General features: G+C 55.6%; 108 protein-coding genes and 6 pseudogenes (2 of these 114 only partly in view). 79 read left to right on the plus strand and 35 right to left on the minus strand.

The window, feature by feature from the left end; translation table 11 throughout:
* From AC6I8B_RS07635 to flgL, 4 genes are all read left to right on the plus strand, one after another.
* Window positions 1–257, plus strand: partial view of a flagellar basal body P-ring protein FlgI gene (locus AC6I8B_RS07635; protein ID WP_010669845.1) — the end only. It extends 853 nt beyond the left edge of the window; 257 of the gene's 1110 nt are visible here — the last part of the coding sequence; its start codon lies off the left edge, out of view; it ends in the stop codon at window positions 255–257.
* The gene (gene flgJ, locus AC6I8B_RS07640) at window positions 257–1219 is read left to right on the plus strand and encodes a flagellar assembly peptidoglycan hydrolase FlgJ (protein ID WP_010246357.1); all 963 of its coding nucleotides are present in this window, start codon (window positions 257–259) and stop codon (window positions 1217–1219) included. Before AC6I8B_RS07635 ends, flgJ begins: the two co-directional genes overlap by 1 nt.
* Window positions 1220–1342: 123 nt before the next feature.
* On the plus strand, window positions 1343–2992 hold the full coding sequence (gene flgK, locus AC6I8B_RS07645) for a flagellar hook-associated protein FlgK (protein ID WP_010669846.1): 1650 nt from the start codon (window positions 1343–1345) through the stop codon (window positions 2990–2992).
* A gap of 14 nt (window positions 2993–3006) precedes the next feature.
* Window positions 3007–3972, plus strand: a complete 966-nt coding sequence (gene flgL, locus AC6I8B_RS07650; RefSeq protein ID WP_022625873.1) for a flagellar hook-associated protein FlgL — start codon at window positions 3007–3009, stop codon at window positions 3970–3972.
* 309 nt (window positions 3973–4281) lie between these two features.
* On the opposite strand, the gene rne is transcribed toward flgL, so the two are convergent.
* The gene (rne, locus tag AC6I8B_RS07655; protein WP_497817689.1) at window positions 4282–7740 is read right to left on the minus strand and encodes a ribonuclease E; all 3459 of its coding nucleotides are present in this window, start codon (window positions 7738–7740) and stop codon (window positions 4282–4284) included.
* Window positions 7741–8313: 573 nt separating this feature from the next.
* On the opposite strand from rne, the gene rluC reads away from it, so the two are divergent.
* A complete protein-coding gene (gene rluC, locus AC6I8B_RS07660) occupies window positions 8314–9270 on the plus strand; it encodes a 23S rRNA pseudouridine(955/2504/2580) synthase RluC (protein WP_010669849.1) in 957 nt (318 codons plus the stop codon).
* Window positions 9271–9281: 11 nt separating this feature from the next.
* On the opposite strand, the gene AC6I8B_RS07665 is transcribed toward rluC, so the two are convergent.
* The gene (locus AC6I8B_RS07665) at window positions 9282–9869 is read right to left on the minus strand and encodes a Maf family protein (RefSeq protein WP_157351859.1); all 588 of its coding nucleotides are present in this window, start codon (window positions 9867–9869) and stop codon (window positions 9282–9284) included.
* A 140-nt stretch (window positions 9870–10009) separates the two neighbouring features.
* On the opposite strand from AC6I8B_RS07665, the gene yceD reads away from it, so the two are divergent.
* The 14 genes from yceD to ptsG all read left to right on the plus strand — a co-directional run bounded on the left by yceD (window position 10010) and on the right by ptsG (window position 22218).
* Window positions 10010–10531, plus strand: coding sequence for a 23S rRNA accumulation protein YceD (yceD, locus tag AC6I8B_RS07670; RefSeq protein ID WP_010246346.1), 522 nt, complete (start codon window positions 10010–10012; stop codon window positions 10529–10531).
* Between the two features lie 14 nt (window positions 10532–10545).
* Entirely contained in the window at window positions 10546–10716 is a 171-nt protein-coding gene (rpmF, locus tag AC6I8B_RS07675) for a 50S ribosomal protein L32 (RefSeq protein ID WP_003849870.1), read from the plus strand.
* Window positions 10717–10741: 25 nt separating this feature from the next.
* Complete coding sequence (gene plsX / locus AC6I8B_RS07680) at window positions 10742–11782, plus strand: phosphate acyltransferase PlsX (protein WP_497817690.1); 1041 nt, start codon at window positions 10742–10744, stop codon at window positions 11780–11782.
* A complete protein-coding gene (locus AC6I8B_RS07685) occupies window positions 11783–12736 on the plus strand; it encodes a beta-ketoacyl-ACP synthase III (RefSeq protein WP_010246341.1) in 954 nt (317 codons plus the stop codon).
* A 16-nt stretch (window positions 12737–12752) separates the two neighbouring features.
* Window positions 12753–13685 carry an ACP S-malonyltransferase gene (gene fabD, locus AC6I8B_RS07690; RefSeq protein WP_157351861.1) on the plus strand — a complete coding sequence of 311 codons (933 nt, stop codon included), beginning with the start codon at window positions 12753–12755 and terminating at the stop codon, window positions 13683–13685.
* Window positions 13686–13695: 10 nt separating this feature from the next.
* Complete coding sequence (fabG, locus tag AC6I8B_RS07695) at window positions 13696–14430, plus strand: 3-oxoacyl-ACP reductase FabG (protein WP_010246337.1); 735 nt, start codon at window positions 13696–13698, stop codon at window positions 14428–14430.
* A gap of 154 nt (window positions 14431–14584) precedes the next feature.
* The gene (gene acpP / locus AC6I8B_RS07700; protein WP_003849865.1) at window positions 14585–14821 is read left to right on the plus strand and encodes an acyl carrier protein; all 237 of its coding nucleotides are present in this window, start codon (window positions 14585–14587) and stop codon (window positions 14819–14821) included.
* An 85-nt stretch (window positions 14822–14906) separates the two neighbouring features.
* Window positions 14907–16148, plus strand: coding sequence for a beta-ketoacyl-ACP synthase II (gene fabF / locus AC6I8B_RS07705; protein WP_022625869.1), 1242 nt, complete (start codon window positions 14907–14909; stop codon window positions 16146–16148).
* Between the two features lie 91 nt (window positions 16149–16239).
* Window positions 16240–17055, plus strand: a complete 816-nt coding sequence (gene pabC, locus AC6I8B_RS07710) for an aminodeoxychorismate lyase (RefSeq protein WP_157351863.1) — start codon at window positions 16240–16242, stop codon at window positions 17053–17055.
* Complete coding sequence (gene yceG / locus AC6I8B_RS07715; protein WP_122458893.1) at window positions 17052–18071, plus strand: cell division protein YceG; 1020 nt, start codon at window positions 17052–17054, stop codon at window positions 18069–18071. The genes pabC and yceG overlap by 4 nt, the downstream gene beginning before the upstream one ends.
* Window positions 18061–18693, plus strand: coding sequence for a dTMP kinase (tmk, locus tag AC6I8B_RS07720; protein ID WP_157351864.1), 633 nt, complete (start codon window positions 18061–18063; stop codon window positions 18691–18693). Before yceG ends, tmk begins: the two co-directional genes overlap by 11 nt.
* The gene (holB, locus tag AC6I8B_RS07725) at window positions 18693–19682 is read left to right on the plus strand and encodes a DNA polymerase III subunit delta' (RefSeq protein WP_157351867.1); all 990 of its coding nucleotides are present in this window, start codon (window positions 18693–18695) and stop codon (window positions 19680–19682) included. Before tmk ends, holB begins: the two co-directional genes overlap by 1 nt.
* An 18-nt stretch (window positions 19683–19700) precedes the next feature.
* Window positions 19701–20492: a metal-dependent hydrolase gene (locus AC6I8B_RS07730; RefSeq protein ID WP_033757273.1), complete on the plus strand. Its 792-nt coding sequence runs from the start codon at window positions 19701–19703 to the stop codon at window positions 20490–20492.
* Between the two features lie 289 nt (window positions 20493–20781).
* A complete protein-coding gene (ptsG, locus tag AC6I8B_RS07735; protein ID WP_010669858.1) occupies window positions 20782–22218 on the plus strand; it encodes a PTS glucose transporter subunit IIBC in 1437 nt (478 codons plus the stop codon).
* A 54-nt stretch (window positions 22219–22272) separates the two neighbouring features.
* On the opposite strand, the gene bglB is transcribed toward ptsG, so the two are convergent.
* A complete protein-coding gene (gene bglB / locus AC6I8B_RS07740) occupies window positions 22273–23412 on the minus strand; it encodes a beta-galactosidase BglB (RefSeq protein ID WP_497817691.1) in 1140 nt (379 codons plus the stop codon).
* Window positions 23413–23415: 3 nt separating this feature from the next.
* Window positions 23416–25014: an MFS transporter gene (locus AC6I8B_RS07745; RefSeq protein ID WP_497817692.1), complete on the minus strand. Its 1599-nt coding sequence runs from the start codon at window positions 25012–25014 to the stop codon at window positions 23416–23418.
* 358 nt (window positions 25015–25372) lie between these two features.
* Between AC6I8B_RS07745 and hinT the strand changes: the two genes are divergently transcribed.
* The 14 genes and pseudogenes from hinT to cdiI all read left to right on the plus strand — a co-directional run bounded on the left by hinT (window position 25373) and on the right by cdiI (window position 41050).
* A complete protein-coding gene (gene hinT / locus AC6I8B_RS07750) occupies window positions 25373–25723 on the plus strand; it encodes a purine nucleoside phosphoramidase (RefSeq protein ID WP_009090851.1) in 351 nt (116 codons plus the stop codon).
* Window positions 25724–25743: 20 nt separating this feature from the next.
* Window positions 25744–26112, plus strand: a complete 369-nt coding sequence (locus AC6I8B_RS07755; protein ID WP_010246307.1) for a YcfL family putative periplasmic lipoprotein — start codon at window positions 25744–25746, stop codon at window positions 26110–26112.
* 11 nt (window positions 26113–26123) lie between these two features.
* Complete coding sequence (gene lpoB, locus AC6I8B_RS07760) at window positions 26124–26717, plus strand: penicillin-binding protein activator LpoB (protein ID WP_022625861.1); 594 nt, start codon at window positions 26124–26126, stop codon at window positions 26715–26717.
* 16 nt (window positions 26718–26733) lie between these two features.
* A complete protein-coding gene (thiK, locus tag AC6I8B_RS07765; protein WP_157352861.1) occupies window positions 26734–27516 on the plus strand; it encodes a thiamine kinase in 783 nt (260 codons plus the stop codon).
* A gap of 39 nt (window positions 27517–27555) precedes the next feature.
* Window positions 27556–28596 carry a beta-N-acetylhexosaminidase gene (nagZ, locus tag AC6I8B_RS07770; RefSeq protein WP_022625859.1) on the plus strand — a complete coding sequence of 347 codons (1041 nt, stop codon included), beginning with the start codon at window positions 27556–27558 and terminating at the stop codon, window positions 28594–28596.
* Window positions 28597–28636: 40 nt separating this feature from the next.
* Complete coding sequence (ycfP, locus tag AC6I8B_RS07775) at window positions 28637–29179, plus strand: alpha/beta hydrolase YcfP (RefSeq protein WP_010246299.1); 543 nt, start codon at window positions 28637–28639, stop codon at window positions 29177–29179.
* A 212-nt stretch (window positions 29180–29391) separates the two neighbouring features.
* Window positions 29392–30696, plus strand: a complete 1305-nt coding sequence (locus AC6I8B_RS07780; RefSeq protein WP_033771460.1) for an NAD(P)/FAD-dependent oxidoreductase — start codon at window positions 29392–29394, stop codon at window positions 30694–30696.
* A gap of 590 nt (window positions 30697–31286) precedes the next feature.
* Complete coding sequence (locus tag AC6I8B_RS07785) at window positions 31287–33005, plus strand: ShlB/FhaC/HecB family hemolysin secretion/activation protein (RefSeq protein WP_157351869.1); 1719 nt, start codon at window positions 31287–31289, stop codon at window positions 33003–33005.
* Window positions 33006–33044: 39 nt separating this feature from the next.
* Window positions 33045–35696 (plus strand): annotated as a pseudogene (locus tag AC6I8B_RS07790) (two-partner secretion domain-containing protein); the annotation flags it as partial.
* Between the two features lie 135 nt (window positions 35697–35831).
* Window positions 35832–37928 (plus strand): annotated as a pseudogene (locus AC6I8B_RS07795) (hemagglutinin repeat-containing protein); the annotation flags it as partial.
* A 510-nt stretch (window positions 37929–38438) separates the two neighbouring features.
* Window positions 38439–38588, plus strand: a pseudogene (locus tag AC6I8B_RS07800) (toxin C-terminal domain-containing protein); the annotation flags it as partial.
* 3 nt (window positions 38589–38591) lie between these two features.
* A complete protein-coding gene (locus tag AC6I8B_RS07805; RefSeq protein ID WP_033757308.1) occupies window positions 38592–39029 on the plus strand; it encodes a hypothetical protein in 438 nt (145 codons plus the stop codon).
* Window positions 39030–39376: 347 nt separating this feature from the next.
* A pseudogene (locus AC6I8B_RS07810) lies at window positions 39377–40675 on the plus strand (VENN motif pre-toxin domain-containing protein); the annotation flags it as partial.
* A gap of 9 nt (window positions 40676–40684) precedes the next feature.
* Window positions 40685–41050: a ribonuclease toxin immunity protein CdiI gene (cdiI, locus tag AC6I8B_RS07815; protein ID WP_033757309.1), complete on the plus strand. Its 366-nt coding sequence runs from the start codon at window positions 40685–40687 to the stop codon at window positions 41048–41050.
* A gap of 45 nt (window positions 41051–41095) precedes the next feature.
* Here the strand turns inward: cdiI and AC6I8B_RS07820 are convergent, their stop codons facing one another.
* Entirely contained in the window at window positions 41096–41311 is a 216-nt protein-coding gene (locus AC6I8B_RS07820) for a SymE family type I addiction module toxin (protein ID WP_033757310.1), read from the minus strand.
* 358 nt (window positions 41312–41669) lie between these two features.
* Between AC6I8B_RS07820 and AC6I8B_RS07825 the strand changes: the two are divergent.
* From AC6I8B_RS07825 to AC6I8B_RS07845, 5 genes and pseudogenes are all read left to right on the plus strand, one after another.
* Window positions 41670–41864: pseudogene (locus tag AC6I8B_RS07825) on the plus strand (hypothetical protein); the annotation flags it as partial.
* 577 nt (window positions 41865–42441) lie between these two features.
* Window positions 42442–43005: an Ail/Lom family outer membrane beta-barrel protein gene (locus AC6I8B_RS07830; RefSeq protein WP_022625856.1), complete on the plus strand. Its 564-nt coding sequence runs from the start codon at window positions 42442–42444 to the stop codon at window positions 43003–43005.
* 214 nt (window positions 43006–43219) lie between these two features.
* On the plus strand, window positions 43220–43714 hold the full coding sequence (locus tag AC6I8B_RS07835; protein ID WP_050680200.1) for a DUF2569 domain-containing protein: 495 nt from the start codon (window positions 43220–43222) through the stop codon (window positions 43712–43714).
* A 117-nt stretch (window positions 43715–43831) separates the two neighbouring features.
* On the plus strand, window positions 43832–44371 hold the full coding sequence (locus tag AC6I8B_RS07840; protein ID WP_346439245.1) for a hypothetical protein: 540 nt from the start codon (window positions 43832–43834) through the stop codon (window positions 44369–44371).
* Window positions 44372–44776: 405 nt separating this feature from the next.
* A complete protein-coding gene (locus AC6I8B_RS07845) occupies window positions 44777–45319 on the plus strand; it encodes a glycine zipper 2TM domain-containing protein (protein ID WP_003849847.1) in 543 nt (180 codons plus the stop codon).
* A gap of 144 nt (window positions 45320–45463) precedes the next feature.
* On the opposite strand, the gene mfd is transcribed toward AC6I8B_RS07845, so the two are convergent.
* Complete coding sequence (mfd, locus tag AC6I8B_RS07850; RefSeq protein ID WP_010246290.1) at window positions 45464–48907, minus strand: transcription-repair coupling factor; 3444 nt, start codon at window positions 48905–48907, stop codon at window positions 45464–45466.
* A 228-nt stretch (window positions 48908–49135) separates the two neighbouring features.
* Window positions 49136–49345 carry a hypothetical protein gene (locus tag AC6I8B_RS07855; RefSeq protein WP_003849845.1) on the minus strand — a complete coding sequence of 70 codons (210 nt, stop codon included), beginning with the start codon at window positions 49343–49345 and terminating at the stop codon, window positions 49136–49138.
* Between the two features lie 248 nt (window positions 49346–49593).
* Here AC6I8B_RS07855 and lolC point away from each other — a divergent pair, with 248 nt between their 5' ends.
* The 5 genes from lolC to pepT all read left to right on the plus strand — a co-directional run bounded on the left by lolC (window position 49594) and on the right by pepT (window position 55179).
* Window positions 49594–50793, plus strand: a complete 1200-nt coding sequence (gene lolC, locus AC6I8B_RS07860; protein ID WP_022625850.1) for a lipoprotein-releasing ABC transporter permease subunit LolC — start codon at window positions 49594–49596, stop codon at window positions 50791–50793.
* Complete coding sequence (gene lolD / locus AC6I8B_RS07865; protein ID WP_010246282.1) at window positions 50786–51490, plus strand: lipoprotein-releasing ABC transporter ATP-binding protein LolD; 705 nt, start codon at window positions 50786–50788, stop codon at window positions 51488–51490. Before lolC ends, lolD begins: the two co-directional genes overlap by 8 nt.
* A complete protein-coding gene (gene lolE, locus AC6I8B_RS07870) occupies window positions 51490–52734 on the plus strand; it encodes a lipoprotein-releasing ABC transporter permease subunit LolE (protein ID WP_022625849.1) in 1245 nt (414 codons plus the stop codon). Before lolD ends, lolE begins: the two co-directional genes overlap by 1 nt.
* A 145-nt stretch (window positions 52735–52879) precedes the next feature.
* The gene (gene cobB, locus AC6I8B_RS07875) at window positions 52880–53713 is read left to right on the plus strand and encodes a Sir2 family NAD+-dependent deacetylase (RefSeq protein WP_039392500.1); all 834 of its coding nucleotides are present in this window, start codon (window positions 52880–52882) and stop codon (window positions 53711–53713) included.
* A gap of 236 nt (window positions 53714–53949) precedes the next feature.
* On the plus strand, window positions 53950–55179 hold the full coding sequence (pepT, locus tag AC6I8B_RS07880; protein ID WP_010246276.1) for a peptidase T: 1230 nt from the start codon (window positions 53950–53952) through the stop codon (window positions 55177–55179).
* 66 nt (window positions 55180–55245) lie between these two features.
* Here the strand turns inward: pepT and AC6I8B_RS07885 are convergent, their stop codons facing one another.
* From AC6I8B_RS07885 to rluE, 8 genes are all read right to left on the minus strand, one after another.
* Entirely contained in the window at window positions 55246–56370 is a 1125-nt protein-coding gene (locus AC6I8B_RS07885) for a ribosomal protein uL16 3-hydroxylase (RefSeq protein ID WP_050680196.1), read from the minus strand.
* Window positions 56371–56427: 57 nt separating this feature from the next.
* Window positions 56428–57888, minus strand: a complete 1461-nt coding sequence (phoQ, locus tag AC6I8B_RS07890) for a two-component system sensor histidine kinase PhoQ (protein ID WP_010669868.1) — start codon at window positions 57886–57888, stop codon at window positions 56428–56430.
* Window positions 57889–57890: 2 nt separating this feature from the next.
* Window positions 57891–58559 (minus strand): two-component system response regulator PhoP, encoded by a 669-nt coding sequence (phoP, locus tag AC6I8B_RS07895; RefSeq protein WP_010246270.1) that lies wholly within the window; start codon window positions 58557–58559, stop codon window positions 57891–57893.
* 104 nt (window positions 58560–58663) lie between these two features.
* Window positions 58664–60034 (minus strand): adenylosuccinate lyase, encoded by a 1371-nt coding sequence (gene purB / locus AC6I8B_RS07900; protein ID WP_010246268.1) that lies wholly within the window; start codon window positions 60032–60034, stop codon window positions 58664–58666.
* A gap of 44 nt (window positions 60035–60078) precedes the next feature.
* Window positions 60079–60720, minus strand: a complete 642-nt coding sequence (hflD, locus tag AC6I8B_RS07905; RefSeq protein WP_010246266.1) for a high frequency lysogenization protein HflD — start codon at window positions 60718–60720, stop codon at window positions 60079–60081.
* A 42-nt stretch (window positions 60721–60762) separates the two neighbouring features.
* Window positions 60763–61875 carry a tRNA 2-thiouridine(34) synthase MnmA gene (mnmA, locus tag AC6I8B_RS07910; protein WP_010669869.1) on the minus strand — a complete coding sequence of 371 codons (1113 nt, stop codon included), beginning with the start codon at window positions 61873–61875 and terminating at the stop codon, window positions 60763–60765.
* Window positions 61876–61917: 42 nt separating this feature from the next.
* Window positions 61918–62391 (minus strand): NUDIX domain-containing protein, encoded by a 474-nt coding sequence (locus AC6I8B_RS07915; RefSeq protein ID WP_010246262.1) that lies wholly within the window; start codon window positions 62389–62391, stop codon window positions 61918–61920.
* Window positions 62392–62435: 44 nt separating this feature from the next.
* Complete coding sequence (rluE, locus tag AC6I8B_RS07920) at window positions 62436–63098, minus strand: 23S rRNA pseudouridine(2457) synthase RluE (protein WP_031293006.1); 663 nt, start codon at window positions 63096–63098, stop codon at window positions 62436–62438.
* Window positions 63099–63202: 104 nt separating this feature from the next.
* Between rluE and icd the strand changes: the two genes are divergently transcribed.
* The 3 genes from icd to AC6I8B_RS07935 all read left to right on the plus strand — a co-directional run bounded on the left by icd (window position 63203) and on the right by AC6I8B_RS07935 (window position 67046).
* A complete protein-coding gene (gene icd, locus AC6I8B_RS07925) occupies window positions 63203–64453 on the plus strand; it encodes an NADP-dependent isocitrate dehydrogenase (RefSeq protein ID WP_010246256.1) in 1251 nt (416 codons plus the stop codon).
* A gap of 512 nt (window positions 64454–64965) precedes the next feature.
* Entirely contained in the window at window positions 64966–65163 is a 198-nt protein-coding gene (locus AC6I8B_RS07930; RefSeq protein WP_010246253.1) for a hypothetical protein, read from the plus strand.
* Window positions 65164–66038: 875 nt separating this feature from the next.
* A complete protein-coding gene (locus AC6I8B_RS07935; RefSeq protein WP_497817693.1) occupies window positions 66039–67046 on the plus strand; it encodes a glycosyltransferase family 9 protein in 1008 nt (335 codons plus the stop codon).
* Here AC6I8B_RS07935 and AC6I8B_RS07940 read toward each other — a convergent pair.
* The 4 genes from AC6I8B_RS07940 to AC6I8B_RS07955 all read right to left on the minus strand — a co-directional run bounded on the left by AC6I8B_RS07940 (window position 67040) and on the right by AC6I8B_RS07955 (window position 69391).
* Window positions 67040–67378, minus strand: coding sequence for a DUF1493 family protein (locus AC6I8B_RS07940; protein ID WP_045140502.1), 339 nt, complete (start codon window positions 67376–67378; stop codon window positions 67040–67042). The two genes, AC6I8B_RS07935 and AC6I8B_RS07940, sit on opposite strands and share 7 nt — an antisense overlap.
* On the minus strand, window positions 67378–68439 hold the full coding sequence (locus AC6I8B_RS07945; protein WP_320503833.1) for a glycosyltransferase family 9 protein: 1062 nt from the start codon (window positions 68437–68439) through the stop codon (window positions 67378–67380). The genes AC6I8B_RS07940 and AC6I8B_RS07945 overlap by 1 nt, the downstream gene beginning before the upstream one ends.
* Before the next feature lie 363 nt (window positions 68440–68802).
* Entirely contained in the window at window positions 68803–68973 is a 171-nt protein-coding gene (locus tag AC6I8B_RS07950) for a hypothetical protein (RefSeq protein ID WP_010246238.1), read from the minus strand.
* Window positions 68974–69142: 169 nt separating this feature from the next.
* The gene (locus AC6I8B_RS07955) at window positions 69143–69391 is read right to left on the minus strand and encodes an ElaB/YgaM/YqjD family protein (RefSeq protein WP_010246235.1); all 249 of its coding nucleotides are present in this window, start codon (window positions 69389–69391) and stop codon (window positions 69143–69145) included.
* A 212-nt stretch (window positions 69392–69603) separates the two neighbouring features.
* Between AC6I8B_RS07955 and AC6I8B_RS07960 the strand changes: the two genes are divergently transcribed.
* Window positions 69604–69816, plus strand: a complete 213-nt coding sequence (locus tag AC6I8B_RS07960; protein ID WP_010246232.1) for a DUF2767 family protein — start codon at window positions 69604–69606, stop codon at window positions 69814–69816.
* A 20-nt stretch (window positions 69817–69836) separates the two neighbouring features.
* Here the strand turns inward: AC6I8B_RS07960 and AC6I8B_RS07965 are convergent, their stop codons facing one another.
* From AC6I8B_RS07965 to AC6I8B_RS07975, 3 genes are all read right to left on the minus strand, one after another.
* Window positions 69837–70847, minus strand: coding sequence for a Ppx/GppA phosphatase family protein (locus AC6I8B_RS07965; RefSeq protein ID WP_157351881.1), 1011 nt, complete (start codon window positions 70845–70847; stop codon window positions 69837–69839).
* 23 nt (window positions 70848–70870) lie between these two features.
* Window positions 70871–71428, minus strand: a complete 558-nt coding sequence (locus tag AC6I8B_RS07970) for a hypothetical protein (RefSeq protein WP_022625839.1) — start codon at window positions 71426–71428, stop codon at window positions 70871–70873.
* A gap of 61 nt (window positions 71429–71489) precedes the next feature.
* Entirely contained in the window at window positions 71490–71819 is a 330-nt protein-coding gene (locus AC6I8B_RS07975; RefSeq protein ID WP_010246223.1) for a hypothetical protein, read from the minus strand.
* A gap of 214 nt (window positions 71820–72033) precedes the next feature.
* Between AC6I8B_RS07975 and AC6I8B_RS07980 the strand changes: the two genes are divergently transcribed.
* From AC6I8B_RS07980 to AC6I8B_RS07990, 3 genes are all read left to right on the plus strand, one after another.
* Window positions 72034–72213, plus strand: a complete 180-nt coding sequence (locus AC6I8B_RS07980) for a hypothetical protein (RefSeq protein WP_010246220.1) — start codon at window positions 72034–72036, stop codon at window positions 72211–72213.
* Between the two features lie 184 nt (window positions 72214–72397).
* Complete coding sequence (locus AC6I8B_RS07985; RefSeq protein ID WP_010246217.1) at window positions 72398–72781, plus strand: hypothetical protein; 384 nt, start codon at window positions 72398–72400, stop codon at window positions 72779–72781.
* Window positions 72782–72795: 14 nt separating this feature from the next.
* Window positions 72796–73209, plus strand: coding sequence for a GNAT family N-acetyltransferase (locus AC6I8B_RS07990; RefSeq protein ID WP_010669877.1), 414 nt, complete (start codon window positions 72796–72798; stop codon window positions 73207–73209).
* Here AC6I8B_RS07990 and AC6I8B_RS07995 read toward each other — a convergent pair whose 3' ends face one another.
* Window positions 73210–73872: an MBL fold metallo-hydrolase gene (locus tag AC6I8B_RS07995; RefSeq protein WP_010246210.1), complete on the minus strand. Its 663-nt coding sequence runs from the start codon at window positions 73870–73872 to the stop codon at window positions 73210–73212.
* Between the two features lie 22 nt (window positions 73873–73894).
* Window positions 73895–74818: a muramoyltetrapeptide carboxypeptidase gene (gene ldcA, locus AC6I8B_RS08000; RefSeq protein WP_082787949.1), complete on the minus strand. Its 924-nt coding sequence runs from the start codon at window positions 74816–74818 to the stop codon at window positions 73895–73897.
* A gap of 164 nt (window positions 74819–74982) precedes the next feature.
* Between ldcA and emtA the strand changes: the two genes are divergently transcribed.
* The gene (emtA, locus tag AC6I8B_RS08005; RefSeq protein WP_010246204.1) at window positions 74983–75612 is read left to right on the plus strand and encodes a membrane-bound lytic murein transglycosylase EmtA; all 630 of its coding nucleotides are present in this window, start codon (window positions 74983–74985) and stop codon (window positions 75610–75612) included.
* Here emtA and AC6I8B_RS08010 read toward each other — a convergent pair.
* Window positions 75605–76579, minus strand: a complete 975-nt coding sequence (locus AC6I8B_RS08010; protein WP_157351884.1) for a sugar-binding transcriptional regulator — start codon at window positions 76577–76579, stop codon at window positions 75605–75607. The two genes, emtA and AC6I8B_RS08010, sit on opposite strands and share 8 nt — an antisense overlap.
* A 183-nt stretch (window positions 76580–76762) precedes the next feature.
* On the opposite strand from AC6I8B_RS08010, the gene AC6I8B_RS08015 reads away from it, so the two are divergent.
* The 7 genes and pseudogenes from AC6I8B_RS08015 (at window position 76763) to AC6I8B_RS08045 (ending at window position 83943) form a co-directional block, all read left to right on the plus strand.
* Window positions 76763–77704, plus strand: a complete 942-nt coding sequence (locus AC6I8B_RS08015; RefSeq protein WP_010246199.1) for a D-ribose ABC transporter substrate-binding protein — start codon at window positions 76763–76765, stop codon at window positions 77702–77704.
* A 2-nt stretch (window positions 77705–77706) separates the two neighbouring features.
* Complete coding sequence (locus AC6I8B_RS08020; RefSeq protein ID WP_033771476.1) at window positions 77707–78306, plus strand: DUF2291 family protein; 600 nt, start codon at window positions 77707–77709, stop codon at window positions 78304–78306.
* Window positions 78306–79064 (plus strand): annotated as a pseudogene (locus AC6I8B_RS08025) (ATP-binding cassette domain-containing protein); the annotation flags it as partial. The gene AC6I8B_RS08020 and the pseudogene AC6I8B_RS08025, both read left to right, overlap by 1 nt.
* Before the next feature lie 182 nt (window positions 79065–79246).
* Window positions 79247–80077: a transketolase gene (locus tag AC6I8B_RS08030; protein ID WP_010246187.1), complete on the plus strand. Its 831-nt coding sequence runs from the start codon at window positions 79247–79249 to the stop codon at window positions 80075–80077.
* Window positions 80070–81014, plus strand: coding sequence for a transketolase family protein (locus AC6I8B_RS08035; protein ID WP_010246183.1), 945 nt, complete (start codon window positions 80070–80072; stop codon window positions 81012–81014). The genes AC6I8B_RS08030 and AC6I8B_RS08035 overlap by 8 nt, the downstream gene beginning before the upstream one ends.
* 2 nt (window positions 81015–81016) lie before the next feature.
* The gene (locus tag AC6I8B_RS08040; RefSeq protein ID WP_157351886.1) at window positions 81017–82504 is read left to right on the plus strand and encodes an FGGY family carbohydrate kinase; all 1488 of its coding nucleotides are present in this window, start codon (window positions 81017–81019) and stop codon (window positions 82502–82504) included.
* A gap of 20 nt (window positions 82505–82524) precedes the next feature.
* The gene (locus AC6I8B_RS08045) at window positions 82525–83943 is read left to right on the plus strand and encodes an L-fucose/L-arabinose isomerase family protein (RefSeq protein ID WP_157351887.1); all 1419 of its coding nucleotides are present in this window, start codon (window positions 82525–82527) and stop codon (window positions 83941–83943) included.
* Window positions 83944–84055: 112 nt separating this feature from the next.
* On the opposite strand, the gene AC6I8B_RS08050 is transcribed toward AC6I8B_RS08045, so the two are convergent.
* Together AC6I8B_RS08050 and AC6I8B_RS08055 are read right to left on the minus strand one after the other, a co-directional pair.
* The gene (locus tag AC6I8B_RS08050; RefSeq protein WP_157351888.1) at window positions 84056–85186 is read right to left on the minus strand and encodes a mechanosensitive ion channel family protein; all 1131 of its coding nucleotides are present in this window, start codon (window positions 85184–85186) and stop codon (window positions 84056–84058) included.
* Between the two features lie 96 nt (window positions 85187–85282).
* Window positions 85283–86017 (minus strand): flagellar brake protein, encoded by a 735-nt coding sequence (locus tag AC6I8B_RS08055; protein WP_022625830.1) that lies wholly within the window; start codon window positions 86015–86017, stop codon window positions 85283–85285.
* A gap of 209 nt (window positions 86018–86226) precedes the next feature.
* On the opposite strand from AC6I8B_RS08055, the gene AC6I8B_RS08060 reads away from it, so the two are divergent.
* Entirely contained in the window at window positions 86227–86475 is a 249-nt protein-coding gene (locus tag AC6I8B_RS08060) for a GlsB/YeaQ/YmgE family stress response membrane protein (RefSeq protein WP_010246168.1), read from the plus strand.
* Between the two features lie 67 nt (window positions 86476–86542).
* On the opposite strand, the gene AC6I8B_RS08065 is transcribed toward AC6I8B_RS08060, so the two are convergent.
* Both AC6I8B_RS08065 and treA read right to left on the minus strand, forming a co-directional pair.
* Entirely contained in the window at window positions 86543–88642 is a 2100-nt protein-coding gene (locus AC6I8B_RS08065; RefSeq protein WP_010246166.1) for a TonB-dependent siderophore receptor, read from the minus strand.
* Window positions 88643–88833: 191 nt separating this feature from the next.
* Complete coding sequence (gene treA / locus AC6I8B_RS08070; protein ID WP_089414304.1) at window positions 88834–90519, minus strand: alpha,alpha-trehalase TreA; 1686 nt, start codon at window positions 90517–90519, stop codon at window positions 88834–88836.
* Window positions 90520–90729: 210 nt separating this feature from the next.
* On the opposite strand from treA, the gene ghrA reads away from it, so the two are divergent.
* Genes ghrA through AC6I8B_RS08085 form a run of 3 tightly spaced genes read left to right on the plus strand, consistent with a single transcriptional unit; the run spans window position 90730 to window position 93042 of the window.
* Entirely contained in the window at window positions 90730–91671 is a 942-nt protein-coding gene (gene ghrA, locus AC6I8B_RS08075) for a glyoxylate/hydroxypyruvate reductase GhrA (RefSeq protein ID WP_157351889.1), read from the plus strand.
* Window positions 91672–91710: 39 nt separating this feature from the next.
* Window positions 91711–92448 carry a phosphatase gene (locus AC6I8B_RS08080; protein ID WP_157351890.1) on the plus strand — a complete coding sequence of 246 codons (738 nt, stop codon included), beginning with the start codon at window positions 91711–91713 and terminating at the stop codon, window positions 92446–92448.
* A gap of 27 nt (window positions 92449–92475) precedes the next feature.
* Window positions 92476–93042, plus strand: a complete 567-nt coding sequence (locus tag AC6I8B_RS08085; protein ID WP_010246159.1) for a TorD/DmsD family molecular chaperone — start codon at window positions 92476–92478, stop codon at window positions 93040–93042.
* A 124-nt stretch (window positions 93043–93166) separates the two neighbouring features.
* Here AC6I8B_RS08085 and AC6I8B_RS08090 read toward each other — a convergent pair whose 3' ends face one another.
* The 4 genes from AC6I8B_RS08090 to AC6I8B_RS08105 form a co-directional block, all read right to left on the minus strand.
* A complete protein-coding gene (locus AC6I8B_RS08090) occupies window positions 93167–93532 on the minus strand; it encodes a helix-turn-helix domain-containing protein (RefSeq protein ID WP_010246157.1) in 366 nt (121 codons plus the stop codon).
* 72 nt (window positions 93533–93604) lie between these two features.
* Window positions 93605–93865, minus strand: coding sequence for a type II toxin-antitoxin system RelE family toxin (locus tag AC6I8B_RS08095; RefSeq protein ID WP_010246155.1), 261 nt, complete (start codon window positions 93863–93865; stop codon window positions 93605–93607).
* A gap of 104 nt (window positions 93866–93969) precedes the next feature.
* On the minus strand, window positions 93970–95346 hold the full coding sequence (locus tag AC6I8B_RS08100; RefSeq protein WP_157351891.1) for a CoA transferase: 1377 nt from the start codon (window positions 95344–95346) through the stop codon (window positions 93970–93972).
* A 46-nt stretch (window positions 95347–95392) separates the two neighbouring features.
* Window positions 95393–96277 (minus strand): DMT family transporter, encoded by an 885-nt coding sequence (locus AC6I8B_RS08105; RefSeq protein WP_010669895.1) that lies wholly within the window; start codon window positions 96275–96277, stop codon window positions 95393–95395.
* A 172-nt stretch (window positions 96278–96449) separates the two neighbouring features.
* Here AC6I8B_RS08105 and AC6I8B_RS08110 point away from each other — a divergent pair, with 172 nt between their 5' ends.
* The gene (locus AC6I8B_RS08110) at window positions 96450–97175 is read left to right on the plus strand and encodes a glutamine amidotransferase (protein ID WP_060679982.1); all 726 of its coding nucleotides are present in this window, start codon (window positions 96450–96452) and stop codon (window positions 97173–97175) included.
* On the opposite strand, the gene AC6I8B_RS08115 is transcribed toward AC6I8B_RS08110, so the two are convergent.
* Window positions 97163–97726 (minus strand): class I SAM-dependent methyltransferase, encoded by a 564-nt coding sequence (locus tag AC6I8B_RS08115; protein ID WP_022625824.1) that lies wholly within the window; start codon window positions 97724–97726, stop codon window positions 97163–97165. The two genes, AC6I8B_RS08110 and AC6I8B_RS08115, sit on opposite strands and share 13 nt — an antisense overlap.
* A 232-nt stretch (window positions 97727–97958) precedes the next feature.
* Here AC6I8B_RS08115 and exaC point away from each other — a divergent pair, with 232 nt between their 5' ends.
* The 10 genes from exaC (at window position 97959) to tssC (ending at window position 111768) form a co-directional block, all read left to right on the plus strand.
* Entirely contained in the window at window positions 97959–99479 is a 1521-nt protein-coding gene (exaC, locus tag AC6I8B_RS08120; RefSeq protein WP_157351892.1) for an acetaldehyde dehydrogenase ExaC, read from the plus strand.
* 1067 nt (window positions 99480–100546) lie between these two features.
* Window positions 100547–101143: an SH3 domain-containing protein gene (locus AC6I8B_RS08125; RefSeq protein WP_122458836.1), complete on the plus strand. Its 597-nt coding sequence runs from the start codon at window positions 100547–100549 to the stop codon at window positions 101141–101143.
* Between the two features lie 23 nt (window positions 101144–101166).
* Window positions 101167–101661 (plus strand): type VI secretion system lipoprotein TssJ, encoded by a 495-nt coding sequence (gene tssJ / locus AC6I8B_RS08130; RefSeq protein WP_033779377.1) that lies wholly within the window; start codon window positions 101167–101169, stop codon window positions 101659–101661.
* A 5-nt stretch (window positions 101662–101666) separates the two neighbouring features.
* The gene (gene tssK, locus AC6I8B_RS08135) at window positions 101667–103010 is read left to right on the plus strand and encodes a type VI secretion system baseplate subunit TssK (RefSeq protein ID WP_010246132.1); all 1344 of its coding nucleotides are present in this window, start codon (window positions 101667–101669) and stop codon (window positions 103008–103010) included.
* Between the two features lie 14 nt (window positions 103011–103024).
* The gene (locus tag AC6I8B_RS08140; RefSeq protein ID WP_010246128.1) at window positions 103025–104263 is read left to right on the plus strand and encodes a DotU family type VI secretion system protein; all 1239 of its coding nucleotides are present in this window, start codon (window positions 103025–103027) and stop codon (window positions 104261–104263) included.
* A gap of 3 nt (window positions 104264–104266) precedes the next feature.
* Window positions 104267–107896, plus strand: a complete 3630-nt coding sequence (gene tssM / locus AC6I8B_RS08145) for a type VI secretion system membrane subunit TssM (RefSeq protein WP_157351894.1) — start codon at window positions 104267–104269, stop codon at window positions 107894–107896.
* Window positions 107897–107910: 14 nt separating this feature from the next.
* Window positions 107911–108627: a type VI secretion system-associated protein TagF gene (tagF, locus tag AC6I8B_RS08150; protein ID WP_010246121.1), complete on the plus strand. Its 717-nt coding sequence runs from the start codon at window positions 107911–107913 to the stop codon at window positions 108625–108627.
* A 16-nt stretch (window positions 108628–108643) separates the two neighbouring features.
* Window positions 108644–109657 carry a type VI secretion system protein TssA gene (gene tssA / locus AC6I8B_RS08155; RefSeq protein ID WP_031292999.1) on the plus strand — a complete coding sequence of 338 codons (1014 nt, stop codon included), beginning with the start codon at window positions 108644–108646 and terminating at the stop codon, window positions 109655–109657.
* Between the two features lie 81 nt (window positions 109658–109738).
* Entirely contained in the window at window positions 109739–110272 is a 534-nt protein-coding gene (tssB, locus tag AC6I8B_RS08160; RefSeq protein ID WP_010246114.1) for a type VI secretion system contractile sheath small subunit, read from the plus strand.
* Window positions 110269–111768, plus strand: coding sequence for a type VI secretion system contractile sheath large subunit (tssC, locus tag AC6I8B_RS08165; protein WP_010246111.1), 1500 nt, complete (start codon window positions 110269–110271; stop codon window positions 111766–111768). Before tssB ends, tssC begins: the two co-directional genes overlap by 4 nt.
* A gap of 341 nt (window positions 111769–112109) precedes the next feature.
* Here the strand turns inward: tssC and AC6I8B_RS08170 are convergent, their stop codons facing one another.
* Window positions 112110–112328, minus strand: a complete 219-nt coding sequence (locus tag AC6I8B_RS08170; protein ID WP_033786069.1) for a hypothetical protein — start codon at window positions 112326–112328, stop codon at window positions 112110–112112.
* 322 nt (window positions 112329–112650) lie between these two features.
* Between AC6I8B_RS08170 and AC6I8B_RS08175 the strand changes: the two genes are divergently transcribed.
* From AC6I8B_RS08175 to AC6I8B_RS08200, 6 genes are all read left to right on the plus strand, one after another.
* A complete protein-coding gene (locus AC6I8B_RS08175) occupies window positions 112651–113133 on the plus strand; it encodes an Hcp family type VI secretion system effector (RefSeq protein WP_031592956.1) in 483 nt (160 codons plus the stop codon).
* A gap of 50 nt (window positions 113134–113183) precedes the next feature.
* Window positions 113184–113675 carry a type VI secretion system amidase effector protein Tae4 gene (locus tag AC6I8B_RS08180; protein WP_031592957.1) on the plus strand — a complete coding sequence of 164 codons (492 nt, stop codon included), beginning with the start codon at window positions 113184–113186 and terminating at the stop codon, window positions 113673–113675.
* On the plus strand, window positions 113672–114031 hold the full coding sequence (locus AC6I8B_RS08185) for a T6SS amidase immunity protein Tai4 family protein (protein ID WP_031292998.1): 360 nt from the start codon (window positions 113672–113674) through the stop codon (window positions 114029–114031). Before AC6I8B_RS08180 ends, AC6I8B_RS08185 begins: the two co-directional genes overlap by 4 nt.
* Before the next feature lie 149 nt (window positions 114032–114180).
* Window positions 114181–114447 carry a hypothetical protein gene (locus AC6I8B_RS08190; RefSeq protein ID WP_232526422.1) on the plus strand — a complete coding sequence of 89 codons (267 nt, stop codon included), beginning with the start codon at window positions 114181–114183 and terminating at the stop codon, window positions 114445–114447.
* 187 nt (window positions 114448–114634) lie between these two features.
* Complete coding sequence (locus AC6I8B_RS08195) at window positions 114635–115033, plus strand: lysozyme inhibitor LprI family protein (protein WP_157351895.1); 399 nt, start codon at window positions 114635–114637, stop codon at window positions 115031–115033.
* A gap of 41 nt (window positions 115034–115074) precedes the next feature.
* A protein-coding gene (locus tag AC6I8B_RS08200) for a lysozyme inhibitor LprI family protein (protein WP_232526423.1) crosses the window boundary here: on the plus strand, window positions 115075–115343 show its 5' portion. The gene runs 112 nt beyond the window's last position; the window shows 269 of its 381 coding nt (coding positions 1–269); the start codon lies at window positions 115075–115077; the stop codon falls past the right edge of the window.

Genomic DNA, 115343 nt, shown 5'->3' on the forward strand with positions numbered 1-115343 from the left:
CGGTGACGGTTAACCAGCAGCAGAACGTCAGTCAGCCTGATACTCCACTGGCCGGTGGTCAGACGGTGGCGACGACGCAGACTCAGATCGATCTGCGCCAGACCGGCGGTGCGCTGCAACGCGTCAACGCCAGCGCCAACCTGAACAACGTGGTGCGTGCGCTGAATGCGCTGGGTGCGTCACCTATCGAACTGATGTCAATTCTGCAGTCGATGCAGAGTGCCGGCTGTCTGCGTGCCAAACTGGAAATTATCTGATGGCTGATATGCAATCTCTGACGAGTTCGGCTTTCGACAGCCGTTCCCTGAATGAACTGAAACGCCAGGCCAGCAACGATCCGAAAGGACAAGCGTTGCAGGTGGCGCGTCAGGTCGAAGGGATGTTTGTACAGATGATGCTGAAGAGTATGCGCGAGGCGTTGCCGCAGGACGGCATTATGGGCAACGAGCAGACCAAACTCTTTACCTCTATGTATGATCAGCAGATTGCACAGGAGATGGGGAAGCGCGGCCTCGGCCTGGCGGAAACCATCGTCAAACAGATGCAGCCCGCCACCGCGCCGGATGAAAAAGCCGGTACGGTGCCGATGAAGCTGGATAACAGCTTTATTCTCAGCACCAGCGGGGCAACACCACTGCCGGCGCAGCAGCTGGAGCAGATTGTGCGTAAGGCAATGCCGCGTCTGCCGCCGGTCGCTTCACCGACGGGTCTGCCCAGTGACAGCCGCGAGTTTATCGCCCAGCTGACGCAACCGGCGCAGGCTGCCAGCCAGCAGAGTGGCATTCCTCATCACCTGATTCTGGCGCAGGCTGCGCTGGAGTCGGGCTGGGGCCAGCGTCAGATCCTGACCCGCGACGGCAAACCGAGCTACAACGTGTTCGGGATTAAAGCCAGCGGCGACTGGAAAGGTGACACCACCGATATCATGACCACCGAATATGAGCAGGGCGAAGCGAAGAAAGTGCGTGCCAGCTTCCGCGTCTATAACTCCTATTTCGAGGCGCTGACCGACTACGTCAAACTCCTGACCAAAAACCCACGCTATGCGGCGGTGACGAACGCCTCAAGCGCAGAGCAGGGTGCGCAGGCCTTACAGGCGGCCGGTTATGCCACCGATCCAAAATATGCGCAAAAGCTGGTGGGAATGATTCAGCAATTCAAAAGTATGGGCGACAAAGTGGTCAAAGCTTACAGTCAGGATATGGGCGACCTGTTCTGATCATTGCGCCTCAAGTTTCACTTTAGCAAGCCGATAACATCCCTATAGCCAGAAGCGTTTTCGCCTGCTGGCGCCCACTTTGATGTCTGCCAGCCCGGTTGACGGGGAACGTAAGGAACCGAGATGTCCAGCATAATTAACTCCGCGATGAGCGGATTGAGTGCCGCGCAGGCCGCTCTGAGCACCACGAGTAACAACATTTCCAATTACACCGTGGCGGGCTATTCACGTCAGACCACGGTACTGGCGCAGGCGAACAGTACCCTGCAGGGCAATAGCTATTATGGTAACGGCGTGAATATCACCGGTGTACAACGTGAATATGATGCGTTTATTGCTACGCAGCTGCGCGGTTCCAGCGCGAATTACAGCGCGGTAAGCACCCAGCACAGCCAGATTTCTAACATTGACGATCTGCTGTCGACCTCGACTACCAGCCTGTCGACCTCGCTGCAGGGCTTCTTTACCAACCTGCAGAACGTGGTCAGCAACGCCAACGATCCGTCGGCGCGTCAGTCGATGCTCAGCAATGCGCAGGGGCTGGTCAGCCAGTTCCAGACGTCAGCGCAATACCTGAATAATATGCAGAACAGCGTCAACGCCGATGTCGATTCCAGCATCAAGCAGGTCAATACCATTACCAGCCAGATTGCCGATCTGAACAAACAGATTGGCAAACTGAGCACGGCAAACGGTGCCGCACCTAACGATCTGCTCGATAAGCGCGATCAGCTGGTGAATACCCTGAATAACGTGGTTGGTGTGACGGTATCGCAGCAGGATGGCGGCTACACGGTTGCGATGGCCAATGGCCTGACGCTGGTGAACGGCGACAAATCTCACGATCTGGTGGCGATGCCTTCCAGCAGCGATCCGACCCGCACTACCATCGGCTATGTCGATAAGCAGGCGGGCAACGTCGAGATCCCGGAAAAGCTGATCACCACCGGTTCGCTGGGCGGTCTGCTGGCGTTCCGTACTCAGGATCTGGATCTGGCACAGAACCAGCTGGGTCAGTTAGCGGCGGCGTTTACCACCAGTTTCAACGATGTTCACAAGCAGGGATTTGATAGCAAAGGCAATCAGGGCGTCGATTTCTTTAATATCGGCAGCCCGATCGTGGTGGGCAACAGTAAAAACAGCACCGCCGCGTCCGTCACCGCTGAGTGGACCGATACCAGTGCACTGAAAGCGTCCAACTACACCGTAAGTTATGACGGCAATAACTGGACCGCGACCCGCGCCTCAGACAGTACGGCCGTTACCATCACGCCAGGTACCGATGCCAGTGGCAACACCACGCTGAGCTTTGACGGCCTGAAACTGACCGTCGCCGGCACGCCTGCACCTGCTGCCAAAGACAGTTTCCTGGTGAAGCCGGTCCAGAACGCCATCAACGATATGTCAGTCGCGATCACCAGTGAATCGCAGGTGGCCGCCGCGGGTGCCGTAGGCGGCGAGAGTGATAACCGTAATGCGCAAAAACTGCTGAATCTGCAGGATGTGAAACTGGTCGGCGGCAACGCCACGTTGTCTCAGGCCTACGCCACCATCGTCAGTAGTGTGGGTAACAAAACCAGTTCACTGGAAACCACCAGCACCACTCAGAAAAGCGTGGTCAGTCAGCTGACCCAGCGCCAGCAATCGGTCTCTGGGGTAAACCTCGATGAGGAGTACGCCAACCTGACCAAATATCAGCAATATTACATGGCCAATGCGCAGGTGCTGCAGACTGCCAGCACCGTGTTTAATGCATTGATCAATATTCGCTAAGGGCAGGAGATAACATGCGAATCAGTACAAATATGATTTTTGAGCAGCAGGTGCGTGGCATCACTGACTCACAGGCCTCCTGGCTGAAATCAGGCCAGGAGCTCTCCAGCGGCCGCCGTGTGAATAATCCTTCGGACGATCCGATTGCCGCCTCTCGTGCTGTCGTGTTGTCACAAACCCAGCAGCAGGGCAAGCAGTATGCGCTGGCGCGTACCTTTGCCGAGCAGGGTCTCTCACTGGAAGAGAATACGCTGAAAGGCGTCACCGATGGGATCATTGCTGCGCAAGGGCTGATCGTCAACGGTTCAACCGGTACGCTGAGCGACGATGACCGTGGTTCGATTGCTACCCAGCTGGAGGGTATCCGTGCCCAGTTGCTGAACCAGGCAAACAGCCAGGATGCCAATGGCCGCTATATTTTTGCCGGTTATAAAACTGACAGTGCGCCATTTGTGGATGCGGCAGGCACCGGCGTCGGCTACGCAGGCGGCACCGAGGCGATCACTCAGAAGGTCGATACCAGCCGTACCATGACTGTGGGCCATACCGGTGACAATATCTTTATGGCGATCTCCGGCAATGCCACCAAAGAGCCGGATGGCAGCGCCAGCGAAACGAATGTGTTTAAGATGCTGGATAGCGCCATTGCTGCGCTGAAAGTGCCGCAGGATGATGCTGACGCCGCAACCAAACAGACCTTCCAGGCGGCGATGGATAAAACCAACCGTGGCCTGGGTAACTCGCTGAATAATGTCTTAACCGTGCGTTCTGAGATTGGTACCCAGCTTGGTGAGATCGATACGCTGAATGCCCAGGGCGATGACCGTAGTGTGATTTACAGCTCGCAGATGAGTGACCTGGTTAACGTGGATTTAACCGAAGCAGCTTCTAACTACACCATGCAGCAGACGGCATTACAGGCGTCCTATAAGACCTTTACCGACATGTCTAAGATGTCGCTGTTCCAGATGAATTCGTAGTCTGACCTGAAATTTTGAGCGTACTTTAACCGGATACGCTTACTTTTTCCCACCCTCCCGCTAAAGGAGGGTGGGATTTTTTTGCCTGCGATTCAGCCGGTGGTGGGAACCATAGAAATTAAACCGGGTTGATTTACAGCGACAGGCTGCTCGCATAACAGACCTGCTTTCACGCCACGCACACACTTTCCTGATTCCTGATAAGCGAGGAGGGGAGGTTAATTATCCTCTGTCCGCTGGCGGGCAGAATCGCAGGCATAAAAAAACCCCGGCCTGCAGGCCGGGGTTCAGTTCACAACAGCTTGTGCGTTACGGCTTGGTCGCCGGGGCAGTGGCATGATGTGTGGCGCTATGACCACCCGCAGAACCGCGACCGTCGAACTCATAAGGTGCACGCACCCAGTCACTGTGCGGTGCCGGTTCTGACTGCCAGACTGGCGCAGGTGCTTTAGTCATCGGCGCAGAGGCAAAATGCTTCCAGCGCGTACCGTCATTCGGCACTGAGGCAGTTGCAGGCTCGGATGCCGTTGCAGGCACTGATGCAACAGGTTCGGCCGCAGTGACCGGTGCTGCAGGGGCGACATCGCGTGCGGCCACCGGAGCATGAGGTTCACGAACTGGCGCTGTTTCAGCTTCAGCAGCGACTGGCGCATTCAGAACTTCTTCAACTTCTGCTGCGATCGCTTCGCTGACGTCGGTAGCCGATTGCTCAGCAACCTCTGAAGGTTGTGCTTCTTCTGCAACCGCTGCAGGCTGTGCAGTCTCAACCGCAGGTGTCACAACCGGCGCTTCGGTGACAGGCTCAGCAGGCACGGCTTCAGCTGCTACCGCTTCCGCTTTTGCTTCATCTGCCGCCGGAACAACGGAAGGCTGCTCGTCAACCGGCGCGTCGATAGCACGAGTATCGTCAGTGTTCACGACCGGCACTGGCGTTTCTGCCTGCGGCTCGGCCTGTTGCACTGGCGCTTCCTGAGCAACAGATTCAACTGCGGCAGCAACGGGCAGCGCACTGGCGGCGTCTGCTGTCTCTTCGCGGTTGTACGCTGACGTCTCGTGAGTCACATTCTGAACCTGCTCTTCGCTGGCCTGGCTCACCGGGTAACGGATCCAGACTTTACCGGATGCCATCTCAGGTGATGCAGCTGCAGCGGCCAGCGGCATTGCTGACTGAGTCGGATAACGCTCATCACGGTAACGACGACGACGCTGTCCGCTGACGCGCAGATGACGAGGCGAACGACGTGAACGACGCGGCATATTGGCGTTATCACGGTTGTCGTTGTCATCCTGCTCTTCACCCTGCGGTGCCTGGAACTCAGGCTGCGGCTGAGCCACGTCTGTCTGCTGAGGCTGACGCACTTCAGCTGGCTGGGCAAAGTCGCTGGCTTCGGCTGGCATAGGTGGACGGTTATCATCAACACGCACCTTCTGGTTCAGCTGACGCGGCTTGCGACGCGGCATAACCTGTACGCGCTCATCATCCTGCGGCTCGGTCACGTCCGGAACGTCGGCTACCACTACCGGCTGCTCAGCCACTTTGGCGGCTTCTTCACCGGCGCGTTTCTCTTCCTGACGACGACGCTGACGCTCAGCACGCTGTTCACGGCGCTGTTGCTGCTGCTCATCACGCTGCTGGCGCGCTTCTTCGCTCAGTGCCGGACGCTCTTCGCGCACTTCACCAGACTGGGACTGACGCTTGTTGCGGCGATTATCGTTACCCTCGCGCGGCTCGCGATTTTCACGTGGCTCGCGACTTTCGCGCGGTTCACGACTTTCACGAGGTTCGCGGTTTTCACGAGGCTCACGGTTTTCGCGTGGTTCACGGCCTTCACGCGACTGCGCGTTATCTCCGTTGCGCGGCGTACGCTCACGACGATTATTGTTACGACGGTTGTTATTGTTGTTGCGGCGCTCGCCACGGCCGTTGCCGTTTTCCTGCTCGCTTTCAGGCGCTTTCTGCGGTTCTGCAACCTCAGTGGCCACGGGTGCGGCGGCAGGGGCTTCTTCGCCTGCGAACATTTTTTTCAGGCCACCAAGCAGACGGCCAAAGAAGCCGGTGCTGACGGTAGCAGGCGCAGCCACAGCAGGTGCTGCTTTTGCGGCTGGCTGGGCTTCAGCGCGCTGCGCTTCTGGCTCAACTTCTACCGGTGCCGGAGGCGCATCAGGCATCACAAACGCGGCCAGAGCAGGCTGCTCAGGACGACGACGTTCAGCATGTTCCTCTTCCGACGGCATCGCCATTTCGGCTTCATGCAGCTTCGGCAGATGATAGCTCAGGGTCTGCGTCTCTTCGCCTTTGCGCACGCGCAGCACGGAGTAGTGTGGGGTCTGCATCTTGTCATCAGGAACGATGATAGCCCGCACGCCACCCTGGCGTGTTTCAATAGCGTTAACAGCTTCACGTTTTTCATTCAGCAGGTAAGAGGCCACCTGAACCGGAACAATGGCGTGAACTTCTTTGGTGTTGTCTTTCAGCGCTTCTTCTTCAATCAGACGCAGGATCGACAGCGCCAGTGACTCGTTATCACGGATGGTGCCGGTGCCGCTACAGCGTGGGCAGACGTGATGACTGGATTCACCTAATGACGGGCTCAGACGCTGACGGGACATCTCCAGCAGGCCGAAACGTGAAATGTGGCTGATCTGAATGCGGGCGCGGTCCTGACGGACAGCTTCACGCAGACGATTCTCAACCGCGCGCTGATGGCGTACCGGCGTCATATCGATGTAATCGATAACGATCAGGCCGCCCAGGTCACGCAGACGCAGCTGACGTGCAATCTCATCGGCCGCTTCAAGGTTGGTGTTGAACGCCGTCTCTTCGATATCACCGCCGCGCGTTGCACGTGCTGAGTTGATATCGATAGCGGTCAGTGCTTCGGTACTGTCGATCACAATCGAGCCACCGGAAGGCAGGCGGACTTCACGCTGGAAAGCGGATTCGATTTGCGATTCGATCTGATAGTGGCTGAACAGCGGGATTTCACCGGTGTAGAGCTTAATTTTGCTGCTGAAGTCCGGACGGCCCAGCGCAGCGATATGCTGACGCGCCAGTTCCAGTACTTTCGGGTTATCGATAAGGATTTCACCGATGTCCTGACGCAGATAGTCGCGGAAGGCACGCACAATCACGTTACTTTCCTGATGGATCAGGAACGGAGCAGGGCGGTTTTCAGCGGCTTTCTTGATCGCTTCCCAGTGTTTTAGACGGAAGCTTAAATCCCACTGCAGCGATTCGGCTGATTTACCGACGCCCGCAGTACGGACAATCAGGCCCATGCCTTCCGGCAGTTCCAGCGCCGACAGGGCTTCTTTCAGCTCGGTACGATCGTCACCTTCGATACGGCGAGAGATACCGCCTGCACGTGGGTTGTTCGGCATCAGTACCAGATAGCTGCCCGCCAGAGAGATAAAGGTGGTCAGCGCAGCGCCTTTATTGCCGCGTTCTTCTTTATCGATCTGAACAATGACTTCCTGACCTTCACGCAGCACGTCTTTAATATTCGGACGACCATGCGCGTTGTAGCTGGAGGGGAAGTATTCGCGGGAGATTTCTTTTAACGGGAGGAAACCGTGACGCTCTGCGCCGTAATCGACAAACGCAGCTTCAAGGCTGGGTTCAATGCGAGTGATTTTACCTTTGTAAATGTTGGCTTTTTTCTGCTCGTGTCCAGGACTTTCAATATCCAGATCGTACAGACGCTGACCGTCAACCAGGGCAACGCGCAACTCCTCCTGCTGAGTTGCGTTTATTAACATTCTTTTCATCGTGACTTACTCGTTATTCTTTCATGAGTGATTACAGCTGCGGGCATAGTTACCCTGGACGAGTATCAACCGATGGCCCCGTGACTTAGTGCAATGTCGTCAACCTCACGGCTGTCGACCGCGCGAGGGGCGCAAATAACGTCGGTGGCCTGTTTTTCATAAGGGAAAACAGCACCAGATAGTGGAAATGCCTGAGAGAATAAAGAAAACCCGTGCATCCCATACTGTTGTCCAGGCCGCAACCCGCAGCCCGCTAAGTGCCTGATTTCGCATTACGTCTTACGCCATTGCTGCGTGTCTGCTCAATCCGGCAAAATGACAATTTCGCTCTTTTTCTGCCCTGAAATGGTTCAGGTAAGAAACTCAAGCATTATTCCATTGCTAACCTTCATATAGCAAGGCGACTTTAGCCAGCTTGTGAAGTTTCTTTACATTTAAATCGCTAATGTGTCGGACAAAACAGCGCTTTGCTGAAAAAGCCAGCAGAGAGGCGACCTGCCGTCACATCAACTCCAGAGTTAAGCACAGAAAAAGGGGTGGCGCTATCAGGGGACACTATTTAGAATCGCCGCCATGAAAACAGAGAATCCCGGCGTACATTTTGTCGCCATCACGGCTGAAAATGCCGGACAACGCATTGACAATTTTTTGCGCACCCAGCTCAAGGGTGTGCCCAAAAGCATGATTTATCGCATCGTTCGCAAAGGCGAGGTGCGGGTGAATAAAAAGCGCGTCAAGCCAGAATATAAGCTGGAGGAGGGCGATGAGGTGCGCATTCCGCCGGTTCGGGTAGCGGAACGCGATGAAGATGCCGTTTCCCCCAAACTGGCGAAAGTGGCGTCACTGGCCGATGCCATCCTGTTTGAGGATGAGTCGCTGCTGGTGATGAACAAGCCTTCCGGCACAGCCGTGCATGGCGGTAGCGGACTCAGCTTCGGGGTGATTGAAGGGTTACGTGCCCTACGACCGGAAGCACGCTTTCTGGAGCTGGTGCATCGCCTGGATCGTGACACCTCCGGCATTCTGCTGGTCGCTAAAAAGCGTTCGGCGCTGCGTTCTCTTCATGAGCAACTGCGTGAAAAGGGGATGCAGAAAGACTATCTGGCCCTGGTGCGCGGCAACTGGCCGTCACACCTGAAGGTGGTTCAGGCGCCGCTGCTGAAAAACATCCTGCAAAGCGGTGAGCGCGTGGTGCGCGTCAGCAGCGAAGGCAAAGCCTCGGAAACCCGCTTTAAAGTAGAAGAGCGGTTCGAATTTGCCACGCTGGTGAAAGCGAGCCCGGTCACCGGTCGTACGCATCAGATTCGCGTCCATACGCTGCATGCCGGGCATCCCATTGCCTTCGACGATCGCTACGGAGAACGTGAGTTTGACAGTCAGCTGGCGGCAACCGGTTTAAAACGCCTTTTCCTGCATGCTGCGGCGCTGACCTTTACGCATCCCGGCACCGGCGAAGTGATGCGGGTCGAAGCGCCACTGGATGATGGCCTGAAGCAATGCCTGCTTAAGCTGCGTCAGCGGAAAGCGTAATCTCTCCGGCATCAGTTCGTTAAAGGATTGATGCCGGCCTGCTGCAACATCTCATTGAGCGCGATCAACGGCAGCCCGACCAGCGTATTGGGATCGCGTCCCTCCAGCCGATCAAACAGACAAATCCCCAGACCTTCACTTTTAAAACTGCCCGCACACTGAAGCGGCTGCTCCTTTTCCACATAGCCGCTGATTTCAGCGTCAGTTAACGTGCGGAAATGAACCACAAAGGGCTCACAGCAGTGCAGCAGCGTGCCACTGGCCGGATGAAATAGCGCCAGACCGGTATAAAAGGTAATGGCTTTTCCGCTGGCGGCACGCAGTTGCGCCCGCGCATTCTCAGCCGTGTGAGGCTTACCGGCGATAGCGCCATCCAGCACGCAAACCTGGTCGGAGCCGATTATCCAGTGGCTGGGATACGTTTTTGCCAGTGCCTGCGCTTTAGCTACGGCAAGACGGGTTACCAGCGCTTCAGCGGTTTCATCGGGCTGGGGTGACTCATCAACCTCAGGCGCGGCGGTAATAAAAGGCAGGCCCAGTTTATGCAGTAATGCCTGCCGAAAGGGCGAGGTTGAAGCTAAAAGAATCGATGGCGTCATTTTTTTTCAATAGTGATAGCGAATTGGTGACAGTCATTTTAAACTGTGCGCCGCACTGGATGCGAATAGTGGTTGAAAGATGCTGTTTAACGGCCTTTTTCTTTGACTCTATGACATTACAAAGTTAATATGCGCGCCCTATGCAAAAGGTAAAATTACCCCTAACGCTGGACCCTGTCCGCACTGCTCAGAAGCGCCTTGATTATCAGGGTGTCTACACATCTGTACAGGTGGAGCGTGTGGCCGAGTCGGTCGTTAGTGTGGACAGTGATGTGGATTGTGCCATGTCGTTTGCGGTTGATAACCAACGTCTGGCAGTACTGACGGGTACTGCTGAAGTACAAGTGACGTTGCGTTGCCAGCGCTGCAACCAGACCTTTCCTCATCACGTAAAAGTGAGTTACTGCTTCAGCCCTGTCTCTTCTGAAGAGCAGGCCGAGGCATTGCCGGAAGCGTACGAGCCGGTCGATGTCAACGAGTTTGGTGAGATCGATCTGCTGGCGGTTGTCGAGGATGAAATTATTCTCGCGCTGCCGGTCGTTCCGGTGCACGATTCTGAACACTGTGAAGTGTCCGAGGCGGACATGGTCTTTGGTAAACTGCCTGCAGAGGTGGAGAAACCAAATCCATTTGCCGTATTAGCCAGTTTAAAGCGTAAGTAATAGGAGTAAGGTCCATGGCCGTACAACAGAATAAACCCACCCGTTCTAAGCGTGGTATGCGTCGTTCACACGATGCGCTGACCACTGCTGCTCTGTCAGTAGATAAAGTTTCTGGCGAAACTCATCTGCGTCACCACATCACTGCGGACGGTTACTACCGCGGTCGCAAGGTTATCGTTAAGTAAGTTTCTTGCTTAGCAAGGCGATACCTTGACACGTTTGACCCTGGCGATTGATGCCATGGGCGGGGACTTCGGTCCCTGCGTGACAGTGCCTGCAGCATTGCAGGCACTGGCCTCTCATTCGGAACTATTCCTTCTTCTGGTCGGACATCCCGACACCCTCATGCCATTGCTTGCCAAAGCGGATTCCTCCCTGATGGGGCGTTTGCAGGTCATCCCTGCCGAATCGGTTATTGCAAGTGATGCGCGGCCCGCTCAGGCCATCCGCAACAGTCGCGGCAGCTCAATGCGTGTTGCACTGGAGATGGTTAAAGAGGGACGTGCGCAGGCCTGCATCAGCGCCGGGAATACCGGTGCGCTGATGGGGCTGTCGACACTCTTATTAAAACCGCTGGATGGCATTAAACGTCCGGCGCTGATGTCCGTTTTACCGCACCAGCAACAGGGTAAAACCGTGGTGCTGGATCTGGGCGCAAATGTGGGCTCAGACAGTGCGATGCTGGTGCAGTTTGCTGTAATGGGGTCGGTAATGGCTGAGCATGTGCTTGGTATTGCACGGCCCCGTGTCGCGTTGCTCAATATTGGTCATGAAGAGACCAAAGGGCTGGAAACGATCCGCGACGCCGCGGCAGTGCTGCGAGAATCACCGCAAATCAACTATATTGGTTACCTTGAAGGTAACGAACTGCTCACCGGTAAAACGGATGTGATGGTCTGTGACGGTTTTGTCGGAAACGTCACGCTGAAGACTATGGAAGGCGTGGTAAGAATGTTTCTTTCTCTGCTGAAGTCATCAGGGGAAGGTAAAAAACGGTCATGGTGGCTTCTGTTGCTGGGACGCTGGATTCAGAAACGTCTGACGAAGCGCTTCGGGCATCTCCACCCTGACCAGTACAATGGCGCTTGTCTGTTAGGATTGCGCGGAACAGTGATCAAGAGTCACGGTGCGGCAAATCAACACGCCTTCGCTGTGGCGATAGAACAGGCAGAGCAGGCGGTGAGGCAGCAAATTCCCGAGCGAATTGCTGCGCGCCTTGATGCTGTATTAGCCAGGAGTGACAAAGCCTAGATGTATACCAAAATTATCGGTACGGGCAGTTATCTGCCAAGCCAGATCCGCACCAATGCCGATCTGGAAAAAATGGTGGAGACGTCGGACGAGTGGATTGTTACCCGTACCGGCATCCGCGAGCGTCGTATTGCTGCGCCTGACGAAACCGTCGCCACCATGGGATTCAGCGCGGCGCAACGCGCCCTTGAAATGGCAGGCATTGAAGCGAACGATGTTGGGCTGATTATTGTCGCCACAACCTCTTCCAGTCATGCCTTCCCCAGTTCTGCCTGCATGATCCAGCAAATGCTGGAAATCAAAGACTGCGCGGCGTTTGACCTCGCTGCCGCCTGTGCAGGTTTCACCTATGCACTGAGCGTGGCCGATCAATACATCAAAAATGGCGCGGTGAAACATGCGCTGGTGATTGGTGCTGATGTCCTGGCACGCGCGCTTGATCCGGAAGATCGCGGCACGATCATCCTGTTTGGCGATGGTGCAGGCGCGGTCGTGCTGGGTCAGAGCGAAGAGCAGGGGATCATCTCTACCCATCTTCATGCTGATGGTCGCTATTCACAGCTGCTGACGCTGCCTTATCAGGATCGTGCGCATCAGGATCAGCCCGCTTATGTCACCATGTCAGGCAACGAAGTCTTCAAGGTTGCCGTCACCGAGCTGGCTCACATCGTTGATGAAACGCTGCAGGCCAATAATCTCGATCGTGAAATGCTGGACTGGCTGGTGCCGCATCAGGCGAACCTGCGCATTATCAGCGCCACCGCGAAAAAACTCGGCATGACCATGGATAAAGTGGTCGTCACACTGGATCGTCATGGCAATACCTCTGCCGCATCGGTGCCAAGCGCACTGGATGAAGCGGTCCGTGATGGCCGCATCAAACCCGGACACCTTATTCTGCTGGAAGCCTTTGGTGGTGGATTCACCTGGGGTTCTGCGCTGGTTCGCTTTTGATTGACAGGAACGAAAAATGACGCAATTTGCATTTGTTTTCCCCGGTCAGGGTTCACAGACCGTGGGCATGCTGACTGAATTAGCGGCAACGTATCCGCTGGTAGAAGAGACCTTCCGTGAAGCCTCTGACGCGCTGGGATATGATCTGTGGCAATTAGTAAGTCAGGGTCCGGCTGAAGAGCTGAACAAAACCTGGCAGACTCAGCCTGCACTGTTAGCCGCCTCCGTGGCAATCTACCGTGTCTGGCAGCAGCAGGGCGGTGAACAGCCAGCCCTGATGGCTGGTCACAGCCTGGGTGAATATTCAGCGCTGGTTTGCGCGGGTGTGCTTAACTTTGCGGATGCAGTGAAGCTGGTTGAACTGCGCGGCAAACTGATGCAGGAAGCGGTGCCTGAAGGCACTGGCGCGATGCAGGCGATTATTGGCCTGGATGACGCGACTATCCGCAAAGCCTGTGAAGAGAGCGCGCAGGGTCAGGTTGTCTCACCGGTTAACTTTAACTCGCCGGGCCAGGTGGTTATTGCGGGTAACAAAGAAGCCGTTGAACGTGCGGGTGCCGCCTGTAAAGCAGCGGGCGCTAAGCGTGCCTTGCCACTGCCGGTCAGCGTTCCTTCTCACTGCGCACTGATGAAGCCTGCGGCCGATAAACTGGCGGTGGCGCTGGAGAGCATCACCTTTAACGCGCCTGCGGTACCGGTGATCAACAACGTCGATGTGAAAGCTGAAACCGACGCTGCGGCCATCCGCCATGCGCTGGTCCGTCAGCTCTACAGCCCGGTTCGCTGGACCGAGAGCGTGGAAGCGATGGCAGCACAGGGCGTGACGCAGCTCCTGGAGATGGGGCCAGGTAAAGTCCTGACCGGACTGACGAAACGTATTGTCGATAGCCTGACAGCGGCTGCCGTTAACGATACTGCATCCCTGACGGCTGCACTCGGTAAGGAATAAGAGGAAAATCATGAGCTTTGAAGGTAAAGTTGCGCTGGTTACCGGCGCGAGTCGCGGCATTGGTCGTGCGATTGCAGAAACACTGGCGGCACGCGGTGCTAAAGTGGTAGGAACTGCAACCAGCCAGAGTGGCGCCGACGCCATCAGTGCTTACCTTGGCGACAAGGGCAAAGGCCTGTTACTGAATGTGACTGACGCTGACTCAATCAGCACTGTTTTAGAGAATATTCGTGCTGAATTTGGCGAAGTGGATATTTTAGTCAATAATGCAGGCATTACGCGTGATAATCTTCTCATGCGCATGAAGGACGATGAGTGGGAGGATATCCTGGATACCAACCTCACATCGGTATTCCGCCTTTCCAAGGCGGTCCTGCGTGCCATGATGAAAAAGCGCGTGGGCCGTATCATCACCATTGGTTCCGTTGTTGGAACCATGGGTAATGCGGGCCAGGCAAACTATGCGGCAGCAAAAGCGGGTTTGATTGGCTTTAGCAAATCACTGGCGCGCGAAATCGCGTCACGTGGCATTACCGTCAACGTCGTGGCTCCAGGCTTTATTGAGACTGACATGACGCGGGCACTGAACGAAGATCAACGTTCCGGTATTTTGGCGGAAGTTCCTGCGGGTCGCTTAGGCGATGCTCAGGAAATCGCCAATGCTGTGGCATTTTTAGCCTCTGACGAAGCAGCCTACATCACAGGTGAAACGCTGCACGTCAACGGCGGAATGTACATGGTCTGATAAATCACGAAATGATTTGCTTTATTTGCGGTTAGAACCGCAAAATAACGCAAAATCGTGGTTCGACCAGCCGGGATTTTGTTGCATCTTTTTCACCATTTTATACACTACGAAAACCATCGCGAAAGCGAGTTTTGATAGGAAATTAAATAGTATGAGCGATATCGAACAACGCGTTAAGAAAATCATCAGTGAGCAGCTGGGTGTGAAAGAGGAAGAAGTCACCAACTCTGCATCTTTCGTAGAAGACCTGGGTGCCGATTCTCTTGATACCGTTGAGCTGGTGATGGCTCTGGAAGAAGAGTTTGATACTGAGATTCCAGACGAAGAAGCTGAGAAAATCACTACCGTTCAGGCAGCGATCGACTATATCAATAGCCATAAAGGCTAATGAATATCTTCAGGCGGTCGCTCGACCGCCTGATTTTTTTGTTTGTCCCACATAGTTCCCTATTTCCCCTCCCTGGAGGACGAACGTGTCTAAGCGTCGTGTAGTTGTGACTGGTCTTGGCATGTTGTCTCCTGTCGGCAATACCGTAGAGTCTACCTGGAGTGCTCTCCTTGCCGGTCAGAGCGGCATTACCCTGATCGACCATTTTGATACCAGTGCTTATGCAACACGTTTTGCAGGTCTGGTAAGAGATTTTAATTGTGATGACTACATCTCGCGCAAAGATCAGCGCAAGATGGATGCCTTCATCCAGTACGGCATTGTGGCCGGTATGCAGGCCATGCAGGACAGTGGTCTGGTAGTTACCGACGAAAATGCAAGCCGTATGGGCGCAGCAATTGGCTCCGGCATCGGTGGTTTAGGTCTGATTGAAGAGAATCATACTTCACTGGTTAACGGCGGCCCGCGCAAAATCAGCCCATTTTTTGTGCCTTCAACCATCGTTAACATGGTGGCGGGTCATCTCAGCATCATGTATGGCCTGAAAGGTCCAAGCATCTCTATCGCGACAGCCTGTACCTCTGGTGTGCATAACATCGGTCATGCCGCACGTATCATCGCCTATAACGATGCTGATGTGATGCTGGCGGGTGGCACAGAGAAAGCCAGTACGCCATTAGGCGTCGGTGGCTTTGGTGCAGCACGTGCTCTCTCAACCCGTAATGAAAACCCGCAAGCGGCCAGCCGCCCGTGGGATAAAGATCGTGACGGTTTTGTGCTGGGTGACGGCGCTGGCATTGTGGTACTCGAAGAGTATGAACATGCGAAGAAACGTGGTGCGAAAATCTACGCGGAAATCGTAGGTTTTGGTATGAGCAGCGATGCCTACCACATGACTTCACCACCAGAAGATGGATCAGGCGCCGCGGCGGCAATGATCAACGCATTGCGCGATGCTCAGCTTACGCCAGAGCAGATCGGCTATGTCAACGCGCACGGCACCTCCACGCCAGCGGGTGATAAAGCGGAAGCGCGGGCGGTGAAATCGGTCTTTGGGGCAGCAGCCAGCAGCGTGATGGTGAGCTCGACCAAATCAATGACCGGGCACTTACTGGGTGCGGCAGGCGCGGTTGAATCGATCTATTCGATTCTGGCGCTGCGCGACCAGGCCGTTCCACCGACCATTAACCTCGACAATCCGGATGAGGGCTGCGATCTCGACTTCGTGCCCCACACCGCGCGTCAGGTTCCCGGTCTGGAGTACACCCTGTGTAACTCCTTCGGTTTCGGCGGAACCAACGGTTCGTTGATCTTCCGTAAAGTGTAATCGTTGTTGATTGCTAAAAAGGCCCGCGATGCGGGCCTTTTTTTATCCTGCAGAATGCGCTGAAATCACGAGTCACGCTCAGGAGAGAACCATGTGGATTAACGGGTTAAAACAATCGATGCTGGCCGCCAGTGACCGCGGCCTGCAGTTTGGGGATGGCTGTTTTACTACCGCCGCGGTGCGTCAGGGTAAAATCGTGCTGCTGGAAAGCCACATTCAGCGCCTCAAAGAGGGCTGTGAGCGATTATGGATTGATGGCGTCGACTGGCTTCAGCTTGAGACTGAAATGCGACAGGCCGCGCAGCAACAAACCCAGGCGGTGCTGAAAGTGATTATCAGCGCCGGCAGCGGCGGACGGGGCTACAGCCGGCGCGGCTGTGGTGAACCCACGCGAATCGTCTCGCTGGCGCCCTGGCCGCAACATTACGCCGATATACAGCAGCGTGGCGCGTCACTCAGGCTCAGCCCGATCCGTCTGGCACGAAACCCACAGTTTGCCGGTATCAAGCACCTTAATCGTCTGGAGCAGGTGATGATCAGAGCTCATCTTGACCAGACAGACGCCGACGAGGCGCTGGTGCTTGACACTGAAGGTTGGGTGGTGGAATGCTGTGCGGCCAATTTATTCTGGCGTCAGGGCTCGCAAATTTTCACGCCTGATCTGTCAGCGTCGGGTGTGGATGGCATTATGCGGCGAAGTCTGATGGCGCAACTTGCGGCCGAAGGCCAGGCTTGCCAGGTAATAAAAAGCGAACCGGCGCAGCTGCTGGCCGCCGATGAAGTGGTGATATGTAATGCGCTGATGCCGGTCCTGCCGGTCCGACAGATAGAAGCGGTAGAGTTTACTGAGCGTTCGCTGTTTAATCAGTTGCGCGCAAGCTGTGAAAAGATAATGGATGCATCATGATTCGAAGCAAAAAAATCGTCGTCAGCCTGCTGGCGATCGTGGGTCTCGCGGCTGTGCTGAGTTACTGGCAGGTTAAGCGGTTTGCGGCCACCCCGTTAACCCTGCAGCAGGAAACGATCTACACGCTGCCTGCCGGCACGGGCCGGGTCGCACTTGAAGCGCAGCTGGAAGAGCAGAAGATTATTCCGCACAGTATCTGGTTTGGCGCGCTGCTGCGTCTGGAACCGGAACTGGCGACCTTCAAGGCGGGTACCTATCGCCTTGAGCCAACCATGACGGTGCGCTCGCTGTTACAGCTGCTGGCCAGCGGTAAAGAGGCGCAGTTCCCGGTGCGGTTCGTGGAAGGCCAGCGGCTGAAAGAGTGGCTGAGTGAGCTGCGCAAAGCGCCTTATATCCGGCATACTCTAAAAGATGATCAGTTCGCCACCCTTGCCAGCGCACTAAAAGTGGAGCCTGAGCAGCTGGAGGGCAACTTCTTCCCGGATACCTGGCTTTACACGGCTAACACCACCGATATGGCGCTGCTACAGCGCGCTCATGATCGGATGAAAAAAACCATTGCTGAGGTGTGGCAGGGACGGGCGGATAATCTGCCTTATAAAACCCCGCAGGATCTGGTGACCATGGCCTCAATCATTGAGAAAGAGACCGGCGTCAGCGAAGAGCGCGCGCGCGTAGCCTCGGTGTTTATCAATCGCCTGCGCACCGGTATGCGGTTACAGACCGATCCCACCGTCATCTATGGCATGGGCGACAGCTATAACGGGACGCTGACCCGCAAAGATCTTGAGACGGTCAGCGCTTACAATACCTATATCATTAACGGTCTGCCGCCGGGTCCGATCGCCATGCCGGGTAAAGCTTCATTGCAGGCAGCGGCCCATCCCGAGAAAACCAACTATCTCTACTTTGTTGCAGACGGCAAGGGCGGCCATACCTTTACGACTAATCTTGCCAGCCATAACAAGGCGGTGCAGGTTTACCGGCAGACGCTAAAGGAAAAAAATGAACAGTAAGTTTATCGTCATTGAAGGCCTGGAAGGCGCTGGTAAAACCACCGCGCGTGATGCCATCGTCGCCACGCTGCGTGCCTGTGGCATTCACGATCTGGTCTTTACCCGTGAGCCAGGCGGTACGCCGCTGGCAGAACAGCTGCGGGTGCTGGTTAAGCAGGGTATTGAGGGCGAGCAGGTTACAGATAAAGCGGAACTGCTGATGCTCTATGCGGCGCGGGTTCAGCTGGTGGAAACGGTCATTAAACCGGCGATGGCGCGCGGTGCCTGGGTGATCGGCGACCGTCATGATCTCTCTTCTCAGGCTTATCAGGGGGGCGGACGTGGACTTGACGCCGATCTGATGCAGACGCTGCGCGATACCGTCTTAGGCGATTTCCGCCCCGATCTCACGCTCTATCTTGATGTGACACCCGACATCGGTCTGCAGCGCGCCCGTGCGCGCGGTGAGCTGGATCGCATTGAGCAGGAGTCATTGCGCTTCTTTGAACGCACCCGCGCGCGCTATCTGGCGCTGGCAGCGGAGGACCCTACCATCATCACCATCGATGCGACACAATCACTTGGTGATGTGACAGCGTCACTTCAGTCGGTGCTGGATGGCTGGCTGGCGGAGCAGGCGTGATGAACTGGTACCCGTGGCTGAATCAGCCTTATCGCCAGGTGATTGGCCAGCATCAGGAGAATCGCGCTCACCATGCGTTGTTGATCCAGGCGATGGCAGGTATGGGCGATGAGGCGCTGGTCTGGGGGATGAGCCGCTGGCTGATGTGCCAGCAGCGGGATGGCCTGAAAAGTTGCGGGCAGTGTCACGGTTGCCAGCTGATGCAGGCCAATACCCATCCTGACTGGTATCGGCTTGAAGCGGAGAAGGGCAAAAGTACCCTGGGCATCGATGCGGTGCGGCAGGTTACGGAAAAAATGTACCACTTTGGTCAGCAGGGCGGCGCGAAAGTGGTCTGGCTGCCGGATGCCGCGCAGCTTTCGGAAGCGGCGGCTAACGCCTTGCTGAAAACGCTGGAAGAGCCGCCAGCCAACAGCTGGTTCTTCCTCAGCAGCCGCGATCCCTCGCGCCTGCTGGCCACGCTGCGCAGCCGCTGCATGGCGCTGCATCTGACGCCGCCGGACGAAGGACAAAGCCTGCTCTGGCTGAAGAAGCACGCTTCGCACGACGAACAGATGCTGCTGGCGGCTCTGCGTCTGAGCGCAGGTGCACCCGGTGCGGCGCTGAGCCTGCTGGAGAACGGACCGTGGCAGGCCCGGCAGAAGCTCTGCGATGCGCTGTCCGCTGCGTTGCAGCAGGACATCCTGCAACTGCTGCCTGCGCTGAACGCCGACGACGCGGCAGCGCGTATCGGCTGGCTGCTCTCTTTGCTGCTGGATGCAATGAAGTGGCAGCAACATGCAGGTCAGTGGCTGAGTAATATCGATCGTCAGGATGTGGTGCAGTTGCTGGCCGGATACTTTTCAGCCAGCGCGCTCAACAGCAGCATCCAGGAGTGGATGCGCTGTCGCGAGCAGCTACTGCATGTGGCATCGGTAAATCGCGAATTATTGCTGACCGATCAGCTTCTGAGCTGGGCGGACAAACAGAAGCCCGCGCAGGTGTGCTAAACCTATCTGAGAGTAATTATGTTTATTGTGGATTCCCATTGCCATCTTGATGGTCTGGACTATGAAAAAAACCATCGTGACCTGGATGATGTGATCGCCAAAGCGGCGGCGCGTGATGTGAAATTTATGCTGGCAATCGCCACTACGCTGCCGGGTTTTCATACCCTTAAAAGTCTGGTCGGCGAACGGAAAAATATAGCGCTCTCCTGCGGTGTGCATCCGCTGAATCAGGAAGAGGCCTATGATGTTGAGGAGTTTCGTCGGCTCTCTGCCGATCCTCAGGTGGTGGCTCTGGGGGAAACCGGGCTGGATTATCACTATCAGCCAGAAACGAAAGATCAGCAGCAGCGCTCGTTCCGGGAACATATCCGTACCGGTATTGCGCTGAACAAACCGATCATTGTTCACACCCGTGATGCCCGCGAAGATACGCTGGCGATTCTGCGTGAAGAGCAGGTTGAACGTTGCGGCGGCGTGCTGCACTGCTTCACTGAGGATCAGCCCACCGCAGCAAAACTGCTGGATATGGGCTTCTACATCTCTTTTTCCGGCATCGTCACATTCCGCAATGCCGAGCAGTTACGTGAAGCCGCACGCTATGTGCCGCTGGATCGGATGCTGGTGGAAACGGATTCGCCTTATCTGGCCCCGGTGCCTTTCCGTGGTAAAGAGAATCAGCCCGCTTATACGCGCGATGTTGCCGAATATCTGGCTGTACTAAAAGGGGTGGATTTAGAAACGCTGGCAGCCACAACAACCCAAAACTTCTCAACGCTGTTTCATATCCCGATGAGCCAGCTGGGCGCCTGATCAGCTATTATTTCAGCCTCTGTAATTAATCTGTAACCAGCGTATATGACCCTGTTTTTTCAGACAGGGTCAGCTTTTTATCGCCGATTACTGGTGCGGATCAGTAAGAAATTTCGTAAAGTGCGCCCTTGTGATTGTCGAAACGTGATACCCGTCAAAGTAACAAATCGGGAATTATTTTACCCTTCGTAATAAATCAAAAGGCGGTCACCGCCAGCCCGGCAAAGAATCCTCCCTCTTTGCCACGCGCACTGCGCAAATATGCACTCTTACTCAGGAGCTTCACGCTATGTTCAAAAATGCTTTTGCCAACCTTCAAAAGGTCGGTAAATCGCTGATGTTGCCGGTATCGGTTCTGCCGATTGCCGGTATTTTGTTAGGGGTCGGTTCAGCCAATTTCAGCTGGTTACCTGCAGTGGTTTCGCATGTGATGGCAGAAGCGGGTGGATCGGTGTTCGCCAACATGCCGCTGATTTTCGCTATTGGTGTGGCGCTGGGCTTTACCAATAATGACGGCGTTTCGGCGCTGGCAGCGGTTGTTGCCTATGGCATCATGGTGAAAACCATGGCGGTGGTTGCCCCGCTGGTGCTGCATCTGCCTGCGGCGGAGATCGAAGCTAAACACCTCGCCGACACCGGGGTACTGGGCGGTATTATCGCCGGTTCCATCGCCGCTTACATGTTTAATCGCTTCTACCGCATCAAGCTGCCAGAATATCTGGGCTTCTTTGCCGGTAAGCGTTTTGTGCCGATTATTTCCGGTCTGGCAGCTATCATTCTCGGCGTGCTGCTCTCCTTTATCTGGCCACCGATAGGTTCCGCGATTCAGGAATTCTCGCAGTGGGCTGCCTATCAAAACCCGGTTGTCGCCTTTGGTATTTATGGCGTAATTGAACGTGCGTTGGTGCCATTTGGTCTGCATCACATCTGGAACGTTCCTTTCCAGATGCAGATCGGTGAATACACCAATGCGGCAGGTCAGGTGTTCCACGGTGATATCCCGCGCTATATGGCGGGTGACCCGACCGCAGGTAAACTCTCTGGCGGCTTCCTGTTCAAAATGTACGGTCTGCCAGCGGCAGCGATTGCTATCTGGCATTCAGCGAAGCCTGAAAATCGCGCCAAAGTGGGCGGTATCATGATCTCCGCCGCGCTGACCGCATTCCTGACCGGTATCACTGAACCGATTGAATTCTCATTCATGTTCGTGGCACCAATCCTGTATGTGATCCATGCGCTGCTGGCGGGTCTGGCATTCCCAATCTGTATCCTGCTTGGGATGCGTGATGGCACCAGCTTCTCACACGGTCTGATCGACTTTATCGTACTGAGCGGCAACAGCAGTAAAATCTGGCTGTTCCCGATTGTTGGTATCATCTATGGTCTGGTTTACTACACCATATTCCGTGTACTGATCGCGAAGCTGGATCTGAAAACACCTGGCCGCGAAGAGAGCAGCAGCAGCGAGCAATCTACCGCGACCGGTACAGAGATGGCGGGCAAACTGGTGGCGGCGTTTGGTGGTAAAGAGAACATCACCAACCTGGATGCCTGTATCACCCGTTTACGTGTCAGCGTCGCCGATGTGGCGAAAGTGGATCAGACTGAACTGAAAAACCTCGGCGCCCGTGGCGTGGTGGTAGCCGGTTCCGGTGTGCAGGCGATTTTCGGGACTAAATCCGATAACCTGAAAACCGATATGGATGATTACATCCGCAGCATGTAATGATTTACAGCGATGAAAAAGCCCCGCTAAGCGGGGCTTTTTTTTGGCCGGGATTCAGAGGTAAACGCGCAGATACTCTGTCAGGCATAGCAGGGCCATCGCCTGGCCGTAGGGCATAGAGGTCAGAGGAACCGTGCGGTAGTAATCCAGATCCTTGCCCATTGCGGTACCAAAGGAGACCTGTTTTAACTCGCCATCGTCATCAATATTGGCAATCACGCCGCGCAACGCTTTTTCTGCCACCTCGCGATACTCCGCGGGCAGATAACGCTTACGAACCCCTTTCAGAATGCCATAGGCAAACCCGGCGGTGGCGGAGGCTTCCGGGTAGCTGTGCGGATCATCAAGCAGGGTGTGCCACAATCCGCTGCTGTGCTGACACTCCCTGAGTGCTTTAACCTGGGTCTCAAGCACCTGCTGCAGAAAACGGCGGGTAGCGTGATGCTCAGGCCAGTTCATCATCTCCAGGAAGTTGGGAATAACAATCGTCACCCAGCTGTTACCGCGCGCCCAGCGTGCATCAGCAAAGTTATGGCGGCCGTCAAAGTTCCAGCCGTGGAACCATAAGCCGGTTTTGCGATCCATCAGATACTGGGTGTGCAGCAGAAACTGATAACTCGCTTCTTCAATCCACTCATCGCGCTTCAGCAACTGGCCAATTTTCGCCAGCGCCATCACGCTCATCATCAGCGTATCGTCCCAGAGCTGCTGCGGGTTTTCGTTGTTATAGACAATGTGCTGCAGGCCGCCCTGTTCGGTACGCGGCATCTCATACATAACCCATTCTGCCCAGCGCTCCAGCACCGGCACCCAGGCCGGGTTACCGGTCTCTTCGTAACGGTAGGCCAGCGTCAGAAAAGGACAAACGGTATTCACATTTTTCGTCGGCGTGCCTTCCGCCAGACGCTGCGTAAACCACTCATCAATGATCGCCAGCGTCTGCTGGTCACCGGTCTGCTGATAGTAGTGCAGCATGCCATACAGACCGATGCCGTGTGTCCATTCCCAACCCGCCCAGCCTTTGGTATCAATCACCCGGCCATCGTCCAGCCGTAATAAAAATTCGCCTGTCTCATCGGTGATGTTAACCAGATTCTGTGTAAGCTTTTGAATCAGCTGTACAAGTTCGCTGCGTGGCAACAGATGTTCGGGCTGGCACAATAATTTGCTGTGTTTAACGGGAAATACAGTCATGGTTTATTCCTGTCGTTTTAAGGTCGGGTTTAAAGAAGGGTTTAAAGTGGGATGTGCGGACAATTTTTCCGGCGCTGGCTTATTACGATTAAGGAAGCCAATGTTGTTGTTGCCCCAAAGATTTTCGTAAGGCATGCCAGCCAGCATTTCTACAATTCCGCGTGCTTCCGGCGTGATGCTTTCCGGCACGATGCGGCCCGCGTCGCGCATCTTCAGCGTCTCCTGGCGCAGCACAGTGTGGGTCTGCAGATTAAGCTTAAAGCGCAGTGACACGATAAAGCCGCAGGCCAGCACGGCCACAGTGCCTATGCTGAGAATCGCCAGGATAGTGTGGCTGACGCCGGGTACCTGGGTCGCCTGTCCAGAGACAAAGCCGGAGAGCTGAAGCACGATACCGACCAGCATGACTGCCCCAGCCTGCGACGCTTTTCGCGTCAGGGTCATGATGCCGGCAAAAATTCCTTCACGGCGCTGTCCGGTGATCACCTCGTCCACATCGGCGATATAGGTATAGGTGTTCCATGGCACATAGTTGATGCCGCCACGTCCCAGACCTGCCAGGGCGGAGATCACCAACAGCAGTGACATGTTGTCGTTCATTCCGGCATACCACAATCCAGCGTAGGAGAGCGCCGCAAGGCCAAACAGCACAGCCACCAGACGGTAGGCGGGCGCGGGTCCCATGCGGATGCAGAGCGGAATCATCGCCATCACGGCAATAAACTGCAGCACCGCCATGGTGCCCATCAGGCTGGAGGCGACCTGAGCGCTCTGCATCAGCACAAATACCACATACCAGGTAAAGACGGCGTTAAACACATCCTGGGCGATATAGCCGCCGAGGTACATGCCAAGGTGCTGGCGGAAGATGCGGATGCGTAAGGTTGAAGCCAGCTCGACATAGAGCCGCTTGAGATTCTGCATCAGCGTCAGCTGCTGCTTTTCCTGTTCTGTACGTCGTGACTCGGCGGAAAAGTCGTCGGGGTGACGCTCCCAGGTAAAGCACCACACCAGCGTCAGCACCAGCGCGCAGATTACCGAGAACACCAGGCTGGCGTAGAAGAAGGAGAGAGGATTATCTTTGCCCAGCATACCCAGCAAAATACCGGGTAAAAAGGCAGCCAGAATGGCCGACAGCTGAGCCAGGCCGATGCGGGCACCGGAGAAGCGGGTTTTCTGTTTGAAATCGTCGGTCATTTCCGGCACCAGCGTTTCATACGGCACCAGGATCATGGTGTAGACGATATCAAACAGCAGATACGTGCAGAGATACCACCAGAAACTCATGTCGCTGAGCCACATCAGGCTATAACTGAATACAGAGGGTATGCCGAGCAGGATAAAAAATTTGCGGCGGCCAAAGCGTTTGCCCAGCCAGGTCGAACCGAAGTTATCGGTCAGAAAGCCCATTAGCGGACTGACTATCGCATCCAGCACGCGGGCAGCGGCAAAGATCAGCGTGGCCTGAATCGGGGTTAACCCACAAAAGGTGGTGTAAAAATAGAGCAACCAGGCGGCGGTCAGCGCCGTGGTGCCTGCTCCAAGAAAATCTCCGGAACCGTAGGCCAGATAGTGGCCAAGACCAATTTTACGTGAGCGCATGTCTGATGCTCCTTGATGTTTATGGCGGTTTATCCCTGGTGACGCCGGTCATCTCACCCGGACTGGTTAGCAAAGTAGAACTGACGGGTCGGCTAAACCTTCGCAATTTGGCAAGTGCTGGCGCTGAAGTGGCAGTCATACAAAGAAAAGGGTGGCGAAATTCTAATTTATAAAACAGCGTTTCATTTTATGGTGTGGCAGGGGCGTTGCCAGCATTCTGAACAGCGTGCGGGTCACGGAGAGAGGGGGCTGCTGCAAAGGCAGGCGAACAATGCAAGAAAAGTGGTCCTGAGGTTGAAAGAAAACAAATTTCTCCCGCATACTGATTGATTAAGACTCAGGCTAAAGGAATTGCACCATGGCAGAAGAAACCATTTTTAGTAAAATTATCCGCCGCGAAATCCCCGCTGATGTGGTTTATCAGGATGAGCTGGTCACTGCCTTCCGCGACATTTCGCCCAAAGCGCCAACCCATATTTTAATCGTGCCGAATGTGCTGATCCCAACGGTCAACGAGGCGGAAGCGGCGCATGAGCATGCGCTGGGACGTATGTTTACTACCGCGGCGAAAATCGCCCGTCAGGAAGGTATCGATCAAAATGGTTATCGTCTGATTGTGAACTGCAATCAACATGGTGGTCAGGAGGTTTATCACATTCATATGCATCTGCTGGGCGGTGAACCGCTGGGACCGATGCTCTCTAACTGACCTGATAACGGAAGCGTGCTATGCGATCCTGGCTGACTGGCCTGCCGATCCTGCTCTGCCTGACGGCCTGCAGCAGTGAAAAACCGATGATCAATACGTCACAGTCGCTGGTGATGGAGTCCTCTGTGCTGTCGGCAGGGATCATTACCGATGAACCGACGCTGGATGAGAACGATGGACTAAAGCGTGCCACCAGCGTGCTCTATAATCAGCGCGAAACACCGGTTGTTGTGCACTATCGTTACTACTGGTATGACGACAAAGGGCTGGAAATCACCCCGCAGGAACCGGCGCAGACCGTTACCGTTCCGGCGCAGGGCAGCATTATCGCCACTTCGCAACTGGGTAACCTGACGGCCAGCAAGGTTCGTCTTTATCTCTATCTTTAAGGATTTTCTACGTGATACGCAGTGTTAATCGTACCGGAGCGCTCCTGATGGCGCTCATTCTGACCGGCTGTGTGGTGAAACAGCAGCAGCCTGCACCAGTTGAACCGACTCAGCCTGTGGAGCCGGTGCAGCCCGTTCCACAACCTGAACCGGTGCCGCAACCGCAGCCTGTGCCGCAGCCACCGAAACTGGTCACTATCAACTGGGATGCCAGCGTTCAGCCGCTGGTGGCGCAGATGTTACAGGCTGCCAGCGCCGAGCCGGGCAGCGTGTTGCTGGTGGATCGCGTTAAAAACAGCACCAACGGTGCGCTGCAAAGCGAGAAAGCGACGGCAGCTATCCAGAATGCGCTGAATAACAACGGCAAATTCACCCTGGTTTCTGCTGACCAACTGGCGCAGGCCAAGCAGACGCTGGGATTATCGCCGGATGACAGCCTGAACTCGCGCAGTAAAGCGATTGGCCTGGCGCGTAACGTTAACGCTCAGTATGTGCTTTACAGCAACGCGCGTGGCGATGTCAAAGCGCCGACGCTGCAAATGCAACTGATGCTGGTTCAGACCGGCGAGATCATCTGGTCCGGCAACGGCATTGCACAGAATTAATCCCGCTTTCCAGCGGATGATTCAGCAGGTCACCGGCGAACCAGAAAAGACATCCTTTATCCCGCTTGCCGGTCTGACCGGGCACAGCCAGAAGATTGTCAGCCCGCGCGGAACTTTTATCGCGCGGGCGGCACCGCAACCGGTTATTCCGTTTGTGGATCGGCAGCGCGAATTCCGTCTGTTACGCAAACTGCAAGCCAGCGGAGTGGCACCGCAGCCCGTGGCGGGCCATCATCAGGGGATTATCCTGACCTGGTGCGCAGGCGAAGCGCTGGATGAACACCGTTTCAGCCAGCAGCGTCCACAGATCGTGGCACTGCTACAGCAGCTGCATCAGCAGCCGCTGACCGGCTATCGTCTGCAGTTGTTGCCGCTGTTATGGCGCTACTGGCAGCTCACTCCACAGCGGCATCACCGCTGGTTGCGGGCGCTCAGACGTCTGACGCAGCAGGGTGAACCTCACCCGCTGCGGCTGGCTCCGCTGCACATGGATCTGCATGCCGGAAATGTCATACAAGGTCCCGAAGGTCTGCGTCTGATCGACTGGGAGTATGCCGCCGATGGCGACGTGGCGCTGGAGCTGGCGGCTGTCTGTGCCAGCGATCCGCAGCACCAGGCCGACTGGCTGGCTGAGTATGCCGCGGCGATGCAGTTGCCGCTTACCGCGCTGGTGCAGCAGGTCAGACGCTGGCAGCCCTGGCTGCAGTTGCTGATGGCCAGCTGGTATCAGCTCCGTGCCAGTCAGCGTGATGACGACACATTACAACAGCTGGCTCGACAGAGCTGGGAACAGATTTAATCGCGTTACGCAGGTGCGTTTCGCTACAGGATTCATGATATGAGATCAGATTTACCCGGCCCCCTGATGCTTGACGTCGAGGGTTATGAACTGGATGGCGAAGAGCGCGACATCCTGCAGCATCCGCTGGTGGGCGGTTTAATTTTATTTGCCCGAAATTATCATGATCCCGCACAGCTGGCTGAGCTGGTGCGGCAGATCCGCGCCGCCTCTCACACCCGGCTGGTAGTGGCGGTGGATCAGGAGGGCGGTCGCGTGCAGCGTTTCCGTGACGGCTTCACCCAACTGCCTGCCATGCAATCTTTTGCTGCGTTGCACGACCTGGATACCGCCGGTGAACTGGCGCAACAGGCGGGATGGCAAATGGCGGCCGAGATGATCGCCATGGATATCGATATCAGCTTTGCGCCGGTACTCGATATTGGTCATATCAGCGCCGCGATTGGTGACCGTTCTTTCCATGCCGATCCGGCCATCGCCCTTGACGTCGCCCGCCGCTTTATTGCCGGGATGCACGAGGCGGGCATGAAGACTACGGGTAAACATTTTCCGGGTCACGGTGCGGTGAGTGCGGATTCGCATAAAGAGACCCCACGCGATCCGCGGGACGAAAAGACGCTGCGTGAGCATGACATGGCAATCTTCAGCAAGCTGATTACCGAACAGGCACTGGACGCCATCATGCCCGCACACGTCATCTACTCCGAAGTTGATCCGCTGCCCGCCAGTGGTTCGCCATACTGGCTTAAAACCGTGCTGCGTGAGCAACTGGGCTTTGACGGTATTATTTTCTCCGACGATCTGTCGATGGAGGGCGCAGCGGTGATGGGCAGCTATCCTGAGCGGGCGCAGCAGTCCCTTTCCGCGGGCTGTGACATGATTCTGGTCTGCAATCAGCGTCAGGGCGCCATCAGTGTACTGGATAACCTGATCCCGGTCGGGTCAGAGCGGGTCACACAGCTGTATCATCAGGGCAGGTTTACCCGCGATGAACTGCGGGGAACGCATCGCTGGAAAAACAATGCTCAGCAACTGAGTGCGCTTCAGGAACGCTGGCTGGCTCATAAGGCGTCGTGGTAAGCAGTGACTGCCCGGCGCTATCACTACCTTGAGGATTATCATGATCATCTATCTGCACGGTTTTGATTCCAACAGTCCGGGCAATCACGAAAAAGTGCTGCAACTGCAATTTATCGATCCTGACGTCAGGTTGATCAGTTACAGCACCCGCCATCCCAAACATGACATGCAGTTTCTGCTAAAAGAGACCGATAAGATGCTGACGCTTTCTGACGACGACCGGCCGCTGATTTGCGGCGTCGGACTGGGCGGCTTCTGGTCAGAGCGCATTGGATTTCTGTGCGGCATCCGCCAGGTGATTTTTAATCCCAACCTCTCGCCTCAGGCGAACATGGAAGGGAAGATCGACCGGCCGGAGGAGTATCAGGATATCGCAACGAAGTGCGTCAGCGATTTTCGCGAGCGTAATCGTGACCGCTGCCTGGCCATTCTCTCCCGTCACGATGAGGCGCTCGACAGCCAGCACATTGCTGACCAGCTGCATCCGTTTTATGAAATTGTCTGGGATGAGACGGAAGGGCACAAATTCAAAAATATATCCCCACATCTTAAGCGGATAAAAGCTTTTAAAACATTAGGTTAAGCAGCAAAGGCACCGCAAGGTGCCTGTTTTTATTACGTAATTATCTGAGTTTTATTTTCCCGCTTTGATGTATATCAATATTCTTATGTTCTCCTCTTCCCGCCATGCTATTCTCCCAGCAGATTGCGATTTAAACTTCGCCAACCCTATGTTTCTTAAGGTTTAATTTAACCTTTGGTTAACTTTTGGTTCACAATTTGAGGGGGTCTTTGTTGACTACGTCTGTTAAGAAAATTGTTATTGTCGGAGGGGGAGCGGGCGGCCTGGAAATGGCCACGCAGCTGGGCCATAAACTGGGTCGTAAAAAGAAGGCCGAGATTATCCTGGTTGATCGTAACCACAGTCACTTGTGGAAGCCGCTGCTGCACGAAGTGGCGACCGGCTCAATGGACGAAGGCATTGATGCATTGAGCTATCTGGCTCATGCCCGCAATCACGGTTTTGAGTTCCAGCTGGGTTCGCTCACCGATATCGATCGCACCCGAAAAGTGATCCGCCTGGCCGAAGTGCTGAATGCGCAGGGCGAAGTGCTGGTGCCACAGCGTGAAGTGGCCTACGACCAGTTGGTAATGGCGCTGGGCAGCACCTCGAATGATTTCGGTACGCCGGGCGTCAAAGATCACTGCATCTTCCTGGATAATCCGCATCAGGCGCGTCGTTTCCATAACGAAATGCTCAACCTGTTCCTGAAATTCTCCGCCAGCGAAGGCCGGGTCGAGAAAGTTAACATCGCTATCGTGGGCGGCGGGGCAACAGGCGTAGAGCTGTCAGCTGAATTGCACAACGCGGTGAAACAGCTGCACAGCTACGGCTTCAAAGGCCTGGGACGCGAAGCGCTGAATGTGACACTGGTTGAAGCGGGTGAGCGTATCCTGCCTGCACTGCCACCACGCATCTCTGCTGCGGCACATCAGGAGCTGACCAAGCTGGGCGTTCGCGTGCTGACGCAGACCATGGTCACCAGCGCCGAGCGTAATGGCCTGAATACCAAAGGCGGTGAGTTTATCGAAGCCGATCTGATGGTCTGGGCGGCTGGAATCAAAGCGCCCGACTTCCTGAAAGAGATTGGCGGACTGGAAACCAACCGCATCAATCAGCTGGTGGTCAAAGAGACGCTGCAAACTACGCTGGACGATGACATCTACGCGATTGGCGACTGCGCCTCCTGCGCCTTGCCGGGCGGCGGTTTTGTACCACCGCGCGCCCAGTCAGCGCATCAGATGGCTTCACGCGCCATGGAAAACATCCTGGCGCAGCGTCACGGTAAGCCGCTGAAAGCCTATGTCTATAAAGATCATGGCTCGCTGGTATCGCTCTCCCGCTTCAGTACGGTCGGCAGCCTGATGGGCAACCTGATGCGCGGCTCAATGATGGTGGAAGGGCGCATCGCGCGCTTTGTCTACATCTCGCTTTACCGTATGCACCAGATCGCCCTGCACGGCTACTTCAAAACCGGTCTGATGATGCTGGTCGGCAGTATTAACCGGGTTATTCGTCCCCGGCTGAAGCTGCACTAAGCAACAGCAATAACGCTGGCTAATTAATGTTAAGCCTCCTCGGTTCTGAGGGGGCTTTTTTTATGCCCCGGAGAAGCCCCTGAAACAGACGCTGGCGCAGGACAGTGTGGTATCGGTTAAAGCAAAATGCATTCATAATTTTGACTAAAGTAAAATTTTATGAGAATGGCAGAGTAGTATCAGGGTGATGCCTGAAATGCGTACCATTCATAAAAAGAGAATAACCGAAAAAATATTTGCTATAGCCAGAAAACTTTTAAGGTAACGAGTTCGGCTACTTCAGCTCCGTCATTAGCCCGGCTACAAAGCTGGTCTCTGACGCGCTGAACGAATGGCTAATTCCTTGTTATTCATTGGCTAAAAATATCCGCCTCTGTGCCTTTAGCTAATCCCGGCGATTCGCCAGACTCAGCAATCCCTGAACTACGATTAATTACTGGTACTTTTTTAAATGGCGTGTCTCACTAACTTTTGTAAGTTTAGTGTAAGTTTTTCTATAATTTTTCTTGTGGTTTTTGATTCCAGCGGCATAATGTGCGCAGGAAAGCAGTAATATACATTTTGTTACAACTTAACCACACGGATCGGTTATGCAGCCCCAAAAAAATGGAGTTTTAACAACGCTGGCACCTCTGCTTTGCGCTCTGCTGATTACCACCCTGCCAGTTTGCACTGTGCAGGCGGCACCGGGTGATGAGCAATTACAGCATCAGCAGGAGCAACAAAAAGCGCGTCAGCAGCGGCTGATGCCACAGGTGCCTGATGTGCGTCTCTCAGAAACGGTTCCGGCACCTTCCCACCTGACGTTCCCGCAGGAAACACCCTGTTTTGTTATTCAGCAGGTCACTCTGTCCGGGCAGGAGGCGCTGCCGCACTGGGTGCCTTTGCAGCGTCTGGCCAGTCAGGCCAATGGTCATTGTCTCGGCGTGAAAGGCATCAGCCAGTTAATGAGCACGCTGCAAAACCGGCTGATCAATCATGGCTGGGTCACTACGCGCGTGCTGGCTCCGCAGCAGGATCTGCGTCAGGGCGTGCTGCAACTTCTGATAGTGCCTGGCAAAATCCGCAGTGTGGAATTGTCACCCTCATCATCTCGCTATGTCAGCCTGTGGCCGACATTACCCGCCCATGCAGGCAATCTGCTGGATTTACGGGATATTGAACAGGGGCTGGAAAACCTGCAGCGTCTGCCGACGGTGGAAGCGCATATGGCGCTCCGTCCAGGCCTCAATCCGGGTGAAAGTGACATCGTGATTGAACGCACGCAGCGCCGTTTCTGGCGACTCGGCGCATGGCTGGATGATTCCGGCACCGAAAGTACCGGGCGCTATCAGAGCGGGATTATGCTGGCGCTGGATAACCCGACCTCTCTCAGCGATCTCTTCTACCTGACCGCCAGTCGCGACCTGGGATTTGCTGGCAGAAAAAGCAGCAAAAGCCTGTCGGGACATTACTCGGTGCCTGTGGGCTACTGGCTGTTTGGCCTTACCGCCAGCGACTACGACTACCATCAGACAGTCGCCGGTTACAGCCGCGATTTTCTCTACGCCGGAAAGAGCCGCTCGCTGGATGTGCAGGCCAGCCGGGTGATCTACCGCAATGCCGCCGCCAAAACCACCGTCAGCGCCGATGTGCTGGTTAAAGAGTCGCGCAACTTCATCAACGACACCGAAATCAGCAGCCAGCAGCGCCGTACCAGCGCATGGCGACTCGGCCTGTCGCACCGGCACTTCATCGGTCCGGCGACGCTGGACGCCGGTGTCAGTTATCAGCGTGGTACGCGCTGGTTCGGTGCGCTGCCCGCCTGGGAGGAGTCATATCAGGACTCTACCTATGCCACCGCGCTTTCTAAAATCCTGACCTGGCAGGCGGGACTCACCACGCCGTTCGCGCTGGGTAATCAGCGTTTAAGTTACAACATCCAATATCGTCGCCAGATGAGCAACACCCCGCTGACACCGCAGGATGAGTTCGCGATTGGCAACCGCTGGACGGTGCGCGGTTTTGATGGTGAGCGCACCCTCAGCGCCAGTCGCGGCTGGACCGTTCAGAACACGCTGGCCTGGCAGACGCCGCTGCCCGCTCAGGAGCTTTACCTGGGTGCCGACTATGGCGAGGTGGGCGGCAACAGCGCCTCCCAGGGTGGACCTCTGGGACGACATCTGGCGGGCGGCGTCATCGGATTGCGCGGCGCGATCACGCCCGCCAGCCTGAGCTACGACTTTTTTGCCGGGATTCCTCTGTCGAAACCGGACGGCTTCAAAACCGATCCTGTCACCTATGGTTTCAGCGTGAACTGGAACTACTAAACCTTTTATCGATATTGCTGACAATGGACTGTGCGCATTATGAATAAACTTTGCTATCGCCTTATCTTCAACCGGGTTCGCGGCATGCTAATGGTGGTGTCTGACATCACCCGTAGCGGCTATTCATGTGTTGCCCGAAGCCCGAAGCGCACCTCATATGCAGAGGCGAGGGTGCGGATCTCACCGCTCAGCTTTGCTCTCTGGCTGGCAGCGGGTGTGGTCAGTCTGCCGGTGCAGGCCAACATTATGGCAGACAGCAGCGCGCCGGGCAGCCAGCAGCCTACCGTCATGGCCACCGCAAATGGTCTGCCGCAAATCAACATTCAGACGCCCAATAGCCAGGGTGTTTCCCGCAACCAGTACAGCCAGCTCGACGTTGACGCGCGCGGCGCAATCCTGAACAACAGCCATCAGAACACGGCTACTCAACTGGGTGGCATGGTGGCAGCTAACCCCTGGCTGTCAAAGCAGGAAGCGACGGTCATTCTCAACGAAGTCAACAGCCGTAATCCCAGCCAGCTTAACGGGTTTATCGAAGTAGCCGGTAAGCGGGCTGCGGTAGTCATTGCAAACCCGTCAGGCATTACCTGTAACGGCTGCGGATTTATCAACGCCAGCCGCAATACGCTGACCACCGGACAGGCGCTGATTGAAAACGGCCAGCTCAAAGGCTTCGATGTTAATGGCGGCCGAATCAATATCGAAGGTCAGGGCCTGAATGACAGCGATGCTGACTACACCCAGATCATTGCGCAGTCGGTAGCGGTTAACGCAAAAGTTCATGCCCGCGAACTCAATGTGGTCACAGGCAGGAACCAGGTTGCGACCGAAGGTACCGTCACTACGGTGAAAGCGGATAATGGGACGACACGGCCTGAGTTTGCGCTCGACGTCGCAGCTATTGGCGGCATGTATGCCCATAAAATCACCCTGACCGGTACTGAAAAGGGCGTTGGAGTGCGTAATGCCGGTGAGCTGGGTGCAAGCGCCGGTGAGCTGCACCTGACAGTGGATGGCAGACTGGAGAACAGCGGCACGCTGCAAAGTCAGGCCGCGCTGCAGATCGCCAGCGCTGGCGACCAGGAGAACCGTGGCAACATCGTGTCACAGCAGGATGTCACGCTGGCCTCCAGCGGCACGCTGCGCAACAGCGGGCTGGTGAGCGCAGGCCGTAACGCGACACTCTCCGCCAGCACCATTGAGAGCACCGCTGAGAGTTCGCTGGCGGCAGGCGTTGGCGGCAATGAGACGCTGAGCCAGCCCGGTAATTTGCTGCTGACCAGCCAGGGCGAGCTTAAGGCGCGGGGTAAAAACCTGGCACACGACCAGATTCAGGCGCGGGGCAGCCGGGTCGATCTCGCCGGGAGCCAGACCTCAGCCGATGCCATCGCGCTGACCTCTACGCAGGCGGATATCAGCACCCAGGGCGCCACGGTGGCGGGCCGTACACTCGGGATTCAGGCTGCGACGGCGCTTAACAATGATGACGGCAAACTGGCGGCGGGCAGCCTCGCTGTCGCGGCACAAAACATCAGTAACAATCGCGGCCTGCTGCGCCAGCAAAACCGCGAAGCCCTGACGATCTCCACGGGGGCGTTGCTCAACAATCAGGGCACGCTGAGCAATGAAGGCGATACCCGGCTGCAGGCGCAGCATATTGAAAACCGCAGCGGGCTCATCGCAGGTAACGGTGACTCACTGCAGCTGGATACGCCATGGCTGGATAATCAGGGCGGCACCGTGCAGCTGGCGGGCAATAATGGCGCGCTGAACCTTAATGCGACACGGCTGGAGGGCAATCAGGGCAATCTGCTGTCAGCGGGTGCGTTAACGCTCAGCGGCGACAGGCTCGATCTCTCACAGGCACACACCCAGGCAGAGGCGCTGACGCTGACGGCGGGCACGCTGGATCACCGTCAGGGTCTGCTGTCGCAGCGTGGCGCTGGTGAGATGGCGATCGCGGTTTCGGGTGACACAGACAACCGCGATGGGCGGATTGAGAGCGGCGGTAATCTGAATCTTGCCTCAGGTAGCCTGGATAACAGCGGTGGCACGCTGCTGGCTGCGGGCAGCGGCGATCTGCAACTGGATGTTCAGGAGACCCTGACGAACGCGCAGGGTGCGCTGCAGGCCAGTCGCAATCTGCAACTCACCAGCGCAAGCCTGAATAATCAGCAGGGCCTGATTGCTTCAACTGGCGGTGACGCTACGCTGAAGACCCGCGAGGCTATTGATAACACCCAGGGTCGCATCGAAGCGGGCCAGCAGGTCACTTTGCGCAGTCAGGCGCTGGATAATCAGCGTGGAACCCTGCTCGGCCGCGGCGTGACCATCGACACGCAGCAGGGTGAACTGAACAATACTGGCGGCAACCTGGTCGCCCGTACCGATCTCAGCATTTCAAGCGGGACAACGGACAATCACAGCGGTCTGATCCAGTCAGTCGGCGATCTGACACTTGATACCCACGGACAGGCGCTGATTAACCGTGACAGCGGTAAAGCAGGGATAATCAGCGGTGGCGCACTTGCCCTTAACAGTGGCGACCTGGATAACCAGAACGGCGTCATCGCCGCTGCCTCGGCGGCCAACATCAGCAGCGGCCTGCTGACCAACATTGACGGCACACTGATGTCTGATGGGGCGCTGACGCTGAAGACCGGCGCGCTCGACAATCAGCGAGGCTTATTACAAGCGGGTCAGGCGCTCTCACTGGATACTCACGGCGCGCAGCTGAACAACAGCGCCAGCGGCGATCGCGGCGGCATTGTGGCGCGTGGCGATCTGCAACTCTCAACCGGAAAGTTAGTCGGTGATCACGGCGTCATCCAGGGACAAAACCTGGTGAGCGGCAGCGACGTGACCCTCAGTGCGGCCGAAAACAGCCACACCGCACTGACGAAAACTGAGCAGAAGCAGAGCGGGCTGACGCTGGCGCTGTCCGGAACGGTGGGCGCGGCGCTGAACACGGCAGTGCAGACCGCCCGTACCGCCGATGAGAGCGGCGATGACCGGCTGAAGGCGCTGCAGGGCACCAAAGCGGCGCTGACGGCGGCCCAGGCCGCGCAGGCGTACCAGATGGACGGCGCGCAGACCGACGCGGCGAACGCCAGAAACACCGCCGCAGGCCTGAAGCCGGGCGACAAAGGTTATGAAGAAGGCTCCACCAACTCGATCGGCATCAGTCTTTCTTACGGCAGCCAGTCGTCGAAAAGCGAGACCCGCACCGAAAGCCGTGAAGCGCAGGGCAGTACGCTGGGCGCGGGCGGTAACCTGGCCATCACCGCCACCGGTGCACAGCCGGGCAGCGCGGGCGACATCCTCGTGCAGGGCAGCCAGCTTCAGGCGGGCGGCGACCTCGGGCTGACGGCGAAAAACGACATCAGCCTGCTTTCAGCGCAGAACAGCGAGCGCACCGACAGCACTAACAGCAGCAAGGGCGGCAGCCTGGGTATCGGCCTGACCGCCGGGTCGGGCGGCTACGGCATCAGCGTTTCAGCCAGCGTCAACGCGGGCAAAGGCCGCGAGAACGGCAACGGGCTGACCCATACCGAGACTACGCTCACGGCGGGCAACGGGCTAAGCCTGAACGCCGGGCGCGACACCACGCTGACCGGCGCACAGGTGCGCGGGGACAGCGTGAAGGTGGATACCGGCCGCAACCTGACGCTGACCTCAGAGCAGGACAGCGACCGCTACGACAGTAAGCAGCAGAACGCCAGCGCGGGCGGCAGCTTCACCTTCGGCTCGATGACCGGATCCGCGAGCGTCAACCTCAGCCAGGATAAGATGCACAGCAACTGGCAGAGCGTGGCCGAGCAGACCGGCATCTTTGCCGGGAAGGGCGGCTTTGACGTGACGGCAGGTGAGCACACCCAACTGAACGGCGCGGTCATCAGTTCCACCGCCACCGCCGATAAGAACCGTCTCGACACCGGCACGCTGGGCTTCAGCAACATAGAGAACCACGCGGACTATAAAACCGAGCACCAGAGCGTGGGCATGAGCACCGGCGGCAGCATCGGCAGCCAGTTCGAAGGCAACATGGCGAACGGTCTGCTGGCGGGGCTGAACGGCAGCGGCAGCGCCTCGTCGGTGACGAAGGCGGCGGTGAGCGACGGCACCCTCATTATCCGGGATAAGGCGAAGCAGACGCAGGACGTGGCGGACCTGAGCCGCGACGCGGCGGGTGCGAATCCGGGGCTGGATAAAATCTTCGATAAGGAGAAAGAGCAGCGGCGGATGGAGACGGCGCAGCTGCTGGCGGAAATCGGCAGCCAGGCGGGCGACATTGCGCGGACGCAGGGCGAGATTGCGGCGACCAGAGCGGCCACGGAGAAGATGAAGAACATCTCGCCGGACCAGAAAAAGGACGCCGAAGCGCAGTGGCGCAAAGCGAACCCGGGTCAGGAGCCGACCGCGGCCGACATCACCGGACAGGTCTATCAGACGCTGTACAACCGGGAGATGCTGGCCGGCGGAATGGGAACCGGCGGGTCGGTGCAGCAGGGTATCAGCGCGGCGACGGCGGCGATACAGGGGCTGGCGGGGGGCGATTTGAAAGCCGCACTGGCTGGCGGTTCGGCCCCTTACCTTGCAGAGCTGATTAAGCAGAAAGCGCCGGATGAGGCCAGTCGTATAATGGCACATGCTGCGGTGGCCGGAGTTATAGCTGCCGCACAGGGTAATTCAGCGGCAGCAGGTGCGGCGGGCGCGGCTACCACCGCCGCGATGAGTGAAGCCATCAAAAATGTTCTGTACGGTGACGTGCCGGTCAGTCAGCTTAGCGAACAGCAGAAGCAGACGCTGGTCGCGCTGGGAACGGTTGCGGCAGGTCTGGCAGCCGGGCTGGCTGGAGAGACTACGGCGGACGCAGTAGCCGGAGCGCAGGCGGGCCAGAACGAAATCAGCAATAACATGGTCAGCATGGGCATGTTGCAGATGATGCAGGCTAAATCGTTGCTGGATGCGGCGACAGTGGCCGAAGCGGGCCAGGGCGGCGCAAATGAACAGGCGGCACTGGCGCTGACCAAAAAGGTAAAAGCAGGGCTGGACGCGACCTGCCTGGCGAATACCAGCTGTGTGATAATGGCTGTGGTTACGGCACAGCAGCACACGAACGGAGCAGGCAGCAAAACTGAAACCGTACCGGTTAATGATGATTTGACGGGGGGTAAGCTGGTCAATCCGGCGCAGGATGAGAATAAGGGAACGTCGCTGATCACGCCGGTTCAGTCTGGTGAGCAGGGATCCAGCAATACCGGAAATACGGATGGTATGCCGGATACGGGAGGCAATACCACGGTTACACCGATTTCTGAGCAGAATAAGGATGATTTGGCTTATCTGGCCCTTAAAGGAAAAGAGGCTCAAGAAGCTGCTGGGAATTTAGGTTTTGACCGAAGAATTCCGGCACCTAAGGCTCCATTCAATTCTCATGGTCAACCTGTATTTTTTGATGGTAAAACATATATTACACCTGATGTCGACAGCCATAATGTTACCAATGGCTGGAAAATGTTTGACCGTAGAGGGAAACGTATGGGCACTTATGATAGCGATCTAAACAGGATTAAGGATTGACATATGTTTGGTATCTTCCCTGAAGATAAATCAGTGGATATTGAGGGCGAATGCGTCTTACCAGCATTAATAATTATTGATGAATTTTCAGAAATGATGAATATACCTCTATCTTACTGGAATATAAATGATTACAAAGATAACTGGCGATGCTCTCTTGAGGAAGGCTTGGCAAATAAAAAGCATGCTGCTTTAGCTGTTTCTATGTATGAGCCTGCCAATGCAAATTTTATATTTACTTGGGTATTGTATTTTTCTGGAGATGTTGTTTTCGTTCAAAATAGCATTTTATTTTTAGATGAATGTCCAGGGTTCACTCCTGAAAATATAAATAGTTTTACTGAACCGCGAACAACGTATAATGAAGATGGCATGAAAATATCGGAATGGAGTACCGATTTAAAAAGTGTTATTAGTTTTTATCATAGCCTTAAAGACTAAAAAAGATCTCGGCCACCAAGCCTAATGCTGGTCAGTTAAGGAAATGAGGCCCGATAATTCGGGCCTTCAATGAAGTTAAGTAGGGTTGAAACCCTAACTCCTTCGTTTTCCTTCTAAGCAAGACTGTTGAGAATAATGCGCTGGGTGATGGGTGGAACAATATACTGCCATCAGGAGCGATAGATTACGGTCAGTCGGTCACCTCTTATGCGTAATATGCCCAAGATAAGAAACTGCCACCGTAACTGGTCCAAGCCGGTCTGGCCCGGATGGTGAAAGGTGACTTACCGGTAAGTGCCAATATCATTAAAGCGATCCTGGAAAATAACCCCGGTTCAGATACGGTAATCCTGGCGGAGCAGATACACAAGCTGACGACCACAAAAGGCCCGGACGGCAAAGAGGAGGTGAACGTTCAGGCGAACCTGATTGCACACGCGGTAGTGGGCGCGGTGACGTCATACGCGTCGGGTAATCCTGCACTTGCGGGTGCTTCTGGCGCGGCGATGGGCGAGTACATCGCGCAGCAGATGTATCCGGGAGTTAAGCGCGAAGACCTGAGTGAGGAGCAGCGGCAGACCATCAGCGCGCTGGGGACGCTGGCGGCGGGCCTTGCGGGCGGCGTGGCCGGAGACAGCACGGGCGGTGCGGTGGCGGGCGCGCAGGCGGGTAAAAATGCGGTTGAGAATAACTGGCTGCACGTTAATGAAAAGACAGAGTTTGAGATAGCGAGGCAAAAACTCAGGAGCAACGACCCGGCAGAGCGTGAGCAGGCACAGCAGAAGATAAACGACCTGCGTGAGAAAAACATCAGCCGTGACAAGAAAGTGACGGATGCCTGTGGTAATGGCCGGGCTGCCACCCCCGCATGTGCTTCGGCAAGGTTAGAAGCTTATTCGGTCAAAGGTGAGTATGAGACCGGAAACTACAATAATAAAGTCAGCGACATGTACCCGGATGCCTACGGGCAGATAGTGAACCTGCTGAATATTACCAGCGTTGATGCGCAGAATCAGCAGCAGGTAAAGGATGCAATGGTCAACTATGCCATGGAGCAGCTTAGGGTTGATAAGACGACGGCGGAGCAGTATGTATCGACCTATGACGGAATGAAGATCGTTGCAGCTTCGATGTCACCAGTCCTGGGAACGGCAGCGGCTAACAAACTCAGCGCGATAGTTAAAGAAGCTAATATTTACCCTTCAGGAATCAGTTTTAAAATAGATCAACCGGAACACTTAGCGCAACTTGCTGGTTATACTCAGAAAAAAGTAATTACTGGGGCGCATAATGCAAATGCATTTTATGATGCTGTGAAAAAAAATAATGTGAAGATAGTTAGTGAAACTCCGACGGGAACTAAGGGTATTACTCAAATAGAATATCAAATACCTGCTAAAGATCGTGAGGGTAATATAATTGGTTTGAAAAATAATGGTGCCGAACCATTTAAAAAGACTATTTATGACCCCAATATTTTTACTGATGAAAAAATGTTGCAATTAGGTCAGGAAGCTGCTGCTAAAGGCTACAAAGTAGCCATAGCTAAAGGGCAGCAATCTTATGATGCCACAGCTGGCGGTGTTGCATTCCGTGTATATATAAATAAAGATACCGGTTTGGTGAACAACTTCCATCCAAAGTAGAGGTTATGGATGAATAAAGAGTTATTTGGTCAACCATATCATGATGATGACCCTGTATGGGTCGTCAAGGCATACTTCGATCGAATGTATAACGATGGGGATTTTTTAAGGGCTATCGAATTATTAATGATTAAAGGTGCATTAAATAAAGATGGTGCATATTGCCATTTTCCAGATATGAATAGCTATGATGAAGAGGATCATTTCGAAGGTGTTGAATTTGCCTACGGTTATCCACCGGAAGAAGATGATACTGTAATTGTAAGTGAAGAAACGTGTTATCAGTATGTCCGCTTAGCCTGCGAAAAATATCTTCACCTACATCCCGAATATACGGATAAAGTTAACGAATTGCTGGCAAAAATCCCGTCTTGAAACAGAATATCCCGGCCTCCGAGCCGGGATATTTTTACCCGCCGATCACCCTTCAGCCAGCCGGATGATCAACTGCCCCGGCCCGGTGATCACCTCGATCTTCTGCCCGGTAGTAAAACCCAGTGCTTCCAGCCAGCGGCCTTTGATGGTGAGCTGCGGCAGTGGGTTCGGCTGGCCCCTATTAGGGCGGTATCCCACTCTGTAATAATGCGCAGCGGTTGTGGCCGTGCGGGTTCCTGGCTTATGATGCGTGTCAGCCATAATCAACTCCTTATCAGTTGGTGGTGGTCAGCGGGCTGTTGGTGTTCCACCACCTTCAGCCCGCGCTAAAAAATCTCTCGTTACGCTCTTCCTGCTCTGTTTTACCTGTTTAAATATACACCACCTGCCGGGTAAACTCGCTAAAAGCTAAGTAATAAATTGCGAGCTGTCTCTGAAAACCAGATTGTTTTTCTCCGGTCTGGCTTTCATTCATTTCTTCTTCCCGTAGCCTTCTGTATTAACTGTTACGGGTTGGCTTTCATGCTGTGAATCCGCGTTAACCAGCTTTTATTCTGTCTTCCGCGTTACGCCCATATATCCACCAAAAACGGTAATAAGGGTTGCGACATGACACCGTTTTGACGTGACAGCGCGTGAGCACACCTGGCAGAAGGGTGCGGTGATAGACTCCACCGCCACCGCCGATAAAAACCGTTTCGACACCGACACGCTGGGCTTCAGCAAAATTGAGAACCACGCGTACTATAAAACCGAGCACCAGAGCATGGGCATGAGCACCGGCAGCAGTATTGCAAGTCAGCTTGAAAGTAACGCTTTTTGGGAAAATACAGGTGTTATCTTTCCGAATGCTTTCATTTATTCAGAGGGGTTTAAATAGAACTGTAACTTAGTCTTTTAAAGGGTTGGGAACATACAGGTCAGTTAATAATCTGCGTTAATGGATTGTATAAGGCAGGATAATTTTCTGGATGTATGTGCCGTAATGGTTTTCAGGTGTTTTGCTTTTTTATGGCAACTCGGTCTTGATACCTCTAATTCTTTTTGGTCTAATAGTGCCATTAAGAATTGATTGATAACTAATCGCCAGGATGAATCCTGTGGTTAAATTCTTTACTTAACCTAAATTAAATGGCCGAAGTGCCATTTAATAAGGCTGGCGTTTAAGTTTCACATTGACTCAGGCCAGCCAGTTTTAAAAAAATCCGGGTATGAATAGATGCTATCCGACCGATCTGAACATCAGGCGCGGAGCGCTACATGAAATTCCTGTCCAATACAGGCGGATAGATAAAAAATCATCCTGTCCGTCGGGTATTGGTGATTCAGGGAACGAAGTCCTGCGTTAAGCGCAGGGAAATAATGTTAAATTATGAAAAGGAATTAATTACATGACCTCTAAAATGACAATGCTGGCATTACTGTGTGGCGGTCTGCTCGTGGGCAGCAATGCGCTGGCTGATAATCACACCGTCTCGGTTGGATATGCACAAAGCAAGGTTGAAGACTTTAAAAATATCCGTGGCGTCAACGTTCAGTATCGCTATGAATGGGAGTCTCCTCTCAGTGTGATTGGCTCATTCAGCTACATGAAAGGCGATGAAAGTTTTTCTGAGCGAGAAGATATTTATAGCGATGTTAGCGGATATGATGGAAAAACCAAAGTGAAATATTACTCACTGATGGCAGGTCCTGCATATCGCATCAATGACTACATCAGCTTCTATGGATTAATTGGTGTTGCCCATACCAAAGTGGATGAGAACGTGACTTTTCCCGGAGTCTACTCCGAAGAATATAGCGAAAATAAAACCTCTTTTGCCTATGGCGCTGGCGTTGTAGTGAATCCTATCAGCAATCTCTCTGTGAGTGTTGGCTATGAAGGTACTCGCGTAAAATATAACGAAGATGTTGCCATCAATGGTTTTAACATCGGCATCGGATACCGTTTCTGATTCAACGCTAAAAACCGCAACCCTGGTCATCTGGTCAGGGTTGTTTTTTTGCACTCTGGAAAGGACCGTTTTTTATAAAGGTCGAATCAGGCAGTTCTTCGATACATTTAAAATAGTACCTGATCCTGTCTGACCAAAGACGTCGATGTTCTGAATTAACCGGTTTGAATTTTGTTAAAACAAAGAAAAACAATTACAGCTTCAGGGGGCGAGAATGTTATGCATTAAATGTCAGGAAGCAGAAGAGAATAAAGAATCAGGATTTTGTGATAATTGTGAAAAAAAAGAAGAGGGCAGGATTAATGGCTTATTATATCTGCCAGCTTTAGGCTTGATTATTGGTTTTTTTACGATGCTGTATAATGATTTTTGTATTGTTTCGTTGATTGCCAACACTTATCAGAAACAAGGTGTGGTTAATAGTTTTAGTATTTTATTATTAGCGCTGTCCATTATTAATGCTCCCGTAACAGTGCTGGCTTGCTGGTTCTTCTTTAGGAAGAAAGTAAAAACCAGATACGTGATGATAACGTACTATTTATACGGTCTTATCTTTGCGAGTTTTTGCACGCTTTATCCTGCTTTGGTTTTTCACGTAAACATTACGCAGCCTGCTATCAATATGCTGGCTCGGGCCTTAATCAGTTGTCTGATATGGGTACCATATTTTATTTTTTCCAGCAGGATTAATAAAGTCTTTGTGCATTAATACGGTCAATATTTTTTGTCACAAAATAAACGATGGGTAACGCAACACCCGCCTCGTTATAGTACCAATAAAATAACCAGTTCCAGTCTGTGTCAGTTAAATTAAGGATAATAAAGAATGGCTGCAAAAATTTTAATCACCGGATTGATAGCACTATTATTGAGCGGTTGCACGGCAGGTTTCAGACCTTCACTGGATGATTATAAAGGGCAGGATGCGGCCCGAATCCGGGTGGGTTCAGAGGGCAATACGGCACTTCAGTTCTATGAAAAACAGAGTTCAGGTTGCTATAAAAAAATGCTGGAACGCCGTATCACTTCTGGTTTCGCCATTCTGGGCATCCCCGTTACAGGTAATAAACGGATAGGTATGCCAGCGTCGTCTGAAAACAAGGGTGCTTTCATCAATGAATTTACCCTGAAGCCAGGACAAATGATCCGTGTCATTCACTACTGGACAGAGGCTGGGTACCATCAGAACACTCAAAAATCGGCCACTGTTGAATTTATTCCTCAGGCTAACCATGACTACGATATTGTAGTCAGAGGGTCCGAATATTCAGGCGATAGCGTTTCCATCAAAGACCTTACCCCCAATGGCACCATTGTGGGCTGGGGCGAGATAAAGGTATGCCCATCCGAGAGCATTTTTGATTAGTTTCCTTTTTCTTCATTCCTGAAGCCTGAGTGCTTCAGGAATGAATGTTCCCGATAACGGTACATAAAGACGATACTTTTGGGTGACGATGGAAAGGCCGTTGCCATAACGGGCAGTCAGGCTTTTCTTAAAGCATATAAAATTATATGCCTTTGATTTAATTAGTTTAATTTCCTTAGCGAAAAAGCATCATTAATAACGTTCCCCACCTCAGAACTCTCCTAAAAACTGGTCCTGATAGCAAAGTGACCAATTTCCTCCATTTATCTGATGTTGCATTTTCGGTCCATCTGTAAAACTTCATCTCAACAAACACGGCGCGTCGCGCACGCCGGTTATACCTCAGTTAACGAGGATGCTTTAGCAGCAGGATTGCGCGGTAACACTTTTCAGGAGGAACTTCCTGTGAATAAATCAATGTTAGCGGGTATCGGTATTGGTGTGGCAGCAGCACTGGGTGTTGCAGCCGTAGCAGGCATGAACGTGTTTGATCGCGGTCCTCAATATGCTCAGGTACTGTCTGCAACGCCAATCAAAGAGAGCATTAAACAGCCTCGTCAGGAGTGCCGTAATGTCACTCTGACTCACCGTCGGGCAGTGCAGGATGAAAACCGTCTTGCCGGGTCTGTATTAGGTGCAGTGGCAGGTGGAGTGCTGGGTCACCAGTTTGGTGGCGGTCGCGGCAGAGATGTGGCGACAGTAGCAGGTGCGGTAGCGGGGGGTTATGCCGGTAATCAGGTCCAGGGCGGACTGCAGGATCGGGATACCTACACCACAACCGAACAGCGCTGCAAAACCGTTTACGACAAACAAGAGAAAAAACTGGGATATGACGTGACCTATAAAATAGGCGATCAGCAGGGTAAAATCCGTATGGAAAATGACCCCGGCACGCGTATTCCACTGGATCGCAATGGTCAGCTGGTTCTCAACGGCGATCAGGCGTAATTGGGCAAAGCTTTGCCGCTCACGCGGCCACACAGCACAACGTAATACAGCAGTAATGAAAAAGGCGCATCTCAGGATGCGCTTTTTTTTGCTGCAAACTAACCGGCGCTTAACCGGTTAGCTCATCAACGCACGGGCAGGGTGTTACGCCTGCCGTTGAGCCAGTTGCGAAACGAATCCCTGCACCCACTCAAGTCGTACCTTTCTTTCCGATAGCTCACGGGTAAACCGCAGTCGCGTCGGCCCATCCAGCTTCCATTGCTGAGGCTCTTTCTGCAGCAGGCCTATCAGCCATGCCGGATCCACGTTGTTCTTCGGCGCAAAATCGAAATAACCGCCTTTGTCGCTGGCTTCGATCTTACGCAGACCGACAGCGCGGGCTTTCAGCCGGATAATCGCCACATCCAGCAGATTACGCGCCGGATCGGGTAGCAGGCCAAAGCGGTCGATCATCTCCACCTTCAGCTCCTGCAACTCCTCTTCAGCCTCCGCGCTGGCGATGCGTTTATAGAGTGAAAGACGGGTACTGACATCCGGGATAAAGGTCTCGGGCAGCAGGGCGGGCATCCGCAGCTCCACCTCGGTCTGGTTGCTGGTGAGATCTTCCAGTGACGGCTCGCGACCCGCTTTCAGCGCCTCGACCGCATTCTCCAGCAGCTCCATATAAAGCGTGAAGCCCAGCGTCTCCATCTGACCGCTCTGCTCATCACCCAGCAGCTCGCCGGCACCGCGAATCTCCAGGTCGTGTGTTGCCAGGGCAAAACCGGCTCCCAGATCTTCCAGTGAAGCGATCGCCTCCAGCCGCTTATGTGCATCGGCGGTCATTGACTTCGGATGCGGTGTTAACAGCCAGGCATAAGCCTGATGATGCGAACGCCCGACGCGACCACGCAGCTGATGCAACTGCGCCAGGCCAAAGTGATCGGCCCGCTCAATGATGATGGTATTGGCGGTCGGTATGTCGATACCGGTTTCGATAATGGTGGTACAAACCAGCACGTTAAAACGCTGATGGTGGAAATCGTTCATCACCCGTTCCAGATCACGCTCACGCATCTGACCATGGCCAATAGCGACACGCGCTTCCGGCACCAGTTCGCTGAGACGCTGCGCCGCTTTCTCGATATTTTCAACGTCATTGTAGAGGTAGTAGACCTGTCCGCCACGCAGAACCTCACGCAGGATCGCTTCGCGGATCACCAGATCGTCAAATTCACGGACAAAAGTTTTCACCGCTAAACGGCGGGCAGGCGGCGTGGCGATGATCGAGAGATCGCGCATGCCGCTCATGGCCATATTCAGGGTGCGAGGGATTGGCGTTGCGGTCAGCGTCAGAATGTCCACATCGGCGCGCATCGCCTTGATGCGCTCTTTGTGACGCACCCCGAAACGGTGCTCTTCATCGACAATCAGCAGACCGAGATCGTGCCATTTGAGATCGCTCATCAGCAGCTTATGGGTGCCGATTAAGATGTCGATCTTGCCATCGCTGGCCTGTTCCAGCACCTGCGCCTGCTCTTTGGCAGTACGGAAACGGGAAAGCATCTCAATGCGAACCGGCCAGTTGGCGAAGCGATCGCGGAAGTTGTCGTAATGCTGCTGTGCCAGCAGGGTGGTCGGCACCAGCACGGCCACCTGTTTATGGTTCTCAATCGCCAGAAACGCCGCGCGCATGGCCACTTCAGTTTTACCGAAACCAACGTCGCCGCACACCAGACGGTCCATCGCCAGCGGCTCGCACATATCACTCAGCACCGCGTTGATCGCCTGCGCCTGGTCCGGGGTGGTTTCAAACGGGAAGCTTTCGCAGAACAGCTGATACTGCTCGCGATTATGCTTAAAGGCAAAGCCGGTTTTGGCGGCGCGCTGAGCATAGATATCCAGCAGTTCAGCCGCCACATCACGCACTTTCTCAGCCGCTTTCTGCCGTGCGCGTGACCAGGCATCGCTGCCCAGTTTGTGCAGTGGTGCATTATCGTCGGCACCGCCCGCGTAGCGGCTGATCAGGTGCAGCGATGAAACCGGCACATAAAGTTTGGCGTCGTTGGCGTAAGAGAGCATCAGGTATTCCGCCTCAATGCCGCCGGCTTCCAGCGTGGTGAGGCCGATATAACGACCCACACCGTGTTCCAGATGCACCACCGGCTGGCCGGGATGCAGCTCCGCCAGGTTACGGATCAGAATGTCCGGATTGATAGTGCGACGGGTATCCTGACGGCGACGGCTGACGCGTTCGCCCAGCAAATCGCTTTCGCAAATCAGCGCCCGGTTGCCCTGGGTATCAATAAAACCGCGCTCGCTGGCGCCGATCATCAGTCGGAAACGCTCTTCGCCAGTTTCATCGAAGCGGTGCACCGGCTGAGGACGCAGTTTAATCCGGGCCAGCAGATCCTGCAGGCTTTCACGGCGGCCTTCACTTTCGACCGAGAAGACCACGGTGCCGCTGAAGGTCTCAATAAACTGACGCAGATGATCCAGCGGCGTTTTTGCCTGCGCCTGAACGGTCAGGTCAGGCAGCGGGGTATAACCGAGGTTGGTATTCGCGGCTTTGGCGGGCAGCACCTCATTGGTCATCTGGATGCGCGGCCAGGCTTTCAGCTCCCCCATTAATGCATCCGGACGCAGCCACAGGGTGACCGGCTCCAGCAGTGGACGCATCGGATCAACGCGGCGATTTTCATAGCGCGCCTCGGCATCCTGCCAGAAGCGGCTGGCGCTGCCTTCAAGATCGCCGCAGTTCACAATCAGGGTATTGTCGGGCAGATAGCTGAACAGGCTGGGTAACGGCTGCTCAAAAAACAGCGGCTGCCAGTATTCGATGCCCGCTGGCAACGTGCCTTTGCTGACCTGCTGATAGACATGCTCCGACTCACGGCGCACATCAAACGTTTCACGCCAGCGGCTGCGGAACAGCTCAATGGCGGCTTTGTCGCTGGGAAACTCATGCGCAGGCAGCAGGTTAATTTCGGGGACCGCTTCCAGCGTGCGCTGACTGTCGACGTCGAACAGGCGCAGGCTGTCGATCTCATCATCGAAAAAGTCGATGCGGTAGGGCTGATCGCTGCCCATCGGGAACAGATCGAGCAGGGCGCCGCGCGTGGCGTATTCACCGTGCTCCATCACCTGATCGACATGGCGATAACCGGCCTGCTCAAGCTGGTCGCGCAGCCGGTCGCGTGACAATTTTTGTCCCTGCTTCATCACCAGCGCATGGCCGTGCAGGAAACTGTGCGGGCAGACGCGCTGCATCAGGGTGTTGACCGGCATGATCAGCATACCGCGCTGCATCACCGGCAGCTGGTAGAGGGTCGACAGGCGGGCGGAGATAATATCCTGATGCGGCGAAAAGCTGTCGTAGGGCAGCGTTTCCCAGTCGGCAAGGTGCGCCACCGGCAGATCGGTAAACTGGCGGATTTCATCCAGCAGACGCAGAGCGGTTTGGGTATCGGGTGTAATCATTAACACCGGACCAGCATGTCGTTCGGTAATGCTGGCACACTCCACCGCGTGCGCAGCGCCTATGAGCTGGCCGAGCTGACGGTGATCGCCGGATTTAACGGGCAGGGTATAACGAGTCTGTTCGGGCATGGGATCTCGGGGTTGCTCCATTTTTCCAGGACGTAATCATTCCATATTATGTCAGGGGGATCACCTCTGCGGCACAATTTTCCTGCCGCGCCGCGCTGAACCAGGGGATCGGTCAGCCATTACCGGGCGTCAGCGGTAATCGTGCGGATAAAGAGAGGATAGACGGAGTCTGGCAAGGGATCAGAAAAAACCGCCGTCGCCATGCAGCGACGGGGTTAAACGGGCATTTTATTTTATGGATTGCTGTGTGTAATGCATGCGTGGGCGGTCGATATTCGCCCAGGATAACTCCTGCTCAGGATGATAGCTGAGGTTACCGTCGTCCCACTTAACGTAGTAGCCGGCTGGTGCGTTTCCCTGCTCAAAGACGTTGATGATTTCGCCTCTGATCTCCCCGGATTTATGTTTAACGATGCTGCCTTTGGGAAATTTCAACATGGTCGCTACCTCATACTGCCCGGCAATAAATCACCCGTGATCATGGTACTGATTGTAGTCTACCCCCCTGGACGCTGAATAATCAGCCAATAAGCGGTGGCTTTATCGGCTATTCCGCTGCTTTGGCGCGCAAAGTGACGCATCCGGATGCAACTTTGCTGCCGACTCAGAGGGTTAGAGGTTTCATAAAGCCAGCCGCTCCTTTATCATCCCACTACCTATTTTCAGGCAACGGCTTACTGGATTCCATGTATCAACCTGTCGCGCTATTTATCGGTCTGCGTTATATGCGCGGACGAGCATCGGATCGCTTCGGTCGCTTTGTCTCCTGGCTCTCAACGATTGGCATTACGCTCGGCGTGCTGGCGATGGTCACCGTGTTATCGGTGATGAACGGTTTTGAGCGTGAACTCGAAGGCAATATTCTTGGCCTGATGCCTCAGGCGCTGATCACCAGCGACAAAGGCAGTCTCAATCCACAACAGCAACCCGCCAGCTCCCTGAATCTGCAGGGTGTCAGCCGTATCGCGCCGCTGACCACCGCCAATGTGGTGCTGCAAAGCCCGCACAGCGTCTCCGTTGGCGTGATGCTGGGCATTGAGCCGGCTGAAAAAGATCCGCTTACCCCTTTCCTGGTCAATACCCGGCAGAGCGTGCTGCAGGCCGGGCAGTATAATGTCATCCTTGGCGAACAGCTGGCATCCCAGCTTGGCGTAAAACGTGGCGATCAACTGCGACTGATGGTGCCGTCGGTCAGCCAGTTCACCCCGATGGGACGCGTGCCAAGTCAGCGTCTGTTTACCGTAGCGGGCACCTATGCCGCTAACAGCGAAGTCGATGGCTATCAGATTCTGGTCAATCTTCAGGATGCGTCGCGCGTGATGCGCTACCCGGCCGGTAACATTACCGGCTGGCGACTGTGGCTGGATAAACCGCTGTCGGTCGACAGTCTGAGTCAGCAGACACTGCCTGCGGGCCTGGTCTGGAAAGACTGGCGTGAGCGTAAAGGCGATCTCTTCCAGGCAGTGCGTATGGAGAAGAACATGATGGGCCTGCTGCTAAGCCTGATCATCGCCGTGGCTGCCTTTAACATCATCACCTCGTTAGGCTTGCTGATCATGGAGAAGCAGGGCGAAGTGGCGATCCTGCAAACCCAGGGCCTGACGCGCCGGCAAATAGTGGCGGTGTTTATGGTGCAGGGTGCCAGCGCCGGGATTATCGGCACGCTGCTCGGCACGCTGCTCGGTGTCTTGCTGGCCAGCCAGCTCAACAACTTAATGCCGGTGATTGGCCTGTTCCTTGATGGTGCCGCATTGCCGGTTGATATTAATGTGTGGCAGGTGGTCACCATCGCCCTCAGCGCCATGATTGTGGCGCTGTTGTCTACGCTCTATCCTTCGTGGCGCGCTGCCGCCGTTCAACCTGCTGAGGCTTTACGTTATGAGTAACACTCCTTTGTTGCAGTGCCGCGACCTGTGCAAACGCTATCAGGAAGGCAGCGTGCAGACCGATGTGCTGCGCAATGTGGCTTTCAGCCTCCAGCCCGGTGAACTGACAGCGATTGTCGGCAGCTCTGGTTCCGGTAAAAGTACGCTGCTGCATCTGCTCGGCGGTCTGGATGCACCGACATCGGGCGACGTGGTGTTTGATGGCCAGTCACTGAATGCGATGTCCTCGTCGGCCAAAGCGGAGCTGCGTAACCGCGAGCTGGGCTTTATCTATCAGTTCCACCATCTGCTGCCGGACTTCAGCGCGCTGGAGAACGTGGCGATGCCGCTGCTGATTGGCAAAACGGCTAAAACGGAAGCGCAGGATCGCGCCCGTGAGATGCTGGCCGCGGTCGGGCTGGACCATCGCGCCGCGCACCGGCCTTCAGAACTGTCAGGCGGCGAACGCCAGCGCGTGGCGATTGCCCGGGCGCTGGTTAACCGCCCACGGCTGGTGATGGCGGATGAGCCAACCGGTAACCTCGATGCACGCAACGCCGACGCCATTTTTGAATTACTGGGCGAACTGAATGTGCGTCAGGGCACCGCGTTTCTGGTGGTGACCCACGATCTGATGCTGGCAAAACGCATGACGCGTCAGATGGAGATGCGTGATGGTCAGTTAAGCGATCAGCTCACCATGGCAGGAGCGGTGTAATGGGTTCGTCGTTATCCCTGTTGCTGGGCCTGCGCTTTAGTCGTGGCCGCCGTCGTGGCGGCATGGTGTCGCTGATTTCAGTGATCTCCACCATCGGTATTGCGCTGGGCGTGGCGGTGCTGATTATCGGTCTGAGCGCCATGAATGGTTTTGAGCGTGAGCTGAACAACCGCATTCTGGCGGTGGTGCCGCACGGCGAGATCGAGGCGGTCAATCAGCCGTTCCAGCACTGGCAGTCGATGATTGCCCCGATTGAAAAAGTGCCCGGCATTGCGGCGGCAGCGCCTTATGTGAACTTCACCGGCCTGATTGAGAGCGGCGCCCGGCTGGAAGCGCTGCAGGTAAAGGGCGTTGATCCGGCACAGGAGCCGCGCCTCAGCGCCCTGCCACAGTTTGTGGCAGATAACGGCTGGTCCTCTTTTGCCGCCGGTAAGCAGCAGATCATTCTGGGCGGCGGCATTGCTAAATCGCTGAACGTGAAGCAGGGCGACTGGATCACCATCATGATCCCCAACAACGATGGTGATAACAAACTGCTTCAGCCTAAACGTATCCGGCTTCAGGTCAGCGGTATTCTGCAACTGAGCGGCATGCTCGATCACAGCCTGGCGCTGGTGCCACTCGCCGATGCGCAGCACTATCTGGAGATGGGTGACAGCGTGTCCGGCATCGCCCTGAAGATGACCGACCCGTTCCAGGCGGTCAAACTGGTGCGGGATGCCGGTGAAGCGACCCGTTCCTACGTCTACATCAAGAGCTGGATTGGCACCTACGGCTATATGTACCGCGATATTCAGATGATCCGCGCCATCATGTATCTGGCGATGGTGCTGGTGATTGGCGTCGCCTGCTTTAACATCGTCTCAACGCTGGTGATGGCGGTGAAGGATAAGAGCAGTGACATTGCGGTGCTTCGTACCCTCGGTGCCAAAGACCGGCTGATCCGTGCCATCTTCATCTGGTACGGTTTGCTGGCAGGCCTGCTGGGCAGCGTCAGCGGCGTGATCGCGGGCGTGCTGGTGGCGCTGAATCTGACCTCACTGGTGCGCGGGCTGGAGTCGGTTACCGGTCATCATCTGCTGGCGGGTGATATCTACTTCATTGATTTCCTGCCGTCGGAACTGCACTGGATTGATGTGTTCTCAGTATTGATTACCGCGATTCTGCTGAGCCTGCTGGCGAGCTGGTATCCCGCCAGACGCGCCAGCCGCATTGACCCGGCTCGGGTATTAAGCGGTCAGTGAAAAAATGCGGCGCGAATCCTTTCGCGCCGCATCTGTTTAAGACCTTTGCTGTTGGGCGCGGCCCTCAGCAACCGTTACTATCGGGTGATGTTAACCCGGAATCTGTTTAGAGCGGCTCGCCGCAGCTGCTACGCCAGGAGATTTTATGCGTACACCACGTCGCCGCATACGACTTGCCCGCCTGAAGAAAACCCGGAGAAAAGTGCATCAGCGCTTTCGCCAGCGCATATTTGAGCGCGATCGTCAGGCCGAACTGGCCGCCCATCCTCAGCCGCATATTGTCGTGCTGACCGGCGCAGGCATCTCAGCGGAGTCCGGCATCCGGACCTTCCGCGCCGCTGACGGCCTGTGGGAAGAGCACCACGTTGAAGATGTTGCGACGCCCGAAGGATTTCAGCGCGATCCCGCGCTGGTGCAGCGCTTTTACAATGCGCGCCGCCAGCAATTGCAGGAGGCAGAGATTCAGCCTAACGCGGCCCATCTGGCGCTGGCGGAGCTGGAACAGGTATTAGGCGATAACTTTTTGCTGGTCACGCAAAACATCGACAATCTGCATGAGCGTGCCGGAAACAGCCGGGTGCTGCATATGCACGGTGAGCTGCTAAAAGTGCGCTGTGTCACCAGCGGTCAGGTCATTGAGTGGACCGGTGATATCACGCCGGACGATCGCTGCACCTGCTGCCAGTTCCCCTCGGCGCTGCGGCCGCACGTAGTGTGGTTTGGTGAGATGCCGCTGGGCATGGAGCAGATTTATCAGGCGCTGGAACAGGCCGATTACTTTATCGCTATCGGCACCTCAGGCCATGTCTATCCGGCCGCGGGTTTTGTCCATGAAGCCAAACTGCAGGGCGCGCATACTGTTGAGCTGAACCTGGAGCCAAGCCAGGTGGGCAACGAATTTGCCGAGCGACATTACGGCCTGGCGAGCGAAGTGGTGCCGGAGTTTGTGCATAAGCTGCTGCGCGCGCTTTATAAGTAAGCAGGGGCGGCTATGGCCGCCTCGCCGTTTCTTGCCCATCATGCTGATTCCAGCCGCCCGGTGTTTATCAGCATTGCGAGGTTTGCCGCAACAATCTCGTAATCAGCCGTTTTTTTCGGGCTTATTGCTTTCCCAAAGGTTATCGACAGCGCTAACCTGTCTGCGAATGATTTTACGCAACGTTGTAACCGGCTGGTCTGTTAATAATACCGGATGGCACTTTTAAAGGATGGGATATGGAACAGTTACTTGAGCGCTTTTTAAGTTATGTGGCCGTTGAGACACAGGCTAAGCCGCAGGCGCGCCAGGTGCCCAGCAGTGAAGGGCAGTGGACGCTGGCGCGTCAGCTGCAGGAGGAGTTGCTGGCACTGGGTTTTGTCGATGTCTCCTTGAGCGATCACTGTTGCGTCATGGGCACACTGCCTGCCAATGTTGACTGGCCGACGCCAGTCATCGGTTTCATCTCTCACATGGATACCTCGCCAGACTTTACGGCGAAACATGTTAATCCGCAGATCATTGAAAATTATCGCGGTGGAGACATTGCGCTGGGTAACGGCAACGAAATTCTCTCGCCGGTGATGTTCCCGGTGTTGCACAAGCTGATTGGGCATACGCTGATTACTACCGATGGCAAAACCCTGCTGGGCGCGGATGATAAAGCGGGTATCGCTGAGATCATGACGGCGATGGCGCAACTGGCTGCGAGCGATACGCCGCACGGTGCGATCCGTGTTGCCTTTACGCCCGATGAAGAGATTGGTCGCGGCACTTCTCACTTTGATGTGGAAGGCTTTGCCGCTGACTGGGCCTACACCATTGATGGCAGTGATTTAGGGGAGTTCGAATATGAGAACTTCAACGCTGCTTCGGCCACCGTCAAAATCGTCGGTAATAACGTGCACCCTGGCTCCGCCAAAGGGGTGATGGTCAATGCGCTGGATCTGGCAAACCAGTTTCATGCCGCGGTCCCGGCCAGCGAAAAACCGCAATATACTGACGGCTATCAGGGCTTCTATCATCTGCATCAGATCAAAGGCAGCGTTGAACACGCCGAGATGCTCTATATCATTCGTGACTTCGAAACGGAGAGTTTTGAACAGCGTAAACAGACGCTGCTGCAGATTGCCGCAGAGATCAACAAAACCCTGCACCCGGACTGTTCGGTCACTGTCGAGATCACCAACAGCTATCGCAACATGCGTGAAAAGGTTGAGCCGTTTCCACACATTATCGAACTGGCTTTACAGGCGATGCGTGACTGCGGCATTGAGCCGGTAGTGAAACCGATTCGCGGCGGTACGGATGGATCGGCGCTGTCGTGGAAAGGATTGCCTTGCCCGAACATCTTTACCGGTGGCTATAACTATCACGGCAAGCATGAGTTTGCTTCGCTGAATATCATGGCGAAATCGGTGGAAGTGATTGTGCGGCTGTCAGAACTGGCGGCGCAGAAGAAGAATTAAACCCGCAGGCACAAAAAAGGCTCTCTGCCACGGCGGCAAGAGAGCCTGATTCAGCATCAGCTCAGATTATTCGTCGCCGAAGTACCAGTATCCGGCATTGACCAGGTCGGCGATCTGCGCCAGTACCGACGGGTCATCCAGCGCATCGCCCAGATCGGCCAGTGTGATGCGATAGTGGCGCGCCAGGACCGCCATCACATCGGGATGTGAACACTCAACCCGCTCACCGTTGACATAGACCGCATCACCAATCGTCAGGACACGCAGGCCACCTAACCGGCTCAGGGTATCGCCCTGTTGCAGCGCATCATAAATTTCATCGGGCTGATAAGGCGGTTCCGGCGGCGCGACATCGAGTTCGTGACGTGACTGGGAAATGAATTCGCCGAACCACTGAGCGAACTGCTCCGGCTGATTGACCACATCCAGCATCAACTGACGTACGCCTTCAATCTCCTGCGGCAGAATCTGCGACGGGCAATCACGTGCAGGCACATCCGGATCGCTGAAGCGCAGGCTGCCCAGCTCGTTGGCCAGCGCGTAATCCGCAAAGCCGCTGATTAGCTCGCGTCCGCTGGGGGCACGGAAACCCACGGAGTAGTTCAGGGCGTTTTCCAGCGAGTAGCCTTCATGCGGGAACCCCGGCGGAATATAGAGAATATCACCCGGCTCCATCTCTTCATCGATGATGGCGTCGAATGGCTCAACCTGCAGCAGATCCGGATGCGGGCAGTGCTGCTTCAGCGGCACTTTTTCACCGACGCGCCAGCGACGGCGACCGGTACCCTGAATAATAAAGACATCATACTGATCAAAATGGGGACCGACGCCGCCGCCAGGCACGGCAAACGACACCATCAGGTCATCAACACGCCAGTCAGGCAGGACACGGAAAGGGCGCATCAGTGCGGCAGAGGCTTCATGCCAGTGATTGACCGCCTGTACCAGCAGCGACCAGTTGTTTTCACCCAGATGATCATAGCTCTCGAACGGGCCGTGGCTGACCTGCCATTTGCCATCCTGATGGCTGACCAGGCGGCTATCCACCTCGTTTTCCATCGCCAGACCGGCCAGTTCATCCGGTGAAAGAGGATCGACAAAGTTTTTAAAACCACGCTTCAGCACTACCGGGCGTTTCTGCCAGTAACGCTGAATAAAATCGGGCCAGTTAATATCGAGCTGATAGTCCATAAAAGGGTTCCGCTTAGGGCTGTAAATGCCAGCAAGTATAACAGCCCTGAGGGTTTTCTACTCGCGGCGATGTTCGACTTCCTGGCGCTGAAAGACCACTTCCATGCGTGTTCCGCCGAGTGCGCTACTGGAGGCGATGACGTTGCCCTCATATTGCTCAAGAATATCGCGCACCACCGCCAGACCCAGTCCCTGACCGGGACGCAGAGTATCGGCGCGCTGACCCCGGACAAACACTAAATCGCGCTTACTCTCGGGAATGCCCGGACCATCATCGTCAATATAGAGATGGAGTGCATTTTCGCTCTGAAAAGCGCTGATTTCGATAAATTCCAGGCAATACTTGCAGGCGTTATCGAGCACGTTGCCCAGCACTTCCATAAAGTCATTCTGGTCGCCAACAAAGGTCAGCTCCGGTGAGATATCCAGCGAAATCGCCACGCCTTTACGCTGATAGACTTTATTCAGGGCTGAGCAGAGCTTATCGAGCAGACCGGAAACGGAATGCAGATCGCGCTGCAGCGGATTGTGATCGGCCTGCATACTGGCGCGATGCAGATAATAACCGACCTGCTGCGAGATACGACTAATCTGCTCCAGCATCACCGGCTCAGCCTGTTCCACCGTCAGTTCCTTGCCGTTGCGCAGCGAGCGCAGGGTGCTCTGCAACACGGCCAGCGGCGTTTTCAGGCTGTGGGTCAGGTCTGAAAGCGTGGTGCGATAGCGGGTATAGCGTTGTCGCTCATTGGTCAGCAACAGATTGAGGTTACGCACCAGACTGCGCAGTTCCTGCGGCGGATTATCCGCCAGATTTTCGCGCTGACTGGTCTCCAGTTCGCGCACCTGCTGTGTCAGCGCGCCAATCGGCCGCAGACTCCAGTGCGCCGCCAGCCACAGCAACGGAATGATCAGTATCAGGTTGGCCGCCAGCACATAGCTGAACCACGACCAGACCACATCAGAATGCTGCAACTCCTGCGGGATAGAGTCGACCACCACAATGGTGAGTGCGGGCAGATTCGTGGTGGCATCGTAACGGTTAACGGCGACCGAATGGGTAAAGGTATCGTTGCTGTCATTGTCCCAGTCGTTGAGTCGTTGCTGAGCATTCAGGTTATTGCCCATTGCCACCATGCTGGTACGGTTACTGGTATCAATCTCGTAGAAGTCAGGCTTCAGCAGCCATTCACGGCGGATCTTCTTGCGGATCTCCGGCACGTCGCGTTGCTGCCACAACAGTTTGCCGTGCTCATCGTAAATAAACACCAGCGTCGGGAAGTTGAGCGTCATCCGTTCCGGCTGGGCGATGGTGAGTTTGTTGTCATGCCATTGCGCCAGCGTAAAGAACAGATTGCTCTCGCCGCGCATCACGCGATAGGTGTTTTTATCGAAACTGACCACATAGCCAATCACCGCCACCATGCCATAGGAGAGTGAGAGGAAGAGGACTATCGCTGCGGAGGCCAGCAGAAAGCGGGCGCGCAGCGAAATAGGGCGATAACGATTAAACCAGGACATGGTCAGAGATCAAAGCGGTAGCCCTGGCCACGCACGGTGGCGATTACGTCAGTAGGATGCAACGCCAGAATTTTTTTGCGCAGACGGCCCATAAGAACGTCGATGGTGTGGCTTTCACGCAGTTCAGCGTCAGGATAGAGCTGCAGCATCAGCGAGTCTTTGCTCACCACTTTGCCCGCGTTACGGATCAGCGTTTCGACAATGGTGTACTCAAAGGCCGTGAGCTTCACCGGCTGTTCATTGACCGTCAGTTCACGGCGGGAGAGATCAACCTGAAACGGGGCCATATCGATGATTTGCGAGGCATGTCCGCTGTTACGACGCATCAGCGCCTGCAGGCGTGCCGCGACTTCTTCAATATGAAACGGTTTGGTGACGTAGTCATCCGCACCGGCTTCCAGCGCCTCAACTTTGGCCTGCCAGCCTTCACGGGCGGTCAGCACCAGAATCGGCTGGCGCACAGCATCGCTGCGCCAGCGGCGAATCAGAGACATACCATCTTCATCCGGCAGGCCGAGATCCACCAGCGCGATATCTGGCAGATGTTCCCGAAGAAAATAGTCAGCTTCTTTGGCGTCTTCGGCGGCATCGACCTGATGGCCCATGTCACGTAACTGGACGGCGAGATGATGGCGCAGCAGGGCATTGTCTTCAACAACCAGAACACGCATAGAAATTCCTTACACTCTGTTTGAGTCAACCTGCAGAAAGTATACGCGAAATGTATTAAACAAGATGTTAACGCAGACCGGACTGGGCCGGTCTGCGGCGGGCATTATTTCAGATCGTCAACCATCTGGATAGCGCGGCCAATATAGTTTGCAGGCGTCATCTGCTTCAGACGGACTTTTTCCTCTTCCGGCAGCGCCAGGCTGTCGATAAAGGCCTGCATGCCGGCGGCATCGACGCGTTTACCGCGCGTCAGCTCCTTCAGCTTCTCATAAGGCTTCTCAATGCCGTAACGACGCATTACCGTCTGGATCGGTTCTGCCAGCACTTCCCAGTTGTGATCCAGTTCATCCAGCAGACGATCGCGGTTCACTTCCAGTTTCGAGATGCCTTTCAGCGTCGCCTGATAGGCGATCAGCGCATAACCGACGCCCACACCGAGGTTACGCAGCACGGTGGAGTCGGTCAGATCGCGCTGCCAGCGTGAGACCGGCAGTTTGCTGGCCAGATGCTGCATTACCGCGTTCGCCAGGCCCAGATTGCCTTCGGAGTTTTCGAAGTCAATTGGGTTCACTTTGTGCGGCATGGTCGACGAGCCAATCTCGCCCGCAATGGTCTTCTGTTTGAAATGGTTCAGCGCCACATAACCCCAGATATCGCGATCGAAATCGATCAGGATGGTGTTAAAGCGGGCGATGCAGTCAAACATTTCGGCAATATAGTCGTGCGGCTCAATCTGCGTGGTGTAAGGGTTCCAGGTGATCCCCAGCGAGGTGACGAAGTTCTCGCTCAGCGCATGCCAGTCCACTTCGGGATAGGCGGCAATGTGGGCGTTGTAATTCCCTACAGCGCCGTTGATTTTGCCCAGCACCTCAATCTGTTTCAGCTGACGTAACTGACGCTCCAGACGGTAAGCGACGTTTGCCATCTCTTTACCCATCGTCGACGGTGTAGCCGGCTGGCCGTGGGTGCGGGAGAGCAGCGGAATGTCACGATATTCGCTGGCAAGATCTTTCACAGCGGTAATCAGCTGCTGCCAGTAAGGCAGGATCACGTCACGACGGGCTGTTTCCAGCATCAGGGCGTGCGACAGATTGTTGATATCTTCAGAAGTACAGGCGAAGTGGATAAATTCAGAAACAGCATGCAGGGCAGGGACGTCGGCAACTTTCTCTTTCAGGAAATACTCAACCGCTTTGACGTCGTGGTTGGTGGTGCGCTCAATGGTTTTGATGCGCGCGGCATCTTCTTCGGAAAAACCAGCGACAATCGCATCAAGGAAAGCGTTTGCGTCGGCATCAAATGCAGGAACTTCCTTGATCTCTGCGGTCGCGGCCAGTTTTTGTAACCAGCGAACTTCAACCTCAACGCGGAATTTCAGCAAACCGAATTCGCTGAAAATCGCACGCAGCGGGCTGACTTTATCGCCGTAACGACCATCGACAGGTGAGACGGCGGTCAGAGAGGATAATTCCATCAGTGCAACTCCTGAATCATTTAGCAGTGTTTTGCCGCACCGACTTAGTAAGTCAGTGGCAGCCGGGATAAGAGGGTTTTCGCTTCACGCAGCAAACGCTGACGCGAGAACATCAGTTGCAGTCGGCCACCACCGACCTGCTGCCACAATACGGCAGCACGGATACCGGCTAACAGGGTGGCGCGCACTTTACTCTGTACCTGCGTATTTTGCAGTACCGCAGGCGAACCGGTGACCTGAATACGCGGGCCAAGCGGGCTGATCACATCCACATAGATGGCAGCCATCGCGCTGAGAATGGTGTCTGACTCCAGTTCATAATGCGCCAGCTGGCGATCCAGCTGAGTGATGCGCTGGGCCAGCGTCGCCATGGCTGTTTTACTGGCGCTGAGCTTGCGCTCCAGCACCATCATGCTCAGGGTGTAACGCGTCAGCTCTGCACCTGCACCCTGACGACTGCTGCTGTTCAGCACCGCCATCAGGGTTTCAAGTCCGAGGCGCAGGTTGGCTTCATTGTTGCCAAACACCGCCAGCGTTGAGCCAGGATTGAGGTCCAGTACGCTGCGCAGCGATACGGTCAGCGCCTCCGGCTGGCAGTGACCCTGCTGAGCCAGCTGCTGCACCAGATGGGCCGACTGACAGATGCCCGCCAGCGCCAGCGTAATTTCCTGATAATTTTTCGCCACGGTTACTCCTGTTTACGCGTCATCAATGCGGGCTGAGCCCGCTTACTCCGCCACTAACGGCAGACGCTGTTCGATAATACCGCCACCGAGGCAGACCTCGCCAAGGTAAAACACCGCAGACTGACCCGGCGTCACCGCTGCAACCGGCTCGTCGAAACGCACCTCAATCCGATCGTCGCCGTGTGGGATAATCTCACAGGGAATATCGGTCTGACGATAGCGGGTTTTCACAGTGCAGCGAAGCGGGGCGGTAATCGGCTGGCGATCAACCCAGTGCAGCTGCTGCGCAATCAGGCCGACGGACATCAGACGCGGATGATCGCCGCCCTGGGCAACAATCAGGCGGTTACGCGCCACATCTTTGTCGACCACATACCAGGGATCATCTTTGCTCTCTTTCAGGCCGCCAATACCCAGGCCTTTACGCTGTCCCAGAGTATGGTACATCAGCCCCTGATGTTCACCGACGATCTGGCCTTCGGTAGTTTCTATTTCGCCAGGCTGAGCCGGGAGATAGCGCGCCAGGAAGTCGCGGAATTTGCGCTCACCGATAAAGCAGATGCCGGTCGAATCTTTCTTTTTCGCGGTGATAAGGTCGAGCTGTTCGGCAATGCGGCGCACTTCCGGTTTTTCCAGCTCGCCAACCGGGAACAGACTTTGGGCGATCTGCTGGTGGCTAAGGGTATAGAGGAAGTAGCTCTGATCTTTGTTGCCATCCAGACCGCGCAACAGCTGGCTCTGGCCAGCCACGTCCTGACGACGCACGTAGTGACCGGTGGCGATAAAATCTGCGCCGAGATCTTCAGCCGCGAACTCCAGGAACGCTTTGAATTTGATCTCTTTGTTGCAGAGGATATCGGGGTTGGGCGTGCGGCCCGCTTTGTACTCTTCGAGGAAATGCTCAAAGACGTTATCCCAGTATTCAGCGGCAAAGTTAACTTTGTGCAGCTTCATACCCAGCTTGTCGCACACCGCTTGCGCATCCGCCAGATCGTCCGCGGCGGTACAATACTCCTCGCCATCGTCCTCCTCCCAGTTCTTCATGAACAGGCCTTCAACCTGGTAACCCTGCTGTTGCAGTAACCAGGCGGAAACGGAAGAATCGACGCCGCCGGACATACCGACGATCACTTTTTTCTGGCTGTTGTCAGACATGACACGCTCGCATTACGATAAAAAAACAGGCGGCGCATTCTATCATGCAGAAGGCAGGCGCGCACCCTCGTGAAACGGCCACCGGAACGGGCTGACCAGATGTAGCGGGTAGCGCGTGCCCTGTTGCCACAGGCGTACGCTTTCCGCGACCAGCGGCGAACGCAGGTTAGAGGCAGTGAGAATCTGCGCTGGCGGCAACCACCAGCAGCAATCGATGTCGCTGTCCTGCGGCTGGGTTGGCGCTTTTTCCGCCAGATCCACGCCAAACAGAAAACGCACAAAAGGCGTACTGTCGGGTGCGATCCACTGGTTTATCGCGATGAAATAGTGCATCGGCGTGGCGATGCCAGTCTCTTCATAGAGTTCGCGCTCTGCGGCTTCCAGCAGAGTTTCATCCGCTTCAAGATGTCCGGCGGGCTGGTTCCAGGTGGGGCGACCGTTAATCGTCTCTTCCACTACCAGTAATTCACCTTCGGCCTGAACCAGACAGGCGACAGTAACATGAGGTTTAAACATCACTTCTCCGCAATTGTTAACCTGAGGTTATAAAAAACCGGTTTTCAGAGCGCACTTTCACTAAGTTCACGCCACGCGCCCGGAGCCAGATCGTCGAGCGAATAACTCCCCATCGCGTACCGGATCAATCGCAATGTGGGAAAGCCAATGTGGGCGGTCATCCGGCGAACCTGACGATTACGGCCTTCATACAGCGTGATTTTCAGCCACTGCGTCGGGATGTTTTTACGCTCGCGGATGGGTGGCTGACGTGGCCAGAGCCACTCAGGCTCAGCCACTTTTTCTACCCCAGCGGGCAGCGTCAACCCATCTTTCAGATTAACCCCATCCCGTAAAGGCTGCAGATCCGTCTCCTGTGGCTCGCCTTCCACCTGCACATAATAGATCTTACCTGTGCGTTTGCCGGGCTGAGTCAGCGCAGCCTGCAGCGCGCCGTCGTTGGTCAGCACCATCAATCCTTCGCTGTCGCGATCGAGGCGACCTGCGGCATAAACCTCTGCGACGCTGACAAAATCCTTCAGGGTTCGGCGGCCCGCTTCATCGGTGAACTGCGGTAACACGTCGAACGGTTTGTTAAACAGAATCACGCGGCGCGGAGCCGCAGGGCGGGCAGGGGAACGCCGCGCATCACGCGTCGGGCGGCTGAATCGTTTATCCTGGTGAATTCGTTGAGAAGTTTTTCGCATGGGCTTTGCAGTCAGAAACATTCGGCGCATTATAACGTGAAATTGCGGTGATTGGCGTGGCGGAAATATTCAAGTAGTATTGACGCGCATCTTACAAATCATTAACAAACGCCCAGGAGAGGTTAATGGAAAGCAAAGTAGTTGTTCCGGCGGAAGGTCAGAAAATCACCCTGAATCAGGGCAAGCTCACAGTGCCAAACAATCCGGTCATTCCTTACATTGAGGGTGACGGTATCGGTGTTGATGTTTCCCCGGTAATGCTGAAAGTCGTCGATGCGGCGGTGAAGAAAGCCTACAACGGCGAGCGTAAGATCTCCTGGATGGAGATTTACACCGGTGAGAAGTCAGTTGAACTCTACGGCCAGGATGTCTGGCTGCCACAGGAAACTCTCGACTTAATCAAAGAATATCGCGTGGCTATTAAAGGCCCACTGACCACCCCGGTCGGCGGCGGTATTCGTTCACTGAACGTGGCCCTGCGTCAGGAGCTTGACCTCTACGTCTGCCTGCGTCCGGTACGTTACTACAAAGGCACGCCAAGCCCGGTTAAACGTCCTGAAGAGACCGACATGGTGATCTTCCGTGAAAACTCCGAAGATATCTATGCCGGTATCGAGTGGAAAGCGGGCTCTGCCGAAGCGGACAAAGTGATCAAGTTCCTGCGCGAAGAGATGGGCGTGAAGAAAATTCGCTTCCCTGAGCAGTGCGGTATCGGCGTTAAGCCGTGTTCAGAAGCGGGCACCAAACGTCTGGTGCGCGCGGCAGTGGAATACACCATCACTAACGATCGTGATTCACTGACCCTGGTTCACAAAGGCAACATCATGAAGTTCACCGAAGGCTCTTTCAAAGACTGGGGATACCAGTTAGTGAAAGAAGAGTTCGGCGGTGAGCTGATCGACGGCGGCCCGTGGATGAAGTTCAAAAACCCGAACACCGGCAAAGAGATCATCGTTAAAGATGTGATTGCTGATGCGTTCCTGCAACAGATCCTGCTGCGTCCGGCTGAGTATGACGTTATCGCCTGTATGAACCTGAACGGTGACTACATCTCTGACGCTCTGGCAGCGCAGGTTGGCGGTATTGGTATCGCACCAGGCGCCAACATCGGTGACGAGTGTGCGCTGTTCGAAGCGACCCACGGTACAGCACCTAAGTATGCAGGTCAGGATAAAGTGAACCCAGGTTCAATTATTCTGTCCGCAGAAATGATGCTGCGTCACATGGAGTGGTTCGAAGCGGCTGACCTGATTGTTAAAGGTGTTGAAGGCGCTATCGCTAACAAGACCGTGACTTACGATTTCGAACGCCTGATGGATGGCGCTAAACTGCTGAAATGTTCAGAGTTTGGTGACGCGATCATCGAAAATATGTAATCCGCATTACATAACATATAGCCAACACGGATGTAAAAATCGTGTTGGCTTTTTACTTCCCACTTTCTTTCCCCAAAACTCTTCATAAAATCACCTTCACGCAGCAACCACAATCCAGGCTTTGCCGCGATCATCGTTATAGCGATTACTCATCTAAGCGCTTATTGCTCTCGCACCGTACTGTTTAAGACATTTTCTCAGTGAGAGTGCTGCTAAATCATTTCCCGCTGCATGGCATTTTACTCTCTCTGCAAATTGAATTGTCTGATGCCACGGTAAAAGAGTGAGTGAACGCATATCTGTCATCCACCCTGTCACACCTGATTTGTTAAACGACCCTCTGTTAATCTCTTTCAGTATCAGTTAAGCGCCCGGCATTAAATGTGTCGAGCCACGTTATTTGATCCTTACAGCTGATTCATTTTTGTAACCTGTACCACAAAAAAATAGAGTTACGCATGATCCGGTTGCCGCAGACGTGTACGCTTCTGCCGATACAGAGGGAGAGCATTATGGATGATGAAGCGGTAAGTGATGCTATTGCGGCATGTCGCCTGCTATTTGGACAGGCGGTGATGGAAATCGTGGCTGAAAATAAGCCTGTGACTGGTGAAGCCATTTCTGAAAAAATTCATCAAATGTTTACCGGAATCAACCCGGAACCCGTGATGACGCTGGCTATCAGCCTGCTGACAACCCGCGCCGACTGACCGATCCCGGTCATCAAGCCAGAGACCTCAGGCCGCCATGGGCGTAATGCCAGTCAGTTAAGCGACAGGTGATAACGCAGTCTGGTGCCGGGCAGGGGCTGGCGGTCCTCGCGCCGCTGCGCGGTTCCTTCACTTCATTCGCCTGCCTGACGGAATGCCGGGGATGGCACATCCTGTGCCGCCCCGCCTTTCGCCCGCGTCCTGCGGGCTCTCCTGGCAGACTCATTCTGTTCAGCGCTGCGGATTGCCTGCCCCTGCCCGCCACCGGCCTGCTCTGAAACTTAAGTGAATGTTGTCAGAAAGGGCACGAAAGTGGTGGCCTGAGCGCCTCTGCTGCTGAAAGGGCTATCCGCAGCGCTGAGGCGTGACGCCGGGCCAGAAGTCCACGCCGGGAAGCGTGGACAGTTCGGGGCCGGCCAGGGAGGGCCGATCCCCGAACGGTTCGTCGGCACGACGTCAAAGCCGAAGGTACCGCGTGAGCGGCGCGAGGACGGCCCGGCAGCAGCAGAGGTGCGCTGGCCCGCACTGCGGCTCGCTCGCCCGGAAAAAAAGCTGGCACGTTTGACCGTGACAGCTTTTACAAATCTAATCTTAACTGACCAGTATTACGCCATGGGCGGCCTTTTCCTTTTCTGCATGCTGGCCCGGCAGGGCCGACGCCGTAAAATAATAATCCGGTTAATAATTCAGGCCTGTCTCTGGCCTGTCGTGCTGGCCTCATATTTTAACAATATCGCAACTATGGAACCAATCTGACACTGCGCTGACTAATTTGCTGACTATACCGTTACGTTACCGTTTTCAGAACGTTAACCGGGCGAGTCTTACTTTTATTCAGCCAGAACGGCGTAGCCTTTGCGCAGAGGATGTCAGACATGCGGTTTTTAATTATTTGTCGGGATAATATTGGCGACACCTTACTGACCACGCCGCTGATCAGTGCGCTGGCGCAGTCGGGGCAGCATCAGGTCGACGTGCTGACTAACAATTACGCTGCGCCAGTGTTGCAGCATAATTCCGATATCCGGCAGCTCTTCTATTACACTAAACTGCATCACCGTGAGGCAGGGCAGGGACGACTGACCTGTCTCTTACAGCGACTGAAGCTGATGCTGACCCTGAAAAAACAGCGTTACGATGTGGTGATTCTGGCAAAAAGCCGCTGGGATCAGCATGGCCTGAAGTGGGTTAAAACAGTGCGTCCCGCCAGAGTGATTGCCCTGGGCCATCCCCATCCGCTGATTACCGATCTGCTGCCGCCACCCAGCCAGTTGCCGTGTCATATCAGTGAAACCCTGTTTAGCCTGGGGCGGCCTTTCAATCTCAGCGCCACAGCGCCAGGCAAACTGACGCTGCTACCGGATGCGGCAATCGCGGCCAGCCTGCGTGACACCTGTGCGATTGATCCCGCTGTTCCGGTCTATGCATTGCAAATCAGCGCCCGCAAGCCGAGCCAGCAGTGGGAAGCCGCGCGGTTTGCCGGGCTGGCTGAAAAAATCGCGGCGCGTCATCCCTGCCAGATAATGCTGCTCTGGTCACCCGGCAGCCGTGATAATCCGCGTCATCCGGGAGATGATGAAAAAGCGCGTGAAATTATGGCGCTCTGCCCGCATCTGCCGATCAAAGCGGTGGCAACCACCAGCCTGCCGCAGTTGATTGCAGCAATGTCGTTGTGTCAGGGGCTGGTGAGCAGTGATGGCGGGGCAATGCACATTGGTGCGGCGCTGGGATTGCCGGTCGTCGCGCTGTTTGGCGACAGCGATCCGGCGTGCTGGCATCCGTGGCAGGTTAACTATCAGGTGCTGCAACCGGCGTCACGTGAGGTCAATGCGCTGAGCAGCAGCGAGGTCTATGACGCCTTCGCCCATACCATTACTCAGTAAGCCTCTTCAGGCCAGCGTCCCAGTCTGGCCGCTTCACACAGCATGGCGACCGTCAGTGGACGATAAGGCTGTGCTGTGCCCGCAGTAAACCAGCTTGCCACTGCAAAGCGCCGTCGGCGCGGCTCCGGAAAATAGCGGGCGTCATCATACTGTTCTGAACAGACGCCGAAAGTGATAAAAAAATCACTCATCAGAATGGCAAAATCCACCTCACTCAGCGGTAACTGCTGCAGATGAAATCCCGTCCGATCCACTTTCCGGAACCAGCCCAGTGCGGTTGGCTGATTGTGGTGCTCAATCAGCGCAATGATGGATTGAGAAAGATCGTTCATTACCCCACCAGTTTCGCCACGGCCTGCCCGACCTCATCGGCCTTGATCGTTGCCATCGGATGCTGTGAGGCGGTTTTATCCGGGCGGTGAATAATGATGTGCCGAGCGCTGTCCTGGCAGGGACCGGTATAGCGCGGATTGGCGGTGGAGAACAGGCTGACCGTCGGCGTCTGTGCGGCCACGGCGATGTGCAATGGACCGGTGTCCCCGGTAACCAGCACATCCAGCGTGCGAATCAGGCTAATCAGGCCGCTGAGATTCGTTTTCCCCGCCATCGGCGTCACACGCTGACGGCAGTGCAGGGGCAGGCTTTCAATAAATTCCTGCTCAAGAGGCTGCTCAGCGGCGGTGCCGGTAACGATAATTTCCGTGTCAGGCCAGCGTTCAAGCAAGGCTGTCGCCAGCTGGCTGAAGGAGGCCAGCGGCCAGCGGCGAATATCTTTTGATGCCCCTAACTGAAAACCGATACGGCGATGGTCAGCCTTTGTAGTCGGACTGTTGTTCAGTGCCGGAAGGTGCATCCGGGTCTGCTCTGTCTCTGCGCCAAGGACTTCAATCAGTTTCAGCTTACGCTTGATGGTATGGTCATCAAAATAGCCTGAATAGTGATCGAGATATTTATTTAGCAGAGGCGACTCGCGGCCGTAATGATCGCGCACAATTACCTTACTGCCGGTCAGTACCGAGCTCATAATATCGTAGGGGAAATGGGCGTGTAATATTACTGACAGGTCAGGTTTCTGACGGCGCAGTTTGAAAAAAAGCGGCAGGAAATTCGCCAGTTTGTTATCCCAGATATAGATCTTATCAAACCAGTTATAACGGCTGACGAGATCCTTATTTTTCTTGCTGGAAACCAGAATAAACTTGCTGGCGGGAAAGCGATTTTTCAGGCTCCAGATAGCCGGCGTATTCATCAGAAAGTCGCCCAGTGCCGTGGTGGAGTAAATCACCACTGTTTGTGGGGCCAGGTCGTGCAAGGCCTGTGGTTTTGTTCTGCTGGAAAATCGAGAATAGAGCGTTAAAAGTCGGTCTATCAGATAAATCTTTTTTTTCTTCACGTCTGAATTCTCTTAAACGTATCAATAATATTTAACAAAAGGTGTTGTGAGTTATTAGAGAATATTTCTGCGACTAAAGTTCATTATTAAGGTTTATTTTTTCGCTGCCGTAGAAATTTCGTTTAAATTGTTTCCACAATTTTAATGTTGTTTATTCTGGGTATATATACAGAATTGTGTAAAAGAAGTAAGAGATTATTAAAAAGAGATGGGATGATTCTTATAAAAAGGAAAGTATGGAAAATATTCTGATTCCGGCCATAACTAATAGCAGGTTAATTATTAGCGGAATTATTCTATGACTTCTATCTATTAAAAAACATGCGATAAAACAAACCCCGGCACGTGTGCCGGGGCAGGGTATTACGACTGTGGCTGACCCACCGGGCCTGAACCCAGCGTACCGCCCGGTGACGACTGACCGCTTGGTGCATGAGGGCGGCCATCATCTTTAATTGCGTCGCTCTTCTGCGAGCAGCCCGCAAGAGAGGTTAAGGTCGCTGCAACCAGCAGCAGGGCAGGAATTGTTTTCATAAGGTCACCTTGATGTTGTCAGAAAGAGACGAAACCAGACTAAGCATAGATACTTACCGCACTCTGGCCTGAAAAGGCTTATCTTTCAGATGTTTCTCAGCCGGCGGAGAGAGTCCAGGCAAAAAAAAACGGAAGCCAGTGGCTCCCGTTCTGTTGACGTTCAGCGCGATTACTTGCGGCCCAGCAGGAAGCCGATAAATACGCCAACGCCTGCAGCAACGGCCAGACCTGCAACAGGATTGGATTGAACCTGATCCTTGATACAGTCAGCAGCATCGCGGGCAGCATAGCTTGCCTGGTTGGTGTAACGGCGTGCTGCGCCTTTAGCCTGATGCTCAGATGAACCGGTTGCTGCACCCCATTGTTCCTGAACTGCGCCAGCGGCTTCTTTTACTTTATCTTCGATTTTTCCTGACATTTATTGCTCCTTGGTTTTGAGTGAGACCCTCAAAGCGTAGCAAAGATAGTGAATTCTGCTCCTCCAGCGGAGGAAAATGGGCTAAAAAATCATTTCTGGCTGTTAATGGCGCTGCGTTTGCGGGTAAGGGATTTACTGTCTAGCCTTTGGAAAGAGAGGCGCACTCAGGCGCTGCCACAGCCATAGCCAAAGCTACAGCCGGAGGATAAGCAATGAAACGTGATGCACTGAATGATGACGACTATGACGAAGTCTGCCGGGTCATTGGCGATGCGGTCATTGTGCTGTCGGAGCGCGGCCATGACACCCGCCGTGGCGAAATCTACGACCTGCTTAAACGTATACGTCAGCAGCGGGCCCACAGTGAACGGGATGAGCAGCGGATGCTGGATCATGCTATCCGGCTGATTAAGCCTGAGGTTTAGCATAGTGCGGAAAGGCTGCGCTACTGCAGCAGCACGCCCTGAATCAGACTGGCCTCAACAATCGTAACCTCATTAATTTTCAGCGCCTGCATATAACCTTCAACCAGTAAGAGATTGCTGACATCAGTGGCCCGGTAGTCGCCCGGGAGTTCACTGTCGCCTTTCCAGACCTGCTGCTGCGACAGCTGACTTAATGTCGTCAGGCTGTAGCGATGGGGTTTGCCCGGTAACTGATTACGGATTGAAAAACCATGGACGCCGCCGATGCCAATGACCCGACGGCTCGCCAGATCCTGTTTAATCTGCGGACTGACCTCATTAGCGGCATAAAATTGCACAAAGCGCAGCACCGACTGCCGCCAGGAGCCAATCGGATTAGGGGATTTGGCCTCCGGGCTGTTCTTCAGCACCGTCAGAATAAAGTTTTTCAACGTCACCGAGGCCAGTTTGCCCTGATAGATATCTGCAACCGCCTGACCCGCCTGCTGTCGCCAGGCAGTCATCTGCATCGATCCCCCACCAATATCCCAGACCAGCAGTTGCTCATCACGGATCGCCGGATCGTTAAGCGCGGCTTTAGCAGAGAGGAAACCGAGTTTCGCTTCCTGCTGCTGCGAGATGATGCTGATTTGCGCACCGGTCTGGCGCTGCAACTGATCGATGACCGCCTGTCCGTTGCTGGCGTTGCGGAACACCGCAGTGGCAACGCCGCTGATGCGCTGTGGATGAAAGCGCCGTGCCTGCGTTAAAAGCTGCTGCAGGGCAGCGGCACCTTCATGAGTCATCGCCGGGCCGAGCTGATTATCTGTTGAATGCGCTAAGGCCTCGTTCCAGGCCACGGCGCGCTGATCCTGATACAGCATCTTTTCGATGCGCAGCTGGCAGACATTGACACGGGCTACCGCAATTTTGGTGGTGCCGGAACCGATATCCAGACCGGCGCGAATTTGCTGGCAGCGATCGGCCTGGACAGCAGCGGCAAAAAACAGTGAGCAGAACAGCGTGACAGCAGACAGCGCAGCAGAACGCATAGCGACTCCGGGTGCAATGAGGATCAGAGTGAACGGGCGGCGACGCAGGCCGGATAGACGCTCACCAGGAAGTGACGCAGATGATCAAAACACCATTCGGCGTCATCCGCCTGCGGGCAATAGAACTGAATAGTGATCTTTTCATAATCGCGCTGACGCTGGCGCAGCGGCGACCAGCTCCAGTCGAGTACCGAGCGGGCATAATTGACCAGCGTCTCGGCGGGCATCTGATGTTGCTGCTCCTGCCCGGTCAGGTAGCGATAAAAGTTCGCTTCCAGCTGCAGCGCCTCCTCAAAGCCGTGTTGCGGCAGGTCGGGACGAAAAGCCACATCGATAAAGCCACAGACCGCATCTGCCTGCTGCTGCCAGTCGCAGGCCAGGGTCATAAACAGCCCCTCCTGCAGATTGATCTCCTCGACCAGCCGCCGCAGATTCACTGAATGGTTCAGCACCGCGATCTCCTCAAGGCGACCGGTTTCCAGCGTCAGATCAAAGCCACAGGGATTCACGGAGCCATCCGCATTGCGGGTGGCGGGGAAGGGGAAGTCGATATAACCGTTGTTATCCAGACGCTTTTCCATCGGGGAGACCTGCTGCTTGACGTTTCCTGACAATAAACCATCTGGCAGCAGGATTCATCCCTTATGGACAGGTCCAGGTGATTTGGGTGTCCTGGTAAGGGTTGATCAGGCGGAACTGCTTATCTGACAGGCGCTGCGCGTAATAGCCCTCAGGCGTGACGGCGGAGGGAACATATTTAAAGCGATCCAGCGACTGCAGCGGGCCACTCTTAACGCTGACCTTATCCCGGGTCACGGTGAAGCTATTAACCAGATCAAAAATCACGCCTTGGGTATGCCCCATCGACTGACCATAAATTGTCGAGACCTCACCCGGACATTCCACCCCTTTCGGGCCAGATGAACATCCAGTCACCATCGCGATGAGGATAAAAATGCTGAGACGCATCATGATTTTCTACCTGCTTCAATCCCTGGGAGTTTCGTGGCGCAGAGTCTATCCTGCTGCGTCACTGATTACTTAATCATAGCAGTTTACGCTGCGCTTCCTGTTTGTGATTTGTTTAATCGTTAAGCAACAGGAATGTAAAAGGGTGACTTTGCTTATCAATAAACGTTATTCTTGGCTCCTTTGCGCACCACTTAGGCAAATTCAGGGATAAATGATGAACGAAGAAGAAGCAAGTCTAATGATTATTCGCCATGCGATTGACCAGTTAGAAGCCGATAAGAAGCAACAGGTGATCGCTTGTTCAGCGGATATACGTGCAGCAATGCAGGCTTACGATAGCGAGAATGCCGGGCTGGCACTGATGTTAGTGGCCGCCGAGGTAGCAGCCGAATAATCATATCCGGTCAGTGTGGCAGCCTGTTACGCTGGCCGGATTACTTCATTTTTTCTCAACTTTCAGATTACTTCGCACGCCGATTCTATCTTTCAATGGTCTTGCTGCGGGTTGCCCCGCGTCCCTTCTCCGTCCTGTGATGTGTTAAGCTAAAAAATCTCAATAAAATCAGCGGAGAAACAGCATGAAGGCAGCATTAATTGCCCTGGGCCTGCTGGCCTGTCACATCGCACCCGCCTGGAGTGAGACGGAATTTCAGCTTAACTGTCCCGGCCGGACAACCATGACCGTTTCGCGTGCCGAATATGGTTTAACCACGTTAATGTGGCCGCCGGGGCATTTCCAGATTGCCGCCGGTCAGCAGCGTACCCGTTTAGAGGCGGGTGATAAGGTGGCGATTACCCGCTTTCGCAATGGCGATCAGCTGATTGTGAACCAGCGCAGCCAGGCGACCTTTTTTGTCTACCGCGACAGCGATAAACTGCTGCCCTGCAGCCGCAGCGAAAAACGCGATGTTGATGCGTTGAGCCTGGAGCGCTACGACGATCGTCAGCACTCCGACACTTAACCCAGGGAGCCACTATGCAACCCGAGATTACCGATAAGGTCACAACGCAGGATCTGGATGAAGTCAGGCTGGGTCTGACTGCGTTCAACAGCAAATATATTAATATTGATGAGATCAGATCGATCGGCGTGTTTATTCGTGATGACCAGGGCCGAAAGCTGGCCGGACTGACCGGATCAACCGCCGGAAACTGGCTGCGGATTGATATGCTGTGGGTGAGTGAGGCGCTACGCGGGCAGGGGGCGGGCAGCAAGCTGATGCAGGCGGCAGAGCAGGAGGCGCGGGATCGCGGCTGCCGCTTTGCCCAGGTGGATACCGCCAGTTTTCAGGCACGACCGTTCTATGAAAAGCTCGGCTATACGCTGCGCTTCAGCCTGGATAACTATCCACGGCATCATCAGCGCCACTATCTGACGAAAGCCCTGTAATCAGAACAACGGTTGCTGACGCAAATCCAGCGGATGCTGTTCTGCTTCATCAATCGCGGCCAGCCAGCTCTGCAGCGTAACTTTTTTCCAGGAGAGATGCCCGCGCGTGGTACTCATCAGCACCACGTCGGGACGCAGGGAGCGGTAAAACTCCAGCGTCTGGCTCAGCTCAGCCGGATTACTGTCCGGCACCAGCACCGTGATCCAGCGATCATGCGAACGTGTCACGGTATCGCCAACAAACAGATAGGTCAGCCCCAGCGGCGAGGTGTAGAGATAGCTGCAACTGCCCGGTGTGTGTCCTGGCGTTGGCAGCAGATGGAAATCCCCGAAGTGCGTCTCCTGCTGCGAAAAGGTGTCATCAGGCTCAGCAAAACGGCTGATGGGGCCCAGCGATCGGCTATGGCAGTAAAGTGCGCTGCTGAAGCGCTGCTGGATCAGCGCCGCACCGGGCGCGGATTCATGCCAGTGGGTGAGGTAGTGGCGGATAACGCCGCCGGTATCGGCCATGACTTCATGATCGAGCGGATTTTCTACGCGGCCAATCAACAGATTGCCGCGCGGGTGACGCAGCATAAAGCCATGCATCATCAGGTCATTAACGGCATCTTCCACCGGAAATTCCGGGGTTGAGATCCACAAATCGTCATACAACGGCTTCAATGTCGATCTCCTGAAACAAACGCTATTCCCGCAGGACGGGATGCCCGGTCGCCTGCAAACGGGCGTGGCCCTGGCTGACCGCTAATCGTGCGCTGGCACCCAAAGGCAGTGTTACGGTGTCAGCGGCATGACCAAAATCTAATCCACAAATCAGCGGCAGACCGGTGGTGTCACGCAGTCGCTGCCAGACGGTTCTGAAGTCAAACCCGTTGTCATATTCTGTCAGGGCTGTACTGGTGAAGCTGCCGGTAACGATCGCCCGCTGTCGCGCCAGAATGCCGCTCTGCTGCAGCTGAATCAGCATGCGTTCAATGCGGAACGGATGCTCATTCACATCCTCAATCACCAGAATGCCGTTCTCAAACTGCGGCATCCACGGCGTGCCAACCAGTGAGCAGATCATCGCCAGATTCCCGCCCCACAGCGTACCCTGCCATTCGCCCTCATCAGGCGTTTCGCTTTGCCATCTCACCTCTACTGTAGGTGAAGTCAGTGCCTGCCAGAAGTGGTGAAGGGTAAATTCAGATAAGGTCGCGGCGCCGAAGTTACCGGCCAGCATCGGTGCGCTGAAGGTAATCAGGCCGACCTGCGCCAGCAGCGCCAGCTGAATCGCGGTGAAGTCGCTGTGGCCGCACAGCGCCAGCGGCTGATTCAGCAGACGGCGTTGCAGGCCGATGTAGTCGATGGACTCCAGTAACCGGCTGGCACCATAACCGCCACGCACCGCCAGCACCACATCGGGCAGCGTGCTGAGACTGGCAAGCTGGTTGATATCCGCCAGGCGCTCCGCGTCCGTACCGGCGAAGCGCTGAAAACGGCGGGTAATCACCTGCTCGTTCTCTACCTGATGGCCGGCCGCACGCAGTCGTGCAATGCCCTGCAGCGCCGCAGGCTGATTGTGACAGTAACCGGAGGGGGAGATAAGACGAACTGAACGTGAAATCATCATACTTTCCTGCTGTTAGCGCCTGACTGACGGCGATGATGGCGAAAAGCGCCGCTGAAGTCACGGTACGCGCCGCATTTTCATGCATTTAGGATAAACGGTAATTTTGCTCTCAGGCTGCCTGGGTATGATAGCATTCGCCACAACAGCTACGAGATGAAAAATTGCTGAAAATCCGACACCTTATACTCTCAGCGTTACTCCTGACTGGCTGTGCCAGCGAGCCACCGCACCATGCCGTTAAGCAGCGCAACACGCCATTAACTCAGGCACCGCCGTCCAGCGTCAATGGCACCTGGGCGATGTTTACCGAAGATGCCGCCAGTCATTATGGCGTTGATGAGAAGTTGATCAGCGCCATTATCAGTGTCGAGTCGGGTGGAAATCCGGGCGTGGTGAGCCGTTCAAATGCGGTGGGGCTGATGCAGATTAAAGCTTCGACCGCCGGGCGCGAAGTCTATCGCACGCTGGGCCGTCGTGGTCAGCCGTCGAATGCCGAGTTGCGCGATCCGGCCAAAAATATTGATATCGGCACCGCCTATATCCGCATTCTGCAGAACTCCGCGCTGTCGGGCATCCGCGATCCGCTGACCCTGCGCTATGCCACCATCGTCTCTTATGCCAACGGCGCAGGGGCGTTACTGCGGACTTTCTCCAGCGATCGCGATCGGGCCATTGCGATGATCAATGCGATGTCACCGGATGAGTTCTATCAGCATGTGCAGAACAAGCATCCGGCGGCGCAGGCCCCGCGCTATCTGTGGAAAGTCACCACGGCTTACCGCACTATCTGACCGGTTGTGATGAATCCTGCGGCGTGAGCAGTAGCCGCGCCGTGGGATAGTCGATGATCAGCACCTTGATGTAGCCGCCCAGCAGCGCACCGCGAATCGCCTGCGCTTTCTCTCTTCCGCCTGCCAGCCCGACCACCTGTGGACACTGTTTTACCTGTGCCAGCTCCATACCAATCACCGGATCTTCTTCTGCTTTCAGCACCGGCTGTCCGCAGGCGTCGAAATAGTGCAGACAGATATCGCCTACCGCACCGCGCGCCGCCAGCGTTTGCAGCATCCTGCCATCGTAGTAGTTGCCCGAATTACGTAACAGCGCCGACGGCTCCAGATCGCCAATGCCGACAATCGCCAGGTCGACCTGCTCAAATTTACTCAGCACCTCGGCGACCTCTGCGTTGGCAGAGAGCCGCTGGCGATCGCTGACCGAATGCTCAATCGACTGGGACGGCAGCAGCCAGGCGGGGCAGTTCAGCAGCGCTGCCAGATTTTGCGTCAGAATCGTGGCCTGCACATTGCCGTTAGCCCCGACGCCACCCAGCAGCTGGATCACCCCTTTGCAGGCGCTGTTGAGCGGATGCAGCGCATCAACCATCGCCCGGATCGTGCCGCTCCATGACGAAATACCAATCAGCTCATCGTTTCGCAGTCGGGTCTCCAGATAGTGAGCGGCCGCCGATCCAATCGCCTGCTTAATCTGCAGCGACGACGCATGGTCCGGCACATCCACCACAATCGCCTGCGGCAGGTTATAGGTCTGCTCAATGGCCTTTTCCAGCTCAGGGTAGACGTTGGCTGGTGGCACCACGCTGATCTTGACCACACCTTCTTTCACGCTGCGATTAAGAATGCGTGAGACAAACGACTGCGATAAGGTCAGCGACTGCGCAATCTCTGACTGCTTCAACCCTTCGACATAGTAAAGGGTGGCAATTTTCACCATCAATCGCTGTTCATCCTGTTTTGCCATCGGTTTTTCCCTCTCTGATTCTGCCCGGTATTGTTAACCAGGATGATCAAAATCACAACGCAGGCTAATTTGTGATCATTTTCGCTTTTTGACGATCGCGCATTGGACGGCACGTCAGCGCGGGCGCATAGTCATTATGCATATAAAATCGCGTGTGAATATATATTCAAGCGGAGAAAAATAATGACTCGTCCTCTGATCAAACTGACCCTGCTCGCATCGATGCTCGCCTTTTCAGCGACCGCGCTGGCGGCAGAGCAAGGCCTGCTGGCGATTATCACCCCATCCCATGACAACCCGTTCTTTAAAGCCGAGGCGGAAGGGGCCTTAGCGAAAGCCAAAGAGCTGGGTTACGCCACGCTGGTGGCGTCGCACGATGATGACGTAAACAAGCAAAACCAGCTGATTGAGACCGCGATTGCGCGCAAAGCCAAAGCGATCATTCTTGATAACGCTGGTGCCGACGCCACCGTCGGGCCGGTGCAGAAAGCCAAAGATGCCGGGATCCCGACCTTCCTGATTGACCGGGAGATCAACAAAACCGGCATCGCGGTGGCGCAGATCGTCTCTAACAACTATCAGGGGGCGCAGCTGGGCGCGGAGAAATTTGCGAAATTGCTGGGCGGCAAAGGGGACTATGTAGAGCTGCTGGGCAAAGAGTCTGATACCAACGCGGGCGTGCGGTCGCAGGGCTATCACGATGTGCTGGATGACTACAGCGACATGAAAATGGTGGCTCAGCAGAGCGCCAACTGGAGCCAGACCGAAGCCTTCAGCCGCATGGAAACCCTGCTGCAGAAACACCCCAACATCGTTGGCGTCATCTCCGGTAACGACACCATGGCGCTGGGTGCCGAAGCCGCGCTGAAAGCCGCCGGGAAAACATCGGTGATCGTGGTGGGCTTTGATGGCAGCGACTACACCCGCGATTCGATCCTTAACAAAGGCAATATTAAAGCGACGGTGCTGCAGCCGGGCTGGGATCAGGCGCAGATGGCGGTCACGCAGGCGGATTACTACCTGAAGAACGGCAAAGCGCAGAAACAGGAGAAGCAGCTCATGGACTGCGTGCTGATTGACGACAGCAACGCCGCTAAGCTGAAAAACTTCAACCTGGCGAAATAACCATGAAACGGATGCTGGCGGTATTGACCGGTATGGCGCTGCTCAGCGCCTGCACCGTGGTGGATCTGGACGCGGACGGTAAGCCGATTCTGCCGAAGGATCCGCACGCGAAACCCAGCTATACCACCCAGACACCGCAGCAGATTGCGGAAGAGACCTGGCAGCCGCGCGTGATGACCACCGCGAACAGCCATGCGCTGAGCTGGGCCGACATGGAGGCGAAAAGTCAGACGGTCAAACCCGGCGGGCGCGAAAGCGTCTTCGTGCGAGCCGGGGGGACAGCCAGCGCCTTTGATGAGAGTAACCCGCGTGAACGCACGCTGACGCTGATGATTAACGGCAAGCCGGTGGCGGTCAGTGTCGGGCCGGTGCTGCGCAGTAACGCTATCCGGGATGCCGCCGGATTCCGTTTCGAAGAGTTTACCAATCAGGTGCAGTACGCCCAACTGACCCGGGCGCTGAACCGTCACGCGGTGAAGCAACTGCCACCGCTGGATGCCAGCTGGGTCAACCAGCCGGTGCAGGCGCTGCTGGCCGTAACCATCGGGCAGAACAGCGTTGAAGATGTGGTGGCGGTTGAGCTGAAGCGGGGGACGCCCTGATGGACGATGAGATCATTCTGCGGGCCGAACAGATATCGATGCTGTTTCCCGGCACGCTGGCGCTGGATCGCGTCGACTATCGGGTCTGGCGCGGCAAAGTTAACGTCATCATCGGTGAGAATGGGGCGGGAAAATCGACCCTGATGAAAATTCTGGCCGGGGTACAGCAGCCCACGGCCGGTTCGCTGTTCCTGAATGGCGAGCCGCTGACGCTGAGCAGCACCCGCGACGCCGCCCGGCACGGCATCGGCATGGTGCACCAGGAGCTGAATCTGTTTGAGAACCTGACGGTGGCTGAAAACCTGTTTCTGGGCCGGGAGATCCAGCGCGGCCTGGCCCCGATCAACGAGGCGGAGCAGGCTCGCCGCACCGCCGCGCTGATGGCGCGCCTGGATCAGCCGATTTCACCCCATGAGCGGGTCGGTAATCTCAAGGTGGGTCAGCAGCAGCTGGTCGAGATTGCCAAAGCGCTGGCGGAAGATGCAGACATCCTGATCCTCGACGAGCCGACCTCGGCGCTGAGCAAAACCGAAGTGGAGATCCTGTTCCGGGTGATCCGCGACCTGACGCAGCAGGGCGTTACCGTGATTTACATCTCCCACCGGCTGGAAGAGCTGATGGCAATTGGCGACGTGATCACCATTCTGCGCGACGGGCGCTTTCAGGCCGAAGCGCCGGTCAGCAGCATCGATGTGCCGTGGATCGTGCGTGAGATGCTGGGCAGTGAACCGGTCACCGGCAAAACCCTGACGGGAAAGTGCGTGAAACCTGACAGGAGGTGCCGCTGAGTGATTCATGGCAGCGGACGGCCTGCCCGGTTTAACGGGCAGAATAGCGAACAAAGGGCGGTTCACTTTATTAGCCCCTTTTTTTCAGGCACAAAATTTTTTAACCGACGTGAATATATATTCATAACCGATTTAAAATTCAGAGGTAGTGTATGAATCCTTTCAATCTTCCGGTCGATGACCTTGAGCGCCGGGCGCGGGCAATCCGCCGCCGCATCATCCAGCTTAACGCGGGCAGCCCGGCAGGCGGTCATACCGGCGCTGACCTGTCACAGGTAGAGATCCTCACCGCGCTCTACTTCCGCATTCTGAACTGCGCACCGGATCGTACAGACGACGATCAGCGTGACATCTATATCCAGTCCAAAGGGCATGCGGTGGGGGGCTATTACTGCGTGCTGGCGGAAGCGGGCTACTTCCCGACCGACTGGCTGGCAACCTACCAGCATGCCGACTCGCATCTGCCCGGCCATCCGGTACGGCAGAAAACGCCGGGCGTTGAGCTGAACACCGGCGCGCTGGGTCACGGCCTGCCGGTGGCGGTGGGCATCGCTATCGCGGCGAAAAAAGATAACAGCCCGCGCCGCATCTTTGTGGTGACCGGCGATGGTGAACTGGCTGAAGGCAGCAACTGGGAGGCGGCGCTGGTGGCGGCGCATTACGGCCTCGACAACCTGATCATCATCAATGACAAAAACAAGCTGCAACTGGCGGGCGCGACCCGCGACATCATGAACACCGATCCGCTGCCGGAAAAATGGCGCGCCTTCGGGCTGGAGGTCACCGAATGCAACGGCAATGATATGGCGGCGGTGGTCGACACCATTGAAAACCTGCCGAAGAACGGCAAACCGCAGGTGATTGTGGCGCATACCGAGAAGGGATTTGGCGTCTCCTTTATCCAGAGCAAGGCGGAATGGCATCACCGGGTGCCGAAAGGCGAAGAGATCGCACTGGCACTGGAGGAACTGAAAGATGAGTAATGCACAACATCTAGCAAGCGTCATGGTCACGGCCTTTATCGACGCAGTGAATCGCGGTGTGGATCTGGTGCCGGTAGTAGCCGACTCCACGTCGACGGCCAAAATCGCCCCCTTTATCAAGGCGTTTCCCGACCGGCTGATTAACGTCGGCATCGCTGAGCAGACGCTGGTGGGCACGGCGGCCGGTCTGGCGCTGGGCGGCAAGGTCGCAGTGACCTGTAATGCTGCGCCGTTTCTGGTGTCACGCGCCAATGAGCAGGTAAAAGTTGACGTCTGCTACAACAACACCAACGTCAAACTGTTCGGGCTGAATGCCGGGACCAGCTATGGCCCGTTAGCCAGTACCCATCACAGCATTGATGACATTGCGGTGATGCGCGGTTTCGGCAACATCGAGATCTATGCGCCTTCCTGTCCGCTGGAGTGCCGTCAGATCATCGATTACGCCCTTGAGCATGTCGGGCCGGTCTATATCCGTCTGGATGGCAAAGATCTGCCGCAGCTGCACGCGGAAAGCTACCAGTTCAGGCCGGGCGCGATCGACCTGCTGCGTGAAGGCAGCGACATCGCACTGGTGGCGATGGGCTCAACGGTTCACGAGGTGGTTCACGCTGCTGAGCAACTGGCTGAGCAGGGCATTTCAGCCGGTGTGATCGCGGTTCCATCGATTCGACCTTGTGATACCCAACAGCTGCGCAACCTGTTAAATCACTACCCAGCGGTGATTACCGTAGAAGAGCATAACGTTAATGGCGGTGTCGGCAGCCTGGTGGCCGAAGTGCTGGCGGAAGGCGGCTGCGGCATCCCGCTGTTGCGGCTCGGCATTGCTGATGGGGAATATGCAATTGCCGGCGATCGCGCCTCTACCCGCGCCCATCATGGCATTGATGCCAGTAGCGTGGTGAACAGTGCAGCGCGCATCTGCGCAGGAGCATAAACATGGTGGGACCCCTGATTCTGGCGATCGACGAAGGCACTACCAATGCTAAAGCGATTGCGGTTGATCGCGATGGCCGCGTGGTGGCACGCGGCAGCCAGAGCTTAACCCTGCAACACCCGCAACCGGGACTGGCTGAGCAGGACCCTGTGGCGATCTGGCAGGCGGTAAAAGAGGCCATTACCCACTGCCTGGCAGCCTGTGGTGGCGCGCCTGTCGCGGCTGTGGCGATCAGTAATCAGCGCGAGTCGGTGCTGATCTGGCAGCGGCGTGACGGCAAGCCGCTGACGCCGCTGGTGAGCTGGCAGGATCGACGATCCGAGTCACTCTGTCGCGACCTGCGTCAGGCGGGCAAAGCACCTCGCATCACCGGTTTGACCGGCCTGGCCGTTGACCCGATGTTTCCGGCCGCCAAGCTGACCGGGATGCTGGCCGCCATTCCCGACGGCGCGGCGCGGGCGGCGGCGGGTGAACTCTGTATCGGCACGGTCGACAGCTGGCTCAGCTGGCAGCTCAGCGCGGGCGAGGTATTTATTACCGATCATGCTAACGCCTCCCGTACTCAACTCTACAGCCTGCATCTTAATGACTGGGACGACGAGCTGCTGACGCTGTTTCAACTGCCGCGCGCCGCGCTGCCGCGCATCACCGCTTCAGCCAGTGAACAGGGCGTGGTCGCGGTGAATGATATTCCCGGCTTAGCGCCAGGCACGCCGATTCTGGCGCGCATCGGCGACTCTCATGCCGCCTTACAGGCGCAGCGGCGCGGCGAGTCTGAAGTGGTGAAAGCCACCTACGGCACCGGGTCTTCACTGATGATGTCCATGGCAACACCGCTGCTGACGGAAAATGGCCTCAGCACCACCGTGGCCTGGCATGACGGCACGTTGCGTTATGCCTTTGAAGGCAACATCACCCACACCGGTTCCGGTGCCGCCTGGCTGGGCAGAATGCTCGGCGTGCAGGAGCCGCGCGAGCTCACCGCGATGGCGCAGCGCTGCGACGACAATCAGGGCATCTATTTTGTCCCGGCGCTCTCTGGCCTGGGCGCGCCCTGGTGGGATCTGCAGGCGCGCGGCATGGTGTGCGGACTGACGGATGCCGCCACACCCGCCGTGCTGGCGCGGGTGGCGCTGGAGTCGATCGTCTGGCAAATCGCCGACGTCTTTTTTGCCATGGAGCAGGCCAGCGGCCAGCAGCTTCCGGCGCTCTGTGTGGATGGCAGCGCCACCGAAAATAGCTGGCTGATGCAGTTACAGGCGGATGTGTTACAGCGGCCGTTGCAGCGGGTGCCTACCGCCGAGGTCTCCGCGCTGGGCGCGGCACTGCTGGCAGGCAAAGTGCTGGGATGGTGGCAGCAGGGCAGTGATATGCAGGCGCTGCAGGGCGGCAGCGTCATCATGCCGCGTGAAGAGCACGCGCAGTGTATGCAGGAAAACTATAAAGGCTGGATTGACGCCGTTGCACGCTGTCGTTATCAGCCACATTAATCCTTATCCGGAGCAGAGCCATGTCAACACTTCCTCAGCAGTTAACCTTCGGCGTCATTATTGGCAACCGGGGTTTTTTTCCCAGCTATCTGGTGGGCGAGGCGCGCCAGCAGGCGGTCGCGCTGTTTGAAAAGATGAACATTAATACGGTGATGCTGGATGAGACCCAGACCAATCTGGGCGGCGTCGAGACGCGTCAGGAGGCGAAAACCTGTGCCGCGCTGTTTCGTCAGCACCGCGAAGCGATTCACGGCATTGTGGTGCTGCTGCCAAACTTTGGTGATGAAAAAGCCATCGCGGAAGCGCTGCGTCTCGCCGGGCTGAACGTGCCGGTGCTGGTGCAGGCCGAAGAGGACAATCTGGATAAAATGGGGCTGGCGACCCGCCGCGACAGCTTCTGCGGCAAAATTTCACTCTGCAACAACCTGCGGCAATATGGCATCCCGTTTACGCTGACCCGCCAGCACGTCTGCGCACTGAGCGGCGACGTGTTTATGCAGGATCTGCAGCGGTTCAGCCAGCTCTGTCGGGTGGTGAATGCCATGCGCCGGGTACGCGTCGGGGCAATTGGTGCCCGGCCCGCCGGATTCAACACCGTGCGCTACAGCGAAAAGCTGCTGGAGAAGATGGGCATCGCGGTGGAGACCCTGGATTTATCGGAGATCTTTACCCGCACCAACCGGCTGCGCGATGACGATATCCGCGTGGCAGAGAAGAGTGAAATCCTGGAGGCCAACGCCGATGCGCGGGGGATTCCGGGTGACAAACTGGTGACCATGGCCAAACTGTTTGTGGTGATCAGCGAGTGGATCAGCGACAACGATATCGATACCACCGCCATTCAGTGCTGGACGTCGTTGCAGGAGAACCTGGGCATTAACGTTTGCTCAATCATGAGCGTGATGTCGGGCCAGCTGATGCCCAGCGCCTGCGAAGTGGATGTGATGGGGGCGCTGTCGATGTATGCGCTCGCCAGTTGCTCGCTGAACCCCGCCTCGCTGGCAGACTGGAACAACAACTTTGGTGACGAGCGGGACAAATGTGTGCTGTTTCACTGTGGTAATTTCGCCAGCGCCAGCCTGGAGTCAGCGACCATGGGCACGGCGGATATCATCGGCACCACCGTGGGCAAAGAGAACACCTGTGGCGCAGTGCATGGCCGCATGAAGCAGGGCGATCTGACCTATTTCCGCCTCTCTACCGACGACTTCAGCGGCGAAATCAAAGCCTATGTGGGAGAGGGAATGTCGGTCACCGATCCGCTGGACACGGTAGGTTGCCGTGCGGTGATCCAGGTGCCGCAGCTGGAGACACTGCTGGCGTGGATCTGCCGTAACGGCTTTGAGCATCATGTGGCGATGAATCACTCTGCCACGGCCGGTGTGCTGCAGGAAGCGTTCAGTGAGTATCTCGGCGTAAGCTGCTACCGGCATCAGTAAGCGGTAAGGCGGAACGGCTGAATGCAAGGGATGAAGCAGCCGGTGCGGTCACGATTCCGCCCGCACCGGCTTGTTATGCCCGCCACGCCTGAAAAGGAAGGCGGGCACTGATTTAGCGCGTCATTCTGCGCACCTCGTCATCATCATTCTGTACCGCAACCAGATCCACCGGTGGCAGATTGCCGCCACTGAATTCCACCTGACGAATCGGGAAGGCGAAGCGGATATTTCGCTCTTCCAGTGCCGCCATCAGCTGCAGGTTAATCTCCTGCTGTATATCCATGTACTTGTTGTAATCCGCATTCAGCACAAAATAGACCACTTCGAAGGTCAGTTTTGAATCCTCAAAGGCCAGGAAGTGGGCGCGGTCAAAACGGGTGGTCTCAACGCCCTGGATAATCTCTTTCACCAGCGGGCTGATCTCCCGAACCTGCTCTGACGGCGTGGCGTAGCTGATACCAAACTTAAAGACGATGCGGCGCTGCTGCATGCGCTTATAGTTGTGAATCGTCTGCTGCAACAGAATGGTATTTGAGCAGACAATCTGCTCGCCACTCAGGCTGCGCAGTCGGGTGGTTTTCAGGCCGATATGCTCAATGGAACCGGCAATGTCACCAAAGACAATAAAATCGCCATGCTCAAACGGCTTATCAAAGCCTATCGCCAGTGAAGCAAACACATCGCTCAGTACGGTCTGAATCGCCAGCGCAATCGCGATACCACCAACCCCAAGGCTGGCGACCAGTGCGGTAATGTTGATGCCCATGTTCGACAGAATGGCCAGGAACATCATGATCCAGACCACTACCCGCAGCAGAATCCCGAGGATCACCGTAGTGACCGGGTTGCGCACGTGCAGCGGGTCACGCAGCAGACTTTTCAGCCATAGCCGGATGCCACAGTCGAGCCACAGAGCGAGCTGCACAATCAGCGCCAGGAACCAGCCGTGCGCGATGGTTACACTCCACGACGCGGGCAGATCGACAAACTTCAGGGCAATCAGCAGCGAAAAGATCAGCAGCAGGGTCTGGCTGGTACTGCGCAATATCTCCACCAGAATCGCAGTGGCGCGAACATGACGATGTTCGCTGTAAAGGGCAATCCGGTTGGAGATAAAGCGAATCAGAGTACGTAATATCCAGTAAATCACCAGCGTGGACACCACCACGATGGCGCTGTTTAGCCAGAGTTCCTGATTAAAAAAGAGGGAGTGAAAACGACGTGAAGAGAGCCAGTTTTCCATTGGGGAGGGTCTCCTTGCTGGGTTCCGGTTTAAAAGAAAACAAGCAAGAAGCATAGCCTGGATGCGGCCCACCTGTGTGGCGCATCCGTAAAGCGGTTACTGGAATCGGGTCGATTTATCGCGCGCCAGGCGCTCAAGGGCAAAAATAATCTGCTGAAGCTGCCGCTCCTGCGCCGGGTTCAGCGTGGCAAAACGAAAGCTCAGTCGCGGTGTGATGCGGGTTTCATTTTTGCCGGTCACCACGCTGCGCTCGCCAATGCTCAGCAGCTTTACCGGCACGTCAAAATGGCCATACTCGCCCAGCTCGACCCGGAACGAATTGAAACTGTCACCGTCCTGCAACCCGTCCGGCAGCGCTTCATCGACCAGCACGCCGATACCGCCCAGCGACAGATCCTGCAGACGCAGGCGCGTTTTCCTGCCATCGGGCCACACGGTATGACACCAGAACTGCGGCTCCAGCGGGGCGCAGACACGGAAAAACTCACGTCGCTGGATCTGCCACAGCAGGCCTGGCAGCGGCGCGCTGAAAGCGGGTAACCCTTCAAACTCCACGATTTCCAGCGCGGCGAGGCTGAATTCCACCTTAGCGCCGTAGGTTTCCGCAGTGATACTGAGATCGTCGCTGGTCAGGGCATAATCGTTATCCAGATTATTACTGCCGAGGTCAAACAGCAGGTGATCTTCATCGGCAGCCAGCATCCGGCTGATAAACTGCCCACGCGGAAAGCGCACCAGTAATGGCGTCTGCAATCGCAGCAGATCTTTCATAACGCCAAGAACCGCCAGCGTGCCACGTTTTAGATATTGTTCCTGGTCGGCTTCTTTCACGTCCTGCTCCACAAGGGGGTTACTTTATTGATGCGGTTTTTTTGCCTCGTCTCGGTTATCGGCGCGGCTAAAAAAAGCTTTAGCATGCTATTCATCAATAATAACTGTGAGCAGGCAGGCATTTTTTGAAAAGCTGGTTATACTTATCGCGGTAAACCGCTTGATTAATCAGGCGTTCACGATTTAATCAAAAAAGGAAGGAGCAACAGATGGGTATTATTTCCTGGGTCGTCTTTGGCTTAATCGCAGGTATTCTGGCGAAGTGGATTATGCCGGGTAAAGACGGTGGCGGTTTCATTCTGACTATCGTTCTGGGTATTATCGGTGCAGTAGTGGGTGGCTGGATCAGTACGCTGTTTGGCTTCGGCCGCGTCGATGGGTTTAACTTCGGAAGTTTTGTGGTCGCTGTTATCGGTGCCATCGTGGTGCTGTTTATCTACCGCAAAGTACGCAGTTGACCGTAAAGGTTTAAAAGAAAAAGGGGACGAAGCGATTCGTCCCCTTTTTTTATCTCTTATTTTGCTATCAGAAGTCGTAACCGACTGTCGCCATCACGCTGCGTTCTGCGCCCCAGTAGCAGAAGCCCGTACCGTAACAGCCCGCTACATAGGTGCGGTCGGTCAGATTATTGGCGTTGACCTGCACCCAGGCACCTTTCAGGCTGCTGTTCCAGACGCCGAGATCGGCCCGCACTGACGCATCAAACAGCGTCACCGACGGCACACGGGTGGTGTTTTCATTGTCCGCCCACTGTTTGCCGATGTAACGCACGCCCGCACCCGCACTCAGACCGTAATCAAACTGATAGTGACCCCAGAGTGCAGCCATGCTGTTGGGTGTGACATATGGCGTATGTCCGTCGTTGCCATCCACCGACTCTTTAAAGCGCAGATGATTCAGCGTATAGCTCGCCACGGTGCTCAGACGCGGGGTTAACTGATTACGCGCTTCCAGCTCAATGCCCTGTGAATGCACTTTGCCCGAAGGGGTAAAGAACGGCGTCGGTGCTTCCCGGTTCGCCACATCTTTCTGCGTCAGGTCATAGACCGCAACGCTATAGAGATCGCGGGTGCCGACCGGCTGATATTTCACCCCGGCTTCATACTGCTCCGCGGTGGTGGGCTTCAGCAGGTTATTGTTGGAATCGGTGAGCGCGGTCGGGGTAATTGCCTGGCTCCAGCTCACATAAGGCGAGATGCCGTTGTCGAAGGCATAGAGCAGCGCAGCGCGGCCGCTGATGTGATCATCCTGACGACGCTCATTGCCGCTGTTATTGGCGACGATGCGGTCATAACGACCGGAGAGATCCAGATGCCAGCGATCCAGCTTCATCTCATCCTGCAGATAGAGGCCGGTCTGATAGTAGCGACGGGTTTTATCTGCCCAGGTGTAATCCGGCATGTCGCCTACCTGCTCGCCGGTCAGGGCATTGAGCTGACTGGCTGAACCGCCCGCCGCGTTGATCTCATTTTTGTAACGATGATACTCGGCACCCAGGGTGACGCGGTGCTCCAGTTCACCGGTGTCGAACTCCGCCTGTAAGCGGTTATCGGTGGACCAGGCAGAGAGCGACGAGCGCTCACCGGAGTAAGAACGGTTCAGCAGGTCGGGATTATTTTCATCCCAGCCAACCTGATAGACCTGATCGAGATCGACATTCGAGTGGCTGTAGCTGCCGGTCGAGTAAAATGACCAGACGTCGTTGAAGCGATGGGCGAAATCGAAGCTGTAGATCTGCTCGCGACGCTTGAACTGATCGAGATCGCTGTTGCCCTCATAAAAGCCGTTGCTCAGCTTGTAGCCGTTGTGTTCGGTGAGGCTGCCGTCACCCGGTACCGAACCGTGATAACCGCCCGACGGATCCTTCTGCAGATAGGCTTTCAGGATCAGATGCGTATCTTCATCCGGCTGCCACATCAGCTGCGGCATCAGCGCATATTTCTCTTCGCGGGTGTGATCGTACTGGGTATCGCTGTTGCGGGTCACGCCGGTCAGGCGAAACGCCCACTGATCGTTGATGGCATTGGTATAGTCAAACATCGTGCCGGTGGTGGCGTTGCTGCCCGCCTGCAACTGGATGTGACCCTCTTCGCTGAACTGAGGACGCTTGGTGACCATGTTCACCAGTCCGCCCGGCACCGTCTGACCATAGAGCGCAGAAGAGGGGCCTTTGATCACGTCGATGCGCTCAAGGAAGGCGTTATCGACCTGCAATACATTGTAACTGCCACCGTCGCTCATCAGTCGCATGCCGTCGAGGAAGGTATTATCGGTATCGCCGCCATGGAAGCCGCGTAGCGAAATAGTGTCGTAACGCGTCGCGGCACCCCCAAAGTTGGTGAAGACGCCGGAACTATAGCCCAGCGCCTGATTCAGGGTCAGTGCGCCCTGATCCTGCATCTGCTGGCGGGTAACCACGGAAATCGATTGCGGCGTGGTGATCAGCGGACGATCGCTTTTGGTTGCGCCCTGGCTGGTCGTCGCCAGATAGCCCTGGGTCGGCGAGGTCGAATCTTCCTGCGGTTGCGCAGTCACCACCATATCGGCAGCAAAACTCAGAGCAGGCGCGGTCAGCGCCAGGGTGCAGAGGCGAACATAACCTTTCAGCGACAATGACAGTTTCATCAAAATTCCTTTCTTGGCAAAGGTTCAGGCAGGTGAATAAAAGCTTTGATAGGCAATCTCATTATCATAATGAGAATTATTACCTTTTGTAAATTGGCTGCAATTTTGCCTGTTGATGAAAGAAGGTCAAGTAAAATTCGCGGAAATGAAGTGGGGATACCCCCGGCAAGGCCAGAGGTATCCAGAGTGGATTAAGGTTGTGAGGCAGACGCCTGCGGAATATCGTGGGCGCTGTTACAGGTTTTATCTTTCGGGCAGTACTTATCCAGCAGTTTCAGCGTGACGCCGTTGGTCCAGCCGAAGCCATCCTGCAGAGGATACTCACCGCCACCGCCGCCGCCGAGATTTTTGCCATCAACGACATATTTCTCCACCAGCTTATGCTCACGGTCATAGGTGTTCTGGACGTTTTGCAGGAAGCGTAATCCCACCTCTTTCGCCAGTTTCGGCTGGTTGTAGTGCTCCAGACCTTCCACGGCAACCCATTGCAGCGGTGCCCAGCCATTGGGTGCATCCCATTGCTGACCGTTGTTCACGGTGGTGGTCACCAGACCGCCAGGTTTCAGCAGCTGTTTTTCCACTGCGCTGGCGGTGCTTTCAGCCTGCTTATCGCTGGCGACCTGCAGATAGAGCGGGAACAGCGCGGCAGCAGTCAGCTGAGGATGGACCTGCTTTTTCTGCCAGTCATAATCGGCGTACCAGTTCTGCTTGCTGTCCCACAGATAGCGGTTGATCGCCGCCTGGCGTTTCTCCGCGCGATCGGCAAACTGCTTCGCCAGATCGCTCTGCTTGTTCATCTGATAGCCTTTTGACAGGGTCTGCTCCAGATGGAACAGCAGGCTGTTGAGGTCAACCGGGGCCAGCTGCGTGGTACGAATTGTCGACAGGTTATGCGCATCGGTAAACCAGCGCGAACTGAAATCCCAGCCCGACGCCGCACCGGAACGCAGCTCCCGGTAGAGTTCGGCTTTATTCCTCTGCGGCGCTTTCTGGGCGGTGGCAATGTCATCCATCCAGGATTCTGTACGTGGCACGTCGCGCGCATCCCAGTAGCGGTTGAGCAGGCTGCCGTCCGCCAGCTTAATCACACGCTTGCTGGCTGCGCCCGCCACGACTTTATCGCTGTCTGCCATCCAGTAGTCATACTCTTTCTGCAGCTGCGGCAGATAACGGGTATAGGCTTTGCCGTTATCGTGCGTCGCCAGCAGATCGACCATCAGGCTGAAGAACGGCGGCTGTGACCGGCTCAGATAGTAGCTGCGGTTGCCGTTGGGAATGTGGCCATAGCGGTCGAGCAGCGAGGCGAAGTTATCCACCATATCCTGCACTTTATCCCAGTGTCCGCTCTCGGCCAGCCCCAGCATGGTGAAGTAGCTGTCCCAGTAATAGACTTCACGGAAGCGCCCGCCTGGCACCACATAGGGTTTGGGCAACGGCAGCAGCGAGTCATACTGACCGGCGCTGCTGGTGGTGCGCGTCAGCACCGGCCACAGGCCATCAATGTGGTCACGCAGGTTTTGTCCGGCTGGTGGCACATATTTGTCACCGGCCGCGGGCAGGGTAAAGTTGGCATCCACAAAACGCTTAAGATCGAAATTGCGCTGTTTCTTCTGCATCTGCCAGTCGGCAAGAATTGAGGCGGGATCGAATTTCGGCACCGCATCCGCAAAGGTCTTTTGATCGGGATAGAACTTCGCCTGTTGCACGGCATTAAACAGCGGTCCTAAACGAACGTCAGGCGGCTGCGGCTGATTATTCAGCATGCGACTGTTGTCGTCGGCCTGGGCAGTGAAGGCGGGTACGCTCAGCAGCAACGTGAGCAGAAAGGGCGCATAACGCTGACGCCGTGGAGCGGCGTTTACCTCAATTTTTGTCATCGGTTTTTCTCCTTGTCCGAAACGCGGCCGCGCGTAACGCATTGACCACAGGACCAACTTTAGACCTTATCTGACCACTTCACCCTGAAGCGAGCCGGAAATGTGAAGCCACGGGAATTATTTTTATGGAAAAAACCGCTTTATTACGCTGGTTTTTTCTTGCTCTCACCTCGCTTTTCCCTGACGCTGAAAGAAAAAAAGGAGAGCAGGATGGAGATCATCTGGTATCACCCGTCGCAGTCTGCAGCGGCCTGGATTAACGGTTTACAACAGCGTCTGCCCCAGGCGCGGGTGCGTGCCTGGCAGCAAGGCGATAAGGGTCCGGCTGATTACGCGCTGGTCCGTTCGCCCCCCACAGAAATGCTGCAGGGACGCGCCACCCTGCGCGGCGTCTTTGCGCTGGGGGCAGGCGTGGACGAGATTCTGAAACAGCTGCAGCAGAACCCTGAGATGCTGCCCGACAGCGTGCCACTGTACCGGCTGGAAGATACCGGCATGGCGCGGCAGATGCAGGAGTATGCGGTTCATAACGTACTGAGCTGGTTCCGTCGTTTTGACGACTACCGTCTCCAGCAGCAGCAACAGTGCTGGCAGCCACTGCCCGCTTACACGCGTGAAAACTTTACTATCGGCATCCTGGGGGCGGGCGTGCTGGGGCAGAGTGTGGCGGAAAGCCTTAAACCCTGGGGATTCCCGTTACGCGTCTGGAGCCGCTCGCCCAAAGAAATTGATGGCGTGACCAGCTTTGCCGGTCGCGATGCATTGCCTGCCTTTCTGCAGGAGACGCGGGTGGTGATCAACCTGCTGCCGAGCACGCACGAGACTATTAATCTTATCGACCACCACTTTTTACAGCAGCTGCCGCACGGCGCTTTCTTCCTCAACATCGCGCGTGGCGCGCAGGTGGTGGAAGAGGATCTGCTGGCCGCGCTCAATAGCGGGCAGCTGAAAGCGGCGGCGCTGGATGTCTTTCAGGTTGAACCGCTGCCGGAAGCGCATCCGCTCTGGTCACATCCGCGCGTCACGATCACGCCCCATAATGCGGCGGTAACCTTGATCGACGAAGCTATCGACTACATCGCCCGCGCCATCACCCAGGACCAGGCAGGCGAGCCGCCGCAGGGCAGGGTGGATCGTCAGCGCGGCTATTAATGAACCGGCCCCGTCAGGGGCACTCAGCAGGAGAAGAGGATGTATCCGGTAGATCTGCATATGCACACCATCGCCAGCACCCATGCTTACAGCACGCTGCACGACTACGTGACTCAGGCGAAGCAAACCGGCATGAAACTGTTTGCCATTACCGATCACGGCCCCGACATGGCCGACGCGCCGCACTACTGGCACTTCATTAATATGCGCGTCTGGCCGCGCGTGATCGATGGCGTGGGTATTCTGCGCGGTATCGAAGCCAATATTAAAAATCAGCAGGGTGAAATCGACTGTTCCGGCCCGATGCTCGATGCGCTGGATTTGATCGTCGCCGGTTTTCACGAACCGGTTTATGCGCCGCGCGACCGGAAACATCACACGGATGCGATGATCGCTGCGATGGCGGGCGGGCTGGTCCATATCATCAGTCATCCAGGCAACCCGAAGTTCCCGGTCGATATCCCGGCTATCGCCGAGGCAGCCGCGCACTACGATGTGGCGCTGGAGCTGAACAACTCCTCCTTTACCCATTCGCGTCCGGGCAGTGAACCGAACTGCCGGGCTATCGCCGCCGCCGTGCGCGATGCCGGTGGACGGCTGGCATTTGGCTCCGATTCCCACACGGCGTTTACGCTGGGTCACTTCGGTCATTGCCTGCGCATCGCCCGCGAGGTGGATTTTCCTGAGGATCGGGTGTTAAATGTCACGCCGCGTCGCCTGCTCGACTTTCTGGAGCTGCGCAGCGGCAAACATATTGCTGAACTGGCTGACTTTTAATTTACTTGCCTCAAGGAAATCTGACTCATGAATGAGTTTTCCATTCTGTGCCGCGTGATCGGCTCACTGTTTAATCGTCAGCCGCAGGACCCGCTGCTGGTGCCGCTGTTTACGCTGCTGCGTGAAGGCAAACTGCAGTCGCAGTGGCCGCTGGAGCAGGATGAGCTGCTGACCCGTCTGCAACAGAACAGCGATCCCCAGGCGCTGGCCGCCGATTACAACGCGCTGTTTGTTGGCAGCGATTGCAACGTGCCGCCGTACGCCTCACAGTGGCCGGAAGGCAAAACGGAGCCAGAAGTGCGTGCGTTTTTAACGTCACGCGGAATGCCGCTGAGCGATGCGCCTGCTGATCATTTTGGTGTGCTGATGCTGGCTGCGTCATGGCTGGAAGATCAGTCAGCGGAAGATGAGAGCGCGGCGCAGATGGCGCTGTTTGAAGAGTATCTGCTGCCGTGGTGCGGTGCTTTCCTGGGTAAAGTGGAAGCGCACGCGACCACCGCTTTTTATCGTACTCTTGCCATGCTGAGCCGCGAAGCGATCCAGGCGATGTACAACGAACTGCTGGATAGCAGCGAAGAGACGCCTGACGCCTGATTCACCACGTCGCCGGGTGCGTACCCGGCGCACAGTGCTGAATCATCTTTCTCAATGGGTTCTGGGGGGGGATTCTCTGGATACGGCGTGCTTTTTTTCGGGCACCTGAACCCTCTTAATCGGCTCACAGGATTAATTGCCCGGGTCGGCAGCCATACAGTTTTGCGAGACGTTCACGCGTCTTTTTCTGCGGCTTACTTTCAATACGCTCCAGTTGAGAGATCGCACTTTGCGTGGTTCCCAACTGCTGAGCCACATCATGCTGGCTGAGCCCCCGCCAGATGCGCCAGGCCGCCTGAAGACTCACTTCCTGCTCAATCATGATCCCTGCAACGTCGTGCGGGATCGTCTCATCGTCGTGCTCGTCAGCCTCCACAGGAATAGTTTCCCATTCGCCATCGCTGGCCGAGAGCAGCCTTTCATATTCCGCCACCGGCAAGACCACAAACTGGGGTTTGCCTGCTTCATCATAGATGTACTGTTTTGACATAGTTTATCCGGGTAATTGTGTGTCGCAGCAGAGGTCGTGAGTGCGTAAGGCTATGCCGGTATCCAAAAAACTTTAGTAAGTGACGGATGTTCTTCTTGCTACCTCTGTAATTTCCAGAATCACCGGTTCGCCCCCGGTTAACGTAAAAAGGACCCGGTAGTTGCCAACCCGCAGCCGGTAGTGATTATCGCTGCCCTGCAATTTTTTAATGTCCAGTGTGACGACCGGGAAACAGACTAACTCACCCACCTTCTGGTAAATGATTTTCTGGTAACGTTTGTCGATCTTCATAAGGTGCTTCAATGCCCGCCTGGACCAGTCTACCCTGACCATTCTGCACCCCGTTTCAATGAACTTCGTCCCTGAGCCATGTGTAAATAATAAGATAGCAATCTAATGCCATCAACATTATTTTTCTAATTATCTAATGTTTCGCTTCACCACGTCGCCGGGTGCGTACCCGGCGCACAGCCAGGCGTCGCACAGAGCTGTGGGGTGCCGGGCAGCCAGGCGGCCGCTCGCAGCCTCACTCCAAACCCCCACGGCGTTAATTCGTAACAAGGCAGGTTATCCTTAACCTGCGGCGCAATGCCGGAGCCTGTGCGCTGATCGGTGGGATGTTGCTGCAACAGCCACGCGGTGCGCGCCAGCGACAGCCGGACCTGGCTGCCGTGGCCCTCAGTAATGCGTCGCCGTAATCCCTCCAGCACCGCCGCCGCCAGCAGATAGCCGCTGGCATGATCCAGCGCCTGCACCGGCAGCGGAACCGGTTTGTCGCTCTGCTGCCACTGCATGCCTCTTTCAGCAATGCCGCACCCCATCTGCACCAGACTGTCAAAACCCCGGCGATTGCGCCACGGACCCTGCCAGCCCCAGGCATTCAGGCCGGCATCAACCAGACCGGGTGAGAGTGACTGAAGGGTCTCCGCGTCAAACCCGAGCCGTTCCAGCGCATCCGCCCGATAGCCATGCACCAGCACGTCCGCTTCACGCAGCAGGTGGATAAACTGCTCGCGATCGGCGGTCTGAGTCAGATCCAGCACCGCTCGTCGCTTGCCGCAGCTCATCTCTTCATCCAGCGTCGGCTCCTGCCAGCCGGGCGGATCGATGCGCAGCACGCTGGCTCCCAGGCTGGCAAGAAAACGGGTAGCGACCGGCCCGGCAATAATCCGCGTCAGATCCAGTACTTTAATGTCCAGTAAAGGACGGGCTTCGGCCAGCGGCCACGCCGGCGCCGCTGCCTGTTGTGTGGTCTGCCAGCTAAACAGCGGTTCGCGCTGCACGGCCTGGCCCTGCGGATGCTGCTGCCAGGCGGCGGCACTGCGCATCTCTGCGGCACAGCCACCCGCATCAATAACGGCCTGCTCCAGTTCGCTGGCCTGCCACTGTTGCACCTGCTGCGCCAGTGCTGCGCGATCGGCGTGCGCGCCCAGCACCCGCTCCATCGCCAGCCGGTGATGCACGGCGTTGGTGTGCAGACGGATCCAGCCATCCCGGCTGCGATAGTCACCGGCAAACGCATCCCACATCGCGGGTGCCGCGCGATTCAGCGGATGAAAGCTCTGCTGAAACCAGCGTGACGCCAGCCGGACGTTAACGGTGACGGGCGGAGAGAGTTCAGGGCGGGATGTGGCGATAAGCGCAGCAGCAGCCTGCGTTGCCAGACCGATGCTGGTGGCCGCCAGTTCACTGACGGCAAAGGCAGAAGAGAAGGTGGCGCGATCAACGAAGGCGGGGAGAAGCCAGGCGGCGTCGCGACCTCGCAATCCCTGCTGCATCTGCTGCCAGAGAGAGGCGGCAAGCGGTGAGTCCATGTTGTGCTTCCTGAGAGAAGTGATTTCTCAAGCATAGCACGCGGGATTAACGCCGCCGCAGGCGCGGGAAGCGGGCATGCATCCGCAGGCTACGCAGGTTGATTACGGCAATAGCGGTACCAAGGATCACCAGCGACGCACCGATAATCTTGAAGCTGTTGAGGCTGTCGCCCAGCACCACAATTCCCATCAGCACGGATAATACCGGCGTCAGCAGTGAGTAGGGCATGATCAGGTTAACGTTATATTTCTTCAGCAGCATATACCACAGTGTATAGGCGACAATCGACGAGGCGATAGCGCTGTAAAGAATGGCAAACCAGCCGTGCCAGCCCGCATTTTGCAGGGCGTAGAGCTGATGTGATTCCATCAACAGACTGGATGCGCCGACGACAGGAATGGCCAGAAACGCAATCCAGCCGGTCATGGTCAGCGGTTTAATCGGCGGTGACTTTTTCACAATCAGGTTGCTGACAGCCCAGCCGGTGGCGCTGCACAACAACAGACAAAGCACCCACCACGACGGAATCGTCGGGCTGCCGGAGAGCACGACAACGCCGCTCAGCGAGATCATAATGCCCATCAGCTGCACCAGCTTCAGCTTCTCTTTCAGCACCACCATCGCCAGCAGCATGGCAATGGGTGTACCCAACTGAACCACAATTGCGCCGGTGCCGGCATCGGTATAGCGCAGGCCGACAAACAGCAGCGAAAAGTGCATAAAACCGAACGTGAAAGCCAGCAGCAACAGCCAGGGTAGCTGCTGACGGTTAATCCGGCAAAACGGTACCAGTACGATGGCGACGACCACAAAGCGCATAAACGTCAGGAAAAGTGGCGGAAGCTCCAGCAGGCCCCATTTCACCGCAACGTTGTTGAAGGCCCAGATTGAAACCACCATCAGAATCAGAAAAAAATGCCGCACAGCCACGATAATATCCTTTCGATGTTTTTTGCTTAGCCCGCTAATGATGGCACGAACTGCGGCATTGCAGCCAATCGCAGGGAGAAATTTTCTGCGATTGCGGCGCAGCCTGATGAGACTTTCGGGCGCGTTGCTGGCAGACTGATTTGAAACGACTTCTTAAAGGAACTGATTCGGTATGACCTACACGTCCGCCTTACCCCTTGCGTTAATTCAGCTTGAAGTCCCACCCGCAAACGTTGTCTCAGAGATTGGTGAACAGCCGCGCTGGTTCATCGACGCGTTAAACCTGCAACCCGATGAATACCTGATTGTACGGCCCCATCTGGGCGAGGCGCTACCCGCTTTCGACCAGATTTCCGGGGCGATCCTCAGCGGTTCCTGGGCGATGGTCACCGATCACGCTGACTGGAGCGAACGCAGCGCCGTATGGATTCGCGCAGCCATGGATAACGGCTTGCCGTTGCTGGGGGTCTGCTACGGTCACCAGCTGATGGCCTATGCGCTGGGTGGCGAGGTGGCGGACAATCCCAATGGATGGGAACGCGGGCTGTTACCAATCAACTGTATGCCGGAGGCGCAGCGCGATCCGCTACTGAAGAAATTGCCACAGGACTTCAGCGTCTGGCTGTCACATCGCCAGTCGGTAATCAGTGCGCCACAACAGGCTCAGGTGCTGGCCGCCTCTGCGCGTGATGGCTGTCAGATTGTCCGTTATTCGCCGCAGGCGCTATCGGTGCAGTTTCATCCTGAATTTTCACGGCACATCATGAACGTTTGTATGCCCAGGGGCTGTACAGAAGATGGGGCAAACGAGATGGAGGGAAAAGACTGGGCACGTGAGTTGCTGGTGGCGTTCTGGCAACAAACGCGCCCTGCAATGGCGCAAGCTCAGGGTGCGTAGTGACGCGTGCAGCGATAGACCCAGGCGGGTGGCACGTTTTTCATCACCCGCTGTCGCTCCCAGGTGAAGTAGCGCGACAGGTCTGGCTGAGTCAGCGAGGTATACTGGAACTGTACAAAGACGCCGTTGGGCCCGAGCGCGTTATACACCGCACGCAGAATCGCCTCACGCAATTCAGTGGGTAATGAGAGCAGCGGCAGGCCGGAGAAGATCACGTCATATTCTCCGCTCAGGTATTCCGCTGAACAGGTGCGCACCGTCATGCGCGGATCGTTCAGCGCATTAAGCTTATCGGCCAGCGTGCTGCTGATCTCAAAGGCATCCAGCGTGGCATCGGGTGACATCTGCGCCAGTATCTGCCGCGTCAGTACACCGTCGCCCGCGCCGAGTTCGGCAATACGTAACTTTTCAGGCCATTCCACCGACGCAATCATGGTGCGGCACAGCGCCTCTGACGAGGGCGTAATGCTGCCCATCTTGCGCGGGTTGCGGATAAACTGATGCACGAAATTGGCTTTAGCGCGCATCAGGGTAAAAGCTGAAGCCAGCATGCTCATCTCCAGAATGAATTCATCCTCACGTTGACCCCTTTGTGCCGCACAAGTTTCTCTCTGACCAGCCTTTTGGGTAAAAGTCGGAATTATCTAAAGACGAAGCGTAAACACCCATTCCTTCGGGGCGGTCACAGTTTCCGGTTAACAGAACTGACAGGCTCTTGATGATGCTTCATGTTAATAATAAGTTTCATCATTGTTATATCAGTCACCTGTCAGGAGAATGATCATGCGTTATGCCGCCCCCGGAGAACAGGGTTCTCTGATTACCCTACAAAAGAATTATGGCAACTTCATTAATGGTGAATTCGTCGCGCCGGTGAACGGCAACTACTTCACCAATACCTCCCCGGTGAACGGCTCTGCGGCCGGTGAGTTTCCGCGCTCAGACGTTGCCGATGTTGATAACGCTGTGGCTGCTGCGGCAGCGGCGGCGGAAGCCTGGGGCAAGACCTCGCCGCAACAACGCTCGCTGCTGTTACTGAAAATCGCCGATCGGCTGGAACAGCATCTGGAGACGATGGCGGTCTATGAAACCTGGGATAACGGTAAACCGGTTCGCGAAACCCTGGCGGCCGATATGCCGCTGGCCGTCGATCACTTCCGTTACTTTGCCGGTTGTGTCCGGGCGCAGGAGGGCAGTGCCGCCGAGATTGATGAGTTCACCGCCGCCTATCATTTCCATGAGCCGCTGGGCGTGGTGGCGCAGATCATTCCATGGAACTTTCCGCTATTAATGGCGGCGTGGAAACTGGCTCCGGCACTGGGCGCGGGTAACTGTGTGGTGCTGAAACCGGCTGAGCAGACCCCGCTGTCGATCACCGTTTTTGTCGATCTGATTAAAGATCTGCTGCCGCCGGGCGTGCTGAACGTGGTGCATGGGTTCGGCAAAGAGGCGGGTGAAGCGCTCGCCTCCCATTCCGGCATCGCCAAGGTAGCCTTCACCGGCTCTACCGCAACCGGCGGTCATATTCTGGAGCTGGCAGCAAAAAGCCTGATCCCCTCGACCGTCGAGCTGGGCGGTAAATCACCTAACATCTTCTTTGAAGACATCATGCAGGCGGAGGAGAGCTTTATAGAGAAAGCCGCCGAAGGCGTGGTGCTGGGCTTCCTGAATCAGGGCGAAGTCTGTACCTGTCCGTCGCGGGCGCTGGTACAGGAGTCGATCTACGAACCTTTTATGGCAGCCGTGATGAAGCGGGTAAAAACCATCAAACGTGGCGATCCGCTGGATACCGAAACCATGGTGGGCGCGCAGGCGTCGCAGCAGCAGTTTGATAAAATTCTCTCTTATCTTGAGGTTGCCCGACAGGAGGGCGCGGAAGTGCTGGTGGGCGGTGGCGTAGAGACGCTGGATGACTCACTTAACAGCGGCTACTACATTCAGCCGACACTGCTGAAAGGCAACAACAGCATGCGCGTTTTTCAGGAGGAGATCTTTGGCCCGGTCATTGGTATCACCACCTTTAAAGATGAGGCGGAAGCAATCAGTATCGCCAACGACTCCATCTATGGGTTAGGTGCTGGCGTCTGGACCCGCGATATCAACCGTGCTTACCGTGTGGGCAGGGCGATTAAAGCCGGGCGCGTCTGGACCAACTGTTATCACCTCTATCCGGCGCACGCCGCCTTTGGCGGTTATAAGAAGTCGGGTATCGGGCGTGAGACCCACAAAATGATGCTGGATCACTATCAGCAGACTAAAAATCTGCTGGTCAGCTACAGTATCGAGCCGCTGGGCTTCTTCTAGTTCTGGCCCGCAACCTGCCAGGATAACCCTGCACTCTTCCCTCAGAACCACGCTACGGCGTGGTTTTTTTGCTCCACATAGCCAGGCATGCTGAGAAGCATCAGAAGCATGGCGATGGCTGCAATGCCGATAAAGAACAATTAATCAGTCCTTTCTTAAAGCGACGCCGGGCCGTTTTGCGCTTCGCTTACCTCGCTTCACGACCACCTCATCCTCAGCCCTTTCTGAACCGTCCCATAATGAAACAACTTACTGATTTGTAATCATTATCTCACTGTTTTTACGCTAAAAACTGCCACGTATTACGGTCACCTCGCCGTTAACCTTCATTACGGTCTGGTGAAACAGCGCCATTTTTTACATGAGTTTTTTTAATGCTGACTACAGAGGGATCTGGTTTCTGTGTAAGAATACTTCATAGTTACTCATATTGTTAGGAATAATCCTAAGCAGGTGATTAAAAGTAACACATATTTGCACTAAGTAAATTACTTAAACTTTACTTAAGTAAAATCTTATGAAAGTGGCCCGTTGAAATTTTGTCAATCTTCTGTAAACTCGCAGCTTATGTTTACAAAGGAATTGTGATTTCATACCTACGGGCAGGATATACCTGGCTCGTGCGGTAGCTATGAGCTTATACACATCTTGTAACTTACTGAATGTGATCGTAAAAACAGGAAAATCAGTCTATGCGCTGCGCTTTTTTCTTTTGTCAGCGAATAGCGTCACAAGTGTAAATCTGAGTCAATATGTCCGTTTTTCGGCCAGGGATGGCATAAGTAAAGCTTGGGTTTTGCCTGCCTCATCCAATCTGACGGAAAAAAATAGATCATGTTTCTGATCATTTATCGCCAGCTCAGATTTCTCCCTGCGCCCGTCCCGGTCGCCAGAGTTGCTTTTTAATAGTTAACGTTAGTTGATCTGTTAACGTGCCACGCCATGGCACTTTAACGCTATTTGCTTAAGGTTTTTCTTTTAGGCTGGCACTAAGTGGCGCTCTCTCAGCACCACATCCCCGATTTTCATTACTGACAACCGGCCTCTGGCCACTCTCCAGGATATGAATGGAACACAACATGAAAAAAATGGTGAAGCTCCGTATTGCGTTAGGCCTGATGTTTGTTTTTTCTGTCGCGGGTTGTAAAACGCCGCCAAAAATGACGGATGACACGCTGGTCACCAGCACCGTGGATGGCGTGGTGATCAGTCACCGTTATGCGGTTAAACCGCCTGCGCAGTTCAGCCCGGTCAATGAAACCTACCGTGCGCTCTATCCCGCTTCAGTGATGAGCCATCCGAGTTTTGGCGGCAAGGTGGTGGAGACGCTGAAAACCGGCGAAAGCTACACCGTGATTGGTCAGGTAGAGAACAACTGGCTGGCGCTGGGTGAACCCGCTCAGGCGTCAGCAGAACCTGAACCGGGTAAAGCCAGCAGTGCCGTTAAAGAGTCAGCGTCCTCCGCAGCACCGCAGGCAACCGTTCAGCTGACCGGCTATGTGCCGTTTCGCGCCGTGGTGAAAAGCGAGCTTTACGATCAGACGATTAAGGCTGACCAGCCGAAGCGCCGGGTGCGCAGCAGCAAGAAGAAAACCTGTGTTGCGGTAAACGGTGACAGCACCGCCTGCCAGAACAGCACTAACGGAACCTGGATTATTAACTAATCGCACTAAGCAGGGAGGGCGGGATAATGACAACAACGCAATGGCGTGGGGCGCTGATAGTGCTGCTGACGTGGCTGATGACCGCGTGCAGCAGCACTCCACAGCCCGTTGCCTGGTACAACCTGGACGTTCAGGCGCAAAACCAGGTTAACGGCGGTGCGCCGCTGAAAGTCCGGGTGGTATTACTGACCTCCGATGCGGAGTTTATGTCGGCTGACTTCTACTCCCTGCAAAACCAGTCCGCTACCGCGCTGGGTAATGCGCAACTCAATACGCAACAGTTCTTCCTGACCTCCACTCAGCCCCATAAAACGCTGCGGATTAAGAGTCTGCCCGAGGCGCGCTTCATCGGCATCATGGCGGAATATCAGGCGCTGGATGGCAAGGTCTGGCGACTGTCGCTGCCGGTTCCCGAAGGCGAATCACCCTCATTCTGGGCGTTCTGGAAGCGTGACGATGGTGAGCTGAATGCGCGCATCGTGGCGGGGATTAACGGCCTTCGCGTGGAAAAACAGTGATGTCTATGAACAGAGCCGAAAAGGTGGTCTGGACCGAGGGGATGTTTCTGCGTCCTCACCATTTCCAGCAGTCAGAAAATTATCTTCTCAGCACCCTGCGTGAGTGGGGCCAGTCGCAGCGCGCCTATACCTGGGGTTTTTACGATCTGGAGTTCGATGAAGCGCTGCTGCGCCAGGGGAAACTGGCGCTGAGCGCCGCCAGCGGTTGTCTGCCTGACGGCACGTTTTTTGCCTTCAGCCAGCCACAGCACGGTCCGGCCCCGCTTGATCTGCCTGCTTCCGTTGACCGCAGCAAAGTGGTGCTGGCCATTCCGGCACGCCGCAATGGCCGCGAAGCGGTGGCCTTTCAGGAGTCGCAGGATTCTCTGGCTCGCTACCTCGCCTGGGAAGCGGAAGTGGAAGATGACAATGCCCAGGCCGTGGGCAGCGCCACGGTGCAGTTCGGCAAACTGCGTCTGCGGCTGATGCTGGAACAGGATCTGACCGCCGAGTGGACCGCCATGGGCGTGGCTCAGGTGATTGAAAAACGCAGCGACAACCACATCCGGCTCGACAGCGACTACATCCCGCCGATGCTGACGCTTAACAGCAGCCGTCCGCTGCAAAACATGTTCAACGATCTGCACGGGCTGATCCAGCAACGCAGCCAGCAGCTGAGTCAGCGCGCGCCGGGCACCGGTCGTTTTAACAGCGCGGATATGGTCGATTTTATGCTGCTGGCGCTGCTCAATCGTCAGCTTGGCCTGCACACTCACCTGCAACATCTGCCGCTGCTGCATCCTGAAACGCTCTACAGCCACTGGCTGCAACTGGCGGCGGAGCTCAGTACCTGGACGCCAGCCCGCGCGCCCGATGGCCTGCCGCTCTACGATCATGACGATCTGCACAGCTGTTTTAGCCGCCTGTCACTGCTGCTGCGTCAGGGGCTGTCCCAGGTGATGGAAGAGAGCGCGATTCAGCTGCCGCTGATTCAGCGCTCGCACGGTCTTAACGTCGCGACCGTGCCGGAGAGCAGTATGGTGCATGAGTTTGGCTTTGTGCTGGCGGTGAAAGCCAGCGTGCCAGCCGACACCCTCAAAACCCACTTCCCGGCGCAGATGAAAGTCGCCCCGGTCAGCAAAATTCGCGATCTGGTGCAGTTGCAGTTGCCCGGTCTGGCACTTCGGGCGATGCCCGGCGCGCCGCCGCAGATCCCGTGGCATGCCGGATACAGCTATTTCGAACTGGATAAGAACAGCGAGCTATGGAAAGAGATGGAGCGCTCGGGCGCTTTTGCGCTGCATCTTGCCGGTGAGTTTCCAGGTCTGAACATGGAGTTCTGGGCCATTCGTAGTCAGTCAGAATCATAAACTGAGCACGCAGCATGATGCAGGAACAACAAAAATCACACAGCGATCTTGCGCCGGAGGCCAGTCATCAGAATGTGCTGGTCGCGGCGGCCAACCCCCTGATTAACGCCATTCCTCAAATCCGTCACTCGGTATCACATGAAGACCCGGCGCAGCTGCGTCAGCAGCTGATCGATCAGATTCGGCGCTTCGAGCTGAGCTGCCAGCAGTCAGGCCTGGGCTATGAAGTGATCATCGGCGCACGATACTGTCTCTGTACCGCGCTGGATGAGGCGGCGGCGCTGACGCCGTGGGGCAGCCGCGGCGTCTGGACCAGCAATGGTCTGCTGGTCACCTTTCACAATGAAACCTGGGGCGGCGAAAAGTTTTTCCAGCTGCTGGCTAAGCTGTCGCAGAACCCCAGGCGCCACATTCTGATGCTGGAGTTGATCTACTTCTGCCTGCTGCTGGGGTTCGAAGGACGCTACCGGGTGCTGGACAACGGTCGCTCGCAGCTGGAGACCATCAAACAGCGCCTGCTGCAGATGATCAAAAGCGTGCGTGGCAATTATGCAGCGGCGCTGTCTCCACATCCCACCGATCAGCCGGTCCTGCGCAAATTGTGGCGGCCAATGATCCCGCTGTGGGCCTGTGCGGCGGTGGCGGGGCTGGCGGCCTGTCTGTTCTACATCGTGCTCAACTGGCGTCTCGGCGATTACACCTCGCCGGTACTGGCCCGTATCTATCAGACGGCGCTGCCGGAAGTGAAGATCGGCAACCCTGCGCCACCACCGCCCGCCACGCTGAACCTGCGCGCTTTCCTGAAACCGGAAATTGATGCCGGGCTGGTAGCGGTGCGTGACGAAGCGGACCGCAGCGTGGTGACGCTGAAAGGGGACGGACTATTTGCCTCGGCGGCCACCGAGGTGCGCGGACGTTACACCGACGTAATCCAGCGCATCGCTGCCGCCATGAACAATGTCAGCGGCCAGATTCAGGTGATTGGCTACAGCGATAACGTGCCGATCCGCAGTGCCCGCTTCGCCTCCAACTTTGAGCTTTCGCTGGCGCGTGCCCGGTCAGTACAGACCCTGTTGCAACAGCAGCTGGCGCAGCCGTCACGGGTGAAAGCGGAAGGGCGCGGTGAAAGCAATCCGCTGGTGCCTAATAACAGCGCAGAAAATCGCGCACGTAACCGTCGTGTTGAAATTACCCTGCTGGTGGCGCCGGATGCGACGCATGCCGAACTCAACGGCCTGGCGAGAGGGAACTGATCCATGCTGAATATTCTGTTTGCGGTGCTGACCAGCCGCCTCGCGTGGGGCTTTGTCGGCATTACCGCGCTCTCTTTTATCATCTGGGTGATTGGCCCGGTGTTCTCAATCGTCGATTCGCGCCCGCTTGAGCCGGAGCAGAACCGCATTATCAGTATCGCGCTGCTCTATCTGGTGTGGGGATTAGGCCAGGCGATTCCGCGGCTCTATAACATCTGGCTCAATCGCAAGCTGATGTCGAGCCTCGAAACCGGCAAAAGCGATGCGCCGGAAGCCGATCGTCAGCGCCTGACCAGTGAAGAGCAGGTGCTGGCAGGGCGTTTCTCCGAAGCCACTGACATGCTGAAAAAGGCGCACTTCCAGCGCCACAGCAGCAAGGGCACGCCGTTCTGGGCACAGCGCTTTGGCCGTCAGTATCTCTATCAGCTGCCGTGGTACATGATCATCGGCGCGCCCGGAGCCGGTAAAACTACCGCGCTGGTCAACTCGGGCCTGCAGTTTCCGCTGGCAGATAAGTTCGGCAAGTCGGCGCTACGCGGCATTGGCGGCACCCGCAACTGCGACTGGTGGTTCACCAATGACGCGGTGCTGCTCGATACCGCCGGGCGCTACAGTACCCAGGAGAGTCAGCAGGAGCGTGATGCCAGCGAATGGCATCATTTTCTCGACCTGCTGCGTAAATATCGCGGACGTCAGCCGATCAACGGCGTCATCGTCACGCTGAGCGTTTCCGATCTGCTGTCGCAGTCGCCCGAGGCGCTGCGTAATCAGGCGCTGGCACTGCGTCAGCGGCTGATGGAGTTGCACGATCGCCTCGGCATCCGTTTCCCGGTCTATGTGCTGGTCACCAAAGCGGATCTGCTCAAAGGCTTCCGCAGCTACTTTGCCTCGCTGGATAAAGCGCAGCGTGAACAAATCTGGGGATTCACCTTTCCATGGGCGAAGGCGTCCGCCGCCGATTTCGAACTTAACAACCAGTTCCAGCAGGAATATTCCCTGCTGCAACAGCGTCTGGATGCCGGACTGGCCGATCGGCTGCTGACGGAAAGCGACGCGCAGGCGCGGGCAGAGAGCTATCTCTTCCCGCAGGAGTTTGCGGCGCTGCGACCGTTGCTGGCAGACGCGCTGGATACGCTGTTTGCCCGCTCCGATTTTGAAACCCAGTTCGCGCCGCGCGGTATCTACTTTGCCAGCGGCACCCAGGAGGGACTACCGTTTGACCGGGTGATGGGCGAGCTGAACCGCGCACTGAATCTGCCGGGGCAGCAGGCTGGCGAGTCAGGAAGCTGGGATAAGGTCGATAAAGAGTCGCCTATCCCGCAGAACAAAGGGCAGAGCTTCTTCCTGAAAGGGGTACTGGAAAATGTGATTTTCCAGGAGTCCGGTCTGGCGGGCAGCAACCGGTGGTGGGAGCTGCGCAACCGCGCCGGGCTCTGGTCGGGTTATCTGGCGCTGCTGCTGATATTGCTGGTGGCCGGGGCGCTGTGGCTCACCAGCTACAGTAAAAACAAAGCCTATCTGCTGGAGATGGCCGCTAAAGCGCCGCAGGTTGAACAACTGGGCGATCAGCTTCAGCAGCAGGTCAATGGCGATCTCTTTGCGCTGGTGCCTTATCTCAACACCCTGTTGCACCTGCCGGAGAGCGAAGACTTCTTGCTGGAAGCACCGCCGCTGACGCGCCGCATGGGGCTTTATCGCGGCACCGAGGTCAGCGATGCCACCCGCGCACTCTACGACAAGGCACTGAAACAGCTGCTGTTGCCGCAGGTGGCGCAGAACATCACCCGCTGGCTGCGTAATGACAACGGCAGTGATGCTGACTACAGCTATGAAGCGCTGAAGGCGTATCAGATGCTCTATCAGCCAAAGCACTACGATGGCAAATTCCTGCAGGCGTGGCTGATGCTCAACCTGTCACGCGAACTGCCGCAGAACGTCACCCAGCAGCAGGTGAAACAGCTGGCGTGGCACCTGCAACAGTTGCTGGAGACGCAGATTCACTCGTCGCCGTATGCGAAGGATGAAGCGCTGGTAAAGCGCGAGCAGGCGCTGATTAATCAGATGCCGCTGTCACAGCGCGTCTATGGACGGCTGAAGCGCCTGCTGCAACGCGATGACAGCCTGCAGCCGGTGACGCTGGCGGCGCTGGGTGGTCCCCAGAGCGAGCTGGTGTTTTCCCGCAAAAGCGGTAAATCGGTCAATGAAGGTGTGGCGGGTCTCTATACGCCGGATGGCTACTGGCAGCACGTGGATAAGCAGATTGCCCCGGTGACCCAGGCGTTGTATCAGGACGATCTCTGGGTGCTGGGCGGCGCGGCGCCGCAGCAGAAAAGTGAGCAGACGGATCTTGCGGTGCGCCAGCTCTACGTGCAGGACTATATCCGGCAGTGGGAGCAGTTTCTCAGTGACATTCAGCTCAACAGCAGTGCCGATCTCTCTCAACGCATCAACACCGCCCGTTTGCTGTCGGGCAACCATTCGCCGCTGCGCCAGCTGGTGATCAACCTCGGTGGTCTGCTGACGCTGAACCGGGCGCAGCCGGATGAGAAAACCGCGCAGGCAGCAAAGCCGTCGGATAACAGCGCCACCCGCACCCTTGAAGCGCTGTTTACCTCGCCCGAGGCCAGTGCCGCGCGCGGACAGGCCGCCACCCAGGCATCACCGGAGCAGGCCGTCGCGCTTCACTTTGCGCCGGTTCTGGAGCTGGCCCAGCCGCTGCAGCAGGGCAGTAAGGTGCTGGCGGTGGATGATTTCCTGCATCAGATTGACGATCTCTATCGCTACCTCACCGCCGTGCAGGATGCGGCGAACAGCGGGATGCCGCCCCCGGCCAGCGATGCCATCAGTCGTCTGCAGGCCAGTGCCGGCCGTCTGCCGGGTTCATTGCAGAACATGGTTTCCAGCATGGCGGTGGGTGCCAGCAGCGACGCACAGCGCCGCGATATGGATAACGTCCGCAAACGCATCACCATGGAAGTGGGCAGTTTCTGCCGCCAGGCGATCGCCGGTCGCTATCCGCTGGTTCGCTCTGCGCGCAGTGAGGTCACACCAGACGATCTGGCGCGGATGTTTGCACCCGGCAGCGGCATGATGGACAGCTTCTTCCGCGACAACCTGGCCAGCAAAGTCGACACCACCAACGCGGCGTGGCGCTTTACGCCGGGCATTGACGGTAAAACCCTGCCGGGAGGCGAAGCCCTGCTGCGGCCTTTCCAGCAGGCGCAGTCAATCCGCGATGCCTTCTTTGCCAACGGTGCGACCACGCCCGGCTTCCGCGTCACGCTGCGCACGGTAAAAATGGATAACGACATCCTTAACCTGACGCTGGATGTGGATGGGCAGATTTTACGCTACAGCCACGGACCGCAGGCGGTGCAGATGGTCAGCTGGCCCGGCCCCGGCGGCACCAGCCAGGTGCGGATGCAGCTGGGTCTGACCAACGGCACTACCTCCACGCTGGTCACCAGCGGTCCCTGGGCGCTCAATCGCTTCTTTGACCGCGCCCGGCTGACAGCGGCAGGCGGCCTGACCCGCGAAGCGAGTTTCAGCGTGGACGGTCATCAGGTCACGCTGTCGTTCACCCCTGGCAGCATTCGTAACCCGTTCCAGCTTCCCGGCTTTAGCTGCCCCTGAAACAGGACCCGACAATGACTCATTACGCTGCACCCTGCTGGTACGGCAAAGTGCCCAGCGCGGGTGACTTTGTGAAGCGCCGCTTCCCGGACGTGCTCTATCGCCAATGGTCCAGCTGGTTTCAGGTGGGCCTGCATCACTGGCAGAGCAGTCAGGAGAGTGATAACGCCCCGTCGCGCCCGTTCCTCAACGCGCCGGTCTGGAATTTTGTGGTGCCGCCGATGCTGGGCAGTCAGCTGATTCAGATGGGCTGCCTGATTGCCGCGCGTGACAGCGTGGGCCGTAACTACCCACTCTGCGCATTGCGCCACTTCACGCCCGCCGAGTGGTCGCCAGCCCTGCTGGCGCGCTCCGGCGAGTGGTATCAGCAGGTCGGCAATACGCTGTTGCGGGTGGTGCAGGGCGGCGGGTCACCGGAGCAGCTGGATCAGGCGCTGATCAGCATTCCTCAGCCGCAGCCGCCGCAGGAGTCGGACGAGACGTCAGACATTCTCAACGTCATCGGGCATGGCGATACCCCTTCGACACTGAACTGGACATTGCCGGGCGAGAACTTCGACCCGCAGTTCTACACCAGTTTCTGGTGGACCAATCAAAGCGACGGTTTCCCGCTTTATACCCAGGTCCACAGCGGTAATTTTACCGCCCAGCTCTTTTCATTGCTGTTTGATCCGGCCGGTGGGGCAAAGCCGGGACGAAACGGACTTTATCCCCCGATGTTTGAATCCTGAGGCGACACGCATGACGATGAATACAGAGGCTCTGCTGGCTCCGGTCAGCGAGGACAATCCCGGCGGCGATAACCTGGAGTACCACGCTGATTTTCAGGCGATGGAGCAGGCCAGCGCCGGTAAAGCGGAGCAGCAGTTCGGCAATACCATCATTCCGGCAGAACCGGCCGACTGGAACAGAGTCGAGAAGCTGGCGATAGCGCTGCTGGCGCGCAGCAAAGATTTGCGGGTAATGCTGGCGCTGACCCACGCCTGGACCGAACTGAAAGGGCTGCCGGGCTATGCCCAGGGCCTGAAGCTGATTGAACAGGCGTTGTTGCTCTACTGGGAGCCGCTGTGGCCCCGGCTGGAGGAGTTCGGCGAGCAGGATCCCTTCTACCGCATTAATGCGCTGGCGCTACTGGGTGACAAAACTGATCTGAGCGGTGCGGTACGTCAGTGCTGGCTGCTGCGCTATCCCTCTGACGGCATCACGCTGCGCGATGCGGCCGCCCTGTGCGACGGCAGTAAAACCGAAGTCGCGGACTATCCTGGCGGCCTGCCGCGTCTGATCGACGAACTGGCGCGCGGCGACCAGCCCGGTATTGAGGCGGTGCTGCAGATTCATGAGCGGCTGCAGACCATCTGCGAAACCGTGACCGAACGGCTGGGCGAAGCCGCGGTGCCGGAACTCACCCAGTTGCGCAGACAGATTGCGCTGATCGCTGAACGTTGCCAGGCCACCGATCTGAATGCGCTGATCCCCACAGCCGCAGTGGAACAGCCCGCAGAAACCGCGGCATCGCCTGCACCGGCCAGCCCGCGCGCTGCCGCTGATTGGCGCACGGTGCAGATCAGTTCCCGCGCCGACGCGCAGCTGATGCTGGAGAAAGTGAAGCTCTATTTCACCCAGCATGAGCCGAGTCATCCGGCCCCGCTGATGATCGACCGTGTACAGCGCTTAATCGAGCGCGACTTTCTGGAGATCATCCGCGAACTGGCACCCGACGGCGTACATCAGCTGGAAACCATTTTCGGACGTCGCGATTAAGCAGGCGTGACGCACACACACTCAGCGGGACCTGCGCGCCTGCTGTGACACTTTATCCGCGCATCATGTATGGAGAAAACCATGGCAACAAGCAAATCCAGTGGGCAGAAGTTCATTGCCCGCAATCGCGCGCCTCGCGTTCAGATTGAATATGACGTGGAAATTTATGGCGCGGAACGCAAAATCCAGCTCCCGTTTGTAATGGGCGTGCTGGCGGATCTGGTGGGTAAACCGCTGGAGCCACAGCCAGGCATTGATGACCGTAAATTCATGGAAATCGACATCGACAACTTCGATGAGCGCATGAAAGCACTGAAGCCGCGCGCCGCGTTCCAGGTAGACAATACCCTGAATGGCGAAGGCAAGCTGAACATCGATCTGACCTTTGACAGCATGGATGACTTTTCGCCGGACGCGGTGGCCCGCAACGTGGAGCCGCTGAGCAAGCTGCTGGAAGCGCGTACCCAGCTGGCGAACCTGCTGACCTATATGGATGGCAAAAACGGCGCGGAAGAGCTGATTGGTAAGGTGCTGCAGGATCCTACGCTGTTGCAGGCGCTGACCCATCTGCCAAAGCAGGATGAGGCCACTGAAGGTAAGGAGCCGCAGGCATGACGCAGACTTCACAACAACCGCAGTCGCAGGGCGCAGCCAGTTTCAGTCAGGATGAGTTCAGCGCGCTGCTGAATAAAGAGTTCCGGCCAAAAAGCGATCAGGCACGTGCTGCGGTCGAAAGCGCGGTGAAAACCCTGGCACAGCAGGCGCTGGAGAACACCGTTACCGTCTCCAGCGATGCCTATCGCACCATTCAGGCGCTGATCGCGGAGATCGACGAAAAGCTGTCGCAGCAGGTGAACCAGATTATTCACCATCCGGAGTTTCAGTCGCTGGAGAGCGCCTGGCGCGGCCTGAGCTATCTGGTGAACAACACCGAAACTGACGAGATGCTCAAAATCCGCTTTATGAGCATCTCCAAGCAGGAGTTGGGCCGCACCCTGAAGCGCTACAAGGGCGCTGGCTGGGATCAAAGCCCGCTGTTCAAGAAGATTTATGAGCAGGAGTATGGTCAGTTCGGCGGCGAGCCGTTTGGCTGCCTGGTGGGCGACTACTACTTCGACCACAGCCCGCAGGATGTTGAGCTGCTGGGCGAAATGGCGCGTATTGGTTCGGCGGCGCACTGTCCGTTTATCACCGGCACCGCGCCCGAAGTGATGCAGATGGAGTCCTGGCAGGAGCTGGCGAATCCGCGCGATCTCACCAAAATCTTCCAGAACACCGAATATGCTGCATGGCGCAGCCTGCGTGAGTCGGAAGATGCACGCTATCTGGGCCTGGTGATGCCGCGCTTCCTGGCGCGTCTGCCCTACGGCATCCGTACCAACCCGGTCGACAGCTTTGACTTTGAAGAGCAGACCGATGGTTCCGATCATGGCAACTATACGTGGAGCAATGCGGCTTACGCGATGGCCGCCAACATCAACCGCTCCTTCAAAGAGTATGGCTGGTGCACCGCAATCCGCGGCGTGGAGTCGGGTGGGGCAGTGGAAAATCTGCCGTGCCACACCTTCCCGAGCGATGACGGCGGCGTGGATATGAAGTGCCCGACCGAAATCGCCATCAGCGATCGTCGTGAAGCCGAACTGGCGAAAAATGGCTTTATGCCGCTGGTGCATCGTAAAAACTCTGACTTCGCTGCCTTTATTGGTGCGCAGTCACTGCAGAAGCCGATGGAGTATCACGACGCCGATGCCACCGCCAATGCCCGTCTGGCCGCGCGTCTTCCGTACCTGTTCGCCTGCTGCCGTTTCGCGCACTACCTGAAATGCATCGTGCGCGACAAGATCGGCTCCTTCCGTGAGCGTGATGAAATGGAACGCTGGCTGAACGACTGGGTAATGAACTATGTCGATGGCGATCCGGCTAACTCCTCGCAGGAGACCAAGTCACGCAAGCCGCTGGCGGCTGCCGAGGTGAATGTGGAAGAGCAGGAGGATAATCCTGGCTATTACTCCGCGAAATTCTTCCTGCGTCCGCACTATCAGCTGGAAGGGCTGACGGTTTCTCTGCGTCTGGTCTCCAAGCTGCCGTCGCTGAAAAATGATAATGCGTAAGGGCTGAAAGGGAGGCGTGATGCCGGGGATGACCTGGCATCATTCATCCTCTGAATTACAGGTTTATGAGGCGCGAAAGGTTTTTGCGCCTGATGGCTGACAGAAAGGTTGCTGAGATAAATGTCAGAGAGGATGACAGGATGCTTAAAAAGTCAGTTCTGCACCTGCTGCATTATCTTCTGGTATTTATTTCTTCTCTTATTTTAATAACCTGTGCAGGTTCTTAGCTTTTCTCACTGGAGTATTGTAGTGCGAGGAAAGATTGTTAACGCAGTTCTGGTTAATGTTTCTATGGATGGCGTCAATATCGCTTTATGCCGTAGCAGAAAAGTTGAAGCAAATTAATTAACCGGCTTTCTGCGCGCTATTTTAATTAAAATAAAAACAAAGGCCAGGCAGACAGCGGTAAAGAGAATTTTACCGGCAATGAGACCGGAAGAAGAGAGAGTAAATTCTTCATAGCGAGCAACCAGATATATCGAACCAATAATATCAGCGATGACGTAAAGAGAAAGCAGCGACAACACGACTATCAGGAAAAGTGAGATGATCTTTTTCATGTTCATTCCTTCTGTGAACTTTTTAAGCGCCTGCCTACTATAAACTATCGGCCAGGATTATGTCTATGAAATGACCACCTGAAAGCGCGGGATGCAGCAGGGTATCAGGTTATCGATGTTGGCCTCGCCATGAAAAACGCATACTGATTTTTGCCTGGTTAAATAACTGGCAATACGACGTCTGAAATATGGTTTATGACGATATTTCAGAAGCAAGGCAAAGGTAAAATATGGACTGTTTTATTCAGCCCCATGCTTTTCTTTTTGCCATATCCTTGCTTTTTTGAAAGCAATAATCTCAACCAATAAAGAGTGAAAGATAATGGCTATTGATATGTTTATGAAGGTTGACGGAGTCACCGGCGAGTCTAAAGACTCTAACCACTCTGGCTGGACTGATATCACCTCTTTCTCATGGGGTGCTTCTCAGCCAGGTAATATGTCTGTTGGCGGCGGCGGCGGCGCCGGTAAGGTTAACTTCAACGACCTGCACGTCAATGCACTGATCGACAAATCCACCACGGCGTTGCTGAAGAACTGCGCAAGCGGTAAACACCTCGCTAAAGTTGAACTCTCAATCTGTAAAGCAGGTGGCTCTCAGGTTGAGTATGCACGCATTACCCTGGAAGACGTTCTGGTGACCGCTGTGAATTACAATGGCTCCGACAACGGCGACACCCTGGGAATGACCTACTCCTTCCAGGCCTCTAAAGTGAAGCAGCAGTACTGGGAGCAGAGTTCTTCCGGCGGCAAAGGCGCAGAGAGCAGCGCCGGCTGGGACATCAAAGGCAACAAAGAAGCGTAATGTTTTATAGCCGCCTCCCCTTCGGGGGAGGCTTTAAAAGGAGTTCTGCTATGGCACATTTGAGACCTCAGTTTTCGGCCGCCTGGAATCGCTTCTCTGAAGTCAATGTTGGAGTAGAGAAGGTGGGGGAAATACTGGGTGGAAAAGTAGAGGCGAATATCACCGCCGGAATTTTCGAGAATGCCTGCCCAATAAGAATGAGCTATGTTCTTAATTACACTGGTGTTCCTGTTCCCGCAAACAGCCGTTATGCGACCGTAACGGGTAAAGACAAAAAGCGTTATATGTTTCGCGTCAACGATATGATGGACTTTTTAGTCGGTGCGTTTGGTCAGCCAGACCTGACTGTGACCTCACCAAAACCCGGCTCATTTAACGGTAAACAGGGGATTATTGTGTTTCAGGGGAGTGGCTGGAGCAATGCCCGTGGGCACGTGACACTCTGGAACGGCAATATCTGCTCTGATACCTGTCACTTCCTGGGTGGCGCAGAAAATGGTAGTTTTGTTCCTGATGTTGCCTCCTTGTGGATACTGAAATGAAAAAATTCCTGATGTTATTTGCTCTGACTTTATCTCCTGCGGCGCTGGCGATAACGCCACCGGCGCCAGACTCCTTTAAGCAACCGGAGATTTTCAGCAACTGGCTTCTGAACCGTTGTGCAGGAAAAGCTGCGACTGACAAGGCTTTCACCGATGATGCATTTAAAAGCGCGTCAGCCTGGTTAGAGGTAAGTCATCTCCCTGTTGAAGCATTCAGTGATGGTGATAAGTTAATCAATGCGTATCTGAAGATGAACCTGACTGGCTCGGTCACAGGAAACTTCAATATGATGAAATGCACGTTGCTTTCCCAAAGTCAGGATGCCGAGGCGCTCTACAATAAGTATAAGAAATAGCGTTTATTTTTAGGGGAATTAAAAGTTGATGCAGCGCTAAACATCAGCAGCGAATTTTCAAAAGAGAATATGTTTAGTTAAATGAAGCCGATAATTAAACCTGAAGTTGAGCAGTATAATGTAAATTACTCTTATACGGAACTTGCCACATGATGAAGAAAGTAAGTCATTTGATTATGATAGTGCTTTTAGTTTCACCTTCATTTGTTTTGGCGAAGTCAGTTTCACACTTTGAAGGAAAAATATTCAAAGCGGATATTGAATATGATTGTGATGAAGGTAACGTCACCTGTGATGATGTTTCGCTTAAGTCAACCAGAGTAAAAGACAATTCATCGATATTTCTTAAAGGTGAAACGATAAATTCAAATTGTCCTGACGTCTGCGACTTCCGGGGTTATCGCTTTACCAACTGAAAGTATGATTATTCTTTTTATCCAAGCCAGAAGGGCAACGGCCTCTGGGATTATATCGTAACCTTTAAAAGTAAAGTTATTGCTCGGGATCTTGGGGTGATTAAATAACATCGTTTATAAAAATTACTGCATATTGAGTCTGCACTTGTTCTCAGACATAGGTGTGTTATTACATGTGAGATTTTTAATGAGAACTTTTTTTTCTTTGTTGCTGTGCGTCACAGTTTTTTATGTTTCCCCCGTCTTCGCAACCAGTGATTGTTCAAGCGGAAATAATGACCAGGAAGTTCATACCTGCACTCAGAAAAACAGGAACGAAACTGAGCTTGATTTAAACAAAGAATATAAGCTGGCTAAGACCAGAGTTGAAACGCTTTTTAAAGGTGACAACAAAGAGTTAAGCCAGTATATGGATGCGTTGACTGAAGCTCAACGAGCCTGGCTGAAGTATAGAGAGAATGATTGTAAACTGGCTTCTTATGCTGCAGATAAGGGAAGTGATTTAAGTAACGCTAATATTAATATGTGTACTTCTGAACTTAACGAGCAAAGAATTAAAAAACTTAAGTTAATTCCTTATCATTGATGGTACAGACTGCTGAGAAATATATGAAGAGACTGCATAAATTGGCTTTAATCACTGTGTCTCTTTGCATCAGCGCTTCAGCGCTCGCTGAAGATACCTGTGCAAAACAGCCTTCAGACAGTGCGCTATTTCAGTGTACTGTTCAGCAGAAGAAGCTGGCGGAAGATGACCTCAACAAAGAATACCAGACGGCTAAAAAACGCATTGTACAGATGTACGGAACGCAGAAAAAACTGGCTGATGACTATGTCACCACGCTGGTGGATACCCAGCGTAACTGGCTGAAGTATCGTGATGGTCAGTGCAAGCT

The organism is Pantoea sp. X-Soil-ISGK-285 (assembly GCF_059730815.1).

Coding starts and splice junctions, on each gene's coding strand:
- flgJ (WP_010246357.1), top strand. CDS start 257: ATGGCTGATATGCAATCTCTGACGAGTTCGGCTTTCGACAGCCGTTCC.
- flgK (WP_010669846.1), top strand. CDS start 1,343: ATGTCCAGCATAATTAACTCCGCGATGAGCGGATTGAGTGCCGCGCAG.
- flgL (WP_022625873.1), top strand. CDS start 3,007: ATGCGAATCAGTACAAATATGATTTTTGAGCAGCAGGTGCGTGGCATC.
- rne (WP_497817689.1), bottom strand. CDS start 7,740: ATGAAAAGAATGTTAATAAACGCAACTCAGCAGGAGGAGTTGCGCGTT.
- rluC (WP_010669849.1), top strand. CDS start 8,314: ATGAAAACAGAGAATCCCGGCGTACATTTTGTCGCCATCACGGCTGAA.
- AC6I8B_RS07665 (WP_157351859.1), bottom strand. CDS start 9,869: ATGACGCCATCGATTCTTTTAGCTTCAACCTCGCCCTTTCGGCAGGCA.
- yceD (WP_010246346.1), top strand. CDS start 10,010: ATGCAAAAGGTAAAATTACCCCTAACGCTGGACCCTGTCCGCACTGCT.
- rpmF (WP_003849870.1), top strand. CDS start 10,546: ATGGCCGTACAACAGAATAAACCCACCCGTTCTAAGCGTGGTATGCGT.
- AC6I8B_RS07685 (WP_010246341.1), top strand. CDS start 11,783: ATGTATACCAAAATTATCGGTACGGGCAGTTATCTGCCAAGCCAGATC.
- fabD (WP_157351861.1), top strand. CDS start 12,753: ATGACGCAATTTGCATTTGTTTTCCCCGGTCAGGGTTCACAGACCGTG.
- fabG (WP_010246337.1), top strand. CDS start 13,696: ATGAGCTTTGAAGGTAAAGTTGCGCTGGTTACCGGCGCGAGTCGCGGC.
- acpP (WP_003849865.1), top strand. CDS start 14,585: ATGAGCGATATCGAACAACGCGTTAAGAAAATCATCAGTGAGCAGCTG.
- pabC (WP_157351863.1), top strand. CDS start 16,240: ATGTGGATTAACGGGTTAAAACAATCGATGCTGGCCGCCAGTGACCGC.
- yceG (WP_122458893.1), top strand. CDS start 17,052: ATGATTCGAAGCAAAAAAATCGTCGTCAGCCTGCTGGCGATCGTGGGT.
- tmk (WP_157351864.1), top strand. CDS start 18,061: ATGAACAGTAAGTTTATCGTCATTGAAGGCCTGGAAGGCGCTGGTAAA.
- holB (WP_157351867.1), top strand. CDS start 18,693: ATGAACTGGTACCCGTGGCTGAATCAGCCTTATCGCCAGGTGATTGGC.
- AC6I8B_RS07730 (WP_033757273.1), top strand. CDS start 19,701: ATGTTTATTGTGGATTCCCATTGCCATCTTGATGGTCTGGACTATGAA.
- ptsG (WP_010669858.1), top strand. CDS start 20,782: ATGTTCAAAAATGCTTTTGCCAACCTTCAAAAGGTCGGTAAATCGCTG.
- bglB (WP_497817691.1), bottom strand. CDS start 23,412: ATGACTGTATTTCCCGTTAAACACAGCAAATTATTGTGCCAGCCCGAA.
- AC6I8B_RS07745 (WP_497817692.1), bottom strand. CDS start 25,014: ATGCGCTCACGTAAAATTGGTCTTGGCCACTATCTGGCCTACGGTTCC.
- hinT (WP_009090851.1), top strand. CDS start 25,373: ATGGCAGAAGAAACCATTTTTAGTAAAATTATCCGCCGCGAAATCCCC.
- AC6I8B_RS07755 (WP_010246307.1), top strand. CDS start 25,744: ATGCGATCCTGGCTGACTGGCCTGCCGATCCTGCTCTGCCTGACGGCC.
- thiK (WP_157352861.1), top strand. CDS start 26,734: ATGATTCAGCAGGTCACCGGCGAACCAGAAAAGACATCCTTTATCCCG.
- nagZ (WP_022625859.1), top strand. CDS start 27,556: ATGAGATCAGATTTACCCGGCCCCCTGATGCTTGACGTCGAGGGTTAT.
- ycfP (WP_010246299.1), top strand. CDS start 28,637: ATGATCATCTATCTGCACGGTTTTGATTCCAACAGTCCGGGCAATCAC.
- AC6I8B_RS07785 (WP_157351869.1), top strand. CDS start 31,287: ATGCAGCCCCAAAAAAATGGAGTTTTAACAACGCTGGCACCTCTGCTT.
- AC6I8B_RS07805 (WP_033757308.1), top strand. CDS start 38,592: ATGTTTGGTATCTTCCCTGAAGATAAATCAGTGGATATTGAGGGCGAA.
- cdiI (WP_033757309.1), top strand. CDS start 40,685: ATGAATAAAGAGTTATTTGGTCAACCATATCATGATGATGACCCTGTA.
- AC6I8B_RS07820 (WP_033757310.1), bottom strand. CDS start 41,311: ATGGCTGACACGCATCATAAGCCAGGAACCCGCACGGCCACAACCGCT.
- AC6I8B_RS07830 (WP_022625856.1), top strand. CDS start 42,442: ATGACCTCTAAAATGACAATGCTGGCATTACTGTGTGGCGGTCTGCTC.
- AC6I8B_RS07835 (WP_050680200.1), top strand. CDS start 43,220: ATGTTATGCATTAAATGTCAGGAAGCAGAAGAGAATAAAGAATCAGGA.
- AC6I8B_RS07840 (WP_346439245.1), top strand. CDS start 43,832: ATGGCTGCAAAAATTTTAATCACCGGATTGATAGCACTATTATTGAGC.
- mfd (WP_010246290.1), bottom strand. CDS start 48,907: ATGCCCGAACAGACTCGTTATACCCTGCCCGTTAAATCCGGCGATCAC.
- AC6I8B_RS07855 (WP_003849845.1), bottom strand. CDS start 49,345: ATGTTGAAATTTCCCAAAGGCAGCATCGTTAAACATAAATCCGGGGAG.
- lolC (WP_022625850.1), top strand. CDS start 49,594: ATGTATCAACCTGTCGCGCTATTTATCGGTCTGCGTTATATGCGCGGA.
- lolD (WP_010246282.1), top strand. CDS start 50,786: ATGAGTAACACTCCTTTGTTGCAGTGCCGCGACCTGTGCAAACGCTAT.
- lolE (WP_022625849.1), top strand. CDS start 51,490: ATGGGTTCGTCGTTATCCCTGTTGCTGGGCCTGCGCTTTAGTCGTGGC.
- cobB (WP_039392500.1), top strand. CDS start 52,880: ATGCGTACACCACGTCGCCGCATACGACTTGCCCGCCTGAAGAAAACC.
- pepT (WP_010246276.1), top strand. CDS start 53,950: ATGGAACAGTTACTTGAGCGCTTTTTAAGTTATGTGGCCGTTGAGACA.
- AC6I8B_RS07885 (WP_050680196.1), bottom strand. CDS start 56,370: ATGGACTATCAGCTCGATATTAACTGGCCCGATTTTATTCAGCGTTAC.
- phoQ (WP_010669868.1), bottom strand. CDS start 57,888: ATGTCCTGGTTTAATCGTTATCGCCCTATTTCGCTGCGCGCCCGCTTT.
- phoP (WP_010246270.1), bottom strand. CDS start 58,559: ATGCGTGTTCTGGTTGTTGAAGACAATGCCCTGCTGCGCCATCATCTC.
- purB (WP_010246268.1), bottom strand. CDS start 60,034: ATGGAATTATCCTCTCTGACCGCCGTCTCACCTGTCGATGGTCGTTAC.
- mnmA (WP_010669869.1), bottom strand. CDS start 61,875: ATGTCTGACAACAGCCAGAAAAAAGTGATCGTCGGTATGTCCGGCGGC.
- AC6I8B_RS07915 (WP_010246262.1), bottom strand. CDS start 62,391: ATGTTTAAACCTCATGTTACTGTCGCCTGTCTGGTTCAGGCCGAAGGT.
- rluE (WP_031293006.1), bottom strand. CDS start 63,098: ATGTTTCTGACTGCAAAGCCCATGCGAAAAACTTCTCAACGAATTCAC.
- icd (WP_010246256.1), top strand. CDS start 63,203: ATGGAAAGCAAAGTAGTTGTTCCGGCGGAAGGTCAGAAAATCACCCTG.
- AC6I8B_RS07930 (WP_010246253.1), top strand. CDS start 64,966: ATGGATGATGAAGCGGTAAGTGATGCTATTGCGGCATGTCGCCTGCTA.
- AC6I8B_RS07935 (WP_497817693.1), top strand. CDS start 66,039: ATGCGGTTTTTAATTATTTGTCGGGATAATATTGGCGACACCTTACTG.
- AC6I8B_RS07940 (WP_045140502.1), bottom strand. CDS start 67,378: ATGAACGATCTTTCTCAATCCATCATTGCGCTGATTGAGCACCACAAT.
- AC6I8B_RS07950 (WP_010246238.1), bottom strand. CDS start 68,973: ATGAAAACAATTCCTGCCCTGCTGCTGGTTGCAGCGACCTTAACCTCT.
- AC6I8B_RS07955 (WP_010246235.1), bottom strand. CDS start 69,391: ATGTCAGGAAAAATCGAAGATAAAGTAAAAGAAGCCGCTGGCGCAGTT.
- AC6I8B_RS07960 (WP_010246232.1), top strand. CDS start 69,604: ATGAAACGTGATGCACTGAATGATGACGACTATGACGAAGTCTGCCGG.
- AC6I8B_RS07965 (WP_157351881.1), bottom strand. CDS start 70,847: ATGCGTTCTGCTGCGCTGTCTGCTGTCACGCTGTTCTGCTCACTGTTT.
- AC6I8B_RS07970 (WP_022625839.1), bottom strand. CDS start 71,428: ATGGAAAAGCGTCTGGATAACAACGGTTATATCGACTTCCCCTTCCCC.
- AC6I8B_RS07975 (WP_010246223.1), bottom strand. CDS start 71,819: ATGATGCGTCTCAGCATTTTTATCCTCATCGCGATGGTGACTGGATGT.
- AC6I8B_RS07980 (WP_010246220.1), top strand. CDS start 72,034: ATGAACGAAGAAGAAGCAAGTCTAATGATTATTCGCCATGCGATTGAC.
- AC6I8B_RS07985 (WP_010246217.1), top strand. CDS start 72,398: ATGAAGGCAGCATTAATTGCCCTGGGCCTGCTGGCCTGTCACATCGCA.
- AC6I8B_RS07990 (WP_010669877.1), top strand. CDS start 72,796: ATGCAACCCGAGATTACCGATAAGGTCACAACGCAGGATCTGGATGAA.
- ldcA (WP_082787949.1), bottom strand. CDS start 74,818: ATGATTTCACGTTCAGTTCGTCTTATCTCCCCCTCCGGTTACTGTCAC.
- AC6I8B_RS08010 (WP_157351884.1), bottom strand. CDS start 76,579: ATGGCAAAACAGGATGAACAGCGATTGATGGTGAAAATTGCCACCCTT.
- AC6I8B_RS08015 (WP_010246199.1), top strand. CDS start 76,763: ATGACTCGTCCTCTGATCAAACTGACCCTGCTCGCATCGATGCTCGCC.
- AC6I8B_RS08020 (WP_033771476.1), top strand. CDS start 77,707: ATGAAACGGATGCTGGCGGTATTGACCGGTATGGCGCTGCTCAGCGCC.
- AC6I8B_RS08030 (WP_010246187.1), top strand. CDS start 79,247: ATGAATCCTTTCAATCTTCCGGTCGATGACCTTGAGCGCCGGGCGCGG.
- AC6I8B_RS08035 (WP_010246183.1), top strand. CDS start 80,070: ATGAGTAATGCACAACATCTAGCAAGCGTCATGGTCACGGCCTTTATC.
- AC6I8B_RS08040 (WP_157351886.1), top strand. CDS start 81,017: ATGGTGGGACCCCTGATTCTGGCGATCGACGAAGGCACTACCAATGCT.
- AC6I8B_RS08045 (WP_157351887.1), top strand. CDS start 82,525: ATGTCAACACTTCCTCAGCAGTTAACCTTCGGCGTCATTATTGGCAAC.
- AC6I8B_RS08050 (WP_157351888.1), bottom strand. CDS start 85,186: ATGGAAAACTGGCTCTCTTCACGTCGTTTTCACTCCCTCTTTTTTAAT.
- AC6I8B_RS08060 (WP_010246168.1), top strand. CDS start 86,227: ATGGGTATTATTTCCTGGGTCGTCTTTGGCTTAATCGCAGGTATTCTG.
- AC6I8B_RS08065 (WP_010246166.1), bottom strand. CDS start 88,642: ATGAAACTGTCATTGTCGCTGAAAGGTTATGTTCGCCTCTGCACCCTG.
- treA (WP_089414304.1), bottom strand. CDS start 90,519: ATGACAAAAATTGAGGTAAACGCCGCTCCACGGCGTCAGCGTTATGCG.
- ghrA (WP_157351889.1), top strand. CDS start 90,730: ATGGAGATCATCTGGTATCACCCGTCGCAGTCTGCAGCGGCCTGGATT.
- AC6I8B_RS08080 (WP_157351890.1), top strand. CDS start 91,711: ATGTATCCGGTAGATCTGCATATGCACACCATCGCCAGCACCCATGCT.
- AC6I8B_RS08085 (WP_010246159.1), top strand. CDS start 92,476: ATGAATGAGTTTTCCATTCTGTGCCGCGTGATCGGCTCACTGTTTAAT.
- AC6I8B_RS08090 (WP_010246157.1), bottom strand. CDS start 93,532: ATGTCAAAACAGTACATCTATGATGAAGCAGGCAAACCCCAGTTTGTG.
- AC6I8B_RS08095 (WP_010246155.1), bottom strand. CDS start 93,865: ATGGTCAGGGTAGACTGGTCCAGGCGGGCATTGAAGCACCTTATGAAG.
- AC6I8B_RS08100 (WP_157351891.1), bottom strand. CDS start 95,346: ATGGACTCACCGCTTGCCGCCTCTCTCTGGCAGCAGATGCAGCAGGGA.
- AC6I8B_RS08110 (WP_060679982.1), top strand. CDS start 96,450: ATGACCTACACGTCCGCCTTACCCCTTGCGTTAATTCAGCTTGAAGTC.
- AC6I8B_RS08115 (WP_022625824.1), bottom strand. CDS start 97,726: ATGCTGGCTTCAGCTTTTACCCTGATGCGCGCTAAAGCCAATTTCGTG.
- exaC (WP_157351892.1), top strand. CDS start 97,959: ATGCGTTATGCCGCCCCCGGAGAACAGGGTTCTCTGATTACCCTACAA.
- AC6I8B_RS08125 (WP_122458836.1), top strand. CDS start 100,547: ATGGAACACAACATGAAAAAAATGGTGAAGCTCCGTATTGCGTTAGGC.
- tssK (WP_010246132.1), top strand. CDS start 101,667: ATGAACAGAGCCGAAAAGGTGGTCTGGACCGAGGGGATGTTTCTGCGT.
- AC6I8B_RS08140 (WP_010246128.1), top strand. CDS start 103,025: ATGATGCAGGAACAACAAAAATCACACAGCGATCTTGCGCCGGAGGCC.
- tssM (WP_157351894.1), top strand. CDS start 104,267: ATGCTGAATATTCTGTTTGCGGTGCTGACCAGCCGCCTCGCGTGGGGC.
- tagF (WP_010246121.1), top strand. CDS start 107,911: ATGACTCATTACGCTGCACCCTGCTGGTACGGCAAAGTGCCCAGCGCG.
- tssA (WP_031292999.1), top strand. CDS start 108,644: ATGAATACAGAGGCTCTGCTGGCTCCGGTCAGCGAGGACAATCCCGGC.
- tssB (WP_010246114.1), top strand. CDS start 109,739: ATGGCAACAAGCAAATCCAGTGGGCAGAAGTTCATTGCCCGCAATCGC.
- tssC (WP_010246111.1), top strand. CDS start 110,269: ATGACGCAGACTTCACAACAACCGCAGTCGCAGGGCGCAGCCAGTTTC.
- AC6I8B_RS08170 (WP_033786069.1), bottom strand. CDS start 112,328: ATGAAAAAGATCATCTCACTTTTCCTGATAGTCGTGTTGTCGCTGCTT.
- AC6I8B_RS08175 (WP_031592956.1), top strand. CDS start 112,651: ATGGCTATTGATATGTTTATGAAGGTTGACGGAGTCACCGGCGAGTCT.
- AC6I8B_RS08180 (WP_031592957.1), top strand. CDS start 113,184: ATGGCACATTTGAGACCTCAGTTTTCGGCCGCCTGGAATCGCTTCTCT.
- AC6I8B_RS08185 (WP_031292998.1), top strand. CDS start 113,672: ATGAAAAAATTCCTGATGTTATTTGCTCTGACTTTATCTCCTGCGGCG.
- AC6I8B_RS08190 (WP_232526422.1), top strand. CDS start 114,181: ATGATGAAGAAAGTAAGTCATTTGATTATGATAGTGCTTTTAGTTTCA.
- AC6I8B_RS08195 (WP_157351895.1), top strand. CDS start 114,635: ATGAGAACTTTTTTTTCTTTGTTGCTGTGCGTCACAGTTTTTTATGTT.